Origin of the sequence: Gallibacter intestinalis, assembly GCF_014982745.1 — a bacterium.
GTDB classification, from domain to species: domain Bacteria; phylum Bacillota; class Clostridia; order Peptostreptococcales; family Anaerovoracaceae; genus Gallibacter; species Gallibacter intestinalis.
On the sequence record NZ_JADCKA010000007.1, the window covers coordinates 1 to 81,561 of the forward strand.

Annotated in this window: 65 protein-coding genes, 3 tRNA genes and 1 rRNA gene; 4 read left to right on the forward strand and 65 right to left on the reverse strand. The window is 39.8% G+C overall.

The genetic code is table 11. The features are described from left to right. Positions 1 to 228: 228 nt before the first annotated feature. Genes addA through INF20_RS04925 form a run of 4 tightly spaced genes read right to left on the reverse strand, consistent with a single transcriptional unit; the run spans position 229 to position 7,892 of the window. On the reverse strand, positions 229 to 3,693 hold the full coding sequence (gene addA, locus INF20_RS04910) for a helicase-exonuclease AddAB subunit AddA (RefSeq protein ID WP_226385267.1): 3,465 nt from the start codon (positions 3,691 to 3,693) through the stop codon (positions 229 to 231). 14 nt (positions 3,694 to 3,707) lie between these two features. Next, entirely contained in the window at positions 3,708 to 5,225 is a 1,518-nt protein-coding gene (gene gpmI, locus INF20_RS04915; protein WP_226385268.1) for a 2,3-bisphosphoglycerate-independent phosphoglycerate mutase, read from the reverse strand. Between the two features lie 4 nt (positions 5,226 to 5,229). Further along, positions 5,230 to 6,723 carry an NAD(P)/FAD-dependent oxidoreductase gene (locus INF20_RS04920; protein WP_226385269.1) on the reverse strand — a complete coding sequence of 498 codons (1,494 nt, stop codon included), beginning with the start codon at positions 6,721 to 6,723 and terminating at the stop codon, positions 5,230 to 5,232. After that, complete coding sequence (locus INF20_RS04925; RefSeq protein WP_226385270.1) at positions 6,702 to 7,892, reverse strand: aminoacetone oxidase family FAD-binding enzyme; 1,191 nt, start codon at positions 7,890 to 7,892, stop codon at positions 6,702 to 6,704. Before INF20_RS04925 ends, INF20_RS04920 begins: the two co-directional genes overlap by 22 nt. 146 nt (positions 7,893 to 8,038) lie before the next feature. Here INF20_RS04925 and INF20_RS04930 point away from each other — a divergent pair, with 146 nt between their 5' ends. Then, positions 8,039 to 8,563 (forward strand): methylated-DNA--[protein]-cysteine S-methyltransferase, encoded by a 525-nt coding sequence (locus INF20_RS04930; RefSeq protein ID WP_226385271.1) that lies wholly within the window; start codon positions 8,039 to 8,041, stop codon positions 8,561 to 8,563. A gap of 79 nt (positions 8,564 to 8,642) precedes the next feature. On the opposite strand, the gene INF20_RS04935 is transcribed toward INF20_RS04930, so the two are convergent. From INF20_RS04935 to INF20_RS05185, 50 genes are all read right to left on the reverse strand, one after another. Next, positions 8,643 to 10,340, reverse strand: a complete 1,698-nt coding sequence (locus tag INF20_RS04935; RefSeq protein ID WP_226385272.1) for a Na/Pi cotransporter family protein — start codon at positions 10,338 to 10,340, stop codon at positions 8,643 to 8,645. A 218-nt stretch (positions 10,341 to 10,558) separates the two neighbouring features. After that, positions 10,559 to 11,443, reverse strand: a complete 885-nt coding sequence (locus INF20_RS04940) for a sensor histidine kinase (RefSeq protein WP_226385273.1) — start codon at positions 11,441 to 11,443, stop codon at positions 10,559 to 10,561. Continuing rightward, complete coding sequence (locus INF20_RS04945; protein ID WP_226385274.1) at positions 11,440 to 12,150, reverse strand: winged helix-turn-helix domain-containing protein; 711 nt, start codon at positions 12,148 to 12,150, stop codon at positions 11,440 to 11,442. The genes INF20_RS04940 and INF20_RS04945 overlap by 4 nt, the downstream gene beginning before the upstream one ends. Then, positions 12,147 to 13,814: a Na/Pi cotransporter family protein gene (locus INF20_RS04950; protein WP_226385275.1), complete on the reverse strand. Its 1,668-nt coding sequence runs from the start codon at positions 13,812 to 13,814 to the stop codon at positions 12,147 to 12,149. Before INF20_RS04950 ends, INF20_RS04945 begins: the two co-directional genes overlap by 4 nt. A 50-nt stretch (positions 13,815 to 13,864) precedes the next feature. After that, entirely contained in the window at positions 13,865 to 14,998 is a 1,134-nt protein-coding gene (locus tag INF20_RS04955) for a P-loop NTPase family protein (RefSeq protein ID WP_226385276.1), read from the reverse strand. 77 nt (positions 14,999 to 15,075) lie between these two features. Further along, a complete protein-coding gene (ppdK, locus tag INF20_RS04960; RefSeq protein WP_226385277.1) occupies positions 15,076 to 17,679 on the reverse strand; it encodes a pyruvate, phosphate dikinase in 2,604 nt (867 codons plus the stop codon). 14 nt (positions 17,680 to 17,693) lie between these two features. Beyond that, positions 17,694 to 19,097, reverse strand: coding sequence for a glycine--tRNA ligase (locus INF20_RS04965; RefSeq protein ID WP_226385330.1), 1,404 nt, complete (start codon positions 19,095 to 19,097; stop codon positions 17,694 to 17,696). Next, entirely contained in the window at positions 19,094 to 19,711 is a 618-nt protein-coding gene (locus INF20_RS04970; protein WP_226385278.1) for a DUF4342 domain-containing protein, read from the reverse strand. Before INF20_RS04970 ends, INF20_RS04965 begins: the two co-directional genes overlap by 4 nt. Positions 19,712 to 19,722: 11 nt before the next feature. Further along, a complete protein-coding gene (gene recO, locus INF20_RS04975; RefSeq protein WP_226385279.1) occupies positions 19,723 to 20,478 on the reverse strand; it encodes a DNA repair protein RecO in 756 nt (251 codons plus the stop codon). 1 nt (position 20,479) lies between these two features. Further along, entirely contained in the window at positions 20,480 to 21,367 is an 888-nt protein-coding gene (era, locus tag INF20_RS04980) for a GTPase Era (protein WP_404812922.1), read from the reverse strand. Between the two features lie 11 nt (positions 21,368 to 21,378). Further along, on the reverse strand, positions 21,379 to 22,263 hold the full coding sequence (gene ybeY / locus INF20_RS04985) for an rRNA maturation RNase YbeY (protein ID WP_226385281.1): 885 nt from the start codon (positions 22,261 to 22,263) through the stop codon (positions 21,379 to 21,381). Further along, positions 22,260 to 23,231 carry a PhoH family protein gene (locus INF20_RS04990; protein WP_226385282.1) on the reverse strand — a complete coding sequence of 324 codons (972 nt, stop codon included), beginning with the start codon at positions 23,229 to 23,231 and terminating at the stop codon, positions 22,260 to 22,262. The genes ybeY and INF20_RS04990 overlap by 4 nt, the downstream gene beginning before the upstream one ends. Before the next feature lie 30 nt (positions 23,232 to 23,261). Beyond that, positions 23,262 to 23,954, reverse strand: a complete 693-nt coding sequence (gene mtnN / locus INF20_RS04995; protein WP_226385283.1) for a 5'-methylthioadenosine/S-adenosylhomocysteine nucleosidase — start codon at positions 23,952 to 23,954, stop codon at positions 23,262 to 23,264. A 20-nt stretch (positions 23,955 to 23,974) separates the two neighbouring features. Next, on the reverse strand, positions 23,975 to 25,315 hold the full coding sequence (locus INF20_RS05000; protein WP_226385284.1) for an MATE family efflux transporter: 1,341 nt from the start codon (positions 25,313 to 25,315) through the stop codon (positions 23,975 to 23,977). A gap of 19 nt (positions 25,316 to 25,334) precedes the next feature. Further along, a complete protein-coding gene (locus INF20_RS05005) occupies positions 25,335 to 25,892 on the reverse strand; it encodes an SRPBCC family protein (protein ID WP_226385285.1) in 558 nt (185 codons plus the stop codon). A 64-nt stretch (positions 25,893 to 25,956) separates the two neighbouring features. Further along, positions 25,957 to 26,403, reverse strand: a complete 447-nt coding sequence (locus INF20_RS05010; RefSeq protein ID WP_226385286.1) for a GatB/YqeY domain-containing protein — start codon at positions 26,401 to 26,403, stop codon at positions 25,957 to 25,959. Positions 26,404 to 26,429: 26 nt separating this feature from the next. After that, complete coding sequence (rpsU, locus tag INF20_RS05015) at positions 26,430 to 26,609, reverse strand: 30S ribosomal protein S21 (RefSeq protein ID WP_226385287.1); 180 nt, start codon at positions 26,607 to 26,609, stop codon at positions 26,430 to 26,432. Between the two features lie 543 nt (positions 26,610 to 27,152). Further along, positions 27,153 to 28,280 (reverse strand): GNAT family N-acetyltransferase, encoded by a 1,128-nt coding sequence (locus INF20_RS07995; protein ID WP_318959506.1) that lies wholly within the window; start codon positions 28,278 to 28,280, stop codon positions 27,153 to 27,155. 97 nt (positions 28,281 to 28,377) lie between these two features. Further along, the gene (locus tag INF20_RS05030; RefSeq protein WP_226385288.1) at positions 28,378 to 28,719 is read right to left on the reverse strand and encodes a histidine triad nucleotide-binding protein; all 342 of its coding nucleotides are present in this window, start codon (positions 28,717 to 28,719) and stop codon (positions 28,378 to 28,380) included. Positions 28,720 to 28,749: 30 nt separating this feature from the next. After that, positions 28,750 to 30,060, reverse strand: coding sequence for a tRNA (N(6)-L-threonylcarbamoyladenosine(37)-C(2))-methylthiotransferase MtaB (mtaB, locus tag INF20_RS05035; RefSeq protein ID WP_226385289.1), 1,311 nt, complete (start codon positions 30,058 to 30,060; stop codon positions 28,750 to 28,752). Beyond that, entirely contained in the window at positions 30,057 to 31,421 is a 1,365-nt protein-coding gene (locus tag INF20_RS05040) for a hemolysin family protein (protein ID WP_226385290.1), read from the reverse strand. Before INF20_RS05040 ends, mtaB begins: the two co-directional genes overlap by 4 nt. A gap of 2 nt (positions 31,422 to 31,423) precedes the next feature. Next, on the reverse strand, positions 31,424 to 32,653 hold the full coding sequence (locus INF20_RS05045) for a peptidase U32 family protein (protein WP_226385291.1): 1,230 nt from the start codon (positions 32,651 to 32,653) through the stop codon (positions 31,424 to 31,426). A gap of 8 nt (positions 32,654 to 32,661) precedes the next feature. Then, positions 32,662 to 33,360, reverse strand: coding sequence for an O-methyltransferase (locus tag INF20_RS05050; RefSeq protein WP_226385292.1), 699 nt, complete (start codon positions 33,358 to 33,360; stop codon positions 32,662 to 32,664). Between the two features lie 23 nt (positions 33,361 to 33,383). Next, positions 33,384 to 34,454 carry an endolytic transglycosylase MltG gene (mltG, locus tag INF20_RS05055; RefSeq protein ID WP_226385293.1) on the reverse strand — a complete coding sequence of 357 codons (1,071 nt, stop codon included), beginning with the start codon at positions 34,452 to 34,454 and terminating at the stop codon, positions 33,384 to 33,386. Between the two features lie 69 nt (positions 34,455 to 34,523). Continuing rightward, positions 34,524 to 35,084 carry an elongation factor P gene (gene efp / locus INF20_RS05060; RefSeq protein ID WP_226385294.1) on the reverse strand — a complete coding sequence of 187 codons (561 nt, stop codon included), beginning with the start codon at positions 35,082 to 35,084 and terminating at the stop codon, positions 34,524 to 34,526. Positions 35,085 to 35,170: 86 nt separating this feature from the next. After that, entirely contained in the window at positions 35,171 to 35,497 is a 327-nt protein-coding gene (locus INF20_RS05065; RefSeq protein WP_226385295.1) for a YlbF family regulator, read from the reverse strand. Between the two features lie 3 nt (positions 35,498 to 35,500). Then, the gene (locus tag INF20_RS05070; RefSeq protein WP_226385296.1) at positions 35,501 to 37,246 is read right to left on the reverse strand and encodes a ribonuclease J; all 1,746 of its coding nucleotides are present in this window, start codon (positions 37,244 to 37,246) and stop codon (positions 35,501 to 35,503) included. 27 nt (positions 37,247 to 37,273) lie between these two features. After that, positions 37,274 to 39,745 carry a leucine--tRNA ligase gene (gene leuS, locus INF20_RS05075; protein WP_226385297.1) on the reverse strand — a complete coding sequence of 824 codons (2,472 nt, stop codon included), beginning with the start codon at positions 39,743 to 39,745 and terminating at the stop codon, positions 37,274 to 37,276. Further along, positions 39,738 to 40,721 (reverse strand): bis(5'-nucleosyl)-tetraphosphatase (symmetrical) YqeK, encoded by a 984-nt coding sequence (gene yqeK / locus INF20_RS05080; RefSeq protein ID WP_226385298.1) that lies wholly within the window; start codon positions 40,719 to 40,721, stop codon positions 39,738 to 39,740. The genes leuS and yqeK overlap by 8 nt, the downstream gene beginning before the upstream one ends. Beyond that, positions 40,702 to 41,310, reverse strand: coding sequence for a nicotinate-nucleotide adenylyltransferase (nadD, locus tag INF20_RS05085; protein ID WP_226385299.1), 609 nt, complete (start codon positions 41,308 to 41,310; stop codon positions 40,702 to 40,704). The genes yqeK and nadD overlap by 20 nt, the downstream gene beginning before the upstream one ends. 11 nt (positions 41,311 to 41,321) lie before the next feature. After that, positions 41,322 to 43,094, reverse strand: coding sequence for an aspartate--tRNA ligase (gene aspS / locus INF20_RS05090; RefSeq protein WP_226385300.1), 1,773 nt, complete (start codon positions 43,092 to 43,094; stop codon positions 41,322 to 41,324). A gap of 20 nt (positions 43,095 to 43,114) precedes the next feature. Beyond that, positions 43,115 to 44,368: a histidine--tRNA ligase gene (gene hisS, locus INF20_RS05095; protein ID WP_226385301.1), complete on the reverse strand. Its 1,254-nt coding sequence runs from the start codon at positions 44,366 to 44,368 to the stop codon at positions 43,115 to 43,117. Next, positions 44,362 to 45,792 carry a coproporphyrinogen dehydrogenase HemZ gene (gene hemZ, locus INF20_RS05100; protein WP_226385302.1) on the reverse strand — a complete coding sequence of 477 codons (1,431 nt, stop codon included), beginning with the start codon at positions 45,790 to 45,792 and terminating at the stop codon, positions 44,362 to 44,364. Before hemZ ends, hisS begins: the two co-directional genes overlap by 7 nt. Next, on the reverse strand, positions 45,785 to 46,399 hold the full coding sequence (locus INF20_RS05105; protein ID WP_226385303.1) for an MBL fold metallo-hydrolase: 615 nt from the start codon (positions 46,397 to 46,399) through the stop codon (positions 45,785 to 45,787). The genes hemZ and INF20_RS05105 overlap by 8 nt, the downstream gene beginning before the upstream one ends. A 35-nt stretch (positions 46,400 to 46,434) precedes the next feature. Continuing rightward, positions 46,435 to 48,621, reverse strand: a complete 2,187-nt coding sequence (locus tag INF20_RS05110) for a RelA/SpoT family protein (RefSeq protein ID WP_226385304.1) — start codon at positions 48,619 to 48,621, stop codon at positions 46,435 to 46,437. Then, positions 48,622 to 50,880 (reverse strand): protein translocase subunit SecD, encoded by a 2,259-nt coding sequence (secD, locus tag INF20_RS05115; RefSeq protein ID WP_226385305.1) that lies wholly within the window; start codon positions 50,878 to 50,880, stop codon positions 48,622 to 48,624. 103 nt (positions 50,881 to 50,983) lie between these two features. After that, a complete protein-coding gene (yajC, locus tag INF20_RS05120) occupies positions 50,984 to 51,520 on the reverse strand; it encodes a preprotein translocase subunit YajC (RefSeq protein ID WP_226385306.1) in 537 nt (178 codons plus the stop codon). A 54-nt stretch (positions 51,521 to 51,574) separates the two neighbouring features. Beyond that, a tRNA-Leu gene (locus INF20_RS05125) sits at positions 51,575 to 51,661 on the reverse strand. A gap of 19 nt (positions 51,662 to 51,680) precedes the next feature. Further along, positions 51,681 to 55,433 carry an efflux RND transporter permease subunit gene (locus tag INF20_RS05130; protein ID WP_226385307.1) on the reverse strand — a complete coding sequence of 1,251 codons (3,753 nt, stop codon included), beginning with the start codon at positions 55,431 to 55,433 and terminating at the stop codon, positions 51,681 to 51,683. A gap of 45 nt (positions 55,434 to 55,478) precedes the next feature. Beyond that, a tRNA-Ala gene (locus INF20_RS05135) sits at positions 55,479 to 55,554 on the reverse strand. A 43-nt stretch (positions 55,555 to 55,597) separates the two neighbouring features. Then, positions 55,598 to 56,323 (reverse strand): DUF6036 family nucleotidyltransferase, encoded by a 726-nt coding sequence (locus INF20_RS05140; protein ID WP_226385308.1) that lies wholly within the window; start codon positions 56,321 to 56,323, stop codon positions 55,598 to 55,600. Next, positions 56,313 to 56,894 (reverse strand): helix-turn-helix domain-containing protein, encoded by a 582-nt coding sequence (locus INF20_RS05145; protein ID WP_226385309.1) that lies wholly within the window; start codon positions 56,892 to 56,894, stop codon positions 56,313 to 56,315. Before INF20_RS05145 ends, INF20_RS05140 begins: the two co-directional genes overlap by 11 nt. A gap of 151 nt (positions 56,895 to 57,045) precedes the next feature. Then, positions 57,046 to 57,132 (reverse strand) — tRNA-Leu (locus INF20_RS05150). 59 nt (positions 57,133 to 57,191) lie between these two features. Beyond that, positions 57,192 to 58,871, reverse strand: coding sequence for an ABC transporter substrate-binding protein (locus tag INF20_RS05155; protein ID WP_226385310.1), 1,680 nt, complete (start codon positions 58,869 to 58,871; stop codon positions 57,192 to 57,194). After that, positions 58,861 to 59,454, reverse strand: a complete 594-nt coding sequence (coaE, locus tag INF20_RS05160) for a dephospho-CoA kinase (protein ID WP_226385311.1) — start codon at positions 59,452 to 59,454, stop codon at positions 58,861 to 58,863. Before coaE ends, INF20_RS05155 begins: the two co-directional genes overlap by 11 nt. 33 nt (positions 59,455 to 59,487) lie before the next feature. Next, positions 59,488 to 62,130, reverse strand: a complete 2,643-nt coding sequence (polA, locus tag INF20_RS05165) for a DNA polymerase I (RefSeq protein WP_226385312.1) — start codon at positions 62,128 to 62,130, stop codon at positions 59,488 to 59,490. 63 nt (positions 62,131 to 62,193) lie between these two features. Continuing rightward, positions 62,194 to 64,437: a type IA DNA topoisomerase gene (locus INF20_RS05170; protein WP_226385313.1), complete on the reverse strand. Its 2,244-nt coding sequence runs from the start codon at positions 64,435 to 64,437 to the stop codon at positions 62,194 to 62,196. Positions 64,438 to 64,448: 11 nt separating this feature from the next. Continuing rightward, a complete protein-coding gene (locus INF20_RS05175) occupies positions 64,449 to 65,816 on the reverse strand; it encodes an aldehyde dehydrogenase family protein (protein WP_226385314.1) in 1,368 nt (455 codons plus the stop codon). Positions 65,817 to 65,819: 3 nt separating this feature from the next. Then, complete coding sequence (locus INF20_RS05180) at positions 65,820 to 66,101, reverse strand: hypothetical protein (protein WP_226385315.1); 282 nt, start codon at positions 66,099 to 66,101, stop codon at positions 65,820 to 65,822. Between the two features lie 49 nt (positions 66,102 to 66,150). Further along, the gene (locus tag INF20_RS05185) at positions 66,151 to 66,696 is read right to left on the reverse strand and encodes a nitroreductase family protein (protein ID WP_226385316.1); all 546 of its coding nucleotides are present in this window, start codon (positions 66,694 to 66,696) and stop codon (positions 66,151 to 66,153) included. Positions 66,697 to 66,831: 135 nt separating this feature from the next. Here INF20_RS05185 and INF20_RS05190 point away from each other — a divergent pair, with 135 nt between their 5' ends. Then, positions 66,832 to 67,647 (forward strand): DUF368 domain-containing protein, encoded by an 816-nt coding sequence (locus tag INF20_RS05190; RefSeq protein WP_226385317.1) that lies wholly within the window; start codon positions 66,832 to 66,834, stop codon positions 67,645 to 67,647. Between the two features lie 38 nt (positions 67,648 to 67,685). Here INF20_RS05190 and INF20_RS05195 read toward each other — a convergent pair whose 3' ends face one another. Continuing rightward, positions 67,686 to 68,627, reverse strand: a complete 942-nt coding sequence (locus tag INF20_RS05195; protein ID WP_226385318.1) for a LysR family transcriptional regulator — start codon at positions 68,625 to 68,627, stop codon at positions 67,686 to 67,688. 129 nt (positions 68,628 to 68,756) lie between these two features. Between INF20_RS05195 and INF20_RS05200 the strand changes: the two genes are divergently transcribed. Next, positions 68,757 to 69,962, forward strand: coding sequence for a YkvI family membrane protein (locus INF20_RS05200; RefSeq protein WP_226385319.1), 1,206 nt, complete (start codon positions 68,757 to 68,759; stop codon positions 69,960 to 69,962). Positions 69,963 to 70,062: 100 nt separating this feature from the next. Here the strand turns inward: INF20_RS05200 and INF20_RS05205 are convergent, their stop codons facing one another. The 9 genes from INF20_RS05205 to INF20_RS05245 form a co-directional block, all read right to left on the reverse strand. Continuing rightward, a complete protein-coding gene (locus tag INF20_RS05205) occupies positions 70,063 to 73,791 on the reverse strand; it encodes a PolC-type DNA polymerase III (protein WP_226385320.1) in 3,729 nt (1,242 codons plus the stop codon). Further along, the gene (ispG, locus tag INF20_RS05210; protein WP_226385321.1) at positions 73,766 to 74,848 is read right to left on the reverse strand and encodes a flavodoxin-dependent (E)-4-hydroxy-3-methylbut-2-enyl-diphosphate synthase; all 1,083 of its coding nucleotides are present in this window, start codon (positions 74,846 to 74,848) and stop codon (positions 73,766 to 73,768) included. The genes INF20_RS05205 and ispG overlap by 26 nt, the downstream gene beginning before the upstream one ends. Positions 74,849 to 74,859: 11 nt before the next feature. Beyond that, positions 74,860 to 75,873 carry an RIP metalloprotease RseP gene (rseP, locus tag INF20_RS05215; protein ID WP_226385322.1) on the reverse strand — a complete coding sequence of 338 codons (1,014 nt, stop codon included), beginning with the start codon at positions 75,871 to 75,873 and terminating at the stop codon, positions 74,860 to 74,862. 54 nt (positions 75,874 to 75,927) lie between these two features. Then, positions 75,928 to 77,058, reverse strand: a complete 1,131-nt coding sequence (locus INF20_RS05220) for a 1-deoxy-D-xylulose-5-phosphate reductoisomerase (protein WP_226385323.1) — start codon at positions 77,056 to 77,058, stop codon at positions 75,928 to 75,930. An 18-nt stretch (positions 77,059 to 77,076) separates the two neighbouring features. Beyond that, complete coding sequence (locus INF20_RS05225) at positions 77,077 to 77,856, reverse strand: phosphatidate cytidylyltransferase (RefSeq protein ID WP_226385324.1); 780 nt, start codon at positions 77,854 to 77,856, stop codon at positions 77,077 to 77,079. A 3-nt stretch (positions 77,857 to 77,859) separates the two neighbouring features. Continuing rightward, positions 77,860 to 78,579, reverse strand: a complete 720-nt coding sequence (locus INF20_RS05230) for an isoprenyl transferase (RefSeq protein ID WP_226385325.1) — start codon at positions 78,577 to 78,579, stop codon at positions 77,860 to 77,862. A gap of 1 nt (position 78,580) precedes the next feature. Next, entirely contained in the window at positions 78,581 to 79,138 is a 558-nt protein-coding gene (gene frr, locus INF20_RS05235; protein ID WP_226385326.1) for a ribosome recycling factor, read from the reverse strand. A gap of 34 nt (positions 79,139 to 79,172) precedes the next feature. Further along, complete coding sequence (pyrH, locus tag INF20_RS05240; RefSeq protein ID WP_226385327.1) at positions 79,173 to 79,877, reverse strand: UMP kinase; 705 nt, start codon at positions 79,875 to 79,877, stop codon at positions 79,173 to 79,175. A gap of 89 nt (positions 79,878 to 79,966) precedes the next feature. Beyond that, positions 79,967 to 80,629: an ATP-binding protein gene (locus INF20_RS05245; RefSeq protein WP_226385328.1), complete on the reverse strand. Its 663-nt coding sequence runs from the start codon at positions 80,627 to 80,629 to the stop codon at positions 79,967 to 79,969. An 85-nt stretch (positions 80,630 to 80,714) separates the two neighbouring features. On the opposite strand from INF20_RS05245, the gene INF20_RS05250 reads away from it, so the two are divergent. Then, positions 80,715 to 81,377: a Crp/Fnr family transcriptional regulator gene (locus tag INF20_RS05250; RefSeq protein ID WP_226385329.1), complete on the forward strand. Its 663-nt coding sequence runs from the start codon at positions 80,715 to 80,717 to the stop codon at positions 81,375 to 81,377. 58 nt (positions 81,378 to 81,435) lie between these two features. On the opposite strand, the gene rrf is transcribed toward INF20_RS05250, so the two are convergent. Then, positions 81,436 to 81,552, reverse strand: a 5S ribosomal RNA gene (gene rrf / locus INF20_RS05255). Between the last annotated feature and the right edge of the window lie 9 nt (positions 81,553 to 81,561).

The window sequence follows — 81,561 nt, forward strand, 5'->3', positions numbered from 1 at the left end:
TTCCTCAGTACTTTTAATATTTTCTAAAATTGCACCTTTTAATTCAAATAATTCTTCTATATAATTTGACATGAGCATAATTGAAAACTCCTTTCTATGTTATTGTGGTGATTTCATTTTAAATGAGTTTGATATTATGCTCAATTTTTTATTGCATAAAAAATGTTGAGGCATCATACCCCAACATTTATTATAGAACCTTTACTTTTTGTAACTATATTAGGACTATTACAAATCTATTTTAAGTCCTCTATTCTCCGAAAAAAGATATAGCCAGGTTTCCTTTACCCTTTTAGAAGTTGCCCTTTGCAGCGCTTCACTGTAAAGATGCATCTGCTCTCTATATAGCTCCTCAATTCCCTCTGTGTTTTTATTTGTTTTGTAATCTACCACTACAATGCCGTCGTCCTCTTCAAACCAACAGTCTATTACACCCTGAACTATGGTCGGTGTATCTTCCTTGTACCAGTTCATAATAAAGCTTTCCTCTTTATTAACAGCATTGGCAGATGCGGCGCGTTTTCCGATATCACTTTCAAAGAAGGCAACTATCTTAGATTTATCTACCGCAGCACCCTCTTCCTCGGTTATAATGCCCCTTTCCACTAAATCATCAACAGCTTTAGAGATATATTCATTTCCTGACTTAACTGCCTTTTCAAAATCAATTTCTTCCATAACTGTATGGTACACTGTTCCAAGACGAGCACCCTTTAGCAGCTTATCATTATCATATTCCTCCGAATCTTCTTTAAAAATGCCCTTCCTATATTCCATCTGAGCAATTTCTTTGCTAATTTGACTTTTATCTTTATTAAGTTCACTTACAGTATATTTGGATTTTACATTGCCCATATATTCATATGGATAGTTGTATTCCAGTACATCACTAATATGTGTTCTTTCAGAGGCGTTAGCTTTCTCCTTAAATATATTGATATTATCCCTTCGATTTTTATGCCCATTGTCATCGAATGAAGGTATCATATCAGATGCATACTCCTCGGAAACAAATTTAACATCGCAATAGTTTCTGCTTATATTAGGGAAAATAACATCAAGGTTTGATACTGCTTCTCCTACACCGCTGCATTTTTTTCGTTCATATTCCGATAAGTCTTTTACTATTCCTGTCATTATAAGGATATCCTTGGCTCTTGTCATAGCCACATACAAAACTCTCAATTCTTCTTCTCTAGATTTATCATTATTTAATTCTTTTATCAGTCTTTGAAGAATTGTATTTTCTGCTATCTTGTTTTCTATATCAATATATGTTACGCCAAAACCTATGTCACGGTGAAGCATTCCCACATCTGTCATCTCGTCTTTTCTCCATGTGTTTTGCAGATTTGGAAGTATTACCACAGGATATTCTAAACCCTTACTTTTGTGAATCGTAGTTATCTGGACAGTATCATCCTCTTCTGACAACAGACTGCTCTGTCCCACATCCATCGGTTTTTCTTTTTTAATGCTGTCAAAGTATTGCAAAAGACCGTAAAGGCTATTATCTCTTGAAGAAGTATACATGGCCGTTTGATCCGCAAAGGTTCTGAGGTTAAGACGACGCTGCTCACCTCCTCTCATGGTTCCAGCATAAAGATAAATACCGCTTTCCTTCATAAGGTCCCATACAAACTCTTCTAAAGGCTCAAATGCAGATTTTTCCTTCCACTGGTTAAGTTGCATCACAGTATTGCGACATTTTACCGTCAGATAATCTTCACTTTCCCTTTGTGCATAATTTAAGAAAGCTCTGCCAAAGGATTCGTCTTTACTTTCTAATTTTATTTCAATCAATTCATCAATGGTAAAGTCAAACACAGGAGAATACAAAACACCTAAAAGCGGCACATCTCTGTGAATATTATCTATTACCTTTAGCAAATCCAGCAGCAAATTAACTTCAATGTTTTCAAAATAACCGCTGTCACCGCTTAAATATACAGGTATATCCAACTTTTCAAGGATTTTGGCAAAGGCACCACCTTTGTTCTTGAAGCTCCTCATAAGTACCACTATATCCCTGTATCTTAGTGGTCTTACCCGTTCTTCCTTTACATCATATATGTCAGTTCCTACAATAGATTTAATCTTTTTAGCGGCCAGCAGAGCCTCCTTTTCCAAGTCCTTTAATTCTTCCAGTTCAAGATTGTTTTTAAGCTCGCTGTCAGTTGCCGATTTATCTATAATGTAGAGCTGTGTTTTAAGATTATATGCTTCCGGTGCTTTAACTCCTGCATAAAGAGCAGCATCCTCATCATAATCTTCCATAACATTTTCAAATACGCTGTTTATGCTGTCTATAATTGTAGGCTTGCTCCTGAAATTCATATTAAGATCTATCTTTTCGCTGTTTTCACAAACCTCGGAATATTCATGATATCTATCTTTGAAAATCTGGGGTTCAGCTTGACGGAAGCTGTATATGCTCTGCTTTACATCGCCAACCATAAACAGGTTATCATCTCTTTTAACCTTTTCTATGATAGCTTCCTGCAGATAGTTACTATCCTGATATTCATCGATAAATATGTATTCGTACTTTTGCCTACATTCTGATGCAACCTCTTTATTTTCCAGTATATTCAAAGCAAAATGTTCAATATCATTAAAGTCCATTATACCTCTGTCGATTTTTTCACCAGCAAATCTATTGTGAAATTCGACTATGAGATTTTCTGTTTCCTTCGTCTGCTCATAAGTGTCCACAACCTTTTTAAACTGATCAGAAAAAGACTCCTTCATATATCCCTTCTTTAGTTCTGTAAATATATCCGAAAGTCCATCCTTAAGAATTGAAACCTGATCTTTAACCGATGAATACGCTTCCTTTTCATCCTTTGTAGCCCTTAACTGAGTGAACTTTAGCTTCTCTATCTCATCAAATGCTTCATCGTAGCTTTCATCAGTAAACAAATCGCACAGTTCTTCAAGCTTTTCATAATCCTCCTGCTGCTTTGCTGCCATATTATCGGCTCCGGCACTCATAAGCACATCCACTATTTCTTCCTTTATCCTTTTCATTTCGGATAAATCATCAAGCACCGATTTTTTGATAAGTTCAAAGGCATATGTATTTTCATAATCCTCATATTTTTTAATTTTTTCCACAGCTTCGGATAGCCATTCAAATGGCTTTGGCATTGCCATGATTTTATCGTAAAAATTGATGAGATTGGTTTTAAGATTGTTCTCATCCCGGACATTTCCGTATCTGTTAAGATAATTTATAAAATTTTTATCTTCCCTTTCAAAGCAGTCTTCAAAGAGGTCATCCATTATCTGTATTTTGAGTAAACCGATCTGAGTCTCATCAGCTACTTTAAGAGATGGATCAAGATCTATAACATAAAAATACTTTCTTATAATACTTATGGCAAAGGAATGAAATGTGGAAATTGACGCTTTGCCAATCATGGAAAGCTGCCTTCTGTAGAAGGCAGTATCTCCATCTCCGTTTTTAATTCTTTTTTTAAGAGCCGCAGCAATTTTAGCTTTCATTTCCGATGCAGCTGCCTTTGTAAAGGTTACCACCAAAAGCTTATCAACATCTATACGCTCTTCAGTTATAAGCTGTATTATCCTTTCAACAAGGACCGCTGTTTTACCTGAGCCGGCAGCTGCTGCCACCAGAAGATTTTTCCCCCTGGATTTTATAGCCTGCTCCTGTCTCTTAGTCCATTTCATAAGTTGTTGTTACCTCATTTTTTTAATAGAGAATGTCCTGTCATTTCTACAGGTATATCCAAATTCATCATTTCCAATAAAGTCGGTGCTATATCAGCCAGTTTACCTCCATCGCAAAGATTTATTCCTTTATCAGCTATATGCATAAGCGGTACCCTGCTAAGAGAATGTGCCGTTACTATATTACCTTGTTCGTCCAACATTACATCAGCATTACCGTGATCAGCCGTCAAAAGTATCTGACCGCCCAATTCAAGGGTTTTCTTTACTATTTTTTCAACGCATTTATCCAGAGCTTCTATAGCCTTTATGGCTGCTTCCATTACTCCTGTATGTCCAACCATATCTGCATTGGCAAAATTTAAAATCACCAAATCATAATGCTCCATATTTTCCAAAACCTTATCTGTAACCTCGTATGCACTCATTTCCGGTTTAAGATCATAGGTGCTAACTTTAGGTGAAGGTACCAATATCCTGTCCTCTCCAAGATTTGGCTCTTCCACACCTCCATTAAAGAAGAAAGTCACATGAGCATATTTTTCCGTCTCAGCTATGCGAAGCTGCTTTAACCCGAGAAAAGATACATACTCTCCTAAAGTATTTTTAAGAGAGACTGGAGGATATGCCACATGAACATTTTTCAAAGTAGCATCGTACTGAGTCATAGTTACATAATAAAGATCCTTTAACTTTTCTCTTTCAAATCCGTTAAAATTCTCCTCTGTAAATGCTCTAGTTATCTCCCTAGCCCTGTCAGGTCTAAAATTATACATAATTACGCTATCACCGTTACCTACGCAAGTGGCACCATCTACTACCGTAGGTATTACGAATTCGTCGCTTTCATCTCTTTCATAGGCTTCTGCTACAGCCAAAGACGCAGTTTTAACATATAATCCCTCACCTAATGCGATGGCATCATAGGCCTTCTTAACTCTTTCCCATCGGTTGTCCCTATCCATGGCATAATATCTTCCGCTAACTGTAGCGATTTTACCTGTGCCAAGCTCCTCCAGAGTCTTTTCGATTTCCTCGATATACACATCTGCACATCTAGGTGGTACATCTCTGCCATCTAAAAAGCAATGAACATAAAGATTTGAAACTCCTCTGTCAGCAGCAAGCTTTAAAATTGCCTTCAAATGATCTATGTGAGAATGAACTCCACCGTCGGAAAGAAGTCCGAACACATGAAGATTGCTGTCATTTTCTTTTACATGGTCTATGGCTTCGTTTATAACAGCATTATCATAAAATGCTCCCCTCTCTATTTCATCTGTTATCCTAGTAAGCTCCTGAAAAACCACTCGGCCAGCGCCTATATTAAGATGACCTACTTCAGAATTTCCCATCTGACCGTCAGGGAGTCCTACATCCTTACCCGAAGCTCCTATTGTGGTATTTGGATATTTTTTAAAAAGCTCATCAATAAACGGCTTATTTGCCTGTGCTATTGCGTTGCCGTAATCATTGGGGTTTATCCCAAAGCCATCCAGTATCATAAGTATTGTTGGTTTTTTACTTTCCATTTTCCTACTCCATAACTTTTTCCGCTGCTTTTATTCCATCTACTGCCGCAGATACTATACCTCCGGCATATCCTGCTCCTTCACCTGCAGGATAAAGTCCCTTTATATTGGACTGCATATCTTTATCTCTGATTGTCCTTACCGGCGATGAACTTCTCGTTTCAACTGCTCTTAACAGTGCCTCAGGGGAATTAAACCCTTTTAGCTTTCTTCCCAAATGTGGCATTGCCTCCTTCATAGCCTCTTTTGCAAACTTCGGAAGACATGCTGCCACATCTGAACCTTCAAAATCCTTCCACTTACATGTTGGAAAATTATATCCACCACCTAATTCGTAAGCTTTTTTCTCATATTTTTCCTGAAAAGTTACTCCCGCCAGAGGATGCTCTGAGCCAAAATCCTCAGTCCTCACATCCACAAGAAGCGCACTGTTGGCAAGTCCGCTATCCCTAGCTCTAAGGCTCATACCATTGGTCACTACTTGACCCTTTGAAGATGAAGCCATCACCACTGTGCCACCCGGACACATACAGAAGGTATATACACCTCGTCCAGATGATGTCCTATAGTTTATCTTATAATCTGCTGCTCCAAGCCTATTTGCTAGCTTAGGATCGCCATATTGTGCTTTATCAATCATCTCCTGAGGATGTTCTATACGGACTCCTATGGAAAACGGCTTTTGCTCCATATTAAGTCCTCTATCATACATCATGCGGAAGGTATCTCTAGCACTGTGACCTATTGCAAAGATAGCTCTGTCACAGTCAATCTCATATTCTTTGCCATTATGATTAACTTTAAGACCTGTAAGCTTATCCTCTTTGCTTATTATATCCGTTACCCTTGAAGAAAACCTAACCTCGCCTCCAAGAGAAATGATTTCTTCTCGAATTGCAATAACCAGTTTTCTTAGTATATCAGTTCCTATATGTGGTTTTTGCTTATATAAAATATCATCAGGTGCACCGAACCTGTGAAATTCCTCAAGAACCTTTCTTATTCTTTTATCCTTTGTTCCAGTTGTCAGCTTACCATCGGAAAAGGTGCCTGCTCCTCCTTCGCCAAACTGCACATTTGATTCTTCGTCTAGGATGCCTTCCCTCCAAAACCTTTCCACATCTTCTGCCCTTTGATCTGCACTCTTTCCTCTTTCAAGGACTATTGGACTATATCCTGCCTGTGCCAAGGTTAATGCAGCAAACATTCCGCAAGGACCAAAACCTACAATAACAGGCCTCTTATCCTTGGGATATTTACCTTCTGGAAAGTGATATGAAGTGTCAGGAGCATCAGGCAGATTAAGCTTTTTTGAACACTCAAAGTCCACACTGTAAACCAATCTGATGTTACCTTTATCCCTGGCATCTACAGATTCCCTTGCTATTTTCCATTTTTTTATGTCTGAAGACTTTAGCTTAAGCTTTTCTGCAACTTTAGCCGGAATTCTATTCACATCCTCATCTATTTTAAGTTTTATCTCATGTATTCTGTACATATTGCCTTTCCCGCTTTTCTTGCAGTGTTCCATGCATTTTCAAGATTAAATCCTCCGCACGGACCTACATAATCGATTATTTCTCCGGTAAAGTATAATCCCGAAACCACTGTTGACTCCATGGTATGAAGATTAAAATCATCCCAGGAAACTCCTCCCATGGTACATTGTGCCTGCTTCCATCCCTTCGCACCGGTAATCGTAAATCTGACATTCTTAAACATTAGAATTATATCTTTAAGATGTTCAGTGCTTAAGTCCTTTGCCTCAGGAATTCTTTGAGAAATATCCTTTAATAATTTTTGTGCAAGCTCCGGTTTTACAATGGATTTCATCAAATCAATTGTCTTTAAGCCTGAAATATTTTTCTTTCTAGAAAGTATATAAAGTATTTCCGTAGGCTTATATTCTGGAAGCAAATCCAATGCCAGCTCATAATCACTAAAACCTGTATTTTCATTTAGTCTTACGAAATTGCTTAAATTAAAAATACAAATTCCGGAAAGTCCATCTTCGGTAAACTGAACTTCTCCCTTTTCTTCCTCCACGAAATAACTGTGTCTGAAAAGAGTTACTCCTGCGTTTGCTCTAACTCCTTTATTTATCCCCAATACACTATTGGAACATTCCAATGCTACAAGGGCAGGAGCTAGCTTGTTGATGGTGTGTCCCATATTCCTAGCCAAAACATATCCATCACCTGTTGTGCCAAACTGCGGAGCGGATTTACCGCCAGTTGCTATAATTACCTTTTCTGCTTCAAAACTTTCTTTATCTGACGATACAATAAAGCATCCCTTTTCATTTATTTTACTTATATTATTGACAGTGACATTCTTTTTTATATCAACGCCCAAAGATAAAAGCAGATTTTCCATTGTTTCGGTAACATCCTTTGCCCTTTCCGACACCGGATATGCTCTGCCCTCATTATCCGTTTTTATTTCAACACCTATGCTTTTAAAAAAGCGTGATGTGTCTCCAAAGGTTGGACACTGCACATTACTTATATTGCATCTGCCATTGCCAGTTACAGAAAGCTTTTTGCCGAGAACATCTTTCTTTTCTAATAAAAGTACATTTAAGTCCGGCATTTTTTCTTTTATGTATATGGCTGCGGCCATTCCCGATGCCCCACCGCCTATTATGCACACATTGGATTTTTTCATAGAATTTCTCCTTTTAAGCAATCATTTATATTTTATCATAAATACCCTTATTTTTCCGCAAGATAACATATTTGGTGGCATGGAAATTCTCATCGTGATAAAATTAAATTGTCTTTTACATCATTGAAATTATAAGGAGAAGCCCTATGGTATATACAACCATTTACGATTCACCCTTCGGAAAGATTTACATGAACAGCGATGGCGAATATCTTACAGGACTTTGGTTTGCAGGATCAAAGGATAACCTCAAGCATATTATAGGTGCGGACAAAGACGATTTGCCGGTATTTGAAGATACACATCTTTGGCTTGACATTTATTTTGCAGGAGGCATTCCGGATTTTATTCCGGATATAAAATTAGAAGAAATCACTCCATTCCGTCAGGAAGTGATTGATATTATGATGAAAATTCCGTACGGTAAAACCATAACCTACGGCGATATAGCTAAAGAAATCGCTTCCCGTCGCGGAATTGAAAAAATGTCCGCAAGAGCTGTAGGCGCCGCTGTGGGAAGCAATCCTATTTGCATTATAATACCTTGTCACAGAGTAATCGGCTCCGGTGGCAATTTGACAGGATACGGTGGAGGCATACAAAATAAAATTGCTCTGCTAAAGCTCGAAGGTAACGATATGAACAATTTCGTTTTACCAACGAGAAAATAATAAAACACGCGATGATCAATATTCGTAATTGTTCATCGCGTATTTTTGTGTAGTATGTGTAGTTTGATTCTTTACTCGTTTATTCTCCCTTTGCAATAGACTGCTTTTTAGCTCTGTAGCCTTTAATTACGGCTTCTGCTATATTATTGCAGCTGTCACCCATTCTTTCAAGATTATGAATTACATCAAGGAATACAACAGTAACTGCCGGTGAACATTCGTTGTCCACAAGTCTATGCATATGCTCCTGCCTGATTTCGTTTTCCATGGCATTTATCTTTTCTTCCTCTGCCAGTACCTTTTCTGCAAGTTCAGGACTTCCCGTCTCAAGACTTTCCATGGTATCCACAAGCATTGTTTCTATCTTATTAAAGTATTCATCCACTTCGTTTTTAGCGATATCTGAGAATACATATTTATTTTTTGCCTTATCTTCTGCAAGTTCCACTATGTTCTTACAGTAGTCGCCGATATGCTCAATATCCGAAGCCACATGAAGCAGAGCGGATACTCTTTCCTTCTGGAAGTCGGTTATACTTTCGGCGGAAAGTATCTGAGAAAGATACTCTATAGTCTTAGTTCTTATTATATTTACAGTCTTATCGGTTTCGATTACATCATTAACCATAGCAAGGTTGCCCCCTGCAAAAGCTTCCCTTGATTTTTTAAGCATATCAAAGGTAAGAGAAGCATTTCTTGTAAGCTCCTGTATGGCAAGATGTGTAGCAAATACCGGCTGCTCTAAAACATTGGTATCTAGGAATACAGGTCCAGCAACCATATCTTCCCTTTCGTCCTTTCCTGGGATGATAGTAGTAACTATCTTTTCCAGTACCTTTATAAACGGCAGCCATAAAATTGTAACTGTCAGGTTAAAGAGCAGATGTGTGTTAGCTATCTGTCTTGAAATAACCTCAACCTCAGGTCCCTTAGGTGAAAGCCATGTTACAAGCTCAGCTATCTGAGGAACAAACCATATAAACAGCAAAGTACCGGAAATGTTAAATATCGTATGGGAAATCGCTGTTCTCTTGGCATTCTTTGAGCCACCTATGGAAGCTAAAAGCGCGGTAATTGTAGTACCAATATTATCACCAAACAGTACAGGTATCGCACCAGTTAAACCTATTATCGATGTTACTCCATCAGGACCTGCTGTCATAGCCAAATTCTGCAATACGGCAATTGTCGCTGAACTGGACTGAACAACAAGGGTCATGCACAAACCTACAAATACTCCGAGTACAGGTATATCCGCCACCTTCATTATCATTTCCGTAAATACAGGAGACTCAGCCATCGGTTCCATGGTGCTGCTCATTGTATTGATACCTACAAAGAGAAGTCCAAATCCGAACAAAATCTGTCCTATTTTTACTGCCATCTCTTTCTTCTTAAAGAAGAAATACATGATAAATCCGATAAATACAAATATCCATGCAAAATCGCCTATATTAAAGGCTATAAGCTGCGCAGTAATGGTAGTACCTATATTAGCACCCATAATTACGCTGATTGCCTGCCTCAGCTTCATCAGTCCTGCACTGGTAAAACCTATTACCATTACAGTGGTAGCACTGCTAGACTGAAGTACCGCAGTAACCAGTGCACCTGCAAGCACTCCCATGACCGGATTTTTTGTAAGCATTCCAAGGATGTTTCTCATCTTATCCCCGGCTGCTTTTTGAAGTCCGTCACTCATGAGATTCATACCATAAATAAATACGGCAAGTCCTCCCAGGAGCGTAACTATCATCTGAAATGTTTCAAGACTCATTCTAAACCTCCTGTGTTTTAACCCATTGTTAATTTTATACGCTTTTTTGCACCTGTTAGTTAATCTTATGTTAAGAACTTGTTAAATTTTATTATGTTTTTGTTAATTGCGACCATAATCGGTTTGCTTTTTAACATGTTCTTAACATTTTGTCTCATGAGTCGTTTAGAAAGCAAAAAGCAGAGACAATTTAGTCCCTGCTTTAAGTCTTTATATCTTTATTTTTTAATGACAATGGAAAATTCTGAACCCTCGTCAGGTTTGCTGCTAACCTTAAGTTCTCCATTAAATAAGGCAGCCGTATGCTTTACGATGGAAAGTCCAAGGCCTGTGCCTCCCACCTTTGTAGATCGAGATTTATCCACACGATAAAATCTTTCAGCAATCCTTTCAAGATCTTTTTGCTCAATTCCTATACCGTCATCCTTTATGGTAATAATCTTTTCATCATCGGTTTCATATCCCCGTACCCATACATGACCGCCGTCCTTGCCATATTTGATGGCATTTTCAATAAGGTTTACCATCATCTGCCTGAACTTATCTTCACTTCCCTTTATTTCAAGGGTATCATCTATTTCATTTATAACCGTAATGTTTCTTCTGCGTGCTATAGGTTCAAGCATTTCCGCCACATCGTCCGTTATATTAAATACATTTATATTCTCATCGGATGTATCCATACGACTTTCAATATCGGAAAGCACCAGTATATCATCGATAAGGCGTTTTAAACGGGCAGTTTCAATGGCTATTATTTCTATAAATCTATCTCTTGTTTCTGGGTCATTAACAGCTCCGGCTTGAAGCGTCTCTATAAAGCCTGAAATGGATGTCAGAGGAGTTTTTAGCTCATGGCTTACATTTGCCACAAATTCAGACCTTATATTTTCTGCCTGTCTGTTTTCCTCTTCCACCTCCATCACCTGGTGCCGCATATTTTCAATAGGCCCTTTAAGTATAAAATAAAGGGAAAGCACACCGGCACATGTAACGATAAATACTCCTACAGCCAGTAATACCGCATTTTCTTTAAACAGAACAGCCGCCACTGAAGCAATAATCGCCGTTAGCAATGCACAAATCAACCATCTTGTTTTCATTTCAGCTTATAACCTCTTCCTCTAATGGTTTCTATATAATCATCACCGTTCTGATTTTCACCAAGCTTCTGTCTGAGATGCCTTATATGCACATCAACCGTTCTTGTTTCGCCAACATAGTCAATGCCCCATACCTTATCGAGAAGCTCATCTCTGGAATATACTCTGCCCCTGTGTTTTGCTAGGAATGACAAAAGCTCATACTCCTTATATGTAAGATCGATAATAGTACCCTGAACAGTCACCTCATGTCTGCTCTGGTCTATTACTATATCCCCGGCAGTTATGCTTTCGGCATTTTCTTCACTTTCTCCAATGTCACCTGAAGGAGTACCGTTCATATCCACTCTTCTTAAAACTGCTTTAATTCTGGCCAAAAGCTCTCTTATGCCAAAAGGCTTTGCAATATAATCGTCTGCACCAAACTCAAGTCCCAGCACCTTATCAACCTCTTCTGATTTTGCCGTAAGCATTATAATAGGAATCTCTATGCCTTCTGATCTCAGTTCTCTGCATATTTCATAACCATCCTTTCCAGGAAGCATTATATCAAGCAGAATAAGATCCGGATTTTCCTTGTAAGCCAAGGTAATACCGGAGATACCGTCTTCTGCCTCTATGGCATCGTATCCATTAGCCTTTAGGTTATACATAACCAATTCCCTTATGTTTGCCTCGTCTTCGATAATCAAAATTTTCTTTTTCATTGTCCCTCGTTTTCTCTCTTAAATATAAAACCTCTATTTATCGCTTCAGCAATATTGCTGCAACTATCTCCTATTCTTTCAAGGTTGTGCATTACATCCACATAAACTACAGTAGATGCGGTATCACATTCTCCTGATTCAAGCCTGTTTATATGTCTGCTTCTAAAATCAGCCTCAACTATATCTATTTTATCCTCTTGATGAATGACAGAATCAGCAATCTTACTGCTTCCTTCATCTATAGCATCAAAGGTATCATCCATCATCTTTTTTACAAGGTCAAAGCACTCATATATTTCCGTATACGCCTTATCCGAAAGCCTATATTCGTTCTTTTCCTTTTCTATAGCTAAAGTAGCTATATTTTTACAATAGTCGCCTATATGCTCCACATCAGCAGCCATATGATAAAACTCCGCTATGGCGTTTTTTTGATAGTCATTAGTATTTTCACTGGCGAGAATCTCAGAAAGATATCTGACAAGTCTATCCCTTAATACATTTATCGTCCTATCTTCATCGATTACCTGTTCTGCGGTTTTAATATCTGCGGATATAAATGCTCTTTTGCATTTTATAAACATATCTCTTGCCAATCTGCCGATTCTTAGAAGTTCTCTGATTACCATATGCATAGCAACTTCCGGCTGATTGATAATGTTAACATCCAAGTAACCGCTGTATTCATCATTATGTAATTTTGAATCAGTTACATCATCCTTAAAACACTTTTTAAGAATCTTTGAGAGCACTCCGGATAAAAGCAAAAATATAACTGCTCCAAACAGATTAAAAATAAGGTTTACATTGGCAGCCTGCCTTGCAATCACATCACCTTGAAGCCCCTGTGGTGAAATCGCCTCAACTATATATGCTATTTGAGGTATAAACCAAATCGCAATTACAAAGGCTGTGATATTAAACACCACATGAGCAGTGGCCGCCCTTTTACCGTTAACAGAAGTCCTTCCTGCAGAAAGGAATGTCCTGATGGCTACACCTACATTAGCTCCAAGTATAACAGGTATTACACCTTCAAGGCTCATAACAGTTACACACTGAATTAGAGCGATAACGGCAGCAGATGAATTAAGCAATAGAGCCAACAACAAGCCAAACAAAACTGCCGCAACAGGCATACCAGACATCCATGAAACAATATCCGTAAAGGACTTAGTATCAGCCAGCTGTATAAAGGCAGCGTCCATGGTTGCAATTCCTACGAAAAATATACCAAACCCAAATATGATCTGCCCTGCGTCCTTGGCCCATTCTTTGGATTTCATAAAGAACAACAGCACAAATCCTATAAAAACAAATATCCATGCGTAGCTGTCCAAATCAAATGCTGTAATTTGAGATGTAACCGTCGCACCCAAATTTGCTCCAATAATAACGCTAATTGCCTGCCTGAGACCTATAAGCCCCGCATTTGCAAAGCTTAAAGTCATAAGTATTGTAGCAGATGAACTTTGAAAAATAACCGCCGCAACAATTCCAGCAATTATCCCCTTTATCGGATGAGATGCAAGCATGGAAAGAATGCCCCTCATCCTGTCGCCAACGGTTTTTTGAAGACCGTCGCTCATAAGGTGCATTCCAAATATGAATACTGCAAGCCCGCCAAATATCGACGCTGATAGAACAATTGCCTGCGGATTCATTTTTACCTCCTGATCAGTAAATTACTTTAAAATTATACCACAGGATATTGTTAAATGTAAAACCCTGAAGCCATGCATGATATAAGCTGGCGTATTCCCTTTCCAAAGTCTCCGGATATATCTATATCAACAATTCCGTCTGCTAAAGAAAACGCCTTATCGTCTTTTATAATATGTATATCCATCGGTTCTATAAGTTTTTCACCTTCACTTGTTAATTTTTCTTCGTCATTAAAATCATCTTCAAAAAATTCGTCTAAACTGCGGTCGACAGATGGCATAAAGTTTTTAACTGAAATTATTTTGTCGCCATATTTATCACAATCTTCACGTTTAAGCTCGATTTCTAAACTCGTATCACAGCTTTTCTCCACATAAATTATCCTGTCTGCCATATCTTTTATCTGTGCTGATAGTTCATTTCTTGCAGTTCCTACATCCACAATTATTCTTTCAAATATGTCCTCCGATGTAATTGTGTTTAAAACTCCTGATAATTCTCCGATATTAAGCTCATTAAAGCGATTTTTCCAAGATGATGTATTAAATGATTTAACTCCATAAAGATCCGAATTAAAATAGCTATCTCGTTTTTCATAAAATGGCCCAGAACCGTAAAGATATTCGTAAATATATTCCTTGAGATTACCTTCCGCTTTTTGCTCAAAAAACAATCTTTCTTCGTGAATATCACCGATGGAAATATATAGCACTTTCTGATTTCCTGGCAAAGCAAAATCCCTTGCTATTCCTACAGCTATGCTGCTGCAACCAACTCCGCCTTTAGATGCACAAACCGCATATATGCTGCATTTCTTCATACTAACTGATGAAACTTCTTTATGATTCCACCTGTGTGCCTTTGAAATTATTTTGTCCGCAATTTCTAAAAGACTCGAATATTTATATGCAACATCTAAATTAGCTTTATCCTGAGCATTATCTGTAAGGAATAAAAGATTATCGCCATCCAATTTATCTGAAATAAACTCTCTATAAGACTCCATTTGTTGCTTACCCAAGTCAATAATGCGTATATCAAACTCTTCGTTTTTTGCATAAGCATCAGTGAATTCCGAGGTTATAGTAAAATCAGCAGGCACATTAATGCTTCTCATACATGCCGCAACTGCAGCCGCATATTCAACATCCTCACTTACAAAAAGGGCTTTTATTCTTTCCATATTTTACCACTCCTTTCGTGGTGATTATATCTTATATGGAAATATTTTACAATGCATTCCTTAAAAAAAGCAGGACATTATCTGTCCTGCCATTGTTGTGGATTCTTATCTCTAATTACCGCTTGAGCAGCAGCCAGTCTGGCTATCGGAACTCTATACGGCGAACAGGACACATAATTAAGTCCTATTCTGTAACAGTATTCCACGGAAGCCGGCTCACCGCCATGCTCACCGCATATTCCAAGCTTAATATTAGGTCTTGTCTTTTTTCCTAATTCTATGGCCATTTCCATCAGCTTTCCTACGCCTGTGGTATCAATGCTCATAAACGGATCGTTTTTAAGAATATTTTTATCAGTGTATTCCTTTAATATCTTACCTGTATCATCACGGCTAAATCCAAAGGTCATCTGAGTGAGGTCATTGGTACCGAAGGAAAAGAACTCTGCCTCTTCTGCAATTTCATCAGCTGTAAGCGCTGCTCTAGGAATTTCAATCATCGTACCAATCTGATATCCGATTTCTTTGCCTGTCTTCTTAAATATCTCTGATATGGTTTCTTCTACAGTTGCTCTTACAAATGCAAGTTCCCTGTCGATTCCCACAAGAGGTATCATAATCTCAGGTTCAATATCTATATTTTTTTCTTCCTTAACCTCCATGGCCGCCGTGATTATGGCTTCCGTCTGCATTTTAGCTATTTCAGGATATGTTACAGCCAGTCTGCACCCTCTGTGACCTAACATAGGATTGAATTCCTTTAGCTCTGTCACCTTATCTCTGAGCTTTTCCGGAGAAATACCCATCTGCTGAGCCAAATCATTTATCTCCTTTTCAGTGGATGGAAGGAACTCATGTAACGGTGGATCTAAGAGCCTGATGTTTACAGGTCTGTCCTCCATAACCTCGAAAATTCCTTTAAAATCCTCTTTCTGATATGGTAAAAGCTTTGCCAAAGCCTTTTCCCTTTCTTCTCTATCAGATGCAAGAATCATCTTTCTCATATCGGAAATTCTATCTTCATCAAAAAACATATGCTCTGTTCTACAAAGTCCTATGCCTTCTGCACCGAATTCAACCGCCTGTTTTGCATCCCTCGGATTATCAGCGTTAGTTCTTACCTTCATGGTCCTAATTTCATCGGCCCATGTCATAACTTTGGCAAAATCACCGCTCATTTCCGGCGCTACTGTAGCAATTCTTCCCGGATATACATTTCCGGTGTTTCCGTCAATGGAAATATAATCGCCTTCGCCTATGATTATATCTCCCGACTTCATTGATTTTGCAATCTCATCAACTATGACCTCAGAACATCCTGCCACGCAGCACTTTCCCATACCTCTAGCAACAACTGCCGCATGGGAGGTCATACCGCCTCGCGAAGTCATAATTCCTTCAGCTGCCACCATGCCGGCCAAGTCCTCAGGAGAAGTCTCCTGTCTTACCAAAACAACCTTTTCACCTCTGTCAAAGGCAGCCTCTGCTGAGGCAGCATCAAAATATACCGCGCCGCATGCAGCACCAGGAGATGCAGGCAAACCCTTTGCCATTGGCTTTGCGCTCTTTAATGCTTCCTCATCAAATCTGTGATGAAGTAGCTGATCTATCTGCGACGGATCTATCCTCATTACTGCAGTTTCCTTATCGATAAGCCCTTCCTGCTCCATATCCACTGCAATTTTTACAGCCGCCTGAGCTGTACGCTTTGCGTTTCTTGTCTGAAGCATATAGAGCTTATTTTTTTCCACCGTAAATTCCATATCCTGGACATCGGTATAATGTCTTTCAAGAAGTGCTGCAATTCTCTCAAATTCAGAATAAACATCAGGGAAGTTTTCCTTCATTTCTGAAATAGGCTGCGGCGTTCTTATACCTGCAACAACGTCTTCTCCCTGAGCATTTATAAGAAATTCTCCAAAAAGTTCTCTTTTACCACTGGCAGGATTCCTTGTAAAGGCGACTCCTGTACATGAGTCATCACCCATATTTCCAAAAACCATAGCCTGAACATTTACCGCAGTTCCAAGATTATCAGGTATGTCGTTTAGCTTTCTGTACAGCACTGCTCTTTCATTATTCCAGGATCTGAAAACAGCTCGCACCGCTTCCATAAGCTGAGTTTGTGGATTTTGAGGAAATTCTTCACCGGTTTCTTGCTTGTATATTTCCTTGTAGTTTACAATAATTTGTTTTAAGTCATTGGTTTTTTCGGCTTCAATATCAAATTTCTTTTTATCTACGCCCTTAACCACATCAGCAAACATCTGGATAAAACGCTTGTAACTGTCCATTACAAAGCTTTCGTCTCCTGTCAGCTTTATCATGGCCTCAGCAGTTTCATCATTCATACCTAAATTTAGAACTGTATCCATCATTCCAGGCATTGAAAACGGAGAACCGCTCCTGACCGATACCAGGAGCGGCGTCTGTAAATCACCGAATTTCTTGCCGGTCACATCTTCCAGTTCTTTCAGTTTGCCGAATATTTCTTCTTCGATTTCACTATCTATGGTTTCACCGTCCTCATAGTACCTTGTGCAAGCTTCTGTAGTAACGGTAAAACCGAAAGGCACAGGAAGTCCTATGCTTGTCATCTCCGCCAGATTGGCTCCCTTTCCTCCCAGAAGGCCCCTCATATCCTTAGAGCCTTCATTAAAGGAATAGACATATTTAGCCATTTGGGTCACTCTCCTTAAAATACGAGCCTTTCTGCTATATAATCCTTTACTTCTTCCACAGGAATTCTAACCTGTTCCATTGTATCCCTGTCACGAATAGTTACGCATCCGTCGTTTTCTGTTTCAAAGTCTACACAGATGCAGAAAGGAGTACCGATTTCATCTTCTCTTCTATATCTCTTTCCTATGGAGCCTGTCACATCGTAGTCAACCATGAAATACTTTGAAAGTTCTTCATGAATAGGCTCTGCCACAGGAGCGAGCTTTTTAGCAAGAGGAAGCACAGCTGCTTTAAAAGGAGCAAGAGCTGGATGGAATTTCATCACTACTCTGCTGTCCTTTTTACCGTCTTCTTTTTCTATTTCCTCTTCAGTGTAGGCATCACACATAAATGCCAGCGTAACTCTTCCTACGCCGAGGGAAGGCTCAATGCAATACGGAATAAACTTTTCACCGGTTTCGCTATCAACATAGCTCATATCCTGCTTGGAATGCTCCTGGTGTTGCTTTAAGTCAAAGTCCGTTCTGTCTGCAATACCCCACAGTTCACCCCATCCAAACGGGAAGAGATATTCTATATCTGTAGTAGCGTTGGAATAATGAGAAAGCTCTTCTTTTTCATGATCCCTAAATCTCATATTTTCTTCCTTCATACCGAGGGATCTTAAGAAGTTTCCGCAATATTTCTTCCAGTAGTCATGCCACTGTAAATCCTCCCCAGGTCTGCAGAAAAATTCAACTTCCATCTGTTCAAATTCTCTTGTTCTGAAGATGAAGTTACCAGGTGTAATTTCGTTTCTGAATGCCTTACCAATCTGAGCTATACCAAAAGGCAACTTCTTTCTTGAAGTTCTCTGCACATTCTTGAAGTTAACAAATATACCCTGGGCTGTTTCAGGTCTCAAATAGATAGCAGCTTTGGAATCCTCTGTTACACCCTGATAAGTCTGGAACATAAGGTTAAACTGTCTGATACCTGTAAAATCATGCTTTCCGCACTCAGGACATCTTACATCGTTATCCTCAATATATGCTTCTAGCTTTTCATTAGACCATCCGTCAACAATTGTTTCAGGCTGTCCTGTTTTTTCCATATGCTCCTCTATGAGCTTATCAGCTCTAAATCTGGATTTACAGCTCTTGCAGTCAACTAAAGGATCTGAAAATCCTCCAACATGACCGGAAGCTACCCAAGTCTGTGGATTCATCAGTATCGCCGCATCAAGCCCAACATTGTATTTTGATTCCTGGACGAACTTTTTCCACCATGCCTTTTTAACATTATTAAGAAGCTCGGCACCGAGAGGACCGTAATCCCATGTATTTGCCAGACCACCGTAAATTTCAGAGCCTGGGTATACAAATCCTCTGTTTTTAGCAAGAGCTACAAGTTTTTCCATTGTAAGTTCTGTCATTATTCTTCTTCGCCTTCTCTTTCCGCATAATCTTTGAATTCGTAATCATCGAACTCATCGTCATCTTTTTTATCTTTTTTTATTTTGTTTTTGATAGCTTCTGAAGCCTTACTTATAGTTTCTCCAGTTTTATCCTTTACCTTTTCGTAGGTTTCGCTGTTTTTAACCTTATCGTAAACTTCAGATCCCTTTTCTGTAGCTTTTCCAACCACATCTGTTGTCTTATCGCTTACATCGATTATTGTACCGTCTTCCTTTACAACCTCAATAATGCACTTGAAGCCAAAGGCAGCGATTACACCGGCAATTGCACCCCAAGGAGCAACTACTACTCCGAGAATACCTACTGTTACAGGTACATTTAACAGTACATCGCCTTCAGAGTTCTTTATTACTATCTTTGAAACATTGCCTTTCTTTACAATTTCCTTAATGGATTCAACAACGCTGTTTGCACCGGAAGAAGTTCCTGTGCTTCTGCTGTCAATTTTTTCTTCTATGCTTATAATAGCGTCAACAACACTGCCGTCAGCCGCTTCAAGAGCTTCCTTTGCTTCCTTATAGCTAACGCCTGTCCTGTCCTTGACAAGTTCGATTTTTTCCAAAGTGATTTCCATAACTATCCTCCTCAATTATCTGATAAAAACATCTGACTGTTAAGCTGTCCAATGTCAAGATGATACCTTGCAAACTCCCCTGTCATCCTTCGCATCCGATGAAGAACATCATCTTCCAAAGCAAGATTTTCCAATCTTTTCAGAGGGTTACTTAAAAAGTATCTCATTATTTTTATTATACCCAATCCCGCTTCATAAATCAACGAATCATTGTCTGCGGCAATTTTTTTCTCTCCGCATTGGCGGCAAAGGGCTCCGCCTCCTTCAATATCCAGAAAATGCAGGTTTTCCTCCTTTCCGCACTCCACGCACCTGGAGAGCTCAGGAAGATAACCCATTCTGTCAAAGGTTTTAAGCTCATAAGCCAAAACCAAAGTGCCGTACTTCTTTTTTCTACTTTCAAGAACATCAAAAAAATCCAGCAAAAGGTCGAACTGCTTTGGCTGAGGAACATTTTCCGAAAGTACCTTTTCTGTAAATTCCAACACATAGGAAGCGTTCATATACTTGTCCACATCTTCGCCTATCTTATAGTAGCTTCTGATGGTTTCAGCTCCGTTTATATTATATCCGCTCCTAGACTTGTATAACTCGTATCTTCCGTATGTGAAGGGCCGCATGGCCAGAGACGATTTACTTCTGCCCTTTTCGGAAATTCCTGTGCCAGCGCTTATTTTACCGTATTTTCTGGAAAACAGCAGGATCATCCTCCTGCCGTTTACCGTCTTTGTCTGTCTGAATATAAAACCTTCAGTATCAGTATACATACTATTTATCCTTATATCCGAAATTTGAAAGGGCAAAATCGCTGTCTCTCCAGTTTTCCTTTACCTTTACCCACATCTGTAAAAACACCTTGCTTCCCAGAAGAGCTTCGATTTCCTCTCTGGCGCTTTTACCTATGCCTTTAAGCTTTCTACCGCCCTTTCCTATTATTATACCCTTATGGGATTTCTTTTCGCAGTAGATTACCGCACTTATTCTTGTTATATTTTCTTCTTCCTCAAAGGATTCTATCTCAATGGCAACACCGTGTGGAACCTCGTCTTCAAGATAGAGCAAAACCTTTTCTCTAAGTATTTCGCTGACAATAAATCTTTCCGGATGGTCTGTCACCATGTCGGAAGGAAAATACTGCGGTCCTTCTGGCATAATGGCTTTCATCTCGCGAATCACCATGTTGACATTCCAGTTTTCTCTTGCGCTTATACCGAAAATGCCATCAAAAATGCCCATACCATTATATTCCTCAAATATCTCCTTATATTTTTCTGGGCCTAAAATATCAGTCTTATTTATAATGAGATATTTAGGAGTATCAACATTTTGAAGCATTTCAGTTATAAACTTGTCTCCAGGACCTTTTTCTATGCTGTCATCTACAAGGAAAAGAACTGCATCCACTTCCTTAAAGGTGTTTACAGCACTGTCAGTCATATATGAGCCAAGCTTTGTTCTCGGCTTGTGAATACCCGGCGTATCTATAAAGACTATCTGAGCCTCATCATCGGTGTATATTCCCCTAATGACATTTCTTGTGGTCTGGGGTTTTTCAGTGGTAATCGCTATCTTCTCACCTAATATAGCATTAAGAAGAGTTGATTTGCCCACATTCGGTCTTCCGATTATACTGATAAATCCGCTTTTCATGGAAATCTCCTTCCCTTTTAAAGTCTAAAGCCCTTTACCAGAAGCTGGCTTAACGGGCATATTTCATAACCTTCTTTTCCTTCTGCTATCACATCCATATCAGGGGAAAATTCAAAGAGTACCTGTCTGCATATACCGCATGGCCAAGCGCTGCCCTGAGGAGAATATACGGCTATTGCTTTAAACTTTCTTTCTCCTGCGCTTACAGCTGCCGAAAGAGCTGATCTTTCAGCACATATGGTTGCACCATAGGATGAGTTTTCAATATTTGCTCCCTGATATATCCTGCCGCTTTCGGCTAAAATTGCCGCTCCAACTTTAAAATTACTGTATGGAGCATAGGCATTTTCTGATATTTCCTTTGCCTTATCCACAAGCAAAGCGTAGTCTGTATCTACCTCGTAAGTGCACTCCGAATTCGGTTCATACTCCCTAGTAATACCAATTTTAGAAAGCACTTCCTCCTCTGCTTTTCTCATTAGGCGCTTTTCGTCTTCTTCCATATGATCATAGCCCAGAAGGTGCATCATACTATGGACAAAGAGATACATTAACTCTCTTTCATAGCTGTGCCCATATTCTTCAGCCTGTTTTTCCGCCACCTCACGGCATATTACTACATCTCCCAAAAGAAGATCTCCTGAAAGCACATCACCTTCAGCATCATTAACAATCTCATGTATATCATCAAACTGAGGAAAGGAAAGAACATCTGTAACGCTATCCTTATTTCTAAATCTGGCGTTAAGTTCTCTTATTTCATCGCCATCAACAAAGGTTACGCTGACTTCCGCATTTTCATGGGGTATTCCTTCCCTTTCTAAAGAAAGCTTTGCTGCATCTTCCATCAGGGATTCAAGCTTTGGAGAAATATCCGTTCCTTCTTCAAAATACAATCTCATTTTTCCTCCTGATGTTCCTTTCTGCTGTAATATCGGTCATATGCTCCTATGATTTTTCTTACAAGCTCATGCCTTACAACATCCGCATCCTTAAGATAACAAAAATCTATATCGTTTATACCTGCTAGCACCTTAGAAGCCTCCACAAGTCCGGATTTCTTTCCCTTTGGAAGGTCAATCTGTGTCACATCACCGGTTATAACCATTTTTGAGCCAAATCCCATTCTTGTCAGAAACATCTTCATCTGCTCTCTTGTGGTATTTTGCGCCTCATCAAGAATTATAAATGAATTATCCAACGTTCTTCCTCTCATATATGCTAGAGGAACTATTTCTATTATTTCCTTTTCCTTTAATCTTGTTGCTGTATCTCTACCTAGAACATCGTACAGAGCATCGTAAAGAGGTCTAAGATAAGGATCAACTTTATCCTGTAAATCTCCTGGAAGAAATCCTAGACTTTCCCCAGCTTCCACGGCAGGTCTTGCCAGTATAAGCTTTTGAACCGCCTTCTGTTTATAGGCAGCCACTGCCATGGCCACGGCAAGGTACGTCTTACCCGTTCCTGCCGGCCCTATACCAAAGACAATGTCACGACTTCTCATTGATCTGACATAAGCCTTTTGTCCAAGAGTTTTAGGTTTTACCGGTTTACCCATATTGGTGTAGCAGATTATCTCTTTGCCTATGTTGCCTTCTTTATATGACATACCCTTTTCTGCAAGGTCTATAACATAGTGTACCTTTTGTGAATCTATGCTTTCACCACTTCTTATTATTTCCATAAGCTCCCTTACGACCTTTTCCGCACTGGCGGCATCATCGCCCTTAAGAACTAGCTCATTGTCACGCTGAATCATATCAACGGTGAAATATTCTTTGATTATTTTAAGATTCTTATCGAGATTACCGAACAGTTCTCCCCTGTCCACATCATCGCCTATGAGTATTTTAATGATATTATCCAAATGTATATTCTCCTGTCTGTTGATTTATATTTACAGCTGTATCAAATCCTTTACTGCCGTCAATGTTGCTTGTGCTACTATGTCTGACGATTTTTTAGCCCAGTCCGTCTCAAGAAGATCCTCAACTCCATCCTCAAGACTATCAGAAACGGCTTTTAGCAAAATACACGGAATTTCATTATTCTTGCATGTAATTATTACCCCTGCAGACTCCATTTCACATATGCTGCAATTAAACTCGTTTCCAAGCTTTATTCTTTCCTCTTTTCCGGTTACAAGCCTGTCAGCAGATGCACAATTTACTGATTTAATACCGCATCTAAATTCTTCTTTTAAAAGCTTTGTATCAGTTTTTATATATGCACTGTCGCAACCTAGATAAACGCCCTTGGCATATCCCATAGCAGTTATGTCATAGCCATAATGCACTACGCTGTCCACAAGGCACAAATCTCCAAGCTTCATTTCACCGTTAAGTCCACCGCAGATTCCGGCATTTATAACCACATCCGGACTGTATGCACATATCAAGGCCTGAGTTGCACCTGCAGCTAAAATTTCTCCAGCGCCACTTAAAATCATTACAACATCAACATCATTGATCCTATATAAATATGTATCAAAGCCGTTGATCTGTATGTGCTTGCCATCAGTTCCAAATACCTTTAAAAATGCTTCCCTTTCAACGGCCACTACTATTCCTACAGTTTTAAATTTATTCAAAATTATTACCTCAATCTATCTTAAACTTTATAGTCCGATAATATAATTCTCCTGTATTTTCTATAATACAGTATTCCGGCTACATCCGCAAGAATCCAGCCAATAGGCACCGCCGCCCATATTATATTTACTCCCAAAATTCCTGCAAAGGCGTATGCAATAGCCACTCTGCTTCCCAGAGAAATCACCGTAAGCACTAAAGACATGGCAGGTCTTGATACTCCCCTGTAAAAGCCGTAAAGAAGAAACAGCATTCCGATGCCGATATAAAAGGTTCCTTCTATTCTTAAGTATACAACTCCTATATCTATTATTTCGCTCTCTGAAGGATCTATAAAAATCATCATAAGAGGCCTTGCAAAAACACATACTATAACGCTTATGCATACACAGAAAATACCGCTTGATATCACGGCCTTTTTTATACCCTGCTTTATTCGCTCGCCCTTACCTGCTCCGTAGTTTTGAGCAATATATGTGGAAAATCCGTTGCCGAAATCCTGAGCCGGCATATATGCAAATGTGTCTATTTTAACTGCCGCTGCAAAGGCTGCCATAACCGATGTGCCAAAGCTGTTTACAAGGCCCTGTATCATCAATATCCCGAAATTCATTACAGACTGCTGCAAGGAAGTGAAAAAAGACATATTGAAAACTCTTTTAACTATACCGATTTCCAGCTTCATATGCTTTTTTTCTATTCTGAGCTCAGGATATTTTACATAAACGCATATTGCTATACCCACGGCAGATACTCCCTGAGCAATGATAGTCGCCAATGCTGCGCCGAAAACTCCCCATTCCCATACAGGAACAAAAAGCAAATCCAAGACAATATTTAGTACCGCAGAAATTGCCAGAAAAACAAGGGGCACAACAGAATTTCCGACACTTCGCAAAAGATTAGCAAAATAGTTGTATATGAATACGAAAAACATTCCCGCAAAAATTACAGACATATATTCCTCTGTCATCTGTCTGATGCTTTCAGGAATTTGCAATATTGATATAAGGGGATCCATAAACAGATATACGCCGACATTGATTATTATGCTTACTGCTCCGATAAGCACAAAAGACGAAAAAAAGCTCTTTTTCATGCTATCCTCGTCTCTCTTTCCGAAAAACATGGAAAAAGCCGAGCCGCTGCCCATGCAAAGCCCAATATATACTGAAGTTAAAAACACCATGAGAGAATATGAAGCTCCCACAGCTGCCAAGGCATCAGCACCGACAAACCTGCCGACAACCCATGTATCCACCAGATTATATAGCTGTTGCAGCAGATTTCCCACCATGAGTGGTAGAGAAAACAGCAGCATGTTTTTTCCTATGTTTCCTTTAGTAAGATCTCTATTCATGTAAATAATAATATACTATCTATCGTTTCTTGATAAAATATAGGGCTATCAGCGTTATAATTCCTGCGCCTATACCTATTGCTATGCTTCTTGTAATGCCGCCTATTATAAGGCCTAAAACTATAGCAAGGGAAATATTGTTAAATCCGCTAAATCTACTATCATCCAGCTGACTTGTCTCTCCAAGCACTTCCTTAAGATACATCAGATGATCTTTAGCCTGTTTTGTGACATAAGCTTTAAGATATGGCTTGTACACAGCTCTTTTTGCTTCCACGGATACGCTCACACGAAGCACAGTACCTCCATCTTCTGTCTCTGAGAGCTCACCGTGCCATATGCCTTGGATGTTTTCATTTTCAAAATTCACCTCATAAATTTCCTCTGGTTGAGAAGCTACTACCTTGTAGCTCATATCACCCTCATCGCCGGTATGCTCGACGAATTCACTTCCGTCGTGATTTGTCTCTATATATGTTATATTTTTTCGCCAGTTTTGATTTTCAAGATTTGTAAGGTATTCCCATATAACCTGAGGTGTTGCTCTGAATACTTCTTTTAACTCTATTGTAATCATTCAATCTCCTAAATTAGCTAAATCATAAAAAAGACAAGCCTGTTACGGCTTGTCCTTTGGGTTCTTATCCAAGAAATTCCATCACTATCTTTTTAACGGCTCCGCCGTCTGCCTGGCCTTTAACCTTAGCCATTACAGGTCCCATGAGTTTTCCCATGTTCTGCTTTCCGCCTTCTATACCGAGTTCAGCTGCTGTTTCGGTTACGACCTTTTTAATTTCGTCCTCCGACAGCTGTGCCGGCAGATAAACTTCCAGAACCTCTATTTCCTTGTTATAAGCATCAATTAAGTCAGTCCTCCCACCTTTTTCAAAATCAGCGAGAGCGTCTTTTCTCATTTTTACCTGTTTGGCAATGATAGGAATTATCTCTTCGTCGGTCAGATCTTTTCTCGTATCGACCTCGACCTGTTTTATCGCCGCTCTGGCGAGATTTATTGTATTTTTAGCGATTTCATCTTTGCTCTTCATGGCAGTTTTGAAATCTTCTGTAAGTCTTTCCTTTAGTGACAAGATAATACACCTCTTCCCGATGTCGCTTAGTATTTCTTAGCCTTTTTTCTTGCAGCTTCAGACTTCTTCTTTCTCTTTACACTTGGCTTTTCATAGTGCTCTCTCTTTCTGAGCTCGCTCATAACGCCGTCTCTTGCGCATGATCTCTTGAATCTCTTAAGAGCGCTTTCCAAGCTTTCGTTTTCTTTTACTATAACCTGTGCCATTTCCTGTTTCACCTCCTGACTTATTGCTTTTTCATTCGGTTCTGCCTATAACATATGTATTATACTAAACAGTCGATTTGTTTGCAAGTGTAAAATATTTAATTTCCCTATATCCTATATAGCATCTCCTATTGAATTTTTTTGCGGCAATACGCAAAAATTGTAAATATGATTTAATCATTAAAATTTCTCCAAGCTCTATACTACGATTATTGACATTAAGATGTTGTGATTATATACTGAAGTAAATAAAAGAGCTGCCATAGTAAATGGTCAGCCTCGAGGATGTTTTAGATCACCCTTCAGCTGCAAAAAGTTGGGTGATCATTTTTTTATTTCTCTTACCAACTCAGTAAGAGCAAGAACTATGAGTAAAACAATAATAGTTTTATCCATATCATCGCATCCTTCCATGTATTGTCGGGTCTTCCCGTATACATTAGCGGATTGAGGCTGACCACCTTCTACCATTTATTGGCAGCTCAACACAAGTGTAGCACATATGTATAATATGTGCTACCATTTTCTTCCATTTCTTTTGAATTATTTGGGGAAATATAAGCATCTATGCCCTCTGCACTGCTGGTTATCTTCAAACCTGGAGCAGACAGGCTTATCCATTTGCATTTTTACTCCCAGCTGTTCCTCAGCAAACCTGACCCCTTCTGTTACTGCAATATATGAATTCCTTTTGCAGCATCTCGGTCCACCGTTTTCGCTGATTGTGTTTAACGCCAGTGAAGTCATTCTGTTGGAAAGACTCCATTCCCTTTCAGCCAGAGGATTTGATCCTGTAACTATGGAAACGAATATACCTGCACTTATTCCGGCTCCACAGGCACCCCAGTATCCACATATTCCTCCTGGAATGTCCTTTCCCCTTCTGTACATTTCTAAAAGTGCATCTTTTAATTCTATATCACCGCCGGCATTTTTATATGCAGTCAGCAAGGATGCTCCGACCATAATATGATGCTCTGGTCCGTGCATATGACAAAATGATTCATCCATAAGTTTTTCCAATATGAACACTGGTGATACAGATGTCTCTGCAAGACAGATCTCCATTATTTTATCTACACCGTGCATATGACATTCATCGCACACAAAATGCCCGTTTACACATTCTACTCTGCTACTTTGCTTTTTATGACAGATAAAGCATTCCATTTCCTGATCCTTATCCAAGTATCTTAGAGGCGCACCGCATATTATGCAGCCTGTTTTTTCATCAAGTCTCATATAAAGCAAAGGATAAGGTCCTCCTTGCTCATCCATCTCGCTTCTTTTATATACTCTAAAGCCCATATGCTCATAAAAACCTACTGCCTGTGGATTTTGCTCATTTACGGTTAATGTATTTACACCGCAATTAGCTATTCCGTATTCCAAAAGCTGTCTACCTATGCCCATGCCTCTTGCTTTAGGTGATATAAATAACATCTCCAGACAACCGTCCTGTACGCCCATAAATCCTAAAACTTTATCTTTTTCATCTTGATATATAAATAAATCTTTAATAGCAACCAAAGCCTCAGGTACATACTCTTTAATTCTTAAGATTTCACTTTCAGTCAAAAAAGTATGGGTTGCTCTGACTGAAGCCTCCCACAATATGACCAGTTCATCTATCGTATTTTGATTTCTTTGCTTTACTTCAACGATTTTCATTAAAACCTCCGTGAAGTACATTTCTATTACTAAAATATAAATAAAAAGAGCATAGAATGATTTATATTATCGTCCTATGCTCATTTTAATCCTTCCATCAGCCTGGAGGCCATTTCATAGGTCTCTTGCCAAGTATATGCATATGAAGATGCTTTACTGTCTGAAATCCGTCCTCACCGCAATTGATTACAACTCTGTAGCCGTTGTCCATACCGGCTTCCTTTGCCACATCCTTTACCTTAGTGAGCATGTATCCTAAAAGCTCAGCATCAGCATCCGTAACATCGTCTGTGGAAGTAATATGCTTTTTAGGTATCATCAGGATATGTACTGGAGCCTGCGGCTCAAGATCGTGAAATACAAGTATTTTATCATCCTCGTATACCTTGTTTGAAGGTATTTCTCCAGCAGCTATTTTGCAGAAAATGCAGTCGCTCATATTTGTGTCCTCCTTTCCTGTCCTTAATGTTTAGTCATTTTTATCCTTAAGAACTACTTGTGCCCCGTCGGCAAAGATCTTTTCAATCTTTACATCTGCGAAGGCATTTTTATAGCTCTCAGCTTCTGTTTCATCGATTTCAAGATATGCTTTTATATAGTTATCTGTATATCCGGTCAGGGCTTGATTTTCTTTATCGTATTCCTCAAAAAGTACCTGTCTTACATCTCCGATGGAAGATTCAATAAACAGTTTACTTTCCCTTTCACCTGTTTCAATAAGTCGTATGCTTCTTTCCTTTTTAACCGGAGGGCTAACCTGATTTGACATTTCACAGGCGGCTGTTCCTTTCCTTTTGGAATACTTAAAGGCGTGCACTTTACCAAAGCCTGCACGATTTACAATATCCAAAGTGTCTTCGAAATCCTGCTCTGTTTCACCGGGGAAACCGACAATTATGTCCGTTGTTATGCCATAGTGAATGTCAAATTCTCTGAGAGCCTTCACTATATCTAGGTATTCATTTCGATTATATCGTCTGTTCATGGCTTTAAGCACATTATCAGAACCCGACTGAAGAGAAAGGTGCAGATGATGGCACAATCTCTTGTATTTGAAAAGGCCTTTAACATATTCGGCATTGATTACAGTCGGTTCGAGGGAGCTGAGCCTTACTCTGAAATCTCCCGGCATTTTTTCAAGTCTATCTAAGATTTCATCAAGATGCTCACACAGTGCAGTGTTTATTCCGGTAAGTATAAGTTCTTTAAATCCGGCTTTAACCAAGTTTTCGCACTCTGTCATAACAGCCTGAACATCCCTTGATCTTACTGGCCCCCTAGCAAAGGGAATTATACAATAGGAGCAAAATCTATTACAGCCTTCTTGAATCTTTACATAGGCCCTTGTCCTTGATTCCATGGAAGTGATGCTGCCACATTCCACAAAATCTGTGAGCTGATCGTAATCCAATATATGCTTTTCGGTTCCTATGGAACGATTTTCGATATGCTGATTAACATAATTAAGTATTTCGTTTTTTTCGTTGGTGCCCGCCACGATATCTACTTCATCCATAGCAGCCACCTCATCACCGCTCACCTGCACATAGCAGCCTGTTACAGCAACAACGGCTTGTGGATTTTTCTTTTTCATCTTTCTGATGTACTGTCTTGATTTTCTGTCTGCAAGCCCCGTAACGCTGCAGGTGTTTATCAGATAGACATCAGCTTTATCATATTCATTTACTATTTCATATCCAGCAGAAGCAAACTGCTCCTTCATGGCTTCTGTTTCATACTGGTTTACCTTACAGCCCAGTGTATGAAAGGCTATTTTCATTTATCCTTGTCCTCGTTGCTTTCTTCTTCTGATTCACCTTCATCTTCAGGTTTTACAGTAAGTATTACCCTTTCTATTCGCCTATCCTTAACATTTATAACTTCAAACTCGTAATTATCGAGATTTACGGTTATTCTTTCGTGGGCGTCCTCATCAGGGATTTCTCCCAAAATATCTATTATAAGGCCACCTACTGTTTCGCTGGTTTCGGATGTCAATTTGGTTCCTATTTCCTCATTAACATCATCAAGATTCATATATCCATCAAGAAGGTATCTGTTATCTCCAAGATCATGGATTTCCTCTTCCTCTTCATCGTATTCATCGTCGATATCTCCCATGACCTCTTCGATAATATCCTCCATTGTGACGATACCGCTAAATCCGCCATATTCGTCAATGAGAATTGCTATGTGCTGCTTAGTTTTCTGCAATTCCAAGAACAAAGCATCTATATTCTTTGTTTCAGGTACAAAGAAGGCATCTCTTAAAATACTGCGTATATCCACATTTTCAAAGCCCTTTTCCCTAGCCTGAATCATAAAGTCCTTGATGTTGAGTATACCTATAATATTGTCGCTTTCGTCATCATAAACAGGTATTCTCGAATATCTCATTTCCATAAGCTCATCAAGATATTCATCGGCACCGTCCTGTATATCTATGGCAAACACATCGGTTCTCGGTGTCATTATTTCATATGCCAGCTTATCATCAAAGGCAAATACCGAATCCAGCATTTTCTTTCCCTCTTCCTTAATGACACCAGCTTCCTTACCGATTTCTATGGCTGATTTTACATCTTCTTCAGTAAATTTTTCTTCATAAATACCTGTTTTTTGCCTTGCTATCTTTAGGAAGATATTTGTCAAAAGTCCTACAACAACTGTCAAAGGCTTAAACAGCGCAATCATAAATGAGGCATAAGAAGAAAGCTTGAGTGCTGTTCCTTCCGTATGCTGACGGGCAATCTGCCTTGGGAAAAAGATTGCAAACACCAGGAAAATAATCGAAGAAATCAGAGCCAATATAAGCACTGAAATGATACCTACAAAAGGTATTCCGTACTTTTCCAAAAGCTCATAGACTGTACCTGCATGGTTGATTGCTATAAGCTGGCATGCAAACAGTCCTAAAAAGGTTATAGCAGTAAAATTAGTTGCCAGCACCTTTGAAGATTTTTCAAGAAGCTTTAACAGCTTTTCTGCTTTTTTATCGCCATCCTCCGCCATGCTTCGGATATTATTTCTGTTAACATCGGCAATAGCCTTCTGCGCTGCTGTAAATACACCGCATATAATCAGCACTATAATGCCGAGTATTGTTTCCACACTGCCTGATATCACGGGGTCAGGGTTCATTTTTATTTCTCCTTTCGCTTGCGCAACATAAAGTTGTGCTTAACAGGATGATCCATCCTTATCTTTAATATCTGCTGAGGATGTGGGGCAGACTCCAAGTCGTTGCCCTCCTCATCTTTAAGATAGTCCAGCTTCTGAGTCCAAAAATCCGTATAAGGTCCAAAAACTTCTATTTCATCGCCCAGTACCATCTTGTTTCTCTGCTCCACTGTGGCTATCATCGTAGCTTCATCAAAATCCAGCACCTTTCCTACAAAGTCATAGTCCCTTGTATATGCACTGCTGGCATAATTTTGAGATTCATTGCCGGCTTTGCCATAGTAAAATCCTGTAGTAAAATCCCTGTGGCTTACCTTTTTTACTTCCTCAAGCCATGCTGGATTAAATTTGTAGTTTTCCGGATCTTTGTAATATGCATCGATGGCTTTTCTGTAAGCTCCTACTATAGTAGCTACATAAAATGCGCTTTTCATGCGGCCTTCGATTTTTGCCGATGAAATTCCTGATGCAATTAGGTCCGGAATGTGCTCTATCATGCACAAATCCTTGGAATTCATTATATATGTGCCTCTTTCATCCTCTTCAACTGGGAATTCCTCTCCCGGTCTCTGTTCCTCAACCAAGCTGTACTTCCATCTGCAAGGATGGGCACATTCTCCCTTATTAGCATCTCTCTGTATCATAAAATTGCTGAGTAGGCATCTTCCGGAATATGAGATGCACATAGCACCGTGAATAAAGGCTTCTGTGTCCATTTCCGCAGGAATCATATCCCTTACGCCTCTCATTTCCTCCAGAGAAAGTTCTCTTGCCATAACAACTCTTTTTACACCGTACTGTGCCCAAAATCTAGCCGTCATATAATTAGTCATGTTTGCCTGGGTGCTGAGATGTATTTCGGCATTCGGTATAATTTCCTTTACCATCATTATTGTACCAGGATCTGATACTATAAAAGCGTCAATGCCAAAATCCTTTATATGCTCCAAATACTTTTGTATAGGTTCTATATCTTCATTATGAGGAAAGATATTCAATGTCAGATGACACTTTCTGCCTCTGTCATGGGCATATTTTATGCCCTCAAGCATTTCCTCCTCTGTAAAATTTCCCGCTCCAGCTCTCAAGCTGAAAGCTTCGCCCCCAAAATACACTGCATCAGCACCATAGTCGATGGCAGCCTTTAATTTTTCCAAATCGCCCGCCGGAGCGAGCAGTTCAATCTTATTCATATATTCGTTTACCTTTCCTTTATGTAGCTGACCGATACGCCGTCTCCAACGGGCAATATTGCCGTATCAACGTATCTGAGCCCCGTTATGTGGTCAAGAAAGGCTCTCATTTTCCTAATATTTGTCTTATGCTTATTGTAAATATCGTAGGAATCATCTATGGTCATACCTCGCATAAGCACATTATCACACATGATAATGCTTCCAGGCTTCACCATTTCCATAACAATATCCCAAAATTCTCTGTAGTGACTCTTTGACGCATCTATAAACACAAATCCGAAGGGATTGCGTTTTGATGACAAAACCTCTTCTCGCAAAGAAAGCAAGCTCTTTTTTGCATCGCCCCTAATTATTTCAACCCTATCCGAAAGTCCAAACTTTTCAACGGTTTCCATGGCTTTTTTATACATAAGAAAATCCTTTTCTAGTGAAACAATCTTGCTTTCGGGAAGGGTTTTAGCCATGACAGTAAGGCTGTAGCCTATGGCTGTTCCGATTTCAAGGATGTCCTCAGGTTTTAAGGCATTGAGATATGTAATCATAAGACTTTCCACATCCCTCTGCATTATGGGAACATACTTGTTTTCCGAATCAAGACGCATACGCCACAGCTTCTGATCAATTGGCCTGAACTTACGATCCATGTAGTCAACCACATCGTCGTTTATTATATTTCGTTTACTGTAACTGTCCTTTTCCGTCATTTTGTACTCTTTTATTATTACACTTATTTTTTATCAGGATGCTCCTTTATATATTTCTGATAAGCTTTATCGAAAGCTTCTTTATCCTTTAAAAATTCCTCATATGTTTCAGAGAAAACATTTGTGCCATCAAGCTTATCTGTTGCCACAAAGTACAGATAATCCGTATCTGCTGGATATAATGCAGCTTCTATGGATGTCAATCCCGGCGAACATATAGGTCCCGGCGGAAGTCCATTATTTGTGTAAGGATTATAATCTGATTCAACCTGAGTATCCTCAAGACTGGCTTTGATTTTTTCCTCACCGGTTATATATGCAAGAATTGAATCCATCTGAAGAGGCATGCCTACTTCCAGTCTGTTGTATATTACACTGGCTACATTTTTCTTATCCTCATCGGTTTTAGCTTCTCTTTCTATTATGGAAGCCACCGTCATAACCTCATGAACAGAAAGTCCTAGTTCCTCTGCTCTTTCGTAATATTCATCGGTGAACACCTTATCAAACTGCTTTAGCATTGTATCTATTACCGTATGAGCGTCTGCATCCATATCCACCTGATATGTTTCAGGATACAAAAATCCTTCCAGTCTTTCTGCTCCTGCAGGAGCGTCCTTGAGAAATTCATAGTCAAATTCACCGTTCATAACCTCATCATAAAATTCTTCCTTGGTTATGATATTGTTTTCCTCTAAAAGAGTTGCATCCTTGTCCAGATTATTGCCATCAGGAATTGTAAACATCTTGCCTACGATTTTACCGCTACATAAAAGCTCCATCTGTTCCTTCATGGACATGGACTTGCTTACAGCATACTGTCCTGCTTTATAATCCCCGTCGTATCCACCAATCTTTGATTTTACTTTAAAGAAGAAAGAGCTTTTAATCATGCCCTTTTCCTCAAGCATTGCCGCAATCTGACCTGTGGAACTTCCTTCTTCAACCTTTACAATTTCGTAATCCTTGCTGTTCTTATCCACCGGCCCTCCCATAACCATTGTTACAGATATTCCTGCAACAAAAGCTACGATGATGATTGCAATTACAATAATAAGTGGTTTTTTATTTTTACCTTTCGCACTTGTTGCCATGTGATCGGCAATCTCCTTTCAATTTTTAAAAGGGACGCAAAATATTGCGTCCCGTCTGTGATCATATGCTTATTTGGATCTTCCCAGATATTCACCTGTTCTTGTATCTATCTGTATGATCTCACCCTCTTCAATGAAGATAGGGACCTGAACTGTGGCACCTGTTTCAACAGTTGCTGCCTTTGTTACATTTGTAGCCGTATCTCCCTTTACTCCAGGTTCTGTTTCAACTACCTTAAGGTCTACGAAGTTAGGAGCTTCAACGAGGAAAGGCTGTCCCTGATAGAACTTCAGAGTAGCTTCGTCGTTTTCTCTCAGATACTTCATAGCTTCTTCGCACTGTTCTGCAGATACTGGAATCTGCTCATATGTTTCATTATCCATGAAGTAGTAAAGCTCACCATCACTGTACAGATACTGCATATGCTTTGTTTCAATATGCGCCTTAGGGAACTTATCGTTAGGGTTAAATGCTTCTTCCCTTGTAGCTCCTGTAAGGATGTTTCTGTATTTTGTTCTTACGAAAGCAGCACCTTTACCTGGTTTTACATGCTGAAAATCCAGGACTACATGTGGCTCTCCGTTGAGTTCAAAAGTAATACCTTTTCTGAAATCTCCTGCACTTATCATTTATCTTTTCTCCGTTTCATATATGAATTTTTAATCTTTTAACGACATATATTATACCAAAACACGCATGTCTTGCCAATAGGTGGTTAAAGGTTTACCGTTTCTCCCAGAATATTATATACATCCTGCATCATGATGGAAAAACGCATCTGACATTGCAAATACTGAGCAGCCGCCGGATCTGCCGTTACAATTTCAGTCAGCTTCTGTATGTTTTGCATCATATCCTGAGGAACTTCCTCGCCTAGCATCTGCTTTGTCTGCATCTGAATCTGTTTTTCCATAAAATCCTTCATCATTTTATCAAGTTCAGGATTTTCTTTAATCTTATCGGAAGCCGCCTTGTACTGCTTGTATTCTTCGGATTCCTTTATAGCTTTGCTCAGATTGTGAGCTTCTTCATATACATTCATTTGTTAAACCTCCATAAATATAGGCAATATTACCGGACTTCTCTGAGTCTTCGCATATATGAACTTTCTCATATCATCGCGAAGGCCGTTTTTAAGAGCGCTCCAGTCGTTTATTTTCTTATTTGCCCCAAGCATCTTTTCTAAGGAATTTCTTGCCACATCTGTAGCTTCCTCTATGAGATCTTCGTTTTCTCTCACATATACAAAACCTCTGGATATTATATCCGGGCCTGCCAGTATCTGTCCCGAACCTCTGTTGATAGTTGCAACCACAATAATCAATCCGGATTCGGAAAGCATCCTTCTGTCTCGAAGCACTATGTTGCCCACATCGCCAACACCAAGACCATCTACCATGACTGCTCCTGCAGGTACCGCTTCTTTTTTAACAGCCGCAGACCTTCTGTCCAGTTCAAGGCAGTCTCCGTTTTCCATGATGAAAATATTTTTCTTGTTCATGCCAAGATCCATGGCTATTTCTGCTGCAGCTTCCAAATGCCTGTATTCACCGTGAACTGGCATAAAGAATTTTGGCTTTATCAGGGAATGTATCAGCTTGAGCTCTTCTCTGCAGGCATGTCCCGATACATGGGTATCTGCTATATCAGAGTAGATTACTTGCGCTCCCTTTTCGATAAGTCTGTTTACGACATTTGACACCATCTTCTCATTACCCGGTACCGGCGTTGAGCTTAGGATTATAACGTCGTTTCTCTTTATCTCTATTGCCTTATGTTCAGAGTTTGCCATTCTGGCCAGTGCAGACATCGGCTCACCCTGGCTACCTGTAGTTATTATTACAAGCTCATTATCAGGAATGTTTCTTGTCTTGTTTATATCTACAATAGTTCCTGCCGGAATTTTAAGATATCCAAGAGCTATGGCAAGGCCAACGACATTTACCATACTCCTTCCGGAGAATGCAACCTTTCTTCCAAACTTCACCGCATTGTCCACAATTTTTTGTATCCTGTGCACATTTGACGAGAAAGTAGATACTATGATTCTTGTGGTAGCATTTCTGAAAATACTTTCAAGAGTATCTCCTACCTTCTTTTCCGATTCAGTAAAGCCCGGTCTTGTGGCATTTGTACTATCTGACATCATCAGAAGTACACCCTTTGAACCAAGTTCAGCTAGCTTTGAAAGATCAATAGGCTCACCATCAACAGGAGTATAGTCGATTTTGAAATCCCCCGTATGGAATATCCTTCCCACTGGTGTATCTATGGAAAGACAGATTGAGTCTGCTATAGAATGAGTAGTTCTTATGGTTTCAACTTTAAAGACTCCTAAGTTAATTCTGTCTCCTGCGTTGATATTATGAAGCTTGCCGTGTCTTATTCCGTGTTCTTCAAACTTATTTTTTATAAGTCCTATAGGAAGTCTTGTGCCGTACACCGGCACATTAAGCTTCTGAATCAGATAAGGTACAGCGCCTATATGATCTTCATGACCGTGGGTTATAACAAGACCTCTTATTTTAGATGCGTTCTTTTCAAGATATGTAAAATCAGGAATTACCACATCTATACCGAACATGTCATCATCAGGGAAGGACAATCCGCAGTCCACTAGCATAATGTCATTACCGTACTCGAAGGCCGTAATGTTTTTTCCGATTTCATTAAGGCCTCCAAGGGGTATAACTTTAAGCTTCTTTTCGTCTCTGTTTTTCTGCTTAGGCAAAAATGATTTTTTATTTTTGCCGTATCTGTTATCTTTTTGTTTTTCCTTTTCTTTTTCCATTATCCGTCCTTTCCAGAGGACCGGAGATTATTTAACTACAATATTTACCAGTTTGCCCGGAACGGCGATGACTTTAACGACGTCCTTACCATCTACCAGTTCCTTAACCGCTTCATCGGCCAGGCAAGTTTTCTCCAGTTCCTCTTTTGTCAGTCCGCTGTCAACATTCATCTTATGCTTAAGCTTACCGTTGATCTGGACTACAACTTCGACAGTGTCTTTAACAAGGGCGGATTCGTCTGCCTTTGGCCACTTCTGAAGATGTACCGACTCTTCATAGCCAGCTCCATGCCACATTTCCTCACAAAGATGTGGTGTAAATGGAGCCATCATAAGTATGAGCTTTTCTACCACATCTCTGAACAGAGGAGCATTGAAGTCTTCTCTTTCCTTGTACTTATACATGGTATTTACAAGCTCCATAATGGACGCTATCGCCGTGTTAAAGTTAAATCTGTCACCTATATCACTACCGACCTTTTTAATAGTCGAGTTGAGAACAAAATTAAGTTCTTTATCTGCATCGCTCTTTACGCTGCTGTCTGCCTTTACATCTCCGTAATCTCTGACAAATTCATAAACCATCTTATATACTCTGTTTATGAATCTGAATGAGCCTTCAACTCCAGCATCGGACCAATCAAGTTCCTTTTCTGGCGGAGCTGCAAAGAGTATGAACAGACGAGCTGTATCTGCGCCGTATTTTTCAATAATTTCAGCAGGTGTAACCACATTACCTATGGATTTACTCATCTTTCTGCCGTCTTTAATTACCATTCCCTGTGTCAGCAGATTCTGGAATGGTTCTGTATGTTCCACAAGACCCAGATCATAGAAAGCCATCTGGAAGAATCTTGCATACATCAGATGGAGTATCGCATGCTCAACGCCGCCGATGTACTGGTCAACATTCATCCAATATTTTGCCTTATCTTTATTAAAGGCTTCCTTATCGTTGTTTGCATCACAATATCTCAGGAAATACCAAGATGAATCGAGGAATGTATCCATTGTATCCATTTCTCTTCTTGCCTTTTTACCACACTTAGGGCAGGTAACCTCAGCAAATACCTTGCTTGTTGTAAGTGGTGATTCACCCTTTCCTGTAAATTCCACATCTGTAGGCAGCATTACAGGCAGATTTTCTTCCTTTTCAGGAACCCAACCGCAATCATCACAGTAAATCATAGGAATTGGAGTTCCCCAGTATCTCTGTCTTGAAATAAGCCAGTCTCTGAGCTTGTAGTTTACGGTTTTCTTTCCGAGGCCTTCCTTTTCCAGCTTAGCTGTAACCTTTTCTATGGCCTCCTGATTATCCATTCCGTCAAATTCTCCGGAATTTATCATCTTACCTTCTGCTGCAAAGGCTTCCTTAAGATTATTTACATCTATTTCAGGGTTCTGAGGGTCAACTACAGGTATTATTTCCAGATCAAATTTCTTTGCAAAGTCAAAGTCTCTCTGGTCATGAGCAGGTACGCCCATGATTGCTCCTGTACCGTAGCCCATAAGTACATAGTCTGAAATGAAAATAGGAACTTTTGCTCCGTTTACAGGATTTATACAATATCTTCCGATAAATACACCGGTTTTTTCAGCTGTTGTGCTAGTTCTCTCGATTTCGCTCATATGCTGAACCTTATCAAGATACTCGTCAACGGCCTTTTCATATTCAGTACCTTCAACAAGCTCTTTTACAAAAGGATGTTCCGGTGCCAGTACCATAAATGTTGTTCCGTAAATAGTGTCAGGTCTTGTAGTAAATATTTCAAGCTCTTTATCGAAACCTTCAATCTTAAATCTTGCTTCTGCACCCTCCGATCTACCAATCCAGTTTCTCTGCATCAGCTTAACCTTGTTAGGCCATCCAGGAAGATTATCAAGACCATCAAGCAATCTTTCAGCGTAATCGGTAATTTTAAAATACCACTGGGAGAGGCTCTTTTTGCCCACCAGGCTGCCGCATCTTTCGCACTTACCGTCTACAACCTGCTCATTTGCCAGTACTGTCTGACAGCTTGGACACCAGTTTACAGGATTTTCCTTTTTGTAGGCCAGTCCTTTATTATAGAACTGAATAAAGATCCACTGCATCCATCTATAATAATCAGGCTTGCATGTGGCAAGACTTCTATCCCAGTCATAGGAAAGTCCCAGCTCCTTAAGCTGCTGAGTCATTTCGTCCATATTTTCATATGTCCATTTTGCAGGCTCAACGCCGTGTTTGATTGCCGCGTTTTCCGCAGGCAGGCCGAAGGCGTCATAGCCCATAGGATGAAGGACATTATAACCTTCCATTGTTTTATATCTAGCCAGAACATCGCCGATGGAATAATTACGAACATGTCCCATGTGAAGCTTACCTGAAGGATACGGGAACATTTCAAGTACATAGTACTTTTCCTTGCTCTCATCCTCAGTCACTTTGTAGATGTCGCTATCTGCCCATTCTTTCTGCCATTTCTTTTCAACTTCCGCAAAATTATACTTCTCATTCATTTCCCTTTACCTCCCAACTAAGAGTATTGCAATCGGCCCATACTTTTTCAATGTTGTATCTGTCTCTTTTTTCTGCTGTCAGAACATTGACGATGATATCTCCATAATCCATCAAAATCCAGCCTGATTCCTTTTTACCTTCGATGCTTTTTACTAGCAAACCTTCCTGAGCCAGTCTGTCTTCCACTTCATCAATCAGCGCACCGACAGACCTTTCATTTAACCCTGTGGCTAAAATAAGATAATCAGCTATGGATGATTTTTCAGCAATATCGAATATAATGATATCTTCAGCTTTTTTGCTGTCAAGAGTCTCTGCCGCCAGCAGAGCGTAATCCTTACTGTTCATATGATTTCCGTCTCTTTCCTTTCTGAAATCGTCAATCTGTTCTTCAAACCATTCTCTGGCTCTGAGCGTGTCCTCATCAATATATGAAACACCCTTTTCTTTAAGATGCTCCACTGTATCTGTAAGTGACTTTAGACATCCTCTGTCCAGATCCTCGTATGTAGCTTTCCTTATTGCTTCAACACCGTTATAAACTCTTGTTGGTTCTATGGCATCTGCTATAAACACAATCTTTTCAGTCTTACTCATACCGGCTCTTCCGGTGGTATGATATGAAACTGCATTTATTATGTCTTCGTCGTCGATACCCCACTCGTGCTTCAGCAAAGCCGCCGCAATCTTGCCGTGGGAAAGATTCGGTGAGTCAATGTATTTTTCATCAAAACCGAATTTCCTTACAAGAGCATTTAGCTCTTCGTTAGGAAGCTCCTTTACCACGTCGTGAAAAATGGCAGCCGTCACGCATTTTTCCATGTCACCTCCGTACATCTGGCAAAGTTTTTCTGCCTCGGAGACGACATTTACCGTATGATTCCATCTTTTATCTGAAAGATGGCTTTTTACATACTTTTCAATCTCTTTTCTGTAGTTTTTATCTCTATAGTCCTTATTTGATATACAGTCCATTTTCCTTTATATACCTTTCCACTCCCGGAGTCACCAGATCCGAGATATCCTTCCCGTCTCTCAGCCTTTCCCGTATCTCCGTGGATGATATGTGAAATCTCCTGTTATCTATTTTTATTATTTCGGTTCCGTACAGTTCCGAAAGTCTTTTTATTTCCGCCTCCAGTTCATCCTCTCTGTAGCCAGGTCTTACGCCTACTATGAACCGGTTTTCGGAAATCAGCTCCTCTGAATTTTTCCAACGGGATATTTCCAGAAACGAGTCTGTTCCGGATATGAAAAACACCTGAGTTTCATCTCCAGCCTGTCTTTTTGCCTCTCTCATTGTCAAATATGTATAGGAAAGTTCTTCCTGTCGCATCTCCCAATCGGAGACCTCAAGCTCGGCTATGTTTTCCACTGCTGCTTTAAGCATATTAAGCCTGTGATTATTTCCCGCCGTTTTAGCATCTATCTTAAATGGCTGAACTCTGGCTGGCATAAGTATTACCTTTGTTAGATTGGCTTGTCTTGCCGCATCCAACGCCAGATTTATATGCCCTCTGTGGCACGGATCAAAGGAGCCGCCCATTATGCCTATTTTTTTCATAAGATGCCGCCTTATTTTGCAGAGCCTCTCTTAAGTCCAAGCTCTGCCAACTGCTCATCGGTAACCGCACCTGGTGCTTCGGATACCATACACTGAGCCGCCTGGTTTTTAGGAAATGCCATAACTTCCCTTATGCTGCTTTCCCCTGCCAAAAGCATCACCATTCTGTCAAGACCATAGGCAAGACCGCCGTGAGGTGGTGCACCGTACTTAAATGCTTCTACCAGGAATCCGAATTTTTCTTTTATCTCTTCATCGGTTATTCCCAGTATCTTAAACATCTTTGTCTGCAGTTCTTGGTCATGAATCCTTATGGAACCTCCGCCCAGTTCTACACCGTTTAGAACAATATCATAGGCATTGGCTTTAACCTTTTCAGGCTCAGTATCCAGCATCGGTATATCTTCCGCTTTAGGAGAAGTGAACGGATGATGCATAGGGCTCAGCTCTCCTGTTTCGTCATCTGTTTCAAAGAGTGGGAAGTCAACAACCCACAGCAGTTCAAAACGACTATCATCTAAAAGTCCCATTTCTCCTGCGATATGTCTTCTCAAAAAGCCCAGTGTATCAAATACAACCTTAGGTCTGTCAGAGCAGATGAGAATCAAATCTCCTGCTTTTGCTCCGAAAACATCTGCAATTTCCTTAAGTTCATCCTGAGAGAAGAATTTGTTAACCGATGAACTTATTTCATCATCAGCTACCTTTATCCACACAAGGCCCTTTGCACCATAGCTCTTGCATGCTTCAATAAGCTTGTCTATTTTCTTTCTTGTATAAAGTTCTGCTCCGCCGTCTATGCAGATACCGCGAACATCTCCACCCGCCTCAAGGGCATCGGTAAATACTTTGAACTCACATCCTGCCACGATATCATTTAGCTTTTTAAGCTCAAAGCCAAATCTTACATCCGGCTTATCGCTACCGTATCTTTCCATGGCCTCATCATAGGTCATTCTAGGAAGCGGAAGCTTTATATCTATATTCATTACATCTTTAAAGAGTTTCTTTAAAAATCCTTCGTTAACGGCGATGACATCATCCTGATCCACAAATGACATTTCCAGGTCAATCTGTGTAAATTCCGGCTGTCTATCCGCTCTGAGGTCTTCATCTCTAAAGCATTTAGCGATCTGCACATATCTGTCTGTACCACCTACCATCAAAAGCTGCTTAAACAGCTGAGGTGACTGTGGTAATGCATAGAAATGTTCATGATGTACTCGCGAAGGTACCAGAAAGTCTCTTGCGCCTTCCGGTGTAGGCTTTACGAGCATCGGTGTTTCCACTTCTGTAAAACCGCTGTCATAAAAATAGTCTCTGGCACATTTTGTTATTTTGTTTCTGAAAGTCAGATTTTCCTGCATCTTCTTTTTTCTCAAATCAAGATATCTGTATTTCAGTCTCAGATTGTCGTCAACCTTATCGTCATCCCTAATGTAAATAGGAGGAGTTTCCGACTTATTGTATATAACCAGATCCTTTACAAATACTTCGATGTCGCCGGTTGCAAGTTCCTTGTTTACAGACTGTCTTTCTCTGACAACTCCCTTAACTCCGACAACATATTCGCTTCTCAAGGTATCAGCCATATTAAATAGTTCTTCAGGAATCTTATCATCAAATACTATCTGAACTATTCCGGTTTTATCCCTAAGATCGCAGAAGATAAGTCCGCCAAGATTTCTTCTTTTGGCAATCCATCCGTTTAAGACTACCTTTTCCCCTATATCAGAGGCATCCAGCGTCCCGCACATATGCGTTCTTTTGAATATGTTTGACATTTTTATCCTCTCCTAACAATTTATTTTATCGCCTCTGCGATATCCTCCAGTGTAAACGGTATTTCTATCTGCTGTGAAGTGGCCATTTTCTTTACGGAAACCTTTCCACTTGCCAATTCATCTTCACCGATGATTACCGTATTTTCGGCGCCTACTCTGTCAGCCAGCTTAAACTGTCCTTTGAAGTTTCTTTCCATACAGTCGATTTCTATGGCAAGACCCTTTCTTCTCAGCTCGGCAGCCAGTTTTATTGCGGCTCTTTTAGGTTCCTCTCCCATATATGCAATAAGCGCATTTACAGGTTTGTTTTCCGGAATTTCAATGCCGCTTGCCTCCATCACAAGAAGCAATCTTTCTTTACCAAGTCCAAATCCCACTCCCGGAATTTCTGGTCCTCCCAGTTCTTCACCTAAGTGGTCGTATCTGCCGCCGCCGCAGACAGTTCCCTGGGCTCCAATGGTATCAGTAACAAATTCAAAGGCTGTTTTAGTGTAATAATCAAGACCTCTTACGATACCTGGATTTACAACAAAAGGTATTCCTGCAGCCTTTAGATTTTCCTGAAGCTCATCAAAATCCTTTTTACAATCATCGCATAGATAATCCAGCATCATCGGTGCACCTTCCACCAGCTTCTGACATTCCGGACTCTTGCAATCTATAATCCTCATAGGATTTCTTTCATATCTGTCCTTGCATGTATCACACAGCTTATCGTAATTTGGTTTTAAAAATTCCTTTAAAGCTGCTCTGTGTTCCTTGCGGCAATCAGGACATCCAACGGAATTTATCTCCAAAGTCAGATTTTTTATACCAAGCTCTCTTAAAAACTCATATGCTAAAGATATAATTTCAGCATCTGCCATCATACTCTTTGCTCCAAACACTTCCACTCCGAACTGGTGAAATTGTCTGAGTCTTCCTGATTGAGGTTTTTCATATCTGAAGCACGGAATATTGTAATAATACTTCGCAGGCTGAGGTTCTGCGTACTTTTTATGCTCGATATATGATCTCATCACCGGTGAGGTTCCTTCCGGTCTTAAAGTCAAACTTCTTTTACCCTGTTCCCAGGTATACATTTCTTTTTGCACTATATCTGTAGTATCGCCTACGCCTCGGATAAACAGTTCTGTGTGCTCAAATACTGGAGTTCTCACTTCTGAAAATCCGTATCTGGCGCATACATCGGCAAATACTTTCTCGATATACTGCCATTTATATGCCTCCTCAGGCATCATGTCCTTTGTGCCCTTAGGCGCCATAGTCAGCATTTTTCTACCTCCATAAAAAAGTTCTTAAGCTTTCTTTCCTTCATTTCTTCCAGTCTCTGCATATATATTTCATAGTTGGATACATTGGCAGTTCTCTCAAGGCGATTTTCCTCAGGAAAATACACCTTTGAAACGCCTCCTGCACCAAGAGCCAAAATGCTCTGATGTTCGTCCATTATCCTTATATTATACAGGTTTTCCGTACCGATTTTACAAAAACCGACATTTTCACCTGCTCCTGTCATGTGCTTTTGTCTGTAAAGATAATAAGGTATGTATCCTTCTGCTCCAAGCCTTTCATAGGCGTATTCCATCATTTCACCTGCCTCATCAGCATGGTGGTAATGGTAATTTTTATCCTTTTCAGCTAGTCTTGAAGCCCTCTTTACCGCAAGAGTATGCACTGTAATATTTTCCGGTGACATAGACAACACCTTATCCAAAGTATATGCAAAATCACCGGTGGTCTCCCCAGGGAGTCCGGTTATCAAATCCATATTAATTTCTTTTACACCCACTCCGCGTGCCAACTCAAAGGCCTTTATTGTTTCATCTGCCCTATGAGCTCTGCCTATAAGCTTGAGAGTATTATCATTCATAGTCTGTGGATTGATGCTTATCCTGTTTACACCATACTTCACAGCCATTTTAAGCTTATCTTCCGTTACCGTATCAGGTCTACCAGCTTCTAAAGTAATTTCCTTGAGTCTGTCTAAATCCACATTCATCCTCAATTTATAAAGAAGTTTGTCTAGCTGCTCTGCCGTAAGTGTAGTCGGTGTTCCTCCACCTATATAAACAGATTCGGCATACAGTCCTCTGTCTTTCATCTCTGCGCCGACAAAATCCAACTCTTCAATAAGTGCATCAAGATATTTTTCAATAACATCCTGAGATGCTGTGTTAGAAGTAAAGGAACAATACAGACATCTTGTAGGACAGAATGGAATTCCAATGTAAAGACCTAAACTGTTTTTTTCAGCCTTTCCGGCTGTTTTCATCTGATAATCGTATATATCTGCAACAGTCTCGGACTTGCTGTCAGATACCATATAAAGATTTCTTAAAATTGCTTTGGCTTTATCACGACTTCCAGTTTCACCCGTTAAGTCACCAAACAATTTTACAGGTCTTATTCCTGTCAGTGTTCCCCATACCGGTCTTTTTCCGAACTCCTCGTTAAAAGCGATGAACATATCTTTTGCGAGCTGCTCTCTGCTTTCGTCCAGTGAAAATTCAAAGCTCTTATTGATCTTATCTGTAAGTTCCCGGTTATTATCAAACTCCTCTTGTGAAATTGAATTAGATGCATTTACATCTTTCTCATCAAGAACGATGATAAACTCCTCAGGTTTTATAAATATTTTTGTCAGTTCCTCGTACTGATGGGCCTTTGCCACATTCTTTAGTCGGATCTTATACAAAAGGGTTATTCTCCTTCTCAAAGCCTATTGTTGTAGCTCCCATATGTCCAGGAAATACTCTGGTATCATCAGGAAGCACAAACAGTTTTTCCTTTATGCTCTTTATCAGAAGCGGCATTGAACCTCCGGCAAAATCCGTTCTTCCCACAGATGCCTGAAACAATGTATCTCCGCTAAATAGGACAGTTCCTATCCTGATGCACATTCCTCCAGGGCTGTGTCCTGGAGTCATAATGAATTCAAGTCTCATATCGCCCACATCAAGGGTATCTCCGTCTTTAACAGAAATATCAGCAACTATGCTTACAGGTGTTCCAAAATCCGCCGACATATTGGCTCTCGGATCCTTTAGCATCGGAGCCTCTGCCTCTGCAGCAACAATTTTTGCATCGTACTTTTCACTGATGATATTGACGCCGCCTATGTGGTCACCGTGTCCGTGGGTAAGTATTACATATTTAAGGTTTATTTTTTCTTTATTTATAGTTTCTTCCATTCTTGGATTAAATCCGCCTGGATCCACTATAAATCCGTCTCCGCTTTTTTCATCCCATGCTATATATGAGTTAACCATAAGCGGTCCGGAAGGTATATTTATTATCTTCATATCTCTATTCTCAATCTCAACATTTAATTAATTTATCAGACCTTGCTTCTAAATACTTCATAGACTCCTTCTATGCTCTTCATAGCAAGGGTCAATTTACCGATTTGTCCTATATTGGATATCATAACTGTCAAGGCCACGGTGGCATTACCGTCTTTATCAGCTCTTGCATTTACGCTTGTAATATCCGTACCGGCATTTTCACATACCTTTGATATATCAGAAAAGAGACCTTTACGATCCTCTGCGATTATAGTTATATCCGCCTCATAAGATTCATGGGCATTCTGCTCCCATTCAACCTCTATAAAGCGTTCCTTTTCCTCTTCAGGAAGGGAAACCATATTAGGGCAGTCCTTTCTGTGAACGGATACGCCTCTTCCTTTAGTTATATATCCGATTATTTCATCCCCAGGTACAGGGTTGCAGCACTTGGAAAGACGCACTAAAAGTCCATCCATTCCCTTTACTATAACGCCTTTATTGTTCTGTTTCTTTCCGCCCTTGCCTCCAGCCGTCTTAACTGTAGTTATTTCTTCAGGCTTTTTATCTTCCTTCTTGCTAGCCTTTTCAAGCTCAGCGTTATACATGGAAATAAGCTTTGAAGCGACATTAGTTAAAACAGTACCGCCAGGACTTACATTGAGAAACATCTCATCGGCATCCTTTAATCCCGCATCCTTAACATACTTGGATATAAAGGAGTTTTTTAATACATCCTTAGGCTCGTATCCCTTCTTACGGAGATATTTGTCCATGAGCATCTTGCCCTTGTCCACGCCGTCAGTTTTATTTTCTTTTTTAAGCCATTGCCTAATCTTAGTTCTAGCTGTAGGACTCTTTACAATCTTAAGCCAGTCTATAGATGGTCCGCTGGAATTTGATGATGTTACGATTTCAACTATATCACCGTTTTCAAGCTTATGGTCGATGGTTACCATCTTACCGTTTATCTTGGCACCGACGCACTTTGCACCGACTTCCGAATGGACCTTAAAGGCAAAGTCCAAAGGCGTTGATCCTGCAGGAAGTTCCATTACATCTCCCTTTGGAGTAAAAACGAATACCTGGTTTTCGAAAAGGTCCATTTTAAGGGTCTCAAGGAATTCCTTAGGATTATCCATTTCCTTCTGCCACTCAAGAGACTGTCTGAGCCAGGAAAGTTTTACCTCTTCCTGATCTGCACTTACGCCCTCTTTGTATTTCCAATGGGCTGCGATACCGTATTCGGCAATTCTGTGCATCTCCTTTGTTCTTATCTGTATTTCAAAAGGATCTCCTGTATCACCGATTACAGTTGTGTGAAGGGACTGATACATATTAGGCTTAGGCATTGCTATGTAGTCCTTAAATCTTCCCGGAATAGGAGTCCACATGGAATGGACTATACCTAATATTGCATAGCAATCCTTTACCGTATCAACAATTATTCTCACTGCCATGAGATCAAATATCTCATCAAGCTGCTTGTTTTGATATTTCATCTTTCGGAAGATGCTGTAAAAATGCTTTGTTCTTCCATAAATATCATAATCTATATCAGCATCCTTAAGAGCTTCGTTGACTTCATCTATGATTCTATTAAGGTCAGCTTCCCTTTCTTCCTTCTTTTCGTGAATTTCATTGGTAAGCTCCTGATATTCATCAGGCCAAAGATATCTCATGCATATATCCTCAAGCTCAAACTTTATGGAATATATACCAAGTCTACTTGCCAAAGGCGCATAGATATCCAAAGTTTCACTGCATTTTTCCACAATCTTATTCGGGGTCATGTAATTTATGGTGCGCAGATTGTGAAGTCTGTCGGCCAGCTTAATTATGAGAACTCTTATATCCTTTGACATTGCCAAAAACATTTTTCTTAATGTTTCCGCCTGTCTTTCCTCTTTGTTCTCATACTGTAGGGAGCCTATCTTAGTAACACCGTCCACAAGCAACTCAACTTCCTCTCCGAATTCCTGTCTAAGCTGCTCATTTGTATATTCCGTATCTTCAACAACATCGTGCAGTAAACCGGCCACAAGAGTATCTTCATCCATGCCAAGTTCTGCCAGTATTTTAACTACTGCCATAGGATGTATCAGATAGGGCTCACCAGATTTTCGCAGCTGCCCCTCATGCATTTTAGCAGCCACATCATAGGCTCTTCCTATAAGTTCAATATCATATTTTGGATTCAGTTCGATTATTTCGTCCAGAAATTCCTGTCTACTTTGCATTTATTCTTTATTCCCCGTTCCGCCTATATATTTTTTCTTTTTCTTCTTTTTGCCTTCCTCAAGTGTCTTCTGATATCTTGTCTTTCTTTTGTGCTGTGAGAACTGATAGTACAGCGGGCTGCATATGAATATAGATGACAGACATCCTGCCGCTACACCTACCATCAGAGGCAGTATAAACTCCCTCATAGAAGCCGATGTCATTATAAACATCGGTACCATTACTATCAGAGTAGTAAAGGTAGTCATTATGGATCTGGATAAGGTCTGATTTATGGAAATATCAATTATTTCCTCCTCGTCCTTTCTCATCAGCTGATTGTTCTCTCTTATTCTATCAAATATTACTATGGTGTCGTTTATGGAATATCCGACTACCGTCAATATACCTGCAATAAACGGGTTATTTACAGTTACATTGAATACCGCATAGAATGTCAGCACTATAAGAACATCGTGTAGTACGCCTAAAATTGCGGATGCTCCGAAATTCCATTCTTTAAATCTAAGTCTTATATAGATAAGCATACCTACAGCTGCTAAAAGCACCGCCTTTATTGCGTTATTTCTCAGCTCTTTACCTACCGTAGGTCCGAACAACTCTTGTGCCAATATATCGCTGTCATCAAATCCGAACTCTTGCTGTAAATCAGCAATTAAAGCGCTTCTTTCATCGTTTTCAATGGCATCAACGGTTCTTATCATAATCTGCTCGTTATTTTCGCCGGCATAAACGACTTCCGCTTCTATACCTCTGTCATTTAAAACGGCTTCAACCTCTTCCATGGCTACTTCCTTGCCCATATCAATCTGGACCATGGTACCGCCGGTAAAGTCGATACCGTAGTTGAGTCCTCTTACAAGACCAAAGGCAAGACCAATAACGAGAATTACAACGGAAACAGTGTAATATATTTTCCTGTGTTTTATGAAAGAGAACTGCCTCTTTATGGCAAACATCGCTGTTCCGTCTTCTTTTATTCCAAAGTATTTCTTCTTTGAGAAACGCCTTGTATTGGCTAATATGCCAAGGTACAGATGAGTGATAACCACAGCAGTCAGCAAGCTGACTATGATACCAATCATCAGTGTCCATGCAAAGCCCTTAACGGAGCTTGTTCCTATCTGATAAAGTATTACCGCAGCGATAAGAGTTGTAACCTGAGAGTCGATTACTGTACTCATAGCTCTCTTAAATCCTGTCTGTACTGCGACTCTCGTTGATTTGCCGCTTATTATTTCTTCCTTGATTCTGGTGAATATGACAACATTGGCATCCACGGCCATACCAACGGAAAGTATCAGACCAGCTATACCAGGTAGCGTTATAACATTTCCCACAAGGGCCATGATTATGAATATGATAAGAATATACATAGCCAGAGCAATATCAGCTGCAAGACCCATTATCATATATCCTGCAATCATTATCACAAATATTATAGCGATACCAATGATGCCGGCCTTTACGCTCTGATCAAAGGCATCAAGTCCGATCTTTGCACTCTGAACCGATGAAGATACTTCTTCCAAAGGAGCTGGAAGTGCACCGCCTCTAATCAATGCTGCCAGCTCGGATGCTTCCTCCTGGCTGAAGTTACCTGTTATCTCACATTTGCCTCCACTTATAACCTCGTTAACGGAAGGACTTGAAATAACATCGTTATCCAGCATTATTACTATGGAATCACTTGGGACTGTCTGCCCGTATGAATCTTTGATGGTTGCGGTCACCGTACCGCTTAAAGCTTTTTCTGTTGCCTGCTCAAAGGCATCTGCTCCTTCACTTTTGAGTTCAAGACTTACAGCATAACCGCCTGTTTCACTACCACTCTGTGTCACAGTGGCATTTTGAACCATGCTTCCATCCAGTACGAAGCCTCCATCAGGCATCAGGAACTGCAGCTGTGCAGTTCTGCCTATCTGGTCTATGGCTTCCTGAGCATTTTCCACGCCAGGTAGTTCAACTCTTATTCGATTGCCGCCTTCAACTCTGACATCAGCATTGGCGATACCCATCTGGTCAACTCTTCGGCTAATCACCTGCTGAGTCTGATTCATCAGTTCAGTAAGTTCTTCGCCTTCCTTGTCTGTCTGAGCCTCCATGACAACATATACTCCGCCTTTAATATCAAGGCCGAGCTGAATCTTGTCAGTGAGAGGTGCCAAACTGCCTACTCCGAAAACAGTTGCATACCAGCCAAAACCCACTAATAGCAACAAAAGCACCGCGACTATTTTTTTTAGCTTTTCTTTCATCAAATTCACCTCAAGTATTTTTGCATTATATTTTATTATATAATTTTCCCCGTAGGAAATCAACAAGGCCGGTCAAATTGACCGGCCTTTTCAGGCATTTAATTTACTTGTTTTCAGCGTTTTCTTCGTTCTTTACTTCAACTTCTTCAGCAGCTACTTCTTCAGCTTCGGCTTCAACTGTTTCGACAGCCTCTACTGTTTCAGTTTCGACTACTTCCGCTTCAGCAACTTCAACTGCCTCTTCGGCTTCAATTGCTTCTTCCTTTTCTACCGGTTCAATTTCAGCATCAAGAATAGCTTCTTTTTCCGGTTCAGACTTCTTAAGCTTTTTAGGTCTGGAAGATTTTTCTTCTCTAGACAGCTTAGGTTCCTTAGTTACTATCTGTGATACGGACCATTTCATCATTTCAAATTTAACCTTGTCCGCTCCCACCTGAATAACGATGGAATCTTCCTTTACCTTTACTACCTTACCGCAGATACCACCGATTGTTACAATTGAATCTCCAACCTTTATGGAAGATCTCATCGCATTAACTTCTCTTTCCTTCTTCTTCTGAGGTCTAATCAGCATGAAGTACATAAGAGCGATAAGAAGTATCAAAGGTATTATCTGAAAATATATCGTTCTGTTGTCCATTTAATAATTCCTCCTAAATTATATATGCCGTCACTTCCAACGTCTTTATTTAACTGGTGCCGGCGATGGGGGTCGAACCCATACGGTGTCACCACCACAGGATTTTGAGTCCTGCACGTCTGCCAATTCCATCACGCCGGCGTAACAGCATAATTCTATACTATTCTAAGGTTATAGTCAACTCATCTTCAGAAATTACTTTTGTCTTTTTGCTAGCCAGAATATCGTACATTACAGGGATTACGAAAAGTGTCATAAGAGTAGCATAAAGCAATCCTCCGATACACACAACAGCCACCGGCTGAATCATTTCGCTGCCGCTTCCTGTACCCACCGCCATAGGCAAAAGACCAAGTATTGTAGTTGCAGCTGTCATAAGCACAGGTCTCATTCTTATAGCTCCTGCTTCTATTATGGATTCTCTTCTATCCATACCTTCCGCCCTCAATCTGTTTATGCAGTCTATAAGTACGATGGCATTGTTTACTATTATACCCATCAGCATGATTATTCCCACCATGGCAACGACGCTTAGTACATTTCCCGTAATCAATAGTCCTGCCATGGCGCCGGTAATAGCTAAAGGTATTGTAAACATCACGATAAACGGTGAAAGCAGTGATTGGAACTGGGCTACCATAACCAAATAAATCAAGAATATACCTAAAAGGAACATCTTTACAAGCTGACCCATGGCATCCATAATCTGCTCGTTTTCTCCTTCTATTACCACATTTACGCTTTCAGGAAGCTCAAGCTTTTCAACAGCAGCCTCAGCCTTATCTGTAGTTAAGGTAATATTATATCCCTCATCGACAGATGCCGTTACAGTCTGCGCCCTTTTCTGATCTGTCCTGGTTATAGTATCAAGGGTCTTATCCTTTTGCACATTGGCAATATCTTTTAACTTTACAGACTCACCGCTTCCCGCTGAAGCACCGGTAGTACTTGATGTTCCGGCAGATATCTCCATATTCATAAGCTGATTTTGGCTCATCTTATCATCAGCTGCATCAGAGCTTACTATAACACTTCTTTCGCTACCTTCGTATTCAATACCTGTAGCTTCGCTTTCCCCAGACAGCTTTGAGCTTATCTGAGTATAAACCTGTGCAACGGTAAGGCCGTGTTTCATAGCCTTTTCTCTGTCGATGATAACCTTTATCTCTGAGGATGAATTTTCGTTAACATCAGAAACCTCGCTTACGCCTTCAATATCCCCGAGTGCATTTTGCACTTTAATGGCAGCACTTCTGAGATCGTTCAAATCGTCGCCTTCCAGTCTGATGCTGATGCCGCCTCCTCCCATCATAGCGGACATATCTGCAGTTGATGAAACCGAAACCTCAGCTCCATTTTCTTCTCCAATCTTTGACAAAACATCGGCAACCTTATCGCCGTTTTTAATTTTATCCTCATCTAAAAGAACATAGAAGGTTGCGTTTTTCATATCTCCTGAAGATGTTCCTCCAAGTCCCATTAAGGACGCCGTATTAGATGAAAGTGTAGCTCCCACCGTAGATACTCCGTCGATTTCCGAAACCTTTTCCGATATTTCATCATATGTTCTGACGCAATCATCATCGGACGCCTCTTCTGGCATCTGTACAGTTGCAGAAACCTGAGGTGTTGACATATCCGGTATGAACTCAAAGCCCTTTGAAAGAGTCAGTCCGGTGGTTGCTACAAGTAATACCACAACTGCCACTAGTACAACAGCCTTATGATTTAAAGCCTTTTCAGCCAAGCTTCTGTACTTATCTACAGTTTTGCTTTCAGGCCCCATCACTGTGACTTTCTTTATATTTCCGAGAATTGTACTTCCCATTGTCGGTACCAAGGTCAAAGCGACAATGAGACTGGCCATAAGGGAATATGTCACCGTCAGTGCCATGTCGACAAATACCGTTTTAGTAATTCCGTCAACGAAAACTATCGGCAAGAACACACATACAGTTGTAAGGGTTGAGGCGGTGATTGCTCCTGCCACCTGTGCTGCTCCCGACACAGCAGCTTTAATTTTACTGTAGCCCAAACTTCTGAGTCTATATATGTTTTCAATAACCACAATGGAATTATCCACCAACATACCTGTACCCACGGCAAGTCCTGCCAGAGAGATTATGTTAAGTGTAACCCCTGTAAAATACATAAGGACTATTGCAAAGGTTATACTAATAGGTATGCTTAGAGCAGTTATGATTGTCGGTTTAAAATCTCTCAAGAAGAAAAACAGTACAAGTATAGCAAATAGACCTCCCAGTACCAGACTTTCCAGTACCGAATCTATCGCTATGTTAATATAATCTCCCTGATCCGAAAGAACAGAAAACTCCAACCCGTCATATTCGCCAGAAAGCTCATCAAATCTGTCCTTTACATTTTCAGCCACTTCAGTTGTGCCGTAATCAGACTGCTTGCTGAACACCAGCATTATCCCGTCTTCGCCGTTGATCTTTGAGTAAGTCTTTTCTCCATCTGCCATATATGTCACGGCAGCCACATCAGCAAGTGTAATAGGCTCAACACCATCTATACCCAAATCCAGAAGCACAGTATTTTTCAATTCATCTGGGGAATCAATCTTATCGCCTACGGTAACAATAACATCCTGACCATCCTCAGATATATAACCTGCCGGCATTTCAAAATTTTGAGCCGTTATAAGGGATGATATTCCCTCCGGCGTTAGGTAACTGCTTATCTGAGATGCTGATGCCTTTCCTGATGCCTCCTGAAGAGCTATCTGCGATAAAGACGACTGTAACTGCATGTTCGCCGAGTTTAGCAGCGCGCTGTTGCCTGCTATCTCAGCCATACCGTTGTTTAAGCTATTTTCGGTTTTTTGCAGATTTTCATTAAGACTGCTTTCCGCCTTAGTCACTTCATCCAGTGTATTAAGCTTATTTACATCAATACCCATCTGGGAAAGAAATTCCGAAAAGGGTGCAAGCTGCTCTGTTATACCATCCATAGCCTTCTTTGCAGCGGCTATAGCCTGGACATTAGCCTTATATACATTGTTTCCTTCACAGGCTGCATTTATTTCTTCTTCCGTTGCACCCTCTGGCAGCTGCGATGCAATCTGAGTTTTTAATGTCTCATTAGCACTTTCGAGGCCTTCCTTTGTCATGGCAAGGGTTTTAAGAGATTTTATTACATCCTTAACACTCTGACTGTTTTCAGCCAGCATATCTTGGCTGCTCTTTATGGTGCCCTTGGCAGCTTCAAGCTGTGCAATGCTGTCATTTGCCGCCGTAATCTGATTGTTTACACTCTGCTTGGCATCTGCAAAGCTCTCACTGACAGCATCTTGAATCTTTTCGTTAATCTCATCAATCTTCTTTTCATCAAGGCTTACATATACCGAATTTTCCACAAGCCCCGCAGTGGTTACCGATGCGACTCCTTCTGTGCCCTCCAGCTTTCTTAAAAGTTCTTCGGAAAGCAATGCCGATGTTTCTTCAGTACTGCTGCCCTTTACTGAAACAGCAGCAACAGTTGTCGGTATCATGGAAGGATTGAGCTTCATGATTACAGGAGTTTGCACAGTATCATCCCATCCGCTTTTGGAAAGGTCAATCTTATCACGAATATCCACCGAAACCGTATCTAGCTCCGCATCCTGTTCAAACTCAAGCAATATGATAGATGCATTATCCTGTGAAACAGAGGATATATTCTTTAGGTTTTCCAAAGAAGCCATCTGCTGCTCAAGGGGCTGAGTTACAGTCTTTTCAACTTCCTGGGACGAAGCTCCAGGATATGTTGTAAACACAGCAACATATGGCAAATCTATCTTTGGAAAAAGATCTGGTGTCATCCTAGTAAATGAAACCACACCGAAAACTATTATCATGATAACCGCCACCAGCACGGTAAACGGTTTTTTAACGCTTTGTTTTGTCAGCATATTACCTCCTATAATGAATAAAACGGCTGAAATCAGCCGTTTTAATGGTGGAGCATAGGGGATTCGAACCCCTGACCCCCACACTGCCAGTGTGGTGCGCTCCCAGCTGCGCTAATACCCCATATCGGGAACAGTATATCATATCGCTTTCGTTTTTTAAATAATTAAAAATCATTTGGATTCTTTTTCTGTTTGTTTAATTGTTTTAAAACTTCTTCAATATTATCATTTGTTATAGCGCCAGGATAATCTTGATTTAATTTTAGCAATCTTCTGCTGTTTTCAGCTTCATTTTCCTTGTTTTGCTCATATAAACTATCCAAATCTTCAGATTTAATTATGAACTCAATATCCTGTTTAACAGACTCAGAAATAATGTCCCATCCATCATACAAATCGCAAACAGCTCTATTTATATTATCCCATGTGATGATATTACCTTTTGCTGCTTCATTCTTTAAAATACCAATAATATCTGAAAGGTCATGTTTATATTCTCTTCCAGCAACCAGTTTCATAGCAATTAAATATTCAGCTGAAACAGTTCTAACGGTTAATATATTTGAAAAAGTGCGATAATATTTTGAATATCTAACAATTCTTGGTGTATATGATGTTGTATTCTTAAAATCTTCATTAAGCCATTTTCTCGGTAAATCGTATTTATTGCCAACATTATTGATAGCATCTTTTATTGCCGAAGAGGCTTGTAATAGTCCATCAATATCATAAGTCATATCTCTAAAATCATAATTTATGAGAATTGAAGCACCACCAATAAGAATAATCTCTGCAGGAGTATTTTTACCATTCAACTTGCGATATTCTTTGCCTAATTCTTTTAAATACATATCTATATTTTCTTTTGTAAATCTATTATTAGACTGCATCTCTTACATTTCCCTCCACTATGTTATGCGACAAAAACTCAGGTATGCTATTTTCTTTATATTGCTCAAGAATAGTATTGTCGTTTCTAATTTGTGCTTTTAATAATACGCTTTCGGGATAAACAATTTCATCTAATTGATAGCATCTAATATTGTCATACTTGTTACATAATGGAATATTGTTAATGCGAGATAAATAATCTACCATAGCAAGTAAATATAAAGTTTCAGGATACCATTCTTTTTTATATAACTTAGTAATCTCGTCGTTTTCAAGAACTCTAATTAAAAATTCTATATCACCCAAATCTTTTACTGCATGACAAACATTACTTTTAAATACTGAAAATGATGTTCTATATTCACTTTCAGTTATAAAAGCGTCTTTAATGAGATCTTCCATAGTACAATTAAGCACTTTAGATATTTTATATATTGTTTCTGCAGAGCATTTTTCAATTTTAGTTTTACCACAACATATATCTGCTATGGTGCTGTATGGAATACTACCATCTTTGGATAAACGATATTTTGTTATGTTGTGTTCTTCCAATAAAGTGTTCAGGTTCATATTTCATCCCTCCTACACTAATTATAATGGTATACCGTTATATGCGCAACTATATCATTTCTGTTTCTTACTTCAAAATAATTTTTGCCACCATTTTGCCACCATTTTAGTCCACAAAAGCAAAAACTCGTTGAAATTTCAACGAGTTTAATGGTGCGGCTGGCGAGATTCGAACTCGCACAAGGGAATCCTTACTGCCCCCTCAAGACAGCGCGTCTGCCTGTTCCGCCACAGCCGCATATTTATCAGCAAGCCTCAAGTTCCAAGGGTTGAAACCCGAGGCTCGGATATCAATTGTCAGTTACCGTTTTCAGAAGGTGGCGTTTCCACATCGTTATCATCAGCTTCCCTTTTTTCATAGACACAGTACCATGTCTCTATGCCTCGATACGGATTGCTAAAAGTGGATTTTATTTCGCCCTGAAATACCGGTGACTCTAGAATACCACAAGTCTGGTACCCAATGCAATAGTAATAATTATCTTCTTTTAAAATTTTTTTAATTTCATCTAAAATTGTGGCAGTTTCTTCAGGAGTTTTACCGCTCATAAATTCATCCAATTTATTGTCAAGCTCAGTATTGGAGTATCCGGTATAATTGTTTTCGCCTCCTGTTTTCAACAAGCTTCTGAAATCCATGCTTTCATCGGTGGACATTCCTCCTACATATATATCATAATTTCCTGATTTAAGGGCTGCCATATATGCTTCAGTGCTTTTCTTATCAACCGTTGCATCAATTCCGAGATTTGAAAGGCTTTCTGCTATTCTCTCGGCAGCGTCAGTCCTTTCTCTGTTAGTTTCATCAACTAAAATTTTAACAGAAAAGCTTGCGCCGTCCTCACTATCTATAATTCCGTCGTCGTTTCTGTCTTTAAGTCCTTCGTCCTTTAACAGTTTTGCAGCTTTTTCAACATCAAAGGAATAACCCTTTACTTTTTCTGTTCCCAAGTATTCCGGATAATAGATACTGTCGCTGCTGACTGCGCTTCCGTAATAGCATTCTTCCAGAATATCATTACTGTCTATACCATAAATAATGGCTTTTCTCACATTGGCATTGGAAAGAAAGCTGTTGTTTGAATTAAACCCAACAAATTCCACCTGATTTCCTATGATATCGTGAATCTGTATATCCTTTTTTGTAACAGAAGTTTTTCTCATAAGGGACTTATCATAAAGCACTGTTATATTGCTAGTTTCCACAAGCTTTGAAAGAGAGCTATCCTTTTTTACCACATTTATTCTAACGGTGCTTTCCGGTTTTGTGCCGTAATAGCTGTCGTTTATATCCAGGAGCATTTCCTTTCCCGCTTCATATGAAGAGCATACATACATGCCGCTGCCTAGAGGTTTATAATTCTTTATCGCTTTTGCAAAATCCCTTGCGCTGTCATACTTATGAGAAGCTACTATCGGAAATGACAGATAGCTTAATGACATATCATTTTCATCTTCAAACTTTATCTTTACCTCTGTACCGCTGCCACTTACAGATTTGATTTTGCTCGCCTTAGTATAGTACGGACTTGTTGTTCCAATCCTTTTAATGGCATTTACCGTAAATTCTATATCTTCTGCGTCTACTTGCACTCCATCGGAAAATGTCGCACTTTTAAGTTTTATCGTTAGAGTATCTCCCCCAAAGCCATAGCTTTCCGCAAGATCTCCCACAGGTGTTAGATTTTCATCAAAATCAAAGAGAGAGCTGTACATCAGCTTATTTATATACACCATATTTTCATCTGTGGCTATAAGCGGATTTAAGGTTTCAACGGTGTACATATATAATTCCACCTGTTTTACCTCGTTATCCACAATCTTCACATCCGTAAGAGCATCGTTTACATCTTCGCTTTTGGAGCACTCGTAAAAAATCCATACGCATGCAAAAACGATTACAGCTATAAGCAGTACTATTTTTCTTATGGTATCTTTTCTGAGATTTTTTATACTATCTATTAATTTAATCTTCATATTTCCTTAAAAGTCCATCAACCTTATTTAACAGCTCTTTTTTATCTCCGGAATTATCTATGACCTCATCGGCCAGTGCAATCTTTTCTTCGTCAGACATCTGACATGCAATTCTCTGCTTCACCTGTTCTTCAGTGACATTATCCCTCTCCATAACTCTTTTTAATCGCTGCTCCATATCAGCAATTACGAGCCATGTGGCATCACACCACTTATCCACTCCCGCTTCAAACAATATAGGTCCTTCCAAAAACATTATTCTTTCGCCCTTTTGTCGGTTAGCTTCTATTTCCGCTTCAAGCTGTCTTTTTATACCTTTATGAGTAATGGCATTGAGTGTTTTTTCATTTTCTGCATTTGTAAATGCTATGGAAGCAAGATACTTTCTTTTTAGCCTTCCTTCATCATCTAAAATATCATCTCCAAAGGCTTTCACCAGTTCATTTAGAGTTTCCATGCCCGGCTCAGTTATCTGATGGGCAATCAAATCTGCATCGCTTATTTTGTATCCCTTATCTCGGAGGTATGAGGAGACGGTGCTTTTGCCGCTACCTATTCCCCCGGTTAAACCTATGATTTTCATTAGCTATCCCTTCTGACTAATACACCTCTAAGATTACTTTAAATCCAGCCAGTTTTCTCCGGTATTTAAATCCACAACGAGTTTTACCGCCAGCTTCATGGCATTTTCCATGCTATCTCTAAGAATTTCCTTAACCTGATCAAGCTCATCTCTGCTGGTTTCAATTATAAGCTCGTCGTGCACCTGCAAAAGAAGTTTTGATTTCATGCCTCTTAAAGCGTTATATACCCTTATCATCGCAAGCTTTATTATATCTGCTGCGCTGCCCTGGATAGGTGTATTCATGGCAAGCCTTTCGCCAAGCTGTCTTACCATATATGCCGAAGCATTTATTTCCTTAATATGACGCTTCCTTCCGAGAATTGTCTTGACATACCCATGTTCCTTGCAATAGCGTACCTGCTCATCCATAAATTCCTTTACGGCAATGTGCTTTTCAAAGTAATCGCTAATGTATTTCTCAGCATCCTTCCTTGTGATTCCCAGTTCCGAACTTAAGCCAAAGGAACTCATACCGTATATCACTCCGAAATTAACCGCTTTAGCATCGCTTCTCTGCTGAGAAGTTATCTCATCCTCCGGAATACCCATTACTCTGGAGGCTGTTGCTCTATGAATGTCAAGACCTCTGTTAAATGAATCTATCAAAGCCTCGTCTCCGCTCATATGTGCAAGAACTCTTAACTCTATCTGAGAATAATCGGCACCCACCAATACATAGTTTTCATTAGCAGGAACAAAGGCTCCCCTGATAAGCCTGCCTGGTTCTTCCCTTATAGGAATATTTTGCATGTTCGGCGAGGAACTGGATATCCTTCCTGTTGCGGTTACCGTCTGATTAAATGCTGCATGAATTCTTCCGTCCTCTGCCACCATAGGCAAAAGTCCGTCTACATATGTTCCAGAAAGCTTTGTAAGTTTTCTATATTCCAAAATCAAAGGTACAATCTCATGCTTGTCCTTAACCTTTTCCAGCACTTCAGCGCCAGTAGCATAGCCACGCTTTGTTTTCTTTGCCGGTTTTAAACCAAGCTTTTCAAAGAGTATAGGTCCTAGCTGAGCCGGCGATTTAATGTTAAACTCCTCACCCGCTAGCTGATATATTCTCTCTGTAAGCTCAGCCTCTCTTTTAGCAAATTCATCTCCAAGCTTCTTAAGGTATGACTGATCCAGTGTAAAGCCAACCTTTTCCATTGAGGCCATAACCTCAATTAAAGGAAGCTCTGCATCTTCAAATACCTCTGTAAGTTCTTCAGCTTTTAGTCTTTCCTTCTGTATTTCCATAAGTCGATTGATGACTGCAAATTCCAAAGAAGCCATATCTTCAATACTTTCTTCGAAATCTTCGAACATACCAATCTGGCCTTCATTTTCCTGTTTCATGGAAACACCCAGCTCTTCGGCTGCCATGGTTTCAAGGCTGTGGTCGCTTGCAGACGGTTCCAATACATAGCCAGCAATTTCCGTATCAAAGGAAACAAAAAACTTCATATCTTTGATATGCATAAGGTCATATATCTCATTTTTAATGCCATGTCCGTAAATATAGGTCTTTGTTTCATCAATTCTATCTGCCAATTTTACTAAAGCACTGAAATCATGTCCGCAAAAAACAGTATTTCCTGCAAATATGGCAAAGGCATCAAGTTCAGGAGCTTTCATATGGCTGTGGTCAGAATATATCCTAAGGCCCACAGGCTCTTTTCCTGTAATTTCTTTAAGAAAATCATCTTCGGATATATCCCTGCCTATAACCTTAACTTTATATGTCTCAAGTTCTTGATTTTTTGACTGTTCCTGAGGTATATCAAGCCTTTTAAGGAAACTGTTGAATTCAAGTCTTTTATATATTTCTATCAGTTTGGCATAATCTGCCTCAACACATCTGTACTTTTCAAAATCAGTTTCTATAGGCACATTCCTGTTTATGGTGGCCAGTCTTTTGCTCATAAAGGCAATGCTGTAATTGTCCATCAGCTTTGTTCTGGTACCATTTGGCTCCACTTCATCGATTTTTTCGTATATTTCTTCAATGGTTGCATACTGGCAAATAAGCTTTGTCGCTCCCTTTTCTCCGATACCCGGAACTCCCGGAATGTTATCTGATTGATCGCCCATTAAAGCTTTGCAATCAATAAAATTAATTGGTTCAAAGCCGTATTTTTCAACAAAAGCCTTTCTGTCGTAAAGATCAAACTGCGAAATTCCCTTTCTTGTTATAAGAACTCCCGTATTGTCTCCTGCCAGCTGCAGAGCATCCTTATCACCTGTAATAATAAGGACCCTTTTATCCTGCTCCTCTGCCCTTTTTGAAATGGTACCAATAAGGTCATCGGCTTCAAAGCCTTCCATTTCAATCATTCCTATATTCATGGCATCCAATACTTCCTTAAGTACAGGAATCTGCATAGCCAATTCCGGAGGCATTTTCCTTCTGCCCGCCTTATATTCCTCATACTGCTTATGCCTAAATGTAGGAGCCTTTACATCAAAAGCCACGACCATATAATCAGGGTCGTAGTCTTTTTTTATTTTTTCAAGCATATTTAAAAAACCGTATATACCTTGAGTATACATGCCGTCCTTTGTTATCATGGGACGCTGCATGGCGTAATATGCTCTATTTATCAGACTGTTTCCGTCTATTATTACAATTAATTCTTTACTGTTTTTCATGAAAATAATTTTAGCAGAAATGTATTTAAAACACAAACTGCGGCTGTTAAAGTTACAATTAACTTATATAAATTCCATCCTCCAGTGGTATCTTCCGTCTTCACCCTTTTCATATATGAAATATGCACTGAAGCGATTACCTTTTTTGCTTATAAGGCCGTTAAATCCAACCTTGCCGTTTTCAAGTAACAGCTCCACCATTTTAGGCGTTACCTTTTTCCCAAAGGACTGAATATATTTATCGTCCTTCCATACAGTGAAGCCACATCCGTTTCTCCAGTTGCTACAGCCAAATGCCTTTTCAGTTTCCACTACTGGGTTACCACATTCAGGACATTTGCCAACCACATGGGCATCCTCAGGAATCTTAACCGTTCCTCCAAAGGTTTTATCACCCTTTATCTTTTCAACGGAATCCGCAACAAAACCCTTTATAAAGGACATAAATTCGCTTCTTTTAAACTTTCCTCTTTCTATATCCGCAAGAGTTTTCTCAAGCCTTCCCGTATAATCCAGGTCAAATAGTTCTCTTACGGGAAAGGTCTCAACCATCATCTTTCCCATATTAGTACACCTTAATGACCTGTTTTTTGTTGTAATGTATCCGGCGATTTTAAGTTTTTTTATCGTTTCAGCTCTCGTTGCCGGAGTGCCTATGGAAAATCCGCTTAAAATGGACATCATCATTTCCTCTGAATCCTCTTCCTGTTCAGGGTCCACACTTTTTCCGCAGGTTTCCATTACCTTAAGCAGTGTTTTTTCCGTATGGTGTTTAGGCGGCTTTTTTACAACTTCGCTGACTTTACCGTCCTTTACAGTAAGAATCTCGCCCTTTTCCACATCTGGCAGCACAGTATCCTTTGACTGGATCTTTTCCGCCTGACGGAAGCCTTCCACTTTCTGCACTTTACCTCTGACAATAATCACATCTTCAGAGTCCATAATCTCAGATTTTTGTATAATCTCTTCTCTTGGTTTTATTTCAAGTCTTGTTTCCTCACTGACCGCCTGGGGCAGAAACTGAGCTAAAAATCTATTTTTAACCGCTTCATATACCTGTCTTTCCTCTTCACTTAATTTTTGTGGAAGAACATATGTCGGCATAATGGCGCTGTGGGATTCAACTTTACTGCTATCAAATATTCTCTTAGTGTCCTTAAACTTAAGCTCCGATTCAAATGGTGTACCTTTTCCAACCGTCGCCAAAACCTTTCTTGCCTTATCCTTAAGACTCTCATCAAGAACGCTGCTGGCCGTTCTCGGATACGTTATATATTTCTTTTCATAAAGATCCTGTGCGACCTTAAGTACCTTATCAGCTGTCCAACCGTTATATCTTCCGGTTATGTATCCCTGAAGATTTGAAAGATTAAACAGATACGGAGGATTTTCCCTTTTAGTATCAACATCCTTTTCAGTAACTCTTACCTTCTCTCCAGTTAAAGCCTCAAGGATTTTATCTGCCTCTTCCTTATCGGTAAACTTTTCACTTCTTTTTGTTTTACCGTCGCTACTTTCACCATCATCGCTGTCCTCTGTTTCTCCAGTCTCCACAGGTCTATAGAATGTCCCTTCAAAGGTCTCACCTTTTTCGTTTTCCAGGGTAAGCAGTACCTTATAATATTTACTACTTTCAAATTTTTCTATTTCCATATCCCTGTCGTATATTATTTTAAGGGTCGGCATGAGCACTCTGCCCACATTCAACAGCGCGTCATATCCCATATTGGCATACTTTACCGTAGCCACTGATGTAAGATTTATTCCTATAAGCCAATCAGCAGTCTGACGGCCAAATCCTGCATCGCTTAAAGACTCCATTTCTGTATTGGGTTTAAGATTGTCCAAGCCTGCAGATACTTCATCCCTTGTCCATTCATTTAAAAGAAGCCTGTTGATTTTTTTGTCTGTTTTAATGTACTTAAAAATCTCATCTGCAATTATCTGACCTTCCCGATCCCAGTCAGTTGCAGATACAATTTCTCCCACATCATCTCTGTCCATAAGCTTTTTTATGGTGTCCAGCTGGCGGCGGGCTCCCTCATCGGTTTTCTTTCTGTTCTCGTTTTCTGTCTTTATTTTGTACATGAAGTCCTTTGGAATAAACGGGAAGTTTTCCATTTTCCAAGAGCCTGCCATTTTTTCATCATAATCTACGGCGTCGTATAACTGAAGCAGGTGACCGAACACCCATGTTATGATGTAATGGTCACCTTCTATATATCCGTTTTCTCTTTTACCTCCGCCTGTGGCCTCTGCTATATTTCCCGCCACCGACGGCTTTTCTGCTATTATGAGTTTTTTCAATGTCTTACCTTTTATCTTAAAAACAATTTTAAAAGTTTTCTTTTACCATTTGTATAAGGGGGATACCTAAAACCAAAATCCGGTCGTCTACCCTTTTCTATACCTTTAGGTCTTGAGAAAGTCTCAAGGCTATATCTACCATGATAACTACCCATGCCTGAATCTCCTGTACCTCCAAATGGCAGGCTGTTTGCTGCAACATGCATAATAGTATCGTTTATACATCCTCCTCCAAAGGCTACATTACTGCATATTCTTTTAGCCGTCTTCATATCCTTAGTGAACATGTATAAAGCAAGAGGTCTTGGTCTTTGCATGATATTTAACACAGCCTGTCCGAGATTATCAAAGGGAATAATCGGAAGCACTGGCCCGAATATTTCCTCCTGCATAACAGGATCTCCATCTTTTACATCCAACAAAACAGTAGGCTCAATACGAAGGCTTTCTTCATCATACCTTCCTCCGTAAACTGCGTTGCCACTGTCAATATATCCTGTAAGCCTTATAAAGCTTTCTCTGTTTATTATTTTAGGATAATCTTCATTTTCTACAGCATCCCCATACATGGCTTTTACATAGGAATATATGCGTTCTGCCAACAGTCCGTAAATTTTTCTGTCTGCTAACACATAATCTGGCGCAACGCATGTCTGTCCAGCGTTTATGCATTTACCCCATGCAATTCGTCTTGCCGCCAGTTCTATATCTGCAGTTTCATCAACTATGCACGGACTTTTACCTCCCAGCTCCAAGACAACGGGAATTAAATCCTTGGAAGCCATTTCCATAACATGACGTCCGGTCTTTGCACTTCCAGTAAAAAATATCATATCCGGGTGCCCTGCCATAAGCTCATCATGGCTCAGATCTTCATCAGCAACAAAGACTTCTTTTTCATCGAAGACGTCTTCAATAATTCTAGCGATAATACTTGATGTGTTCGGCGATTTCCTTGAAGGCTTTATAACTGCACAATTTCCCGCTGCTATTGCACCTACAAGAGGCATCATAGTCAACTGAAAGGGATAGTTCCATGGTGATATTATAAGAATCGAGCCATAAGGCTCTCTTAATACATATGAAGATGCCGGAAAATGAGTAAACGGAGTTTTTACCTTTTTAGGCTTCTGAAAACTCTTTAGTTTAGATAGCATAAACCGTATTTCTTCCTTTACAGGAGCTATTTCAGTCATCAGAGCTTCCATATCTGATTTACCCAAGTCCTTTTTTAAAGCATCTGCAATTTCACTTTCATGGTCGTTTACAGAGACTAGCAGTTCCTTTAATCTTCTTTCCCTACGGTTAATGTTGGAAAAGCCTCCCGTCATTAGATATTTTTTCTGGGATGATATTATCTCTCCGGCTGTCTTACACATAAGCTACACCTTCTCATAGCCTGCAGCTGCCATCATAGCCTCAGCTTCTTCTTTTGTAAGTTTCATATTTACACATAAATTTATTAAATCTTCTCTGCTCATTTCCGGATCCTGAGCTGTACTGAGACATATAAACTGATCCTTATCCATCTTTATACCGCTAAAAGTTATTTCTCCCGAAGCTATTTTTCTGTCGTATAAACGGAAGAAAACGACCCGAAGCGGTGTGTCCGGATCGCTGTTTACTGGTTCCAATGAATATGTCTTTTCAAGATATTCTTTCATTTCTTCCTTCTTTCTTGTCCATGAAACGATAAGCTATATTATTGCTAGTTTATACAAAGCTTAACAAATCATCTATGGACTTTCTCTTAGGTGCTTGAGGAAACTCCCCTTCCGGGTATCCCATAGCTATAAAAGCTTCAATCTGCTGTCCCTCAGGAATGTTGACAAGCTCTGCCACTTTATATTCATCAAATATTCCCATAATAACTGTGCCGATACCCTTGTCATGGGCTGCAAGACAGAATGTCTGGCATGCTATACCGGCATCAAAGTTCTGCCATCTGTCTTCCTTAGGTGTGGAATAAGAGCCATCTCTTTCATATCCGCTTCTGCCAGTAACAACATTTACTATTACAAGGGCAGCGGCCTTTTTAAGAGTCTTTGTATTATGCTCAAAGCCAAGTACACAATCCTCAGCTATCTTATCTATGATTTCTCTGTCTTCCACCACAATATATCTGGCGATTTGACTATTTTTCCATGAAGGAGCAAAGGCTGCAGCCTCCACAATCTCTTCAATCACTTTTCTGTCAATTTTCTGATCAGTAAAATTTCTTACGCTTCTTCTTTCTTTAATACACCTGATGGTTTCCATAACTGTTTCCCCCGACATATATTCTCAACATTTGACAAAAACATTTGTCTTATAATTATACTACACCCTATGGCATTCTTCCACGCTTTTTGTTAAAATATGATTTGATTTTGTTTAGTAAAAGAAAGGAAGCCCATGAGAAACAATAAATTATCAACTCTAGTAAAGGGATTTATCATTGGCGGTACTATGCTGGTTCCTGGAGTCAGTGGTGGCACTATGGCAATGATATTAGGCATATATGAAGACCTTATATCTGCAGTCAGCAATTTCATGAAACAAAAAAAACAAAGCCTCATATTTTTAGGATTGTTTTGCGTAGGAGCCTTTGCCGGCATGGCACTTCTCGCCAAGGGTATACTTGCACTTTTAGAAAAATTCAATATGCCTGTAATGTACTTTTTTATAGGTGCAGTAATCGGCGGCATACCTATGATTTTGAAATCCTGCGGACTTAAAAGGCTGTCTCTTTCGACGCTTATATATCCAATAATAGGAGCAGCAATTGTTATGTCTGTTGAGCTTATACCTAAAGGACTCTTTGAAATAGATTCCATGTACTCACCTTCTGGACTGCTTATACTATTTATCGCAGGATTTATTGCAGCCATAGCCCTGATACTGCCTGGAATAAGCGTATCCTTCGTACTGCTAGTGCTGGGAATATATGAAAACCTTATAAAAGCCTTTGACCAGTTCGATATAGTATATCTCGGCATTCTTGCATTGGGACTTGCAGCCGGCATCATAGGAACCACCAAAATTTTAGACAAGGCCATGAAAAAGTACACGCGTCCTACTTATCTAATTATCCTTGGATTTGTAATAGGCTCCGTGATACCTGTATTTCCGGGCGCTCCATCCGGTATCGGCCTTGTAATCTGTCCTGTATGCCTGATTTTAGGAATCGGAATCATCCAGTTACTTTTTATGCTGGATAAAGAAAGCTAATGATAAAATAGCAAATCAATATAAAACAGCAGAACTCTTTATCGAGATCTGCTGTTTTTTTCAGCCTTGTATTCATTCCATATGCCTATTCTTTCCTTAAGAAGATTGACATATTCATTAGCGATTTCGGATAGTTCTCTGTGTTTAAGCTTTATCATTCCAAGTTCTGCCTTTATTTCAGGAGACAGAGTAATATATCTCAAATCATCATACCAATCTTCATGACTGTGATCCTTTTTCGTATCTATGAATACAGCATTTGTTTTTCTTACCGCAGCCATTACGGTTCCCAGATTAGGTAAAGACATTGTTATCTTGCGTACGCCTATATCCCTTAATGAGCTCATCCACATAGCGTCTGTGCTTTCCGTAATATGGGAAATAAACGAGCAATTTTCAAGATGTTCTATACCGATAACATCCCCTTCTATATAGTACAGAGGATTGTTTTTTCCCACCACAACACATATGAGTTCTTCTGCCAAAGTTTCATACTCAAGGTTATAAAAGGAAAGATGTCTTTTAAACATATCCTTCTTATCTTCGAAGAGCCTTACTATCCCAATCTCACTTCTTGATGAGGCGACATTATCAAATATTATATTCATCGCGCCGTCTTCGACCTTAAGGTGCATATCCTCGCCCTTATGGTTATTATAAAGATCAAGAAGCGTATCCTTGGCCAGCACCGAGAAGTTATTTGAAACTGACAGCAGTTTAGATTTTTCTGATTCCGCCTTTGCTAAATCATTTAAAAATTTCATCTCCTGCTGTATCACCTTCGCCCTTCTATATACTTCTTCGCCTAAGAGTGTCAGCTTATTTCTCCTGCCGCTTTTTTCAAAAATCTTAAACCCCAGCTCGTTTTCAAAGCTTTTCATGGAAGTGCTTAAAGTTGGCTGCGCCATGTTAAGCTTCATTGCAGCTTCACTCATATTTCGTGATTCTACTATTGTTATCAATTGTTCAAAATAATCCATTCTCATGCACTAATTATATCATTTATTAGCACTTTTTAATACAATATGATTAAAAATTCGAATATATACATATACTCTATTATAGTAAAATTTAAATAAGAAACTATATATTAAAGAGAGGTAGATATTATGAAAGATTCAAAGAAAGGCAGATACTTTACGGCTGTCAGCCTCGGTACTGCTGCAGTATGGTTTTCAACCCACTGCGGAGCCGGATTTGCCTCAGGTACTCAGGAACTGCAGTACTTTGTAAACCACGGTTGGTTCGGTCCTTTAATGCCCCTTATTGCGATGGCAATAGTAGCCTTCACATTCTATGTGGGTATTGAAAGCGCTCGTCAGACTGACACATGGAACTACAACGGTTGGTCAAAGCAGGCGACAGAGCCTATCGGAAGATTTTGTTCCGTAATGATGGATGTTGGTATTATCATCACAACAGTCTCCGCAACGGCTGCTTCCCTGGCATCCGGTGCCACACTCATTGCGCAGACATTCCATGTTCCGACTATGATAGGTTCCATTATCATGCTGGCATGCGTAACCGTAATCTGTATATTCGGCGCATCACTTGTTAGAAAAAACGCTATGGTAATGACAGTTGGCATCCTCGTTATTATTGCCATTATCCTTGTGATGGGACTTGCAAAATTCTGGCCTAACATCGTTGAACTATTCAAAGAAGGATATGTAAATCCTGAAGCTTCAAAGTGGAGCGTTACAGGTTCAAGTAACGATGTTACACAGGGTACATTCGGAAACGCTATTTTATGGGCACTTACTTACGCTGGTTTCCAGGTAACTGCCATAGGCGGTGTTGCAGCTTCCTTTAAGGGTGCTATGAGCAAAAAAGAATCCAAGGGAGCTATGATTGTAGGTTATGTAATAAATGTTATAATGCTCTGCGGAATCTGCTTCCTGATTTTCTCTGGAATGCCTGAAGTATACACTGATCCTGAAGCAAAACTGCTTCCTACAGTATGGGTAGTAAATCATCTCGATTCCACTATACTTGCAGTAATCTATCCTATACTTCTGTTCTTGGCACTTATAACTACTGCAGTAGGTTTCACCTTCGGTATGGTTGAAAGACTCAACCCTTATGTTCTTAAGAACATGAAGAACGCTACATTGAGAAACGCTATAATCGCTCTGATTTGTCTGCTAGTTTCCTACGGCGTATCTACAATGGGTCTCATGTGGGTTGTACAGGTTGCATACAAATACCTGGGTATATATAACTGGATATTCGTTATCCTTCCTCTGTGGATCCTTGGTCTTAAAAACATCAGAAAAAGACGCCTTGCATCCATGGAACAGCTGGATAATAAATAAGCCCAATAGGAAAACATTTAATTCTTTTTCGAAAATCAAAGTTCGATATATAAGTAAAAAGGAAATGAGGTCGCATATGACTTCATTTCCTTTTTTAATGCTATATTCCAAAAAATGATATCTGATCCGTTTCCTGCATACCTTCTAGTAAACCATTTTCTCTCAATGCCTGTATTGCAGTTTTATTGGCCTTTGCCCTGTTTTGAATTTCTTCAACTGTAGCAAACGGCCTTTTTTCATATTCGTCGGCGATAGCTTTAGCACAGTTTTCTCCGACACCTGCCAGAGCGCACAAAGGCACAGTGACTTTACCGTCTTTTACACTAAATCTCATTGCATCACTATTCTCAAAGGATGGTTCCATAAAGTCATAGCCCCTGGCTGCCATTTCATAACATATCTCAAGAACTAGCACCTCACCTTCCTCCTTGGTGGTTATGCTCTTTCCCTTTGCAGCCAGTTCATCCATACGATTTAAAATAGCACCTTTGCCCTTCTTTATTACATCCCAGTTAAAATCAGCAACCTTTGTAGTAAGATGTGCCGCATAAAAGGCCAAAGGCTGATAAACCTTAAACCATGCTATTCGGTATGCCATGGTTACATAAGCCACCGCATGAGCTCTTGGGAACATGTATTGTATTTTTCTACATGAATCAACATACCACTGTGGAGCTCCATTATCAGTCATAAGCTTTGCCTCTTCATCGGTAACACCTTTACCTTTACGAACCTTTTCCATAATCGTAAAGGCAGGAATAGGTTCAACTCCTTTAAGTATAAGGTAATTCATTATGTCATCACGGGTGGAAATCGCATTTTGCATCGTTGCGACACCCTCTTTTATATAGTCTCTGGCATTTCCAAGCCATACATCCGTACCGTGGGAAAATCCTGAAATTCTTATTAAGTCTGCAAACTTTGTAGGATGCGTATCATCAAGCATCTGTCTTACAAATTTTGTACCGAACTCGGGTATACCGTAGCTTCCGTGTTTAAATCTGTAATCAGGATCCTTTATATCCAGCGCATCGGTTCCCAAGAATATACTGTTTACTTTCTCATCCTTTAACGGTACTTCCTTAATCGGATCAATTCCCGTCATATCCTGAAGATGCCTTATTATCGACGGTGCATCGTGTCCCAGTATATCAAGCTTCAGCAGGTTTTCATCTATGGCATGATAATCAAAATGCGTGGTAATAAAATCAGAATTTATATCATTGGCCGGATGCTGCACCGGACAGAATTCATATATCTCATGACCTTCAGGTAAGATAATGATTCCTCCCGGATGCTGCCCTGTTGTTCGTTTTACACCTTCACAACCCTTGGCAAGTCTCTCGCATTCATATTTATTTACCGGCATCTGTCGCTCTTCAAAATATTTCAGCACAAAGCCGAAAGCTGTTTTAGTGGCAATGGTGCCTATTGTACCGGCCTTGAAAACATTTTTTGCTCCAAATATTTCATCGACATATTTGTGTGCTATCGGCTGATATTCTCCTGCAAAGTTAAGATCTATATCAGGCTCCTTCTGTTTTCCCGGTATACCCAAGAATGTTTCAAAAGGAATCGTAAATCCTTCCTGCTTCAGTTTGGCACCGCATACAGGACAAACCTTTTCAGGCATATCAACGCCACAGTCATATTCGTTTTCATCTCCCCATTCAAGATATTTGCATTCCGGACAAATATAATGAGGCGGAAGCGGATTAACCTCCGTAATGCCTGCCATGGTAGCTGCAAAAGAAGATCCCACAGATCCTCTGGAGCCAACAAGATACCCGTCCTGCATTGACTTTCTTACAAGCATCTGGGCAGAGACATACATCACCGCATAGCCCTCATCTATAATCGCCCTAAGTTCATCATCCAGCCTCTTTTGTATCAAATCAGGAAGGGGATCACCATATATCTCATGAGACTTTGCATAGCATTCTTTTCTCAGGGTTTCATCGGCATTTTCTATATGTGGAGGAAACTTACCCTTAGGAACAGGTCTGATATCCTCTATCATATCAGCAATCATATTAGGATTTGTTACTATGACTTCCTTAGCCGTTTCCTGATCAAGATAATCAAAAGCCTCAAACATTTCATCAGTTGTTCTGAAATAAAGGCCACCTTCTCCGAGGTCCTTGTATCCCTGTCCTGCCATAAGAATTCTTCTATATATCTGATCTTCTTCATCTATATAGTGGGCATCGCAAGTGGCAACAACAGGTTTATTATGCTTTCTTCCCAGCTCAATTATCTTAAGATTAAGCTTTATCAATCCCTGCCTATCCTCAACAGTTCCATTATTTACTAGGAACTGATTGTTTATGAGAGGCTGTATTTCAAGGTAGTCATAATACGATACTATGTCATCTACCTGTTCTTCAGGCAAATCATTTAATACTGCTCTGAAAACTTCTCCTGCTTCACAGGCAGAACCTATAATAAGTCCCTCCCTGTTAGCTGTGAGTACAGATTTTGGTATTCTCGGTCTCTTATAAAAGTAGTCCAAATGAGACAGAGAAACCAGCTTATACAGATTTTTAAGTCCCTCCTGGGTTCTTGCTATTATTATTATATGATTTGTACCCTTCCTTTTATAATCTATGGTACCGTCCGGATTTATAAGATCTGAATCATCCAAAAGATAACCTTCCACTCCATATATTATCTTTATATCGCCGCCTGCAGCCTTTGCTGCTTCAGGAAAGGCCTGAACAACTCCGTGATCTGTTATAGCAACAGCCTTGTGTCCCCATGCCTTTGCTCTCTTTACATATTCCTTTACATCGGAGAGGCCATCCATAGCGCTCATTTTGGTATGAGCATGAAGCTCTACCCTCTTTTCCTCCGCATCATCGGTTCTCACCTTTTTAGGCACCTTCTCCAGAGCCTTAATCATAAGCACAGGGGTATTTGCATAACTATCAAACTCAGCTGTTCCGCTGACCCTTATGCTATCTCCTTCCTTGAGATTTTCATCTAAAAGCTCCCATCTATCATTATCCATAAAAGATTTGCCGCATACGGATGTTTTTTTATCAGAAAAGAGTATTGTAACTATCAGCTTACCGCTTTTTATAGTTTTTGATGTTATGCCAAAAACTTCACCTTCAAGGATACAGTCTCCACTAAGCTCTGAAAACTGAGTCATAGGCATAGCTTCACCGCTAAATGCCTTTCCAAAAATCCTGTTGCCTACAACTTTTGGCTTTTCTTTAGTTTTGCCCTTCTTCTCTTTCTTGTCCTTTTTGTCTTCATTATTTTCTTTTACGTCTTTTGCAGCTAAATCCGCTGTAGGAGGCATTTTCATAATCACAGCTGCCGGAGTTCTTCTATCCTTTTCTGCTTGATTATAAGCCTCACTGTCATTTACAAAAATAACTTCAGCACTGTATCCAAAAGCGTCCGTAATCATCTGCGAAAACATTTCCGCAAGACTTTCATTAAGCTCCTCTGCTATTCGCTGTCCAACAGTAAAAAAGGTTACTGTTCCCTCATCAAATTCAAAACGATCTCTCCTTATACTGTTAGTGAGATGACAATACCTGCCATTGGCTTTTCTAATCATATGTTCTAAAAAATGACCTACAGCTTCCTTTTTATCCATGGCCATTTCTTTATCGTAATCAAAGATGAACTCAACCTGTGAAACTCCCGGAACATTTTTTATCAGGATTTCTTCAGCTTTTTCCACCTCTGATACGGGAATAACAAAATTCAGTCCCACTTCAACAGTCAGCTTCCCCGTCACCTTTGACAGAGAAGCCTCCTGCATTTTGTATTCATATTTATCATCAATTTTACAGTGCTTGAATATATCTCTCATAATTATTGATCATATCTATAATCGCTGCGCTGATTTCATTTTCAGCCACAGTTTTTACCGTTCTGCCGTTAATAAATAACAGTCCTCTGCCATCACCGCATGCAACCCCTAAATCGGCGCCTGCAGCCTCACCAGGTCCGTTCACCTCGCATCCCATAACAGCTACCGTCAAAGGCCTTAATCCTGCCTTAGATCTTTCATTCCCTGCCACAGCCAAATCCTTTTCCATACGTGATATGATATTTTCAAGGTTGACCTTTGTCCTGCCACATGTAGGGCATGACACGAGATTTATGGGCTGGCTATAAAGTCCTGCAGAAGCCAGGATTTCCCTTGCAGCTATAATTTCGTTAATCGGATTTCCCGTAAGAGAAACTCTCATAGTATCGCCTACTCCTGCTAAAAGTAAACCTCCTATGCCAACGGCACTTTTTATTTTTCCTCTCTCCACGGTACCAGCTTCAGTTACACCCACATGAAGCGGATAATCTGTTTCTTTAGACATCTTCATATATGCATCGTAATTCATCTTAGGGTCCGATGCCTTTAAGGAAATTACAATATCGTTAAAATCAAGGTCTTCCAACATTCTGACATTACGCAGAGCACTTTCAACGAGTCCTTCTGCCGTAACCCCTCCGTTTTTTTCTAAAATATCCTTCTGCAGAGAACCTGAATTTACACCTACTCTAATAGGAATTCCTCGCTCCTTTGCCATATCGGCAACCTTCTTTACATTATCACGACTTCCTATATTCCCCGGATTGATTCTTATTTTATCAGCTCCGTTTTCCATTGCCGCAAGAGCAAGTCTATAATCAAAATGAATATCTGCTACCAATGGAAGAGGTGAATTCTTTTTTATTTCACCAAATGCCTTTGCTGCTTCCATATCCGGTACCGCAAGGCGCATTATCTGACACCCTGCATCAGCCAGCTCAATAATTTGCTCACTGACCTCTTTAACATTTTTTGTATCTATATTGCTCATGGATTGTATGCTCACAGGTGCTCCTCCGCCTATGGCAACATCTCCAACCATTACTCTTTTAGTCATAGCTATCACCTCTACTTAAATATCGGCAATACAAATCTCAATATATCCTGCCATGTTACATATACCATAAGCAGCATCAAAAGCACCATACCGATAAGATGTACTGTGGCTTCCATATTGTCGGTTATGGCCTTTCCCGTAATTTTTCTTATAACCACAAATATGAGTCTTCCTCCATCAAGAGCCGGAAATGGCAACAGATTTATCACAGCTAGATTTAAACTCATCATCGCTGTAAAATAAATAAATGTCATAAAGCCCTGAGAAACCGATTGATCAACCATATAAACTATTCCCACAGGTCCTGCAAGATCCTTTGTAGAAACCTCTCCTGTAATAAGCTGTTTTATTACAGTATACATGTTTTTAGTCATATCCCAGGTGGCCTCAGGCCCCTTTACTATGGACTTAAAGGCACTTCTTTCCATTTGGGTCCCGACGCCTATAATATATCTGCCATCTTCACCCTTTTCAGGGGTAGCATAAACTTCAACTTCGCTACCGTTTCTCTCAACAACCAGCTGCAAAGGTTCGCCGTTATCATGCTTTTCAACTATATCCGTAAAATCATACCAGTCATCGACTACGGTTCCGTCAGCCTCAAGTATAACATCGCCTGCAACTATACCTGCGGCTTGCGCTGGTGAATCCTCTTGCACATTTCCTATGGTAGATGTAGGAAAACCGATATAATATGTCACTATAATCATCAGGACTATAGCCATAATCAGGTTCATACCTGCGCCTGCCACCAGAATTATAGCCTTTTGCCATGCCGGTTTCTTGTTGAACGCCTTTTCGTCTTCGCTGTCCTCATCTTCGCCTTCCATGGCACAATATCCACCGATTGGTATGATTCTAAGTGAATAAAGGGTCTCTCCCCTTTGCCTTTTAATAATTGCAGGGCCCATGCCCAGAGCAAATTCATTGACCTTTACACCACATGCCTTGGCTGCAATAAAATGCCCAAGTTCGTGAATAAAGATCAGTATACAGATCATTATAATCGCAAAAACTATCGTCATATTTTCTTCCTTATACTCCAATCATATACTCAAATTATCCGTGCTTTTGACTCTTTAAATACTAGCACGAACCTCTCTATCCGCTTCCAGTATCTGGTCAAGAGTCGGCTCGTAAACAGGATTATGTTTATTTAAAACATCTTCCAGCGTATTTTGTATATCTAAAAATGAAATTTCCTTTTTAAGAAATCTTTCCACTAAAACCTCATTGGCTCCATTAAGAACAACAGGATATGTGCCTCCTTTTTTTGAAGCTTCAAAAGCCAGAGAAAGGCATCTAAATGTATCATAATCTGGCTTTTCAAATGTCAGATTTGCTCCGTCACTAAACATATCCAGCTTTTCAGAAAGGTCTGCAAGTCTGTCAGGATAAGAAAACGCCAATCCAATAGGAACTTTCATATCTGGAACTCCCATCTGAGCAATCACAGAGCCATCGCAAAATTCCACTGCACTGTGTACTATGCTCTGGGGATGGACTAAAACCTGAATGCTGTCAATATCTATATCAAAAAGCCATCTTGCTTCAATCACCTCAAAGCCCTTGTTCATCATCGTTGCACTGTCAATGGTAATTTTACTTCCCATATCCCAGTTAGGATGATTTAAAGCCTGCTCTAAAGAAACATTTTCAAGTTCCTTTAATGATTTACCTCTAAAAGGTCCTCCGGAAGCCGTTAAAAGGATTCTGCTTACATCCTTGCGCATACCTGCATGCAAGCACTGAAATATTGCACTGTGCTCACTGTCTACGGGAAGCATCTTAACACCGTTTTTTCTGACAGCGCTCATAATTACCTCGCCACCGGTAACTAACGTTTCCTTATTTGCAAGAGCAATATTTTTACCTGCTTCTATTGCAGCATAAGTCGGAGCCAGCCCTCTTATACCCACAAGAGCGTTTAAAACCATTTCGTGGTCACCTAAAGAAGCTGCCTTCTTTAAACCATCATCTCCGTAAATAATCTCTGTATCTGGATGCTTTTTAGAAAGCTCAGCTGCCTGACTTTCTTCTGCAACAACCGCCACTTCAGGTTTAAATCTATTGATTTGTTCAGACAAAAGTTCTGTTCTTTTTCCGCATGAAAGCACAGTAACTTTGTATTTATCAGGATTCTTTTCAATGATATCCAGCGCTTGTGTTCCTATGGAACCTGTGCTTCCAAGTATTGCTATTTTTTTCATCTTCTGACCTCGTCAGTCTTATCCTATTACCAGTGCTATGTAATAATATACAAGAGGCGCTGTAAACAGCACACTGTCAAATCTGTCTAAAATACCGCCATGACCCGGTATCAGATTTCCGTAATCCTTTATGCCCATCTTGCGCTTAAATACTGAAGCGGTTAAATCTCCAAGCTGAGAAATTATACCTCCAAGAAGACCTATAACAAAGCAATGAACCAGATATTCCTCCGCAAAGAAATATCCAAAGAGTCCACATAATATAACGCTTGCCAATGTGCCTCCCACTGAACCTTCAATACTCTTCTTTGGACTAATATGAGGACACAGCTTGTGCTTTCCTATAGCCATTCCCGTAAAATATGCAAATATATCTGTACCAAAGGCGGAAATAACTATAAGCCATATGAGTATGGACGCATCTGTCTGTTCCACCAAAAGTACATGGTAGGAAAAGAATATAACATATACTATACCAACTATTGTGCTCATAGCATCTTCAAGCTTCCTGTGCTCGATGTTAAACAGATACAACATAGAAAGCAACACACTTAAAAACAGCCATAGCATATGCCATGTGTCATTTTCCGTAAATATGTTCATGGCGTATAAAAAGATTGCTGACAGTAAAGCCACAGGATATGATGGATGTACATCCATTGCCTTAAACCCTCTGAAAAATTCATATACACCAACTATTGCAATTATAAAACATGCTGCCGTAAGCACATATCCGCCAAAGTATAATACCGCTAAAAGGGGTACCATTATCAGCCCAGAAAGAATTCTTGTCTTCACCGGTTATTTCCTCCCTCCGAAGCGTCTGTCCCTGCTCTGGAATATTTCTATGGATTTTTCAAACTCTTCCGGCGTATAATCCGGCCAGAGAGTATCTGTAAATACCATTTCCGCATAGGCAAGCTGCCATAAAAGGAAATTTGAAAGGCGTATTTCTCCACTGGTTCTTATTACAAGATCAGGGTCAGGGATTTCCTGCTGTCCAGTATATAATTTTTTTGAAAACAGCTTTTCATCCACATCATCTGCAGTGATTTTGCCCAAAGCTGCATCTTCTGCAATGGACTTTGCGGCTCTAACCATTTCATCCCTAGAGCCGTAATTTAACGCAATATTAAATTTCAATCCAGTGTTGTTCTTAGTGCTATCCAAAGTCATTAGAAGCTTTTCCTTTACCTTATCGGAAAGCCCTGACCAATCACCTAATATACTCACCTTTACATTTGAATCGCAAAGCTCTTTTAGCTCACTATCCACATATTTTATCAGCAAGTTAAAAATACCGCTTACTTCTTCCTCTGATCTCTTCCAGTTTTCTGTAGAAAAAGCGTAAACGGTCAGATATTCAACACCTATTTCACCAGCATGGCGTACTATTTCCTTCATAGCCTTCATACCAGCATTATGTCCCATTACACGAGGGAGTTTTCTTTTTTCGGCCCAGCGACCGTTGCCATCCATAATGATGGCAACGTGAGCCGGTATTCTTTCGTAATCAATCATTTTAGATTTCCATTATCTCCTTATCTTTGGCAGCTACAACATCGTCAATTGTTTTAATTCCCTTATCGATGCTCTTCTGAATCTTATCCAGACCTTCCTTAAGATCATCCTCTGTCAGATCTCCGTTTTTCTGTTCCTTCTTAAGATCTTCATTAGCTGTTCTTCTGAGATTTCTCAAAGCAACCTTAGCTTCCTCACCGTAAGCCTTTACTGTCTTTGTAAGCTCTTTTCTTCTGTCTTCAGTAACCTGAGGAATTGTAAGTCTGATAACCTTGCCATCATTACTAGGAGTAATTCCGAGATTTGCTTCATTGATTCCATGTTCAACTTCCTTGATAATAGAAGAATCAAAAGGTGTAATTGCAATAGTTCTCGGATCAGGCACAGATACATTTGCCAGCTGCTTAAGAGGTGTTGGTACATCGTAATATTTAACCATTACCTTATCCACCATTGCAGCATTTGCTTTACCTGCTCTTACCGTAATAAGGTCTTCCTTAAGTCTTGCTACTGTTTTTTCTATTTTAACGTCTAAAGTTTCAAATATCTTGTCGCTCATTTTATTTCCTCCGCAATATTTAAGAATTTATCTTTTATCGAATAACCGTACCAATCTTTTCACCGCATACGGCCTTCATAACGTTACCGTCATCACTTATACCAAATACATGAATGGTGATATCATTATCCCTGCAAAGGGATGCAGCTGTCGAATCCATAACTTTAAGATCCTTTTCAAGTACCTCATAATGTGTGAGTTCATCATATCTTACAGCATCAGGATTTGTTTCTGGATCATCGGAATAAACAGCATCTACCTTCTTAGCTAAAAGTATCACATCCGCATCTATTTCAGCTGCTCTTAAGGCCGCTGTAGTATCAGTTGAGAAGAAAGGATTACCTGTACCGGCACCAAATATAACAACTTTACCGCCTTCCAGATGATGAACCGCTTTTCTTCTGATATACGGCTCGGCTATTTCTCTCATCTCTATGGCTGTCTGAACTCTTGTCTGAACACCAACGGATTCTATAGCCTCCTGAAGTGCCAGTGAGTTTATTACCGTTGCCAGCATTCCCATATAATCAGCTGTAGCCTTATCCATGTCCTTGCTGGTTCTTCCTCTCCAGAAGTTACCTCCACCGACAACTATGGCTACCTGTACTCCAAGCTCATGCACTTCCTTAACCTGTCTTGCCACATTTTTAAGGGTGTCTCCGTCCAAACCGAATTTTTCATCGCCGGCCAAAGCCTCACCACTTATCTTAAGGATTACTCTTTTGTACTTAGGTTCCATTGCTTTCTCCTCTATTATTTCAATCTGTACATCTAAAATTATCTCGTAATATTATAGCATAAATGAATATAAAGAAAAAGAAGGCATTTCTACCTTCTTTCAATGATTTCCCCTTCTGTGGAAAGTACAACCGTCTGCGACGGAATAAGCTTTCCGCTATCTTCAAGTGCCTTGTTTACAGCCATTTCCATACCTCCGCAACACGGCACCTGCATTCTTACTAAAGTAATGCTTTTAATATTATTATTCGCAAAAATCTCCGTAAGTTTTTCCGAATAGTCCACTGGATCTAACTTAGGACATCCCATAAGAGTAACCCTGTCTTTCATAAAGGTTTCATGGAAACTTCCGTAAGCGTATGCACTGCAATCAGCTGCTATTAAAATATCTGCTCCGTCAAAATAATCCGCCTTTACAGGTGCCAGTCTTATCTGAACTGGCCAGTTTGAAAGATACGTTTTTTGCATTTTGCTTAAGTCATCCTGATTATTATCCTTTGCAATCGAATTATTTTTAGCTATCCTCGCTTTAACTGCAGCCTCATCATAAGGAGCAGCCTCCCTTTCTTCTATAGTAATGGCATTCATAGGACATGCAGGAAGGCAGTCACCCAGCCCATCACAGTAATCCTCTTTAATAAGCTCCGCTTTGCCATTCTCATTTAAAGCAATCGCCTGTTCGTGACATGCATTAACACACAGTCCGCATCCGTTGCATTTTTCCTGATCTATTTTTACAATCTTTCTTTTCATCTTTATTACCTCCTTGATGTTACGATATCATTATATCCGTGTATATATGTACTGTCCGTTGTTTTTACAACAAAAGGTGAAAAAAATGAATAATAATATTAAACTATTAAAAAAATCTCTTATTTTTAATGGACTGACCAATGCGGAGCTCGATAAGTTACTATCAGATATTTCATCCAAGCCGAGAACCATTCCAAAAGGAACTGCAATACTTATTGAAGGAGAAATTACAAATAAAGCATTCTTAATTGTAAGTGGTGAAGTTATAATCAGCAGAACAGACTACTGGGGCAATCAATCAATAATAGCTAAGCTTACCGCTCCGGATATATTTGGAGAAACCTTTGCTTTTATAGAAGATATGCCTGTAACTGTCGATGTAACGGCATCTTCACAATGCACTCTTATTTCTCTGGAAAGAGATAAAATGCTATCAAATGTTTCTGATTCAGCTGTAAAGGAAAAACTTCTTAAAAACCTTATATATCTTTTTGCGGAAAAGAATTATTATCTATCAGGGAAAATAACAGTTTTATCACAAAGGGGAATAAGGAAAAAACTTCTTTCATATCTATCACAAAAAGCCAGCGAAAATGGCAGCAGCAGTTTTGATATTGATTTTAACCGTCAACAGCTTGCAGACTATCTGTCAGTGGATAGAAGTGCTTTAAGCAGCGAAATAAGCAAATTAAAAGAGGAAGGCCTTATAGAGAACCATAAAAAACATTTTAGTCTCTTAGAGCCTTAAGTACAATTTCATATATGGAAAATAAAAAACCAGACCTATTATAGTCTGGTTTTTATAAAACCGGCGATGTCCTACTTTCCCAGGCAGTCTCCCACCAAGTATCATCAGCGCTACGGAGCTTAACTTCTGTGTTCGGGATGGGTACAGGTGTAGCCTCCGCGCTATTATCACCGGATTACCTTAA

Coding starts and splice junctions, on each gene's coding strand:
- addA (WP_226385267.1), bottom strand. CDS start 3,693: ATGAAATGGACTAAGAGACAGGAGCAGGCTATAAAATCCAGGGGGAAA.
- gpmI (WP_226385268.1), bottom strand. CDS start 5,225: ATGGAAAGTAAAAAACCAACAATACTTATGATACTGGATGGCTTTGGG.
- INF20_RS04920 (WP_226385269.1), bottom strand. CDS start 6,723: ATGTACAGAATACATGAGATAAAACTTAAAATAGATGAGGATGTGAAT.
- INF20_RS04925 (WP_226385270.1), bottom strand. CDS start 7,892: ATGAAAAAATCCAATGTGTGCATAATAGGCGGTGGGGCATCGGGAATG.
- INF20_RS04930 (WP_226385271.1), top strand. CDS start 8,039: ATGGTATATACAACCATTTACGATTCACCCTTCGGAAAGATTTACATG.
- INF20_RS04935 (WP_226385272.1), bottom strand. CDS start 10,340: ATGAGTCTTGAAACATTTCAGATGATAGTTACGCTCCTGGGAGGACTT.
- INF20_RS04940 (WP_226385273.1), bottom strand. CDS start 11,443: ATGAAAACAAGATGGTTGATTTGTGCATTGCTAACGGCGATTATTGCT.
- INF20_RS04945 (WP_226385274.1), bottom strand. CDS start 12,150: ATGAAAAAGAAAATTTTGATTATCGAAGACGAGGCAAACATAAGGGAA.
- INF20_RS04950 (WP_226385275.1), bottom strand. CDS start 13,814: ATGAATCCGCAGGCAATTGTTCTATCAGCGTCGATATTTGGCGGGCTT.
- INF20_RS04955 (WP_226385276.1), bottom strand. CDS start 14,998: ATGGAAAGAATAAAAGCCCTTTTTGTAAGTGAGGATGTTGAATATGCG.
- ppdK (WP_226385277.1), bottom strand. CDS start 17,679: ATGGCTAAATATGTCTATTCCTTTAATGAAGGCTCTAAGGATATGAGG.
- INF20_RS04970 (WP_226385278.1), bottom strand. CDS start 19,711: ATGGAAATCACTTTGGAAAAAATCGAACTTGTCAAGGACAGGACAGGC.
- recO (WP_226385279.1), bottom strand. CDS start 20,478: ATGTATACTGATACTGAAGGTTTTATATTCAGACAGACAAAGACGGTA.
- ybeY (WP_226385281.1), bottom strand. CDS start 22,263: ATGAGATTGTATTTTGAAGAAGGAACGGATATTTCTCCAAAGCTTGAA.
- INF20_RS05000 (WP_226385284.1), bottom strand. CDS start 25,315: ATGAATAGAGATCTTACTAAAGGAAACATAGGAAAAAACATGCTGCTG.
- INF20_RS05005 (WP_226385285.1), bottom strand. CDS start 25,892: ATGATTACAATAGAGTTAAAAGAAGTATTCAGAGCAACACCTCAGGTT.
- rpsU (WP_226385287.1), bottom strand. CDS start 26,609: ATGGCACAGGTTATAGTAAAAGAAAACGAAAGCTTGGAAAGCGCTCTT.
- INF20_RS07995 (WP_318959506.1), bottom strand. CDS start 28,280: ATGAAAATCGTTGAAGTAAAGCAAAGAAATCAAAATACGATAGATGAA.
- INF20_RS05030 (WP_226385288.1), bottom strand. CDS start 28,719: ATGAGCGACTGCATTTTCTGCAAAATAGCTGCTGGAGAAATACCTTCA.
- mtaB (WP_226385289.1), bottom strand. CDS start 30,060: ATGAAAATAGCCTTTCATACACTGGGCTGTAAGGTAAACCAGTATGAA.
- INF20_RS05040 (WP_226385290.1), bottom strand. CDS start 31,421: ATGAACCCTGACCCCGTGATATCAGGCAGTGTGGAAACAATACTCGGC.
- INF20_RS05045 (WP_226385291.1), bottom strand. CDS start 32,653: ATGAATAAGATTGAACTGCTCGCTCCGGCGGGCGATTTGGAAAAATTA.
- INF20_RS05050 (WP_226385292.1), bottom strand. CDS start 33,360: ATGACGGAAAAGGACAGTTACAGTAAACGAAATATAATAAACGACGAT.
- mltG (WP_226385293.1), bottom strand. CDS start 34,454: ATGGCAACAAGTGCGAAAGGTAAAAATAAAAAACCACTTATTATTGTA.
- efp (WP_226385294.1), bottom strand. CDS start 35,084: ATGATAAGTGCAGGAGATTTCAGAAAAGGTATTACTTTTGAACTCAAC.
- INF20_RS05065 (WP_226385295.1), bottom strand. CDS start 35,497: ATGAATGTATATGAAGAAGCTCACAATCTGAGCAAAGCTATAAAGGAA.
- INF20_RS05070 (WP_226385296.1), bottom strand. CDS start 37,246: ATGGAAAAAGAAAAGGAAAAACAAAAAGATAACAGATACGGCAAAAAT.
- leuS (WP_226385297.1), bottom strand. CDS start 39,745: ATGAATGAGAAGTATAATTTTGCGGAAGTTGAAAAGAAATGGCAGAAA.
- yqeK (WP_226385298.1), bottom strand. CDS start 40,721: ATGGACTGTATATCAAATAAGGACTATAGAGATAAAAACTACAGAAAA.
- nadD (WP_226385299.1), bottom strand. CDS start 41,310: ATGAAAAAAATAGGCATAATGGGCGGCTCCTTTGATCCGTGCCACAGA.
- aspS (WP_226385300.1), bottom strand. CDS start 43,094: ATGTCAAACATATTCAAAAGAACGCATATGTGCGGGACGCTGGATGCC.
- hisS (WP_226385301.1), bottom strand. CDS start 44,368: ATGCTGACTATGGCGCCTAAGGGCACAAAGGACATGATGCCTGAGGAG.
- INF20_RS05105 (WP_226385303.1), bottom strand. CDS start 46,399: ATGAAGATAATAAATATACCTTCCGGACCGCTTATGGTTAACTCATAT.
- INF20_RS05110 (WP_226385304.1), bottom strand. CDS start 48,621: ATGCAAAGTAGACAGGAATTTCTGGACGAAATAATCGAACTGAATCCA.
- secD (WP_226385305.1), bottom strand. CDS start 50,880: ATGAAAGAAAAGCTAAAAAAAATAGTCGCGGTGCTTTTGTTGCTATTA.
- yajC (WP_226385306.1), bottom strand. CDS start 51,520: ATGGACAACAGAACGATATATTTTCAGATAATACCTTTGATACTTCTT.
- INF20_RS05130 (WP_226385307.1), bottom strand. CDS start 55,433: ATGCTGACAAAACAAAGCGTTAAAAAACCGTTTACCGTGCTGGTGGCG.
- INF20_RS05140 (WP_226385308.1), bottom strand. CDS start 56,323: ATGCAGTCTAATAATAGATTTACAAAAGAAAATATAGATATGTATTTA.
- INF20_RS05145 (WP_226385309.1), bottom strand. CDS start 56,894: ATGAACCTGAACACTTTATTGGAAGAACACAACATAACAAAATATCGT.
- INF20_RS05155 (WP_226385310.1), bottom strand. CDS start 58,871: ATGAAGATTAAATTAATAGATAGTATAAAAAATCTCAGAAAAGATACC.
- coaE (WP_226385311.1), bottom strand. CDS start 59,454: ATGAAAATCATAGGTTTAACCGGGGGAATAGGTAGCGGCAAAAGCACC.
- polA (WP_226385312.1), bottom strand. CDS start 62,130: ATGAAAAACAGTAAAGAATTAATTGTAATAATAGACGGAAACAGTCTG.
- INF20_RS05175 (WP_226385314.1), bottom strand. CDS start 65,816: ATGTGTAAGACAGCCGGAGAGATAATATCATCCCAGAAAAAATATCTA.
- INF20_RS05180 (WP_226385315.1), bottom strand. CDS start 66,101: ATGAAAGAATATCTTGAAAAGACATATTCATTGGAACCAGTAAACAGC.
- INF20_RS05185 (WP_226385316.1), bottom strand. CDS start 66,696: ATGGAAACCATCAGGTGTATTAAAGAAAGAAGAAGCGTAAGAAATTTT.
- INF20_RS05190 (WP_226385317.1), top strand. CDS start 66,832: ATGAGAAACAATAAATTATCAACTCTAGTAAAGGGATTTATCATTGGC.
- INF20_RS05195 (WP_226385318.1), bottom strand. CDS start 68,627: ATGGATTATTTTGAACAATTGATAACAATAGTAGAATCACGAAATATG.
- INF20_RS05200 (WP_226385319.1), top strand. CDS start 68,757: ATGAAAGATTCAAAGAAAGGCAGATACTTTACGGCTGTCAGCCTCGGT.
- INF20_RS05205 (WP_226385320.1), bottom strand. CDS start 73,791: ATGAGAGATATATTCAAGCACTGTAAAATTGATGATAAATATGAATAC.
- ispG (WP_226385321.1), bottom strand. CDS start 74,848: ATGACTAAAAGAGTAATGGTTGGAGATGTTGCCATAGGCGGAGGAGCA.
- rseP (WP_226385322.1), bottom strand. CDS start 75,873: ATGACGATAGTTTTTGCGATTATAATGATCTGTATACTGATCTTTATT.
- INF20_RS05220 (WP_226385323.1), bottom strand. CDS start 77,058: ATGAAAAAAATAGCAATACTTGGAAGCACAGGTTCCATAGGAACACAA.
- INF20_RS05230 (WP_226385325.1), bottom strand. CDS start 78,579: ATGATTGATTACGAAAGAATACCGGCTCACGTTGCCATCATTATGGAT.
- frr (WP_226385326.1), bottom strand. CDS start 79,138: ATGAGCGACAAGATATTTGAAACTTTAGACGTTAAAATAGAAAAAACA.
- pyrH (WP_226385327.1), bottom strand. CDS start 79,877: ATGGAACCTAAGTACAAAAGAGTAATCCTTAAGATAAGTGGTGAGGCT.
- INF20_RS05245 (WP_226385328.1), bottom strand. CDS start 80,629: ATGAAAAGAAAGATTGTAAAAATAGATCAGGAAAAATGCAACGGATGC.
- INF20_RS05250 (WP_226385329.1), top strand. CDS start 80,715: ATGAATAATAATATTAAACTATTAAAAAAATCTCTTATTTTTAATGGA.